Origin of the sequence: Pseudomonas sp. AG1028 (assembly GCF_007993955.1) — a bacterium.
GTDB classification, from domain to species: Bacteria; Pseudomonadota; Gammaproteobacteria; order Pseudomonadales; family Pseudomonadaceae; genus Aquipseudomonas; species Aquipseudomonas straminea.
Window position 1 is genome coordinate 340,178 of record NZ_VIVP01000003.1, and the last position, 90,126, is coordinate 430,303.

Here is a 90,126-nt window from a genome sequence, read left to right on the forward strand (position 1 = left end):
GCGCGCTCTGCCTGCTCTGAAATGGTGAGCTTCGGCGTCGGTCGCCTCATATTGGTTCGTGACGGTCGCCGGCATTTCCTCTCATCAAAGGGCTGAAAGCCCCGTCCCTACTGTCCCTTCGGACATTCGAGAAGTCCTGGCATGCAACCTGCTATCGACCTTGTGCACCCATCAACAATGGGGCCTGTGAGCAGGCCATGACCTGACGCTCACCCCACATCACCGAATCCAAGGCAAAGACGCCTGAAGCTGACAACAGCTCCAGGCGTCTTTTTTTTGCGTTGCAGAAAACCGTGTTAGCGCAGCAGACAGAGGGCAGGCTATGAATTCCATCGTCACATCGATCAAGCGCGAGACCCTGATCGTCATCGGCAACGGCATGGTCGGCCACCACTGTATCGAGCAGTTGATCGCCAGTGGCGCGCTGCACCGTTATCAGGTGCACGTCTACGGCGAAGAGCTGCAGCGCGCCTATGACCGCGTACACCTGTCCGAATACTTCTCCGGCAAGGACGCCGAAGCCCTTGCCCTCGGCGAGGCCGATCTCTATGCCCGCAACGGCGTGCATCTGCACCTTGGTGAGCCGGTGCTGGAGATCGACCGGCAGAAGCGCGAAGTGGTCACCAGCCAGGGGCGTCGTGGCTACGACCGTCTGGTGCTGGCCACCGGGTCCTATCCGTTCGTGCCGCCGATCCCCGGTGCCGAAGGTAACTCGCGCCTGGTCTACCGCACCCTGGACGATCTCGACGGCATCCGCGCCGCCGCTGCGGGCGCGCGCCGCGGTGTGGTGGTCGGCGGCGGCTTGCTCGGCCTGGAGGCGGCCAATGCGCTGAAATCCCTTGGCCTGGAAGCTCATGTGGTGGAGTTCGCGCCACGCCTGATGCCGGTACAGCTGGATGTTGACGGTGGCGACGCACTGCGGGCGCGTATCGAGGCGTTGGGCGTGGGCGTGCATCTGTCACGCGCCACCCAGGAAATCGTCATCGGTGAGGAATACGCCTACCGTATGAATTTCAATGACGGTGAGTACCTGGAAACCGACCTGATCGTGTTCTCCGCCGGCATTCGCCCCCAGGACGCCCTGGGCCGCGCCGCCGGCCTGGACATCGCCCCGCGGGGCGGCGTGGTGGTCGATAACGACTGCCGCACCAGTGACCCGGCGATCCATGCCATCGGCGAATGCGCGTCCTGGAACGGCACGGTATTCGGCCTGGTGGCGCCCGGCTACAGCATGGCTCGCGCCGTGGCCGCGCAACTGGCCGGTGAGCCCCATGAACTGTTCACCGGCGCCGATATGTCGACCAAGCTCAAGCTGCTGGGCGTCGATGTCGGCTCCATCGGCGATGCCCACGGGGCCACGCCGGGCGCCAGGAGCTACCGCTACATCGACGAAGCCAACGCCAGCTACCGCCGCCTGGTGGTCTCGGCGGATGGCCAGCGGGTCATCGGCGCGGTGCTGGTCGGCGACAACAGCTATTACGACACCCTGCTGCAGTACGCTCAGAACGGCATCAAGCTGCCGGCCGATCCGTCGAGCCTGATCCTGCCGTTGTCCGACGGTGCGCCGACCCTGGGCGCCGATGCGTTGCCGGATACCGCGACCATCTGCTCCTGCCACAACGTCAGCAAGGGTGCGGTGTGCTGCCAGGTCGACGCGGGCATCACCGACCTCGGCGAGCTCAAAGCCATCACCAAGGCTGGCAGCGGTTGCGGCGGCTGCAGCGCGCTGCTCAAGCAGGTCTTCGAGCACGAGCTGAGCGCCCGCGGCGTGGCGGTCGACAAGAGCCTCTGCGAGCACTTCGCCCACACCCGCCAGGAGCTGTACGCCATCGTCCGCGTGGAGGGCGTGCTCAGTTTCGATGAACTGCTGGCCAAGCATGGCCGCGGCCACACCGGCTGCGACATCTGCAAGCCGGCGGTGGGCTCGATCCTCGCCTCGTGCTGGAACCAGCCGATCACCGACCCGGCGCTGATTCCGCTGCAGGACACCAACGACACCTTCATGGCCAACATGCAGAAGAACGGTACCTATTCGGTGGTGCCGCGCATTCCCGGCGGCGAGATCACCCCGGACGGCCTGCTGGCCATCGGCGCCGTGGCGAAGAAATACGACCTCTACACCAAGATCACCGGCGGACAGCGCATCGACCTGTTCGGCGCGCAATTGCATGAGTTGCCGGACATCTGGGGCGAATTGATCGCCGCCGGCTTCGAAACCGGCCACGCCTACGGCAAGTCGCTGCGCACCGTGAAGTCCTGCGTGGGCAGCACCTGGTGCCGCTACGGCGTACAGGACAGCGTCGGCATGGCGCTGCGCCTGGAGGACCGCTACAAGGGCCTGCGCGCGCCGCACAAGATCAAGTTCGCGGTCAGCGGCTGCACCCGCGAGTGCGCCGAAGCGCAGAGCAAGGACATCGGCGTGATCGCCACCGACAAAGGCTGGAACCTCTACGTGTGCGGCAACGGCGGCATGCGCCCGCGGCATGCCGAGCTGTTCGCCACCGACCTGGACGACGAGGCGCTGATCCGCACCATCGACCGCGTGCTGATGTTCTACATCCGCACTGCCGACAAGCTGCAGCGCACCTCGGTATGGCGCGAGTCGCTGGAGGGCGGACTGGATTACCTCAAGGCGGTGATCCTCGACGACAGCCTCAACCTGGCCGCTGAGCTGGAGGCGCAGATGCAACTGGTGGTCGACCGCTACGAATGCGAATGGGCGGGCGCCCTCAAGGACCCGGAGAAGCTCAAGCGCTTCCGCACCTTCGTCAACGACCGGCGCGCCGATCCGGACATCCATTTCGTCAAAGAGCGCGGTCAGCGTCGACCGATTACCGCCAGCGAACTCCACCTGATTCCCGTTACCGAGGAGGTGCTCTGATGAGCCAGCCCAACGCCGTGCGTGCCCAATCGCTTCCCGCCACCCAATGGCAACCGCTGTGCCGCAGCGCCGACCTAGTGGCCAACTCGGGTGTGGTGGCCTGGCTCGACGGGGCGCAGATCGCCCTGTTCCATCTACCCCACAGCGAAGCCGGCGAGCAGCTGTTCGCCGTGGAGAACCGCGACCCGAAATCCGGCGCCAACGTGATCGGCCGCGGCCTGATCGGCCAGATCAAGGGCGATCTAGTGATCGCCTCGCCGCTCTACAAGCAGCACTTCCGCCTGCGTGACGGCACCTGCCTGGAGTACCCGGAGCAGCGCCTGCGCGTGTGGCCGGTGCGTTTGAATGGCGACACCGTGGAAATTGGTCACGCAGGCTAGTGCGGCACGCGGCTCGTTTGCCTAAGTGATGGCGATACGTGAGCCTGCAGAAGGAGCGATGCGAGTCGATGACCGTTCTCTAGTTCGCTGTCATAGAGCCGTTTTCGCCGCGCTCTAGCGACTGGCCTGTTTGTCTCCAGCGCCCGTTATCAGCGGGATTGAGCCTGGTACCGCGTGCGAAATAACTTGTCGCAAATTGTCATATTGGTCGGTCTGACAAAAGCACAGAATGCGCCTTCTGTTCAGCCATAAAGTGCGTGATCGTGGACTATATCCTGCAATTGACGAGCGACCCCGCTGCCTGGGTCGCTTTGGCCACTCTGGTGGTCATGGAAGTGGTACTGGGCATCGACAACCTGATTTTCATCTCCATCCTCACCAACAAGCTGCCCGAGCATCAGCGTGCCAAGGCGCGCCGCCTCGGCATAGGCGCCGCGCTGATCCTGCGCCTTGCCCTGCTGGGCACCGTGGCGTGGATCGTCAAACTGGTCGACCCGGTGATCGAGTTGTTTGACCAAGCGTTCTCTTGGAAGGACATCATCCTGATCGCCGGTGGCCTGTTCCTGCTCTGGAAGGCTACCAAGGAAATCCACCACGCCATGGACCCGGAGCCGGAAGGCGACATGTTCGTCGGTCGCGCCGCCACGGTTGGCTTTGGCGCGGTGATCGTGCAGATCCTGTTGCTCGACCTGGTGTTCTCGGTAGATAGCATCATCACTGCCGTTGGCATGACGCCCCACGTGCCGATCATGGTGGTCGCCGTGATCGCCGCCGTCACCGTGATGCTGCTGGCCGCCGATCCGCTGGCGCGCTTCATCAACAACAACCCGACCGTGGTGATGCTGGCGCTGGGTTTCCTGATCATGATCGGCATGACCCTGATCGCCGAAGGTTTTGGCGCCCATGTGCCGAAAGGCTACCTGTATGCGGCGATGGCCTTCTCGGCGGTCATCGAAGGTCTGAACATGCTGTCGCGCCGTGCCAAGCGCAAGGCCGCCGCGCAAAGTAAAACGCCTTCCTGATGCGAACCTCGTGCGCCTGTTTTACAGGCGCACGAGGCGACATCCGCTATTTCCCTTCCACTCAGTTCACTGCCATGACCGTTCGGTTTTCAGGTGGTGGCGCTGTGCTATCTTTTTCGTCAGGCTTGGCTATTGCATCGGTGTGGCTCTGCGATTGCAGGGGCCGGTGCGGTGGAGTGTGACCGCCGTCACCAATCTCCACTCTGCTAAGCGGCCTGGTCGTCGTTTGGCCTGTCGCGGCAGGTCAGGCGCGGGTCTATGAATTAGAATCCGTCCTATTGTTGGCGTCGAAAAGCTGGCAGCCCAGGCTGCCCGCCGCGCCCCTATTAGCCGATAGCGCCGTTGCGCGTGAGGAGCGAGAGTTGATCAAACGTTGTATGCAGGCCCTGGTACTGAGCCTTGGCCTTGTCAGTCTCGCCAGCTGGGCGGAAATGGCACCACTGGAGGCCATGAACATGGCCGGCCTGCAGCGAAGCCTTGGGCAGATCATGGCCAAGGACTACATGATGATCGGCTCCGACGTGAAGGTCGACGACGCCACCAAGCAGCTCAACACCAGCGTCGCGCTGTTCGAGGATCACCACGCCAAGCTCAAGGCCCATCCGACCAACAGCGAAGTGCAGGCCGGCCTGGCCCAGGTCGAGGTGATCTGGACGGCCTACCGCGCCATGGTCACTGCCAAGCCGGACAAGGCCCAGGCGCCAGCCGTGCTGGCCAAGGCCGAGGAGCTGGTCAAGCAGACCCAGCACGTCACCGATCTGTTCGAGAAGCACAATGGCGACGCTGCTTCCCACTCGATCAACCGCAGTGGCTGGAACCGTGTGCTGACCCAGCGCACCGCGATGTTCTACATGGCCCGCGCCTGGGGCGTGCAGGCACCGAATCTGGATGCCAACTTCGACGCTTCGGTGAAGGAATTCGACGCCATCATGAAGGAGCTGCAGGCCGCTGGCGCGCCCAACGATGAAATCGCCGCCGCCCTGCGCAAGACCGACGCGCGCTGGCAGTTCGCGACCAAGGCCTTTGCATCCAAGGAGTTCGTGCCGACCATCGTGGCCGTCAACGCCGAGTCGATGTTCCGCCAGCTCAACGAAATGACCCGCCTGTATGCCGGACTTAAGGGCGACCAGCTCTGATCGCCTGGCTCGCCCCGCCACTGCGGGGCGAGCCACCTTCCTAGTCTTTAAGTCTCTGTACGCAGGTCTTTGAAAGCAGCCATCTTATTTCTTCTAGTGCTCCGCCCCCGGCGGATGGCCAAAGTGCGCCCGATAGGCATGGCTGAAGTTCGCGGGGCTGTTGTAGCCCAGGCGATAGGCGATCTGCGCTACCTGCCATTTGCGCTGGCGCAGCAGCGTGCGAGCCAGCTCCATGCGCTGCTGGCGCACATACTGCAGCATCGATTGCCCGAACACCTGGCCAAACGCGCGGCGCAGGGTGGTTTCACCCACCCCCAGTTGCTGAGCCAGCGCCTGGCTGCCCGGCGGTTGTTCCAGGCTGGCGTCGAGCAGGCGGCGTGCCTCGAAGGCCAGGTCGCGCTGGCCACGCACCGGTTGCGGCGCGCTGCTCGCACGGCCCTTGAAGTGCGCGGCCAGTTCCACCAGCACCGCCAGGCTCAGGCTCTCCTGATGCAGGCGCTCCAGGGTGCCGTGATACGGCGACTGATACAGGCGCTGCAGCAAACCGCCCAGGGCCTTGCAGTGCTGCAGCTCGCTGAAGCGGATGCCGTCGTCGAGCAGGCCGAGCAGCGGTTGCAGGTCGGGGTCTTCTTCAGCCAGCTCATGCAGATAGTCGCCGGCGATGCGCAAGCCGGCCATGCGCGCGTGGCTGCCGGCCGGCAACTGGTCGATGGCCTCCATGGTTTCGCTGACGCCGAGCATGTGCGGCATACCGGGCGTGTAGCGGTGTAAGTGACCGTCGACACGATGCTCCCATCCGCCGTCGAGCACCTGGACGATGCACAGGCTGCCCGGCAGCACCTTGTCGATGCGCAGCGGCTCGGGAAACTGCAGGTCGCAATCGAAGTACTGCAGATGCGGGCGCACGGTGCGGGCACGGTAATGCCCGATGGCGCTGCCCATCACCCGCGGTGTGCTGGCGTCGAACACGCCCGCCTTGGCCAGGGCGGCGGGCTGCTCGAAGCAGAATTGCGTATCCAGGTAGGGCGTCCAGCGTTGCATCGGGAGGGTGCATCCTAAGGGTGGCGGTTGACACACTTTGACATCTTACTGCGACCGATCTTCGACCGTCAGTCATTGTGATCGAGCGATTTATTGTTGTGCGCCGCGGCAGTGCGGCTAGGCACGCTGCACCACGTTGAGTTGAATGGCCGATTTCAACGGGAGTAGATGCATGAAGATTTTCGCAAGAAGTACCGCATTGCTGGCCATGCTGCTGGCGCTCGCCAGCGGTCTTGTACAGGCCGAGGAGCGCCCGGAAGTGGCACCCAAGGTGGTGGCATTTGCCGGCGAGCAGGGCGTGAAGGTGTGGACGCTGCGCATCGGTGCACGCAGCGAAAATCAGGCGCTGGTCCAGGTCGAAGGCGTGGACCACGATTGGGACATGCGCATCCAGCGTATGGATGTGGAAAAGAATGCCGATGACACGCGCTACAGCACCCAGGTCGATGGCAAGAAGTTCGTGGTGCTGCTGGTGCGCAACGGCTGGGGCGAGTTGTACCTGCCCGGTGAAGCCAAACCGATGATGGTCGGCTACGACAACGGCCTGTCGGAGCAGGGCAATGCCCAGGCTTTCCTCACCGACTATTTGCAGGCCAAGTAAGGCGTAGACGGCAGAGTATTGAGCGGGCGGCTGATTGTTGTGAGTGCCAGCCGCTGCGCTGCCCAGGCTGTCTTACGGACCGGATAATCCGCGCATCATTTCTATGCGAGGATTTTTCCGATGAACCAGCCTCTGTCAACGCGCTTCTCCGACGACGGCGTGATGTACCCGCGTGGTGCCCAGCGTGACGCCGTGATCGCCGAGCTGACCCAGGTCATCGAGCGGGTTCCCGAGCAGATGGAGTTCACCAACACCAGGCGCTACTGGGTGCTCGGCCCGGTGCTGACCCTGGGCGCGCTGGGCATCCTGTGGAGCGGCTTCAGTTTCGGCAAGACCGGCCTGGTGATTTGCGGTGGCTTCATGACGCTGTTTTTCATGTTGCTCACCTGGCAGCACCGCAACGCCGGCCGCGAGGTGTTCATGCGCCTGACCCGCCGCGAGCTGCATCACACTGCGCTCAGTGGCCCCGTCGACCTGACCAAGGTGGTCGACGTATTCGTCAAGGACGAAGGCTTGCTGACCCTGCAGAAACTGACCCTGAGCGACACCGCCTCGCTGCCGACCCACCGCCCGGTGTCGGTGCTGTTCGGCAACCAGGCGATGGCGCTGAAAAAGCCTCAGCCCCATGTGCGCATCCATTCCGCCGGCGTTGTCACTGGCGGCAGCAAGCTCGATATCGATGACCTGCACGCCCTGCTGACCGCCTACGTGCAGGCTGCCCTGGCCCAGCAGCAGCTCGATGCCCTGAAACAGCATGGATGATGCCAGCCGCGCGGCGCTGCTCAGCGAGCTGCAGGCTCAGGCCGACGGCCCGCAGCAGCGTCACGAAATCCACGAGCGTGCCTCCGGGCAGGCACTGTGCAGCGCCCTGGGGGCCGCGCTACTGCTGTTCGTCGGCGGCTGGCTGGTCAGCCTGCCGAGCATCATCCACATGCGTTCGGCGCAATGGCTATGCTGGGTGCCCGGCGCCTTGCTGCTGGCGGCTGGCCTGGCGCTGCTGGCCTGCGCCGAGGCATTCAGCCGCCGTAATGGCCGCCGAGCCATGCTGCTGACTGCCGACGGCGTGCAATTTGCCAACGCCCGTGAGGCAACGCCCTGGGACTGCTTCGATGCCTTCGAGATCGAGCAGCATCACCTGAGCACGGCGCTGGTGTTCTCGGTGATGGCCGGTCAGCGCGTGCAGGGGCTCACGGCGCCAGGCTTCAAATCGCTGGCCGCGCCGGATGCACGCTCGGTCGCCGCGGGCATGCGCCTGCGGCTGTGGCTGTTCAACCCGATGCTCGACGGCCGCCGTCTGGATATCGAGGCGCTGACCGACCTGCTCTATGCGTACCTGCAAGCGGCCCAGGCGCGGCGTACCCTGGGCAAGCTGTTCCCAGAGATTCAGCGCCTCTCGGCGGTGCGCCACAGCACTGGCCAGTAGGTCGAATCCAGGCCGAGGCAGGTGCCCAGCATGCTGGCGTGGAGCGGCACGAAGCCCTGGCCGTCGTAGCGCCAGCGCTGGGTAAAGCCGCAGCCACCCATGCCCATGGCCAGCGTGAAGCTGCTCAGCTCACCGCTGGCCGGGTCGAATTCGACGCTGCCGCTGGGTGGCAATTCCTCGAAGACCGGTATTTCCGGGATGCTCGCCTGGCGCGCCTGCTGGGGTTGATCGAGAGGCGCCTGGTACAGGCTGTAAGCGCAGTTGTAGGCGCCGCATTCGGTCTTGAGGATGACCAGCGCTTCGCGGTCACTTAGTGCGAAGGCCTGGCCTTCGGGCAGGCCAGCCTCGACCATGTCCTTTTCCCAGTCGCTGCGCGTCGCCTCGCGCACCGCGTCCAGCACGCGCTTGCTGTCGGCCTCGCTCAACGGCTTGGGTGCTTGCCAGGTTGGCGCCTGCGGCGCGGCGGGGGCGGGCGGCACGCTGCTCGCCGGGTTGCTGCCCTTGCGCAGCAGGGCCGTGGTGGTGCCCAGGCGGCCCTGCACCGAATCCATCAGCAGCAGAGCGGCGCTCATGCCGCTAAGCGAAGTCACCGCCTCGCCTTCCTCGGTGGGCAACACCAGGCGCTGGCCATTACGCAGCTCGGCGATCAGCGCCTGAGCATCGGCGCCCTCTACGCTGTACACCTCCGGCACCGAACCTTCGGTCAGTTGGCCCGGCTGCAGCTTCACCTTCAGCGGTTTGCCATCGAGCAGCGGCTGGCCGCTGGCCTTGTTGTAACTGAACAGGCCGACATGCAGGGCGCCTTCGGGGCCGGCTTCACGGCTCACGCTCAGGCTCCAGGTGGGCAAAGTCTGCACATCTTGCTCGGTGGCGTTGGACAGTGCTGTGCACTGGCGCGTGTTGTCACAGGCCACCAGCCAGTCCTTGAGATTGCTGTACAGCGGCACCTGCTCGGCGGCGCCGGCGCTACCGGCAGCCAGGGCGACGAGCAGGGCGAGGGCGCGACGAATCATGGGCGAACCTGCGCAAGGAAAAGTGCCATTAGGGCAGGTTTGTTGGGCTACGCCTATGGGGCGGTCGCGGTGCACAACAGATTGCTGGCTTACCACACGAAGCAGAGAGGCGTGGCCGCCCCTTGCGCGCTCTGGCTTGGTAGGTGCTCGACGACTGTTCTGCTTTCAATCATCTGGTGTTTGCTACAACACTGATCCGAAGTCAGGCGTATCCACGTCACGAGTCGAAAGGAGATAGCAAATGAGTACGCGCATCGAGAGGAAGGCTAACCCCGGAGAGGAAGATCGTTCTGCCGTTCTCCGCCCGTTGCGAGCTTACAACATGGCCCAGGCTGGTGATCCGAAGCCTGAGGCCATCGCCTTACTAGTGCGCAGCGAGGACAGTGACGAGGTGATTGGCGGACTTTATGGAGAGATATTCTATCGATGGTTATTCATCGAGTTGCTCGCCATACCGGATCAAGCGCGAGGCCAGGGGATTGGATCACAGCTGATGAACATGGCTGAAGAAGTGGCGCGCGAGAAAGGTTGCACGGGAATCTGGCTCGACACCTTCAGCTTTCAGGCGCCCGACTTTTACAGGAAGCACGGGTACAGCCAATTCGGTGAACTGGATGTTTATCCGGCAGAGCACAAGCGTCTGTTTTTTCAGAAGCGTTTGCAGTGAAGCTCTGCCGGGAAATGTTATTCGCGTCAGCGGAGCATCCCGGTACAGCCTGATGAAGGAGCTGGTCAAAAGCAAAAATGGCGGGACTTTTAGTCCCGCCATTTTCTGTAATCAGCGTTTTTCCTGAATTAGAAATCGACCGTCGCGCTGACCGAAAGCGTGCGTGGCTCACCAAGCGTCAGGTAGTTGGATCCTGGATAGCCGCCGGTGGACGCCCAGTAGTCACGGCCGGTGACGTTATCCAGGCGGGCGCGCAAGGTTACGTCGCGCTCGTCGAGCTTGAAGCCATAACGTGCACCGATATCCAGCCGGGTCCACGATGGAATTTCCAGGCTGTTGGCGTTGTTGGTGTATTGGCTATCGGTGTAGGTCACGCGGCTGTTGAGCGACAGACCGTTGAAGCCCGATACGTCCCACTCACCGCCGATATTGGCCTGGACTTTGGGAACGCCGATGGGTTCGTTGCCGTCGTTTGCTCCATCTTGGGTCTTGGTCAGCTCCGCATCCAGCAGCGTGAAACCGCCCAGCAGGCGGACGCCTTGAACGGGCTCGCCGAAAACCGAGAGCTCGATGCCGCGGTTACGCTGCTCGCCACCGTCCTTGAAGATCTGGTTTTCGACGATGCCGACCGGTTTCTCGGTCTGGAATACCGCGATGCTGCCGCCCACGAAGCCGCCGTCGTATTTCACGCCGAGCTCGGTTTGTTTTGCGACGTAAGGGGCCAGAGCTTCGCCTGCGTTGAGGATCGGTGCAGATGTTCCATCGGGTAAGGTAGTGGTTGAGCCGGCGGTATCGCCTGCGGTCAAACCTTCGATGTAGTTACCGTAAACCGATACCTGCTCGTTGAGCTGGTATACGACTCCCGCAACAGGCGTGGTTTCGTACTCTTTGTACTTCGAGGTGCGATTGCCGCTGTTGTAGTCGTACGCAGTTACGTCCAATCCCTGGCGACGAGCCCCGAGGGTGACCAGCAACTGGTTATCGAAGAAGCCGAGCGTGTCGGCGATCGCCAGGCTTTGCGTGTGCGTTCGGCCAGTGATGTGGGGATCGGACATCGAACCGCTGAATGAATTGTTGTCTGGTTTCACGCCGTCAAATGGGTTGTAGATGTCGCCAGCAATAGGGCTACTGAAGTTGCCTTGCCAGGCGTTCTTGTCCTTGGTGTCGTACATGGCACCTGAAACGACCCATTCGTGGGATACCGGCCCAGTCTGCAGATTGAAACGCATACCCACCTCGCCGGTGGTTACGGTTTCCTCACGGTAATTGTCGAAGCGAGAGGCCGTTGTGACGCCGGCGGCATTCGACGATGGGTTGGCAAGTACGTTCTTTTCCTCACCTTTGCGCATGCCCGCGGCTGCCCAGGTGGTGACGGCGTCAGACAGGTCATATTCCGCGCGGAAGGTGCCGAACGTCTGTTTCTCTTTCGAGTAAGTCCAAGGTTGTCCGTAGTTTTCCTTCGCGTCTGGGGCGTTGGGGATGCTGCCGGTGGGTGTGACGCTCGGCAGTGGTCTATCGATGAAGTGGTATTGATGGCCAATATCGGCAGACAGGCGCAGGCGATCGCCCTGGTAATCGAGCCCCAGAGCAAACATGTCCAGGGTGCGATCCTGGTCTTTCACTGATGTCTCGCCATCGCGCTTGGCCATGTTCACGCGGACGCCGAAGCGGTCTTCCTCTCCGAAGCGGCGAGCGACATCTGCGCTGACGGTGCCGAAGCCGTTTGTCTCCGCACCCACGGTCAGTCGAGTCAGCGGATCGTTTGGCGCGCGCTTGGGCAGAATATTGATTGCGCCACCGATGCCGGTTCCGCCGGGTGCAGCGCCGTTGAGAAAGGCATTGGCACCGCGGAATACCTCGACGCGCTCGATGAACTCGGAGGCCACGTACTGGCGCGGCAGCAGACCGTACAAGCCGTTGTAGGAAATATCATCTGAATAGAGCGGGAAGCCCCGTACGACGTAAAGCTCCTGGAAGTTGCCGAAGCCGCGAGCGATTCGCACGGATGGATCGTTCTGCAGGATATCCGCCACGCTGTGCGCCTGCTGATCTTGAATCAGCTGATTGGTATAGGAGGTGGAGGTGAAAGGGGTCTCCATGTAGTCCTTGTTGCCAAGAATCCCTACTCGACCGCCGCGGGCGACCTGGCCACCCTCGAATTCAGGCACCAGACCTTCACGCGATGCATCGGCGCTGGCAGAAATGGCCGTTTCCTCAAGCTCCAGGACGTTTTCCGGCACGTCATCGGCTTCAGCTGACTGTGCTTCCTGCGGGGAAATTTCTAGCGTGGTTTGCGCGTAGACCGCTGCCGAAGAAAAGCTGGCCGCGAAGCACACAGGCAGCCATAGGGAGGTCAGTACGGTTTTGGTTGGCGCACGATGGATAGGCATGAGCAATCCTGCTGATCGCATGATCGAAGGGAATAGGGTTGGTAAAGATAGAGGTGTGGCGAATAATAATCTATATCATCTTCAGGCTTTATGGATACAGATTCTCTAGAGCGCTTGGTTACCACCGCTGCGGACCCTGCAGCCACGCAGCCTCCTTTCACGACCGCTCACCCCACTCCAAGAAACCAAGCAGGTGCTCGACCACGAAGTCAGGCGCTTCTTCTGGGATGTAGTGCCCGCACGGGGCGATCACGCCTGTCACGTTGTCGGCCACCTCGCGGGCCATGCTCTCCATCATGCTGCCCAGTGCCGCCTCGCCGCCCATGGCCAGCACCGGCATCTTCAGGCGCGTGCGCGCATGCTCGTGGTTTTGCGCCATGCTTTCGAACAGCGCCCGGTAGTAGGCGGCTGCGGCACGCCAGCCACCCGGCGCGCTATAGCAGCGCACGTATTCGGCCAGCGCCTGGGGTTCGAGCCAGCCGCTGCCCGCTCCCTTGGCATGGAAGAGCCAGCTGAGAAAGGTGTGTTCGCGGCCGCTGATCAGCGCTTCAGGCAGGTCTGGTTGGGCGAGGAAATAGAAGTGCCAGTTCTTGCTGATGCGTGTCGACTCGAAAGCGTACATCTGCTCTGGCGCGAAGCCGGGCACGGTGGCGTCCAGCAAAGCGAGCCGGCGAACCTGCTGCGGAAACAGGCTGGCGTAGGCATAGCCGATCCACACGCCCACGTCGTGGCCCACGAAGTCGAAGCGCTCCCAACCCAGGGCCTGGGTCAGTTCATGCAGGCGCCTGGCCACGCTGTCGGTGTCATAGCCGCCATAGGGCTTGTCCGAGTCGCCGAGCCCGGGCGGGTCCACGGCGACGACCGTGTAGTGTTCGGCAAGCGCAACCATGGTCTTGCGCCAGGCATACCAGGTCTGCGGCCAGCCGGGTACCAGCAGCATGGGGGTGCCCTGGCCGCCGATCACGTAGTGCAGACGCTCGCCTGGCGCGCCTTGCATGCGGTGCTCGAAGGTCGCAGCGAAAGTCGTTTCATCGTAGGTCGTGTGGTTCATGGGCAATTTCTCGTGGTGTTGTATGCCTATCCTAGGGCGCAGTGCTCGGCAGAAAATTGGCAGTGGCGTAACATCACTCATAACGGTGGATGATGAGTGGGTGAAAAACCTATGGATCTGGATCTCAAGACGCTGGGCATCTTCGTCGAGGTGGCCGAGCGTAAGAGCTTTGTACGGGCGGCCGAGGCGTTGGGGATTACCCAGGCCGGTGTGAGCAATGCCATCAAGCGCCTGGAGGCCCAGGTGGACACGGCACTGCTGGTACGTACCACGCGCAGCGTCAATCTGACGGTCGATGGCGAGGCGTTCTTCCATCGTTGCCGGCAGGTGCTGGCCGATCTCAACGACGCCAGACTGGTGCTATGCCGGGCGGGGCGACAGCCGACGGGCACCCTGCGGCTCAGCCTGCCGGTATCCTTCGGGCGTAACCGGGTAGTGCCGCTTCTGGGCGAGTTTCAGGCGCGCTATCCGCAGGTCGATCTGGCGGTCTCGATCACCGACCGCTACGTCAATCTGGTGGATGAAGGTATGGACGTGGCCATTCGCTTCGGCCCGCTGGAAGATTCCAGCCTGATCGCCCGGCCGCTGCTTCAGGTGCGCCGTCGCGTGGTGGGCACACCCGGCTACTTCGCCAGGTATGGTGTGCCCGAATCGCCGGACGATCTGGCGCAGCACAATTGCCTGGCGCTGACCTATCACGAAACCGGGCGCTCACGTGCCTGGGCTTTCCAGGCGGCGGGTGAGCCGCGCGCTTTCCAGCCCAGAGGTTCGTTGACCTTCAACGATGGCCTGGCTCTGCATACCGCAGCGTTGGCCGGCTTCGGCCTTGGGCAGATTCACGACTATCACGTGAAAGGCGAAATCGACGCTGGCCGGCTGGTACCGGTTCTAGATACCTGGGAGCCGGCAGCGGATGTGATATCCATCATCTATCCGCAGTCCCGGCACCTGTCGCCGCGGGTTCGCGCCTTCGTTGACTTCATGGTCGAGGCGCTGGCCAGCGAGCGCGGCTGAGATCGTAGCGGCTATGCTCAAGACACTATCCCCTGCCACTCCGGCGCCGCCCGACCCCAGGTCATCCCTTTGAAGCTTTCGCGTCTGACCCTTGCGCTGCTCTGCCTGCTGCTTGGCACCTTCGCCCGGGCCGAGCCCTATCAGATCGTCACCGAGGAATGGGCGCCCTACAACTATCAGCAGGGTGATCAACTCACCGGCATGGCCACGGATATCGTGCAGGCGATCATGATGCTGACCGGCGACAGTTTCGACGTCGTGATGGTGCCGAGCATGCGCAGCTCCCTGGTGCTGACGAATCGCCCCAGAACCATCATGTATTCGATGTTCCGCACGCCCGAGCGTGAGCCGCTGTACAAGTGGGTTGGGCCCATCGCCGAGGAGGCGATCCATCCCTACCAACTGGTCGGAACGCCGCCGGTGGATTCCCTCGAGCAGTTGCGCCAGGCGCCGCAGATCACCACCCGGCATGCCGGGCTTATTCCTGACGTGCTCGAGGCCCAGGGTTTCGGCAACCTGGACAAGAGCGCGACCAGCAGCCAGCAGCTCTATCGCATGCTGCTCGCAGGGCGCACTGGCATCATCGTCGGCGATACCGATGCCGGTGTGGCCTATTACAGCGCCCAGCTTGACATCGCCCCGGGCACGCTGCGGCGGGTGCCGGTCACGCTGTACCGCTCGGCGCTGTACATCGTCTTCAGCAAGGACAGTGACGACGCCACGGTCGCCGCCTGGGCTGAGGCCCTCGATCAGTTGCGCGCCAGTGGCGAGCTGGCGCGTATTCAGCAGCGTTACGCTCAGCCGATGGCGTATGATCGGCTACCTTGAGCCAGGCTCGGCTGATCAACCCTATCGATAGCGTCTGAACTGCCCGCGTCACATCGCACTCTGTATCCGGCGCTGCCTTTCCTGGCATTGGACTGGCCGGCACATCCGCCCCGAGGGCTGTCGTTCAACTGCAATGGATATGAATGCGGGTCCCATGGAACAACGAGCGTTTCTGATTGGCGGCGGCGAGACCGGCGCCCTAATCCGTGATCACGACTGGACAAGCAGCCCATTGGGTACGCCCGACACCTGGCCGCTGGCGCTGCGCAGTGCGCTCGAGCTGATGCTCAACTCCCCGGAAAGCATGTATCTGGTCTGGGGCCCGGAGCTGACCTTCTTCTACAACGACGCCTACCGGCCGATTTTCGGGCCGCGCCTGTCGGGTGCCCTTGGACAGCCGCTGCCGGTATTGTGGGCGGATGCCTGGGAAGCGGTACGTGCGCCGCTGATGCAGGCCATGCAGGGCGAAGCTGTGCGCTACGTCGATGTGCCCATCAAAACGGCGCGGCACGGCGAACCAGAGCAGACCTGGTGGAGCTATTCGTTCTCGCCGCTGCGTGACGATGCCGGACTGATCGCCGGCGTGCTGTGCTATACCCGCGAGACCACCGAACACGTCAAGGCCGCCCAGGCATTGCGTGACAGCGAGCAGCACCTGGACGCCCTGGTGCGCTCGTCCTCCGAGGTGCGCTTCTATATCAGCGCCGACTGGAGCCAGTTGCACGAGCTCAATGGCGGCAACTTCATCCCCGATACGCAAACCACCAACAGCAACTGGCTGGATGAATACATTCCTGCCGAGGCCCGCGATATGGTGCGGGCGGAAATCGAGCGGGCCATCGCTACCGGCATCTACCACATCGAGCATCCGGTCAACCGGGTCGATGGCACCATCGGCTGGGCTCACGTGCGTGCAGTGCCACTATTTGCCGCCGATGGTGCCATCACTAGCTGGCTGGGCGCGGCCTCCGATATCAGCGCCCGCAAGGAGGCCGAGGCCGCGCTCAAGGCCAGCGAGGCGCAACTGCGCGAACTCAACGCCACCCTCGAGCAGCAGGTGGCTGAGCGCACCGCCAAGCTGCGCCTGTTCCACGATGTGATCGAAGCCAACGCCGTGCCGATCTGCATCTTCGATACCGAGTGCCGGCAGGTCGCCTTCAACCAGGCCCACGCCCGTGCCATGCGTGAACTCTACGGCGTGACGCTGGCTGGCGGCGAAGTGCTGCCCGAGCTGATTCCCGAGCAGCAGGGCCGCGGCCTGCGTGGCTACATGCAGCGTGCCCTGAGCGGCGAAACCTTCCGCGTCGCCGCCCAGTACGGCCTGCCCACAGATGAGCTGCGCCATTACGACCTGGCCTACACGCCACTGCGTGATGCTGACGGGCAGGTCATCGGCGCCTTCCATTTCGCCCATGACATCACCGAGCAGTTGCGCGCGCAGCAGGAGCTGGAGCGTACTCAGTCGGCGCTGCGTCAGGCGCAGAAGCTCGAAGCGGTCGGCCAACTCACCGGCGGCGTGGCCCATGACTTCAACAACCTGCTGACCGTCATCCGCTCCTCCAGCAATCTGCTCAAACGACCCGGCCTGCCGGACGAGAGGCGGCTGCGTTATCTAGAGGCGATTTCCGATACGGTCGACCGTGCCGCGCGGCTGACCGGCCAGCTGCTGTCCTTCGCCCGGCGTCAGACCCTGAACCCTGAAGTGTTTTCAGTGGGGAAAAGCCTGCAGGCCCTGACCGACATGCTGGCGACCCTCAACGGCACCTGCATCGAACTGCACCTCGATTTGCCTGAGCAGCCGTGCCACGTGTACGCCGATACCAATCAGTTCGATACGGCCGTGGTCAACCTGGCGCTCAATGCCCGCGACGCGCTCAACGGCGCGGGCCGCATTCGCATTCGCGTTGCGCCCTGCATGCAGATTCCGGCCAGTCGCATGGGCGCTGCGGTCGATGGCGAGTTCGTCGCCGTGTCCATCGCCGACAACGGCACCGGCATCGAACCGGCGCATCTGGAGACGATCTTCGATCCATTTTTCACCACCAAGGAAGTGGGCAAGGGCACCGGTCTTGGCCTATCCCAGGTGTTCGGTTTCGCCAAGCAGTCAGGCGGCGAAATCGTGGTCGACAGCGTGGTGGGTGAGGGCACTACGTTCACCCTGTACCTGCCGCGTGTCGCGCAGGCGCCGTCGCCTCGCGCCACCATGGCCGAACCGCAGCTGCTGGAGGGTGCCCACGGCACCCGCGTGCTGGTCGTCGAAGACAACATCGATGTCGGCAACTTCTGCATCAGCGCGCTGCAGGAGCTCGGCTACCTGCCCACCCTGGCAAGGAATGCCGGGCAGGCGCTGGCTCTTCTGGGAGACGTCGCCCAGACCTTCGATGTGGTGTTTTCCGACGTGATGATGCCCGGCATGAATGGCATCGACTTGGGCAAGACCATCCGGCACCGTCATCCATTGCTGCCGGTGGTGCTGACCTCCGGCTACAGCGAGGTACTGGCCGAAGAGGGCAGCCACGGCTTCGAGTTGCTGCAAAAGCCTTATTCAGTGGAGCAGCTGTCGCGCATCCTTACCAAGGTGCTCCAGAGTGCCATGTCCGGCGGCTGAGCATCCGCACGGCTGCCATCACCCGGCACAAAATTTACCCAGCACTTCGCCGGAGCCTGGCCAGTCATAGCTGCAGGGTTACCCATCAGGAGTGCGCCGCGATGGCCGTGAGATTGAAAAAATTGCAGGGCAGCGAGATACCCGAAGAGCAGCGGCACCTGGGCGAGGAAGAAATCTTTCAGGTGGTCACCGCCGATGATCAGCAGCACTTCTTCGCCAGCGAAGTGGAGGCAGCCGCCAAGGTGGCGCAGCTGATCGACAACGAGCGCGACCAGAACGCGTAGCGCCCATGTTTACTGGCGAGTCAGCACCAGCGGCTTGTCCGGCCCGGGGATATGAATCTCGCTGTCGCTGATCACCTCCAGCGGTTCGCCCTGCTGCGGAAACAGCACCGCGTCGCCTTTCACGTCACTGAACAGCATCACCGCGCCGTCGAGGCGATAACGCGCCGAGGCCGAGAAATCGTAGGTCTTGATATGCGCTTTCTTGGTGATCTGCCCGTCGTCACCGAAGGTAAAGCTGATGGTCATCGGGTAGCCGTCCTGCTCGACGCTGCCGCTGTACACGCCATGGGGTAGTTGAGCTGGGGCCGGCCGAGTCTTGTAGCTATCGATCACCGCCATTTTTGCCGGGCTCACCGCTGGCGGGTTGCTGCGAAATTCGTCCATCGACTTGCGGTGCTCGTAGGGCACGTAAACGGTGACGTAAGCGCCCCAGACGATAAGCCCGATCACCATCAGGCTGAACAGGTGGCCCGATCCTCGCTGCGAATTCTTCATCGTGTTTTTCCTGCGTTACGGCGCCGGCCTTGAAAGGCGCAGATTATCGCACCAGTTTTGCCGGCCTGCAGTGGGCGTCGCTGCCGACCTGATGGCGCAGGCCGGCGGCAACGCTGCAGGTTGTCTTACTCGCTCTGCAGGGCCTCTCGCTGTTTGCGCACTTCATCGGCACTGATCGGCGCGGCGGCGTTGCCCCAGCTGTTGCGGATGTAGGTCAGCACATCGGCGACGTTCTCATCCGACAGGTTCCAGGCGAAGGCCGGCATCGCCGGGCCGGTGGGCGCCGCATCGGTGCTCACTGCACGGTTACCGGCCAGCACCACGCGGATCATGGAGGCGGCATCCTGAGCGTTGACCAGCGGCGCGTTGGCCAACTTGGGAAACAGTGTGGCAATGCCGTCGCCATTGGGCGTGTGGCAGCCCGAGCAGCGGTCGGCGTAGATGGCGCTGCCGGCCTTCATCACCGGATCATCCGCGGCCAGCGCTTTGGGCTTGTCGTGCTCGTGATCGAGGTCCTTGAGGTAGACGGCCACGGCCATCAGGTCCTCGTCACGCCAGTGCTGGGTCGAGTGCTCGACCGCCTCGGCCATCGGCCCGGAGGCGATGTCGAAACGGTTGGCGCCGGTCTTCAGGTACTGAACGATGTCCGCTTCGCTCCAGTCGCCAAGACCGACATGGGCGGCGCCGGTGATATTGGGCGCCATCCAGCCTTGCAGCACGCCACCCTGCAGGAACGCGTCGTTCTTGTCGCCGCCGAGCAGGTTCTTCGGCGTGTGGCAGCTGCCGCAGTGGCCCAGGCCCTGCACCAGATAGGCGCCGCGGTTCCATTCGGCGCTCTTGTCGGCTTTGGCCTTGAACTCGCCTTGTTCGAAGTTCATCCAGTTCCACACCTTCATGTTCATGCGCAGGCTGAAGGGGAATGGCAGCTGGTTGGTCTCCACCTTCTTGTGCACCGGCTCGATGGTGCGCAGGTAGGCCCATAGCGCCTGGTTATCGGCGCGGGTGACCTTGGTGTACGCCGAATAGGGCATGGCTGGATAGAGCTGCTTGCCGTCGCGGCGGTGGCCGCGGGCCATGCTGGCTTCGAACTCCTCGAAGCTCCAGCGGCCGATACCGGTTTCCTGGTCCGGGGTGATGTTGGCGCCCAGCAGTTTGCCGAACGGCGTATCGATGGCCACGCCGCCGGAAAACAGCGGTTTGCCGGGGATGGTGTGGCAGGCCGTGCAGTCGCCGAGTGTGGAGATGTAACGGCCTTTCTCTACCAGCTCGTAGGCGTCCTGGCCACCGAGCGCATGGGCCCCGGTGCTGGCGGTGGCCAGCAGGGCGAAGCTGACGCTGAGAAGAGTCTTCATACGTTGATCATCTCCCCGGGGCGCTTGAGGTACTGGGTGCGGATCGCGTGGGCGGCTTTGAAGGCCAGCGCGCCGACGGTGCCGGTGGGGTTGTAGCCAGGGTTCTGCGGGAAGGCCGAGGCGCCGACCACGAACAGGTTAGGCACGCCCCACACTTGCAGATGCTTGTTCACCGAGCTGGTCGCCGGGTCGGCGCCCATCACGAAGCCGCCCACCACATGGGACGACTGGTAGGAAGTGTTCGACCAGGGCCCCTTGCGCGGGCTGGCAAACATCATCTTGGGATTCAGTGCCTTGGCGATCTCGGCGGTCTTGTCGGTCACGTACTGGGCCATGCGCAGGTCGTTTTCGGTGAAGTCGAAGGTGATGCGCAACAGCGGTCGGCCGTGGGGGTCTTTGTAGGTCGGGTCGAGCGACAGGTAGTTGGTACGCGCGCTGTAGTTGCTCGCCTCGCAGCCGATGGACATGCTCGCGGCGTAGTACTGCGCCGTGGTCTTCTTCCACTCCTTGCCCCACTTGGGCGTGCCCGGCGGTACCGGGCGCGAGTTGATCGGCGCAGCGCCGATGGGCGTCACCCGGGTGCTGCCACCGCCGACGAAGCCCAGGCCGGAATGGTCGAAATTGTCGTTGTTGAATTCGTCGATGCCCATGCCGATGGCGCCGCCACCGATGAAGGGGTTGAAGTTCTTGTCATCGAAGAACAGCTGCACGTTGTTGGCCGTCTGGTAGGCGTAGTTGCGGCCAGTGGTGCCGGTGTTGCTGATCGGGTCGTACGGCTCGCCGATGCCGGAGAGCAGCATCAGGCGTACGTTCTCGAAGGTGAAGGCGGCGACTACCACGATGTCCGCTGGCTGCTCCCACTTCTCGCCGTTGGCGTCGACGTAGACGATGCCGGTGGCGCGCTTGCCGGTGCTGTCCTTGGTCACTTCCAGCACCTCGCAGTGGGTGTTGGCGGTGAAGTTGGGCATGCGCACCAGCGCCGGCAGCACGTTGACGATGGCGCTGGCCTTGGAATAGTTGGCGCAGCCGTAGTTGGTGCAGAAGCCGCAGAAGGTGCAGGGCCCCATGGTCACGCCGTACTGGTTGGTGTAGCCCTGGGAGGCCAGCGCCGACGGCACCGGGAACGGCTTGTAGCCCATGTTGCGCGCCGCTTCGGCGAACAGCGTGGGCGCGTAGGTCTGCTTGGTCGGTGGGTTGGGGTATTCATTGGAGCGCGGACCTTCGAAGGGATTGCCGCCTTCGATGATCTTGCCATCGAGGTTGCCCGCCTTGCCGGAGATGCCCGCGACGCGGTCGAAAGCGTCGTAGTGCGGCTCCATCTCTTCCCAGGTGGTACCCCAATCCTGCAGGGTCAGGCCATCGATGGCTTTGCTGCCGTAACGCTCGGTGAGGTGGCTCTTGAGGCGGAATTCCTCGGGCTGGAAGCGAAAGGTGATGCCGGCCCAGTGGTTGCCGGCTCCGCCGGTGCCATTACCCGGGTGGAACGAGCCCCAGGTGCGCATCGGCATCGCGGTTTCGCTGGGCTTGTTGCGCATCGTGCAGGTGTTCTGGCGGGTGCGCAGCATCAGCTCCTGGCGCTGCACGTAGCGCAGCTCATCAGCTACCGAGGCAATGTTGAAGTCGCTCGCCGTGTCACGCCAGGCGCCCCGCTCGAAGCCCATCACGCGCAGGCCTTCGTCGGCCAGTTCCTTGGCGATGATCGAGCCGGCCCAGCCGAGCCCTACTACCACGACGTCGGTTGCAGGCAGTTTCTTGGCCATGCCGCTCATCCTTTACGATTCCATGCCGAGCTGCCGACGATCGACAGCGGTATCAGGTCCAGCTTCTCGTTGTGCCGGTCGATGTAGGGGCGGTAGTCGTAACGCGCGCCAGGGAAGCCGAGCATCTTCCAGCTCACCATGTCGCGGTTGCCGCCGTAGATCGGGTCGGCGAAGAAGCCTTCCATGGTGTTCTGCAGCACCTGGGTGAAGAACACCTTGGACTCGATGGCCTCGAAGGTGACCTCGCCCGACTCCAGGCCCTTGAGCACCTCGTCGCGTTGCTCACTGTTCAGCTCGCTGAAGCGTTTGCCGAAAGCCTGTTGGCAATGCTTGCCGAGCTGCTCCAGGCCCAGGCGATAGCGTTCGCGGGGCAACTGTTCAGAGCCCGGCTCGATGTCCGGCACGAAGGGGCCCTGCTGGTAAAGGCGCTCGTAGGTACCGTACTGGCCAGCCAACTGGCGGTCGATGAACACCGCACAGCCTGCCTCCTTGCCGCTCGGGGACAAGTCATCGGCCGGAATCAGCTGCTCGGCAATGGCTTCCAGTTCGCGGGCTTCATCGGTGGTCAGAAACTGCCAGCCCTTGGCGTCGTAATGCAGCGGGCCGTTGTGGTCGAACGGCAGCCACTGCGGCACACCGCTGATAGTGGCGGCCTGGGCAGTGGCGGCAACGCCGGCTGCCACGCTGGCCGAGGCCTTGAGCAGCGAGCGCCGGCTCAACCCCCGTGGGGCTTCTTTGGACATGTGATCTCCTCGAACGCCGGGCATCCACTGCCCGGCTCAGGCTGTCTGATACGGAGCCACCCGAGGGTGGCAGGCGGATGCACGGGCATCCATGACGCGCGTCGACTGCTTGGGCCGGTACGAATAGTGGTTTTTCGGCACCACGACGCTGCATCGGGAGTTGTTCCGGATCGCGCGATCAGTCGCTGCAACGCATTGCAACAAACTATTGGACGCTCCCACGGAACTTCTTCCAAAGGTCCGACAGCGAAGCGGCGCGCGGTGTTCAGGCTTTTTGTTCGATTGGTCAGGAAGTTGGCTGAGGGCATCGCATCTACATCCTGGGCCTTCAGCTTGTATGGGGATGTTTCGCTCGCCAGATTGTCAGGCGCAGAGCGCCTCTTCAGGCTATTGTCAGCGCCACGCTGGGCTCTTCAAGTTTCCCTTAGACAAGCCGATGCAGCGTTACCCATCCTGGAGTTCACATCGTGTTCAACTCTCACCTCAAACAGATCAACAAGCAGCTGGAAGCTCGCTTAGCCGTGCAGGAGGAGGTAAGGGAGAACCTCGACAAAGAAATGATCATCATCCAGCTCGACGCTGGCGGGCGTATCGAGCGGGTCAACGAGCTGTTTCAAAGCGAGTTGGGCTATCGCCCCGGCGATGTCGAAGGCCAGGCCTTGGCTCAGCTGTCGCCGCCGGAGCTGGCCCGTGACCCGCACCAGTCGCGGGCGCTGTCGGCCATCAGGGAGCGTCGACATTTCAGCGGCGCGCTGCGTCTGCTGGGCAAGGATGGTCGCCACGTGTGGCTGCGTTCGGTGGTAGTGCCCATGAACGATGTACAGACTGGCAAGCAGCAGTTGGTGATCCACTCCAGCAACCTGACGCGAACCATCGAGGCCTCGCTGGAAAACGAAAGCCTGGTCAAGGCACTGATGCGCTCCACGGCGGTGATCGAGTTCAACCTCGACGGCACGGTGATCACCGCGAATGATCTGTTCTTGCGCGGCATGGGTTACAACCTGGCCCAGGTGGTCGGCAAGCATCACCATATGTTCTGCACGCCCGAGGAGAGCGCCTCGGAGGCTTATCGACAGTTCTGGGAGCGTCTGCGCCGCGGCGAATTCGTGGTCGACCGCTTCCGGCGCATCGACAGCGCTGGTCGCGACGTGTGGCTGGAGGCCTCCTACAACCCCATCATCGATCTGCACGGCAAGCTCTACAAGGTGGTCAAGCTCGCCACCGTGATCACCGAGCAGGTGAACATGGAGCAGGCCGTCGCCAAGGCCGCCAACCTGGCCTACAGCACTTCGCTGCAAACCGACGCCAGCGCCAGCAAGGGGCGTGAGGTGATCCGCGAGACCGTCGAGGTGCTGCACCGCCTGGTCAGCGCCATGGAAAACGCCACCCAGAGCATTCAGGCACTGGACGAGCAGGGCAAGGCGGTGGAAACCATCGTCGCGGCGATCAGCGGCATCGCCGACCAGACCAACCTCTTGGCGCTCAACGCCGCCATTGAGGCCGCCCGCGCCGGCGAGCAGGGCCGCGGTTTCGCCGTGGTAGCCGACGAGGTTCGCCAGCTCGCCTCGCGCACCTCCAAGGCGACTCAGGAGATCGTCGCCGTGGTGCAGCATAACCAGACGCTGGCCTCCGGCGCGGTTGACGTGATCACCCGCAGTCGCGAACTGGCGACTCAGGCGCTGACCATGGCCAATGACTCCGACGCGGTGATCCAGAACATCCAGAATGACGCCGAGTGCGTGGTCGCCGCGGTCAGCCAGTTCTCCAGCCAGGTGGCTACCTGACCGGCTGCCTGACGAGCCTTGCTAGGCTCGTCAGGCAGCCTCAATCCTCCGCTGGTACCGTCCAGAACAGCTGCACACCATCGTCGCGCCAGGCGATGGTGACGTTGTCATTCTCGGCGATCTCGTCGAGCAAACGCGTCCAGTCTTCGGGGCTGTCGCCTTCGGCGCGCAGCAGCACCGCCGAGCGCGAGCGCTGGGCGGCCGGCGCGTTGATGGCCCGGGAAACCCGGGCACCGAGCTGTTCATAGGAGGTGGCGGAGGCAGCTTGTTGAGTCATGGATGGGCTCTCGGGTTGCTGTATGTGCATACAGTAATCCGGCCAGTGGCCAGCTGTCACTCCCCGTTCGAGGTTCTGTCACTGCCGATGATGGCCAATGAATGCTCGGTGCCGTAGCAAGGGAAATACAGGCTCACGCTGGTGCCTTCGCCCAGCCGACTGGTCACGGTCAGTTGGCCGTTCATATCGGTCACGAAGCTCTTGACCATGGTCAGGCCCATGCCGCTGCTCTTGTCGGCCGCGCGGGTGGTATAGAAGGGCGCGAAGATATGCTCCAGCGCCTCGGGCGCGATGCCGCTTCCGGTATCCGTGATGCGGATCGCCACGTAACGCCCGGCCTTGAAGTTGGCGTTGTGCTCGGGGAAGTTGCTGCGGTCCAGATGGGTGTTAAAGGTGCTCAGCGTCAGCTGGCCGCCACTGGGCATGGCATCGCGTGCATTGGTCACCAGGTTGATGATGGCACTTTCCAGGTGCTGACGATTGGCGCGCAGAAAGCTGCTGTCGGTGGCCAGGTCGAGCTGGCAGCTGATCGCCTGGCCCACCTCATTGCCGATCAGTGTGTTCATGCCCAGCAGCAACTGATTGGGGTCGATGCGCTCCAGGGTTCTGGGCCGCGTACGGGCGAACAGCAGCAAACCCTCGGCCAACTCCGTGACCTTGTCGGTCGCCTCCCGACACAGCGCGTAACGCGCCTGCAACTGTTCGGAGCCGGCCTCACGGATTTCCTTCTCCATCAGCGCCAGGCTCATCGACAGGCTGGTCAGCTGGTTGGTGAACTCGTGGACCACACCACCGCCGACCTTGCCGATCTGCTCCATCTTCTGCGCCTGCAGCAGGGCGTTGTGCAGGTTGTTGTGTATCTGCGCCTGCGCCGCCTGCTGGCGCAGATCCTGGATGCTGTTCATGAAGCCGACCATGTTCCCATCCTTGTCGAGCAGGGGAACGATGTTGGCGAGAATCGGCACCTGGCTGCCGTCACGCCGCTCGACGATCATGCGCAGGTTGGTGATCGGCTTCTTGCTCAGCAGCACCGCCGCCAGCGGCGACTGCTCGAACGGCATATGCGCGCCGTCCTCGCTACGCAGGCGATAGGCGCCGGTGTACTTGACCTGCCCCTGGCTGATATCCGGCGCCTCACCCCAGATATCCGCCGCCTTGGCGTTGTAGGTCGTCAACTGCCCCGCCGCATCGCACAGGTAAACCCCAACCGGCAGAAACTCGATCAGCTCATGGCCCAGCTTGCGCACGAGCGGCACATCATCAGGCAACCGCAAACCGGCGCCGAGCGGGTTATCTGCCATGGTGGCTCCGTTTGGTGGTGGGGGTAGCGTAGTCGTTTCGAGGGGCGGGGGCGATAGGGTGATTGGGCAGATGAAGATGAGCTGAAATGCAGAACTCAGAAACGACAAGCCCCGCATTTCTGCGAGACATTGTGTTGTATAGCGTCGGCGCCAAGAGCCAAGCTATATCTTATCTATCTGATTTTAATGAGGTTTTAATAGGTTTTTATATCGTCTTATCCCTTCAAATATCCTTTATCCTGGCACCGATCGAATGCGTTCTGCGCATTTGAATTTTAGCTATGCCTGAACGTATTGGATTTCTTTACCAGGGGTGGTGTAGACATGCTGAGTGCTGACTCACTTCGTTAGATACGCTCAAAACACAATTTGGAGATTATTAATGGAAGAAGAAATCATCTTGGTACATGACGGCGTCGTTTATGCCGCGTCCTACACCGACTTGGGCGACGAAATACTGGTGCTGCTTCCAGACGGAACTCAGCGCACCACGATTCTACGAGGCCTCACTCCTGAGTCAGCTGCTATGACCCACCTGCGTGGCTACGTTAGCTCTCTGAACGTGGGACTTAAGTGATTAATGACTAGTATGCTGGGGCCCTATGGATTGTGTGAGAAATCTCGCCAGGCGTTGTTGGAGGACTTGGCAAGGGAAAAAGCGAACGGCCAGTCCCTTCCTAGGGGATCGCTGCCTAGCCTGGCGAGGTTTCTCGCAACAACGCGGCTCGGGTTGAAACGGAAACAGACCTAAAGCAGGTTGGTCACCGCAATCGCCTTGTTTCGAATGCAGGCTGTTCCTGAGTGGAGAGGAAGGTTTACAGGCAATAGTTCTCCACCATACCGCTCTTGTAGAAAAGACCCGTCGACCACTTCTATCCATGCAGTGGCCAACTGATCGAGCGAAGACCGTCATGACTGCTTACCGAGTCGCTCGATGGGTGTCGTAAGAATGATGGCAAATTGACTATTTTCGAGTCATGATCAGACCCGTGTTTGTGCAAGCGCGCCAAACAGTACCAGCCTATGCATTAGGCCAAACCAAGGATCGGATCAGTGTCGTCACCTGCAGATAGTCCGCCGTCGCTCAGTAGCGTTATCCAGAAACTCTTGGATAAATCACCATTAGATCGTTTTGTTAAGTGTGTCGTAGATTTAACGAGCGTACCTCCCTATAAGGCTCCACGGGTCGCACTTCTGCATGTACGATTTAAGGAAGATGCTCCCAGTATAAGAGCTTTTTCCGATTTCCTTGGAAACCAAGCGGCGAATTATGCACTGAGTCGTCGACGCCGAGATGCATACCAAGCCCAGATGGCATCTGCGGAAAACGGCGATGTGTCAGCTGCGCAAGAACTTAGCCGGGCTGTTAGAAAGGCATTCATTGAGTTTCGAAAGGCTAACCCATCTCGAGCCAGCGAGGTGGGTGAAGTGCTCGCATACTGCGTCGCCGTTCACCATCTTCAGGCTTCTCAACTGATTGCCAAGATGGCCTTGAAAACCTCCAATAACATGCCTGTTTATGGCCTCGATGGTATTCATGCATCCGTAGTCAACGGCGAATTGAATGTTTTCTTTCTTGAGTCCAAGCTCGCCGGTACCGCCGCCAGTGGCACTGCTGACTATGCAGAGTCCGTTTCTGGCTTTCTCAAAGATGACGGGCAATATGAGCATGAGTACGGGCTGGTAACCAGCTTAGGAAATCTTGATGTACTGGAACAGGCTGATAAAGACCTGATGCTAAATTATCTGGACGTATTTGGTAATCCGAATGCTCCCAAACGTGAGCGGTCTGTCGGTGTAGTCTGTTATTCAGAGGTCAAGCATTTTGCGAACAAGCTTGAAGTTGATGACGGCCCGTTATCCAAACATGAGGATTATTTCGGGGAGTTGTATAAAGGAGACTTAAACAGACATTTTACTAATCTCAACAACCAGCTGGGTGTTAAGGGAGTTGATCCAAATAAATGCATGGTTTATTTGGTGGCTGTACCTGATATCGATGAGCTAAGAGAGATGTTTTACGAGTCGATAGGCATTGGGAGTTTGGATTCTGATGTCCCTCTCACTCCGCCATCCGCGACTGAGAGCGCTGAAGTATGAGTACTTTTGCAGCAGAGCTTTCGTCAAGATTTTTAAAAAATGAAAAATTTAAGGCTGCACTAAATCATCTTCAAGGGTGTGGTGCCGTAAGTGCTCTGCCTGAATCAGTCATACAGCCACACGGGCTGCCTGATAATGACAGACTAGGGAAGATGCTATATTGCGCATCAGTGTTGGCGCAATCTGGTATCGAATTGCATATCAGCTTGGCTCAAGCGATAGCTTTTAACGCCATGTTAGTATCGCAGGACCCGAGTGTGCTTGAACGATGTACGGCGATACTGACGGAAATTGGAAACTTTCCTAGTTTGATTTATGCAGAGAAGCGGTTCTCTACGAAGCCTTCAACCTTGTTAGGAATGATTCAGAGGAATGTTGTCGAACAGCTGAATACAGTTGAAGTAGCCGGTACGGCTGTTGCACTAACCGATTATCAGCGAAAAGTGTGGGGCTCTCTCCAGAGTCGGCGCTCTTTAGCTATTTCTGCGCCTACTTCCGCTGGAAAGTCATTTTTGGTAATTGAACATCTGTGTAGAGATGCGGTGACAATTCCAACTTATGTGTTCGTCTACATCGCGCCTACGCGTGCTCTATTGTCTGAAGTTTACATGAAAATCAAAGAGCGACTTTCGAGTGAGTTAGGAATTCGGGTCACAGATATCCCTACTTTTGAGAACGTATCTCGGCAAATTTTTGTGCTGACCCAAGAACGGTTCAAAGCTCTCCTTTCGATAACCTCATCTCCAATAAATCTTGTGATCGTAGACGAGGCTCAAAATTTATCAGATGGCGCACGAGGGATGATCTTGCAGGATTGTATTGAGCAGTGCTATTCCCGTGACCAGAAAAACCACGTAGTTATGCTCGCACCGGGCGCTCAAGGCTTTAAAGCTGCACTAGAGATATTGGGGATGCCTGAAGTTTCAGAAGTCAGCACCTCTGTATCACCTGTCCTGCAAAATCGTATCGTGGTATCAAAGACGCCATCTTTAAATCAGCTAGATTTTAAGCTGCTTAACTCGCATGGTTGCACTCATATAGGAACTATGCCGTGCAAAGTCGGACTTGATTTGGTTGAAAGTCGGCTCGCTGCTGTGGCACTAGAGTTGGGCAGCGGCGGTGGATCCTTGGTATATGCAAAAACGCCTACTGAGGCAGCGGCTATTGCCGGTTCAATTGCCCTAAGTTTAGATGATATTGATAATGACGAGCTTGCCACATTTATCAAGGAACATATTCACCCCGAGTATCACTTGATCGGAATGGTTAAAAAGGGGGTGGCATTCCATTATGGTCAGATGCCAACTCTGCTTCGTGAAGCCATTGAGGCCGCGTTTCGTGCGGGCACTATCAAGTTTCTAGTGTGCACTACAACCCTTTTTCAGGGCATAAATCTCCCAGCTCGAAATGTATTCATAAGTACGCCTGCCAGAGGGCGTGGTCATAGTGTGATTTTGGATCCTGCTCTACTTTGGAATTTTGCTGGTAGAGCTGGGCGTATGGCCAAAGATATCGTCGGCAACGTATTCCTTATCGATTATGATCATTGGACTGCTAAGCCAATGGATATATTTTATAAATTTACAATCAAATCTGCGCTTTCTGAGTTCGTAACTGAGAGTGCCAAGGATGTGGTTACAGTGTTGAACAAAGGGAAGCTCGAATCCAAACCGAGGGATGAGCACTCCCGCAATGCAATTGCTTCGGCTGGTATGCTGGTCAGCAAGTCTCGACAAGGAGTAGTCGAGGAGTATCTTGATCGAATTGCGCCAGAGTTAAATTATTTTGAGTTGCAGGATCTTCAACGGGCAGCTGATAAAGCGTCTGAAATCATCCAACTGCCTCAGCATGTTATAGATGGAAACTGGACATTAGATTTGTTTGCTCTAGATAAGTTGATGGCTCACCTCGTCGAGCGGCTCAAGAATGGCACTATTGACGAAGTAGTACCTAAAAGTCCGGCGGATTTAGGTAAGAAAGCCTTTAGGCACTATAAGGAAATATTCAATATACTTTTCAAATATATAAAAGGATTTGATAAAAACTTTGGTGGCTACGTGGCCCGTATCGCAGTTAAGTGGATGGAGGGAAAACCTTATCCAGTAATTCTGAAATATGAGGTCAGAAGTGAAAGGCGTCGGATTGTAAATAAGCGTAATCTGGAATTGCTCAATCTTAATACCATTCCGAATTATAAGTCTAAGGTTTTTGCAGATGTGAATCCGAGTAAGGTTATCAAGAGTGCGTTTGAAACCATTGAAGACGTCATCCGATTTCAGCTTGTGCAGATGGGTAAGGCCTATAATGATATATTGATTCATGTATTTAATAAAAGCGGACTCACTCACAAGGTTTCCGAGGTTTTTGACTTCGCACTAGCCTTGGAGCTTGGAGTCAGCACTAATACAGGGCGGGCATTTCTGGAGTTAGGACTCTCCCGGATTGCTGCTTCTGAGCTTCAAAGAATTATCCCTGATAGTAATCTTGATGCGTCAGCAGCGAGAGAAGTCTTATTAAGTTTTGACTCATCACCTTTCAAACTCAGTCCTGTAATCTTGGCGGAAATTGATAAGGTTAAATCTACCTTTCTAGCTGTTGACGTCTTAGTTCCTAATTGATTTTAAGCGCGCGGAAAAGCGAACAGATTTATTTTTCGCTTCTGGGGGGAGCTTTGCTCCAGTTACTTGCGCGCTTGGCTTTGAAGCCGGGGGGGCAGGTCGGCGCTGCGAGTGCGGAGGCTGAAAACGTCCGGCGTGCGGCTGTGCTCCAGATCATCGAAGGCGTAGGTGCCTTCGTCGACAACGCCGCTCCAACCGAGCCACAGGCGCACTGTGGCGCCCTTCGGGTGATGATAAGCAGGTCGTCGTGGTCGGTGAGCTAGATGTCTAGCGTGCCGGCCTCATGCCGCGGTTATCGGCACGTCGCTCATTACGTGGAGCTAGAAACAACAAAGCCCCGCATTTCTGCGAGGCTTTGTGTTGTATGGTGCCGGCACCAGGAGTCGAACCCGGGACCTACTGATTACAAGTCAGTTGCTCTACCAGCTGAGCTATACCGGCTTTTGAGGGCCGCCATTATATCGATTCGTTTGCATGAGTAAAGCGGCGCGAGGCAGCTTTTTTGCGGGTATTTCAGCCGCTCTGGCTGGGGCTTATGCACAAATGGGCGGCGGCTAGAGGCTTTTTAGAGAATTTCTACGCAGCCTTTCACGGTTTTTGCAAGCGGCTGTTTTATATAGAGTTTTATTGGTGGTTGAAAAGTGATCAGCTTTAGCCGCGCTTCATGGCTGGTGGGCTGGCGTAGTTTGCTCAGCTTCTATGAACAGAGTTATCCACAGATTGTGTGCGCAACTTAGCCGCGCTCGGCGAGCAGCAGCAGGTTGCGTGGGGTCAGGTGGGTTGCGCAGAACTTGCCGAGGCGTACGGCATAGCCCTGCTCCTGCAGATACAGGGCGCGGTCGAGTACCAGCCAGAGTTCCAGGGGGCGGCGGAACAGGCCGCGTACCAACTCCAGATTGCGCACCTCGGCCAGGCGTTGCCAGCCGGCTGCTTCCAGGCGCTGCCAGTCGTGCTCGCCAACAGCGGGCAGCTGTTTGAGTGCGGCGAGGTCGCGGCAGTAGTCGGCGAAGGGTTTCTTCAGCCAGGCGGGCGGCAGCGAGGGTGTGGGCAGGTAGGTGTCGACGCCGCGCAGTTCGCGCTGCAGCAGGTCGAAGGCCAGGCGCCAGGCCATGGACCGATCACGTTGCTGGCGCACTCGGTTGCCGGCGGTCACGGTTTCGCTCATGGGCAGGGCCAGATCGTCCAGCGAGAGGCGAAGTGGCGAGCCCTGTGCAGTTGTGGATAACGGCTTGTAGTCGGCAGCTGCCGCGCGGTTGTAGCAACAGGGCGCGATGGCCAACTGGCGACAGCCCGCAGCGCTGGCCAGCTGCATCAGCCGCACGTGCAGGTCGCCGCAGGCGTGCAGGGCCACGGGGCTGTGTTCGGCATACAGCTGGGCGGCAGCGGCTTCGGCAAGTACGTCCTGCTCGATATGCTGGGCTGTTATTCCCAGGCGGCAGCTCAGTTCGGCGCCGCTGGCTACCAGTGCCGGATCGTATTCCAGACAGGTTAGCTTCTGGCCAGCGTGGGCGAGTACCCGGCCGAGGTGGCCCTTGCCGGCGCACCAGTCCAGCCAGTGCTGCGGAGGTTGGGCGAAGGCCAGGCTGCTGCCGAAGGCGCGTATCTGCTGCCATTTGCGACCGGGAACGTCCACCGAGAAGCGCGGCGGCAGATCGGCCGAGGGCTGCTGAGGCAGGTCGCCGACTTGGCTCAGGTGCTCGGCCTGTAAGGCCAGTGCGGAGAAGGGCGCTGGTGCGCCGCTCAGTGTCGTCGGTTGATTGTGGCTGGCCTCGGCCTGCTCCAGGGTACGGCTGCGCAGCCAGGCGGCCAGTTCGGCATGCTGGTTTTCCCAGGGCAGTGTCTGGTGGGTGAAGGGCCGGGGTTTCCACAGCGCCTGGTGGGCGACGAGAAACTTGTCCAGCGCCTGGAAGCGCTGGAGCAGCTCGACGCCACTGAGGGGCGGGATAGATTCGGTTGTCATAAGCGACTGCGACGGGGCTTGCGCCCCGTCGTCACCCTAGCGGCCCTGGCAGGCGTCGACGCGCAGCCAGCGTTCCAAGAGCTTGAAACCGTTGATCAGGACGAAGGTGATTAGCAGGTAGAACACAGCCGCAACCACGAAGAACTCCATGTTCACATAGGTGCGTGCGTTAAGTGTGCGCGCCATGCCGGTGAGGTCCAGCAGGGTCACGGTGCTGGCCAGGGCGCTGGCCTTGAGCATCAGGATCACTTCGTTACTGTAGGCCGGCAGGCCGATGCGCGCCGCCCGTGGCAGCACGATGTGCAGCATGGCTTTGGCCCGCGACATACCCAGTGCCCGCGCCGCTTCGATCTCCCCCGGTGGTACGGCCTGAATGGCGCCACGCAGAATCTCGGCGATATAGGCGGTGGTATGCAGGGTCATGGTGATCACCGCGCACCAGTACGGGTCGCGCAGGTACGGCCACAGCGGGCCCTGGCGCACGGCCTCGATCTGCGCCAGACCGTAGTAGACCAGGAACAGCTGCACCAGCATCGGGGTGCCACGAAAGAAGAAGATATAGCCGTAGGGCAGAGAGCGTACGTACCAGCGGTGCGAGGAGCGGGCAATGCCCATGGGGATCGCCAGAATCAGCCCGGCAATCACCGCTACGGTGAGCAACTCGATGGTCAGCAGCGCACCTTCAGCCATTTTGGGCAGGTACTTGAGCATCAACTCCCAGTTCATTGAGTGCTCCTTACGAAGCCGCGGGTGGCTCTTTTCTCAAGGAAGTGCAAGCCAATCATGGAAACGATGGTCAGCCCCAGATAGATGATGGCGGCTACCAGGTAGAAGGTCATGGGCTGCTTGGTGGATGTCACGGCAATTTGTGACTGACGCATGATCTCGGTCAGGCCGATGACCGACACCAGCGCGGTGTCCTTCATCAGGATCATGAACAGGTTGCCCAGGCCCGGCATCGCGATACGCCACATCTGCGGCAGGATCAGTTGCCAGAGAATGCGGCCTTTGGAAAGTCCCAGCGCCAGACCCGCTTCGCGGTGACCCTTGGGGATAGCCAGGATGGCGCCGCGGAATACTTCGGTGGCATAGGCGCCGAAGCACAGACCAAGGGCAATGACGCCCGCCGTGAATGGGCCGAGTTCCAGACTGCCGACACCGAGGCGTTCGCCCAGCTCGCGCAGAACGTTCACGGTGCCGAAATAGATGAGTAGTACCCATAGCAGTTCGGGCACGCCGCGAACCAGGGTCGAGTAGGTGCCGCCAAGCCACTGCAGCGGCTTGTAGGGCGAAGTCTTGGCGAAGGCGCCGAGCAGGCCAAGCACCAGACCGAGGCACAGGGCGCTGAGCGCCAGTTGCACGGTCATCAGGGTGCCGGCGGCCAGGGCCGGGCCGAATCCGGAAAGATCGAAATTCATGGAAACTCAAAGGCCCGCGCCGCCAGTGGCGACGCGGGCAGGCTGCTTAGTAGATGCTGAAGGGGAAGTACTTGTCGTTGATCTTCTTGTAGGTGCCGTCGGCAACGATTTCCTCGAGGGCCTTGTTCAGGCGCTCGCGCAGCGGGTCACCCTTGCGCACGGCGATGCCGATCTTGTCGTTGTCGAATACCGGGTCGCCCTTGAATTCGAAGTCCTTGCCGGCATCGCTCTTGAGCCATTCCCAGTTCACGAAAGTGTCGGCCAGCACGCCATCGACGCGGCCGGAGGCCAGGTCCAGGTAAGCGTTTTCCTGAGTGTCGTAGAGTTTCACGTCCACCACGCCGCCCATGTTGTCTTCCAGCCAGGTGCCGGCGATGGTCGCGCGCTGGGCACCGATGACCTTGCCTTTAAGGCTGGCCTTGTCGGTCTTGAAGTCAGCGCTTTTCGGGGCGATGAACTGCAGCTTGTTGGTGTAGTACGGATTGGTGAAGTCCACGGCCTGCTTGCGCTCGTCGGTGATCGACATGGAGGCGATCAGGAAGTCGAATTTCTTGGCGTTCAGGGCCGGGATGATGCCGTCCCAGTCGGAGGTGACCACTTCGCACTCGGCTTTCATCTTGGCGCACAGGGCCTGGCCGACTTCCACGTCGAAGCCGCCGACCTGGCCGCTGGCGTCGATGAGGTTGAAGGGTGGGTAGGCGCCTTCGGTGCCGATCTTCAGTTTGTCAGCAGCGACGGCACTGGTGCCGAAAGCCAGAGTGGCGGCAGCTGCCAGCAGAATCTTCTTATAGCTATGCATGCGTGATTGCTCCGTGTTTAACGATTGCTGGACATGAATTGTTTGCAGCGCGCCGACGTCGGGTTGTCGAACACCTGATCGGGCGTGCCCTGTTCCTCGACCACGCCCTGGTGCAGGAATACCACCTGGCTGGAAACCTGGCGAGCAAAGCTCATCTCGTGGGTCACCAGCAGCATGGTGCGGCCTTCTTCGGCGAGCGCGCGGATCACAGTAAGCACTTCTTGTACCATTTCCGGGTCGAGGGCCGAAGTCGGCTCGTCGAACAGGATCACCTTGGGCTGCATCGCCAGGGTGCGGGCAATGGCGGCACGCTGCTGCTGGCCGCCGGAAAGCTGATTGGGGTAGACGTGGCGCTTGTCGGCGATGCCGACCTTGGCCAGCAGCGCCTCGGCGATTTCGCGGGCCTCGGCCTTGCTCTTGCCGAGCACGCGTCGCGGTGCTTCGGTGATGTTGTCCAGCACGGTCATGTGTGGCCAGAGATTGAAATTCTGGAACACGAAGCCGATTTCGCTGCGCAGGCGGTTGATCTGGCGGTTGTCGGCGGCGACCAGTTCGCCGTTCTTCTGTGCCTTGAGCTTGAGCTCTTCGCCGGCCACGAGGATCTGGCCCTGATGGGGATTTTCCAGCAGGTTGATGCAGCGCAGGAAGGTCGATTTGCCTGAGCCGGACGAGCCGAGAATGGAGATCACGTCACCGTCGCGTGCCGTGAGGGAAATGCCTTTGAGCACTTCGAGGTCGCCATAGCGTTTGTGCAGATTGCGGATTTCCAGCGCGGGCGTGGCCTCAGCCATCAAGCAGTCCTCTTAATTCTTGTGCGGATGGAATCCGTGTTCGGCGGGGCTGTGGGCAGCAAACCTAGCATAGGCCCCAGGGGGCGCCAAGGTCGTTACTGGCCCGTTGCCGTCACGGTCGCAGGGTTGTCGCATCATCGCAGGCTGTTGTCGCCACGCCGCAAAAAAGACGGGCAAGCAGGCTGCAGGATGAAAAAGACGCGCACCCTACTGATATCCGCCTCGCAATTCCAGTGCCAGCCAGCGAATTGGCCGATCTGGAGCCAAGCCTGTCAGTTGCCGAGCATGCTCTGCACCTTGTCGCGCAGTGCATCGAGCGAGAAGGGTTTGCCGATGATCGAGGTGCGGTTGGCCGGCTCGCTCTTGTCGATCTCCACGCTTTCTGCGTAACCGCTGGCGTACAGCACCTTGAGATCGGGACGCAGCTGGCGCGCAGCAACCGCCAGTTCCTGGCCGCTCATGCCGGGCAGACCGATGTCGGTCATCAGCAGGTCGATGTGTTCGTCGCTGCGCAGGATCTGCAGCGCCTGCTGGGCTTCGCCCGCTTCGGTCACGCGGTAATCGAGCTCTTCGAGCACTTCCACTGTAAGCATGCGCACCACTTCGGAATCTTCCACGAGCAGGATGCTCTGGCCGGCGGTTGATGCGCCTGGAGCTAGGTCTGACAACGGCGTTACCTCTGATAAAGGATGGTGAAACCGCAGAACGTCCTGGCGGGCGGTTGGCCTGCCGACGCTGCATGTTTCGAAACCGCGTTGGCGGCAGGCCGCCTAGCATGGCACGAATCTGGTGCGTGGGCTGCATTGCGAGCATGCCGCCCGGCTGAAAATCGCGCATTCGATGGTTGCCGCGGGTGACCAAAGGCGGTTTTGCAACATGTTGAAGAAATAACTCGAACCCTTGGCACCTTGCCATGATCCAACCGCGCGGACGACCAAGCGCCGGCATTGGATTAACCGATGATGGCGCATTACCATCCGCCGTTTGTTCCATACCTCTTCTTATAACAGCCCAACACGGCCAGCCAGGGACCTGCGATGCCCAACAGTACGATTGATGAGAACAGCTTCAAGCGAATTCTGCGGCGCAACGTCGCCCTGCCGCTTGGCGTGGGCGTTATCAGCGCAGTGTTCTTCGTAACCCTGATTGGTTACCTGCTCAGCGTACTGGGCTGGGTGCAGCACACCGATCGAGTGCTCAACAACGCCAGCGAATCCCTGAAGTTGTCTATCGACCAGGAGACTGGCTTTCGCGGCTATCTGCTGTCTGGCGACGTGCGCTTCCTGCAGCCTTACGAGGTCGCCAAGCCGCGTATCCGCGCCGAGATGCAGACCCTCAACGAGCTGGTGGCCGACAACCCGCTGCAGGTCGAGCGCTTGCGCAGTATCGCCGCCCTGCAGGACGAATGGACCGCCTTCGCCCAAGGAGCGATCGCCGCCAAGCGCGACGGTGGCAACTTTCTTGACCCGGTGCGCGACGGCCGCGGCAAGCAACTGACCGATGCCATCCGTGATGAATACGCCGCCTTCATCGCCATGGAGCAGCGTTTGCGCGAGGAGCGCAACAACGCCGCCAGCAACACCGCGATCACCACCATCGCCCTGTTCCTGCTGTTCACTCTTATTTTCAGCGGCGGCCTGGCGATTTTTGGCCGCCGTGAGCTGCTGCGTCTGACGGGTACCTACGGCGCCATCCTCAAGAAACAGGAAGAGCACAACGAGCGTATGCAGGCCCAGGCCTGGCTGCGCAACGGCCAGAACCAGATGGCCGAGCGGCTGATCGGCCAGCAGGCGCTACCGGTGCTGGGCCGCAACACCCTGGAGTTCCTAGCCAGCCATCTGGATGCCGCAGTGGGCGCGCTGTACGTGCGCGAGGAGCATGGCAACCTGCGCCGCGTGGCGACTTATGGCTTTTCCCGCGAGCATGAGAATGCCGAGCAGTCGTTCTACAGCGCTGAAGGCATGGTTGGCCGCGTGGCCCATGACCGCCGCCTGCTGGTTCTCGACAACTTGCCGGGCGACTACCTGAAAGTCAGCTCCGGCCTGGGCGAGGGCAAGCCTTTGGTAGTCGCACTGCTGCCGGTCAGCAACGATGGCGATATCAACGGCGTGGTCGAGCTGGGCTTCCTGCACCCCTTGAGCGAGCGTGACAGCGAATTTCTGGAACAGATCGCACCGAGCATCGGCGCATCGGTGGAGGCGGCCCGTTACCGCCATCGTCTGCAGGAAATACTCGCCGAGACCCAGCAGCTCAACGAAGAGCTGCAGGTGCAGCAGGAGGAGCTGAAAACCGCCAACGAGGAGCTTGAGGAGCAATCCCGGGCGCTCAAGGAGTCCCAGGCGCATCTTGAAACCCAGCAGGCGGAACTGGAGCAGAGCAACGAGCAGCTATCGATGCAGCGCGACGCTCTGGATGACCGCAACACGGCCCTGCGCGAAGCCCAGCAGCAGCTTGAGGAACGTGCCGAGGAGCTGCAGCGTGCCAGCCGCTACAAGTCCGAATTCCTGGCCAACATGTCCCATGAGCTGCGCACGCCGCTCAACAGCTCGCTGATTCTTGCCAAGCTTCTGGCCGACAACCCCAAGGGCAACCTGGATGCGGAGCAGGTGAAGTTTGCCGACTCGATCTATTCGGCCGGCAACGACCTGCTCAACCTGATCAACGACATCCTCGACATCTCCAAGGTCGAGGCCGGCAAGCTCGATCTGCGCCCGGAAAACACCAATGTCGTGCGCCTGGCCCAGAGCCTGGAAACCACCTTCCAGCCGGTGGCCGGCGAGAAACAATTGGCCTTCAACGTCGACATTGCCGACGACCTGCCGCGCTCGCTGTACACCGACCGCCTGCGTGTCGAGCAGATCCTCAAGAACCTCTTGTCCAACGCCTTCAAGTTCACTGAACAGGGTCAGGTCAGCCTGAGCGTCAGCCGGGTCGAGGAGGGCGTTTCGTTCGCCGTACGCGACAGCGGTATCGGCATCGCCAAGGAACAGCAGGAGTACATCTTCGAGGCCTTCCGCCAGGCCGATGGCACCACCAACCGGCGCTTCGGCGGCACCGGGTTGGGCCTGTCGATTTCCCGCGACCTGGCCACGCTGCTCGGCGGCTCGATCAGCGTCTCTAGTACGCCGGGCGAAGGTAGCGTGTTCACTCTGGTGCTGCCGCTGACTTTCTCGCCGGGCGAAGAGGACCTCTTGCTGCCCGCCGGCGAGTCGGCTCCGGTGGTGCCCAGCGTTACGCCTGCCGTAGCTGTGCCGGCCCAGAGCGAGGTGGCGCGCAACGTACCTACTTTCCCGGATGACCGCGGCATGTCGGTACTGGGCGGGCGCTGCGTGCTGGTCATCGAGGACGAGCCGCAGTTCGCCCATATCCTCTATGACCTGGCCCACGAGCTGGATTACCGCTGCCTGGTCGCCCACAGCGCCGAGGACGGCCTGGAGCTGGCCACCTCGCATCACCCCGACGCCATCCTGCTGGACATGCGCCTGCCGGACGGCTCCGGGCTGTCGGTGCTGCAGCGTCTGAAGGAAAACCCAGGTACCCGGCACATTCCGGTGCACGTGATTTCCGTCGAGGACATGGCCGAGGCCGCCCTGCATATGGGCGCCGTCGGCTATGCACTCAAGCCTGCCACGCGCGACCAGCTCAAGGGCGTGTTCGGCAAGCTCGAAGCGCGCCTGACTCAGAAGATGCGCCGCGTGCTGGTGGTCGAGGACGACAAGCTGCAGCGCGACAGCATCGCCCGCCTGATCGGCGACGACGACATCGAGATCGTCGCCGTCGAGTTCGGCGAGCAGGCGCTGGAGCAGCTGCGTCACCACATCTTCGACTGCATGATCATCGACCTGAAACTGCCGGACATGCAGGGCGACGAGCTGCTGGCGCGCATGGGCAGCGAGGAGATTCGTTCCTTCCCGCCGGTGATCGTCTATACCGGTCGCAATCTGACCCGTGCCGAAGAGGCCGAGCTGCTCAAGTACTCGCGCTCGATCATCATCAAGGGCGCGCGCTCGCCTGAGCGCCTGCTCGACGAAGTGACCCTGTTCCTGCATATGGTCGAGTCGGAGCTGTCCAGCGAGCGCCAGCACATGCTCAAGACCGCGCGCAGCCGCGACCGTGTGTTCGAAGGTCGGCGTCTGCTGCTGGTCGATGACGATGTGCGCAACATCTTCGCCCTCACCAGTGCCCTGGAGCACAAGGGGGCCCAGGTCGAGGTGGCGCGCAATGGCCGCGAAGCCATCGAGAAACTGGAAGCGGTGGGCGACATCGATCTGGTGCTGATGGATGTGATGATGCCGGAGATGGACGGCTACGAAGCCACCCGGCGCATCCGTGAGAACCCGCGCTGGCGCAAGCTGCCGATTATCGCGGTGACCGCCAAAGCCATGAAGGACGATCAGGACCTGTGCATGAAGGCCGGTGCCAACGACTACCTGGCCAAACCCATTGACCTGGATCGGCTGTTCTCGCTGGTCCGCGTATGGCTGCCGAAGCTGGAACGCATCTGACATGTCCGACCGTACCCAGGATATCGAGCTGCGGCTGCTGATCGAGGCGATCTACCTGCAGTACAGCTACGATTTTCGCGACTACTCCGGCTCTTCGCTCAAGCGCCGGATCGTGCACGCCATGCGCCAGTTCGAGTGCGCGAGCATCTCCGAGTTGCAGGCGCGGATCATCCATGACTCGGCGGCGTTCATGCAGCTGCTGCAGTTCCTCACTATCCCGGTCAGCGAGATGTTCCGCGATCCGAGCTACTTCCTGGCGCTGCGCCAGGAGGTGGTGCCGTTTCTGCGCACCTACCCGTCGCTAAAGTTGTGGGTGGCCGGCTGCAGTACGGGTGAGGAGGTCTACTCCCTGGCCATCCTGCTGCACGAGGAGGGGCTGCTGGAGCGCTCGATCATCTACGCTACCGACATCAACCCGCGCTCGCTGGAGAAGGCCAAGCGTGGCATCTTCCCCATCGACAACATGCGGCTGTATAGCGAGAACTATCAGCGCGCTGGCGGTAAGGGTTCATTGGCCGACTACTACACGGCGGCCTACGAAGGTGCGCTGTTCGAGCGCTTTTTGTGCGCCAACGTGACCTTCGCCGACCACAGCCTGGCCACCGACAGTGTGTTCTCGGAAACCCAGTTCATCTCCTGCCGCAACGTGCTGATCTACTTCAACAAGACCCTGCAGGACCGCGCCTTTGGCCTGTTTCATGAGTCACTCGGGCACCGCGCTTTCCTTGGCCTGGGCAGCAAGGAAAGCCTGGACTTCTCAGCCTACGCCGGTCGTTTCGAGGCGCTGAATCGCCAGGAACGGGTGTTCCGTAAACTATGAAAGCGCCCCTTCGCAAACTCTCTGCGGTGGTGGTCGGCGCCTCGGCCGGTGGCGTGGAAGCGCTGCTCAACCTGTTCGTCGGGCTGCCGGGCGACTACGGTTTACCGGTGGTGGTGGTGCTGCACCTGCCGGACGGGCGTGAAAGCCTGCTGCCGGATCTGTTCGCCCGCCGCCTCGCGCTGCGGGTAAAAGAGGCGCAGGACAAGGAAGTGCTGCAGCCGGGCACGCTGTACTTCGCCGCCCCCGGTTATCACCTGTGCATCGAGGCCGATGGCAGCTTTTCCTATAGTCGTGAGGAGCCGGTGCATTTTTCCCGGCCCTCGATCGATTACCTGTTCGATTCGGCTGCCGATGTTTACGGCAGCCAGCTATTGGGCATCTTGCTCACGGGCGCCAACCAGGACGGCGCCGCCGGGTTGTACACAATAAAACAGCGGGGCGGAGTGACCGTGGTGCAGGACCCGCAGGAGGCGCAGGTTGCGACCATGCCCGAAGCGGCCCTGGCGCTGCACCAACCCGACTACATTCTTCCTTTGCGAGGCATTCTCGCATTGCTAACCGAACTGGACTCACGCCCATGTTGAGTAGCACCGGATGCAAACTGTTGATCGTCGATGACCTGCCGGAGAACCTGCTGGCGCTGGAGGCATTGATCCGCCGCGATGATCGTGAGGTGTACAAGGCGCAATGCGCCGACGATGCCCTGGTGCTGCTACTCGAGCACGAGTTCGCCCTTGCCATTCTCGACGTGCAGATGCCGGGCATGAACGGCTTCGAACTGGCCGAACTGATGCGCGGCACGGAGAAGACCAAGCACATCCCCATCGTCTTCGTCAGCGCCGCCGGGCGTGAGATGAACTACGCGTTCAAGGGCTACGAGAGCGGCGCCGTGGACTTTCTCTACAAACCGCTGGATATCCAGGCGGTGCAGAGCAAGGTGGCGGTGTTCGTCGACCTGTATCGCCAGCGCAAGGTCATGGCTCAGCAGGTGGAAGCGCTGGAACGCTCGCGTCAGGAGCAGGACGCGCTACTCGCCGAGCTGCGTTCGACCCAGGGCGAGCTGCAGCATGCGGTGCGCATGCGTGACGACTTCATGTCCATCGTCTCCCACGAGCTGCGTACGCCGCTCAACGGGCTGATCCTCGACACCCAGCTGCGCAAGATGCACCTGGCCAAGGGCAACCTCACCGCGTTCAGCGAAGACAAGCTCGGCGCCATGTTCGACCGCGACGAACGGCAGATCCACAGTCTGATCCGTCTGATCGAGGATATGCTCGACGTGTCGCGCATCCGCACCGGCAAGCTGTCCATTCGCCCAGTGGAATTCGACCTGGCGCAGACCGTGCGCAACGTCGCCGAGAACTTCGCCCAGCAGATGACCGTAGCCGGTTGCGACCTGCAGCTGGACATCGATGAGGTGCTGCACGGCAGCTGGGACCAGTTCCGCATCGAACAGGTGATCAGCAACCTGCTTAGTAACGCCTTGCGCTATGGCGCCGGGCGACCCATCGAAGTGCGCGCCCGCTCCGATGAAGGCGGTGTGCGCGTCGAGGTGCGCGACCATGGCATCGGGATTTCCCTGGAAAACCAGCATCGCATCTTCCAGCAGTTCGAGCGCGCGGTGGGCAGCGAGTCGGTAGCAGGGTTGGGGCTTGGTCTCTTTATCTCCGACCAGATCGTCAAGGCTCATGGTGGGCATATCGAGGTGCAGAGCAGCCTGGGGCAGGGCTCGTTGTTCAGCGTCTGGCTGCCGCGCGGCAAGCGCGTAGAGATAGGTTGAACTCAGCGCACGGCAAGGGTCGAAGCGAAGGCGCAGAAATAGGCAGGAGCAGGGCAATGAACGATGTGACACGAACCGTACTGATCGTCGAGGACGATCCGCTGCTGCTCATGCTGCTGGCCGAGTACCTGCAGGGCGAGGGCTATCACGTACTGCAGGCCGACTGCGCCACCGATGCCTTCGCCATCCTCGCCACCAAGCCGCATCTGGATCTGTTGATCACCGACTTCCGCCTGCCCGGTGGCGTCTCCGGCGTGCGTATCGCCGAACCGGCCCTGCTGCTGCGTCCGGATCTGAAGGTGATCTTCATCAGCGGCCACCCCGCCGAAGTGCGCGAAACCGGCAGCGCGCTGCTCGACTCGGCGCCGCTGCTGAGCAAGCCCTTTACACTTGAGACACTGAGCACGCAGATCGCCCATCTGCTTGATTGAGGGGGGAGGCGGCCGCTTTCTGGTGAGGGAGTGGGCTATGCCCATGAATTTCGCGGGCATGGCCCGCTCCCACAGGCTCTAACTCCGGCCTGAATCAGCTATCTATAGCCGTCATCTGTGGGAGCGCGCCATGCGCGCGAACGATGGTGGGGCGCCATCGCTGGTATGGCCGGTACGTAGGGTGGGTGAAGGCGCTACCTGGTCTGACGTCCGATGCACATCTTCCTGCGCCGAAACCCGCCAGGCGCCCCAACAACACCCTCACCTTTGGCGGCCCTCAGCTATTCCTGCGTTCAACCCAATCGACAAGGCCGTAGGCTGAAGCAGCTGTCGGCACCGCACACCTCCTGTGGGAGCGGGCCATGCCCGCGAATTCGCTAATTCAGCGCTTCTCAGGCCGAGGCTTGCCCGGCTCCTCGATAGGTCGCTGCGGGCTGAACGGGCTATCCGGGTCGTCGACGATGGAGCCAGGATCCTCGTTACCCGGATCGTTGATCGGTGTCTCGTGGGGCTCGGCCGGCGGTTGCTTCGGGTCGTTGGCGGCATTCAGGGCGATGTTGAGGTGCATGACTGGCTCCGGCTGCATAAGGCCCGCTGCTATTTGCGCGGGCAATGCCATGTGGAGCGCGCAGCTAGGGGGCGCGTTCAGCGTATCCGCTGAGCGGGCGCGGCTCGCCTATCTGCGTCGGTAGCTCTTGGTGCCGCTGCGGGTCATGCAGTACTGGCCGCCTCGCGGCCCGGTGCAGAGTGTTCCGCCCCCACAGGGGCAGTCGCTGGCAACATTGCCGGTGGATCGCAGCGCTTTGCCGCCTGCGCCCGGTCGTTCGGCACTGCAGTCGCGCTTGCTGCCGCTGATCGAGCCGTCATTGCAGAGAAACAGCGGGCCATCGCAGCGCGCGATGCCGCCCTTGCTACCCGAGCAGGGCGTATTGGCGGCATTGCCGAGTATTGGCAGTATCAGCAGGAGCACCAACAATCCGATCAGGCGAATGCTCATGCGCGCGGCTCCAGCCTTGAAGCGCCAGGGAAGGAAATAAATTTTAGGCATTAAAAAACCGGCGCTAGGCCGGTTCTTTAATTCTCGGATGGTACATGCACCACCTGAGTAGAAGGTGGTGCCCAGGGACGGAATCGAACCGCCGACACGGGGATTTTCAATCCCCTGCTCTACCGACTGAGCTACCTGGGCAACGGCGCGTATTAAACGGTTTTAGCCTTGGGGTGTCAAACCTTTTTTGGAAAATATTTAAATATTCCGGGCGCTTACGTCTCAGGCCGCTTATTCGCTGGGCGGCACGTAGCCTTCGGCCTGGGCGTAATCCTCGCCGGAGAGGAACTTGTCCATCTCGGCCTGCAGGAATTTGCGGTCTTCGGCGTTCATCATGTTCAGGCGACGCTCGTTGATCAGCAAGGTCTGGTGCTTCTGCCATTCGTCCCAGGCTTGCTTGGAGACGTTCTGGAAGATGTCTTCGCCTTTGGCGCCAGGGTAGGGCGCGCGATCCAGGCCGGGGAGTTCCTGTTTGTGCTTGCGGCACATCACGGTGCGGGTCATGCCATTTCTCCTGTATGCAGTGCGTCGGCCGCGCGTTTGAGCAGCTTTTTGACCGGGGCGGCGAGGCCCAGGCGCGGCGGGGTGGCGAGGTTATACCAGAGCCAGTCGGCCTCGGCCACGTAGCCGGGCACGCCGTCGACCTCGATCAGCCAGGGGGCGATGGCCAGTTGGAAGTGGCTGAAGGTATGGGTGATTTGGTCGAGCTGGCGGCGTTCGCCGAGGCGTAGTTGGTGCTGGTCGGCGAGGCCGTTCAGGGCGTCGAGGTCATCGAGTTCCGGCAGGCTCCACAGGCCGCCCCAGAGGCCGGTAGACGGCCGCCGGTAGAGCAGCACGGCGCCGTCACGGCTGACCAGCATGGGCATCAGGGTGCGTTTCTGCGGCAGTTCCTTGCGCGGCTTGGCCACCGGGTAGCGGATCTCCAGGCCGAGCAGATGCGCTTCGCAGCCGCTTTGTACCGGGCAGAGCAGGCAGGTGGGCTTGCTGCGTGTGCAGAGCGTGGCGCCCAGGTCCATCATCGCCTGGGTGTAATGATTGACGCGTTCCTCGGGCAGGAAGCGCTCGGCCACGGCCCATAGCTGCTTGGCTACCTTGGGCTCGCCCGGATAGCCTTCCTGGGCGACGAAACGGGCCAGCACGCGTTTGACGTTGCCGTCGAGAATCGGCGCGCGCAGGCCCATGCTCAGGCTGGCAATGGCGCCTGCCGTCGAGCGGCCGATGCCGGGCAGTTCGGTGAGGGCTTCGACGCTGCGTGGGAATTCGCCGCCGTGCTCGGCCATGATGATCTGCGCGGTCTTCTGCAGGTTGCGGGCGCGGGTGTAATAACCCAGGCCGGTCCACAGGTGCAGCACTTCGTCTTCCGGCGCTTCGGCCAGATCGCGCACGGTGGGCAGCGCGCTCATGAAGCGGTCGAAGTAGCCGAGCACGGTGCTGACCTGGGTCTGCTGCAGCATGATCTCCGAGACCCACACGCGGTATGGCGTGATGTTCTGCTGCCAGGGCAGGTCCTTGCGGCCGTGCGCGTCGTACCAGCGCAGCACGGCGCTGGAGAATTGCTCGGGAGTCATCGCTTGAACAGGCCCTTGAGTGCGTCTTTCAGTTCCGGGCTGACCTTATCACCGAGCTTCTCTTCGAGCTTTTCGTTGATGCGATCGCCGGCCAGCTTGGCTGCGACCTTGCCCATGCCTTCCTGATCCAGGCGGCAGGCCTTGGCGCCGAGCTCCAGTGGGCCCCGGCAGTGCAGCGGCCAGGCGATGCCGACGTAGCGCTGGTTGACCTCGCAGGCCGGGTCCGGCATTTCGCGCTGATCGCCTTCGATGGTGATGCCAACGCGGTAATCCATGCCCAGTACGCGCAGGTCGACATCACCGTTGCCGGCCACGCTCAGGCCGGGGATACGGGTCTGCAGATCGGGGTTGCTGGCCACGCCGTTGCGGATGCTCAGGCTGCCTTGCAAGCGCTCGAAGGGCGTGTCTTTGCTGCGCGGCTCGCCGCTCAACTGTTTGCGGTTGAGGGTGGAAATGCCGCGGCACAGTTGCTGCTCCAGGTTGGCGTCGACCAGCACGCCGTCTTTGAGCATGAAGCTGGCGGTGCCGTTGAGGGCGTCGATCCAGGCTTTCTGACTGTTGCCGCTGGTGGTCAGGTCGCTGTTCAGGTCGAGCAGGCCCTTGAGCGGCGAGGGGCGCTGTTCGTCCTTGAGGAATGGCTCGACCGGCATGCCGCTCAGTTGGGTATGCAGGCTGAGCACCGGCACGGCGGGGCGCACATCGGCATCGGCCTTGATGGCGAAGCTGCCGTTGCCAAGCTTGCCGCGCAGCTCTTCCAGGCTCAGCGCGCCACCTTGGCCGCGGGCCTTGAGGCTGACGGCGCTGAGTGTCTGCTTCTGTAGGGTCAGCTGGTCGAGGGTCAGGTTGGCCTGCATATCGAGTTTGCGCAGGGCCGGGATCGGGAGCACTTCGCTGGAGCTCCAGGCCTGCTGGGTCGGTGTGTTGGGCACTGGCGTGGTGCCGGCCTGGCCAGCGTTGGCGACGGTTTCACGCACTTCGGCCTTGCGCGCCGAGTCGGCGTCCTTCTTGTCCTTGCTAGCGGGTGGCAGGTAGCGGTCGAGGTCGAGCTTGTCGCCCTTGAGCTGCACGCGCAGCGCCTGCTTGGCGAAGTCGGCCACGGCGAGCTTGCCGGTAAAGGTGCTGTCGTCGAGCTTGAGGGTCAGCTCGTCCAGCGACAGGCTGTTGGCAGTGCCGTTCAGTTGGGTGACCAGCTCGAATTGCGACAGGGTTTTCTCGTCGTTCATCGGCGGCAATTTCTGACCGAGGCTGGCGAGAAACTCGCGCAGGTTGACGGGCGCTACCGACAGGCCGCCGGACAGCTTCGGCTCGCTCTGTAGGTCACGCACCTTCACTTCACCCAGGGCGCGCAACTGGTTGGCGGACAATTTGAGGCCATTCCATTCGGCGACTTGTGCTGCCAGGTCGACCAGCAATTGGCCCTGGGCTGCATAGGTGAGGGTCTGGCCATTGAATGGCTCGCCAGACGCCTCGCCGGACAGACGCGCATCTTCGAGTTGGTAGCGTTTGAGGACGCGGTCGAAGCGCAGCTCGCCCTGCAGTTCGGTGCGCGCACGCATCACCGGCTGGTTACTGCCGAAGAATGCGCTGAGCTTGATCGGCACACCGGCGCCTTCGCGGATCGCGCCGGTGGTCAGCTGGATGCTCTCGGCGCTGAATTGCTGGCCCTTCTGGGCGTCGCGGTAGTCCACCCGGGCACCGTTGACGATCAGGCTGTCGATGTCCAGCTTGATCGGCTGGCCGCTACTTTCCTGCGTCGGCTTGTCTGCTGATTGCGGTGCGTCGTTGCTTGCGGTTTGTTCGGCCGGCGCATCACCTGGCTTGGCCGGCGGGTGGCCGACGTCTTCCCAGTTGCCGTGGCCGTTTTCGTCACGCTGCAGGTCGAGGTTCAGGCCGTCGACGCGGATGTCGCTCATCTGCACTTCCTTGCGCAGCAGCGGCAGCACGCGCACCGACAGACCAAGCAGGCGCAGATTGGCGAACGGCTTGTCCGGCGTGCTGGCGCTGGCCAGGGTGGCGTCGGTCAGCTCAAGGCCCAGCCAGGGGAACAGGCTCCAGCCAATGTCGCCGTTGAGGGTCAGCTCGAGGTTGGCCTTGTCCCGCGCCAGTTGGCGGATTTCATCCTTGTAGTCGTTGGGGTCGAACAGGTGAGTCAGGGCAAAGCCCAACGCCACGATGATCAGCAGTAGTCCGAGGAAGAACAGACCCAGGATTTTGCCGAGCGCTTTCATGGACGAGTCCTATGCAGTGACGAGAAATTGGAATCCGCGAGTATAACGCCCGAGGCGTCCCCGCGGTTAAAGGCAGTCGTGTACGCGCGAGCTCTGCTGGCAGGCACTGGCCAACGCGAGGCGTATTGCCTGAGCTGGTAGACCACTACTAGTCAAGATTTGCGGCATTGAATCTGCAGAATTGCCGCTTGCACTGTAGGCACGGGTATTCATGCGCGGTGCAGGGCAATAATTTCGGTGCGTAATCGAGGGTTGGCTATGCTGTGGCGCAGGTATTGATTTGGTGTGCCTGCTTTTGGCAGTCGAACTGTCATCCGGGCTCGCTACTGTCGCGCCTAGCCCGGACATTGGAGGGCGTGTATTTTGGCGCCGGTTTTCTACCGGCTGTCGATTAGAGCCAGAATCAATGCCTAAAAAGGTGCTGTAGACCCGCAAAACTATCGTTTGGGTGGTTGCAATGCGACCATGGCGATGTGACACAATGCCACGGGGAGCTAGCGACCAGCTAGAACGAATGGACTCTCCCCATACTTACTTGTTGTTTGGCGATGCTTCTATCGATGTTTCGCCAGTAATTACCTGTTTGCCAACCTAATCAGAGAAGAAAACATGACTGACGCCACCGTGCAAAACGGTGCTTCGGCGACGCCTGCTTTCCTGTCCAAGGAACGCATCATCGCTAAGCCCGGTTTCAACCGCTGGCTGGTTCCGCCAGCTGCCCTCGCCATCCACCTGTGTATCGGCATGGCCTACGGGTTCTCCGTATTCTGGCTGCCGTTGTCCAAGGCCATTGGTATCACCGCGCCAGTCGCGTGTGCGCCGGAAATTGGTTTCTTCGAGCAGATCTTCGCCAGCAACTGCGATTGGCAGATCTCCATGCTGGGCTGGATCTATACCCTGTTCTTCGTGTTCCTGGGTTGCGCAGCTGCTGTATGGGGCGGCTGGCTGGAGCATGCCGGTCCGCGTAAAGCAGGTCTGGTTTCGGCCGTGTGCTGGTGTGGCGGTCTGCTGATCTCCGCGCTGGGTATCTATACCCACCAGATCTGGCTGATGTGGGTCGGTTCCGGCGTGATCGGTGGTATCGGTCTGGGTCTGGGCTACATCTCCCCGGTATCGACGCTGATCAAGTGGTTCCCGGACAAGCGCGGTATGGCTACCGGTATGGCCATCATGGGCTTCGGTGGCGGCGCGATGGTCGGTGCACCTCTGGCCGCGGCGCTGATGGGCCACTTCGCCAATGAAACTGGCGTAGGTGTATGGCAGAGCTTCGTGGTCATGGCGGTGATCTACTTCATCTTCATGGTCGGCGGCGCACTGGCCTACCGCGTTCCGCCAACCGGCTGGAAGCCTGCTGGCTGGGTCGCTCCGGCTGCCAAGGCCAACAACGCGATGATCACCAAGGGCCATGTCCACGTGAACACCGCGTGGAAAACTCCGCAGTTCTGGCTGGTCTGGGCCGTACTGTGCCTGAACGTATCGGCTGGTATCGGCATCATCGGCATGGCTTCGCCCATGCTGCAGGAAGTCTTCGGCGGCAAACTGATCGGCCTGAACGTGCCGTTCAGTGAACTGAGCGCTGCACAGCTTGGCCAGATCGCCGCCATCGCTGCGGGCTTCACCGGCCTGCTCAGTCTGTTCAACATCGGTGGTCGTTTCTTCTGGGCTTCGTTCTCCGACCTGATTGGCCGCAAGGCGACCTACTTCGTGTTCTTCGCGCTGGGCTTCACCCTGTACGCGCTGGTTCCGTGGACCGGTCACCTGGGCAGCATCGCGCTGTTCGTGTTCGCCTTCTGCCTGATCCTGTCCATGTACGGTGGTGGCTTCGCGACCGTTCCGGCTTACCTGGCTGACCTGTTCGGTACCCAGATGGTCGGTGCGATCCACGGTCGTCTGCTGACTGCCTGGGCCTTCGCTGGCGTGCTGGGTCCGGTACTGGTGAACTATCTGCGTGAGTATCAGCTGAGCATCGGCGTCGAGCGCGCTGCCGCTTATGACATCACCCTGTACATCCTCGCTGGTCTGCTGGTGCTGGGCTTCATCTGCAACCTGCTGGTCCGCCCTGTGGATCCGAAGTATTTCATGACCGACGCAGAGCTGGCCGCCGAGCGCGCCCATGGCGAGAAATCCAAGCCGTCCGCTGCGGAGCTGGAGTGGGCTGCCGATCCGTCGAGCAAGCCGCTGGTGATCGCTGCCTGGTTGGCCGTGGGTATCCCGCTGGCTTGGGGTGTTTGGATTACCCTGCAGAAGACCGTAGTCCTGTTCCACTAATCACGATCTGCTGCGCGTCGGCCCTGCGGCGTTAAAACCAGGCTCGGAATGCTCATGTACAAAAGTACACTCCGCTTCCTCGCCTGGTTTTGCCTAGCAGGGCTCTAGCTCGCGATATCGTGAAAATCCCGCCGACGCCTTGTGCGTCCGCGGGATTTTTTATGCGCGTCTTTTGATAAGCCCTGAATTCCGACTGCCGCGCCTTGCGGCATTTTTGCCGGACGGCTTTATAGCTTTGCCGCTTATCAGCCTATAATGTTCGCCCTTTCGCCCAACGATTTTGTGGAGCAGGTGATGGCCGAACGTACGGCATCCGTCGAGCGCAATACCCTGGAGACCCAGATCAAGGTCTCGATCAATCTGGATGGCACAGGCAAGGCCACCTTCGATACCGGCGTGCCGTTCTTCGAGCACATGCTCGACCAGATCGCCCGCCATGGCCTGATCGACCTGGATATCTTCTGCAAGGGCGACCTGCATATCGACGATCACCACACCGTCGAAGACGTCGGCATCACCCTCGGCCAGGCCTTCGCCAAGGCCGTCGGCGACAAGAAGGGCATGACCCGTTACGGCCACTCCTACGTGCCGCTGGACGAAGCGTTGTCGCGCGTGGTGATCGACTTCTCCGGTCGTCCCGGCCTGCAGATGCACGTGCCGTTCACCCGCGCGGTGGTCGGCGGCTTCGATGTCGACCTGTTCCAGGAATTCTTCCAGGGCTTCGTCAACCATGCTCAGGTCAGCCTGCACATCGACAACCTGCGTGGCGTGAACACCCACCACCAGATCGAAACCGTGTTCAAGGCCTTCGGTCGCGCCCTGCGCATGGCGGTCGAACTCGACCCGCGCATGGCGGGGCAGATGCCATCGACCAAGGGCGTGCTCTGATGCAGACGGTAGCCGTCATCGATTACGGCATGGGCAACCTGCACTCGGTGTCCAAGGCGCTGGAACATGTGGGCGCCGGCCGTGTGCTGGTGACCAGCGATGCTCAGGTGATCCGCGAGGCCGACCGTGTGGTGTTTCCCGGCGTTGGCGCGATCCGCGACTGCATGGCCGAGATCCGCCGCCTGGGCTTCGACGAACTGGTTCGCGAAGTCAGCCAGGACCGTCCTTTTCTCGGCATCTGCGTCGGCATGCAGGCGCTGCTCGACCGCAGTGAAGAGAACGACGGCGTCGACTGCATCGGCCTGTTTCCCGGCCAGGTACGCTTCTTCGGCAAGGACATGGTCGAGGACGGTGAGCCGCTGAAAGTCCCGCACATGGGCTGGAACGAGGTGAGCCAGGCGGTCAAGCATCCACTGTGGCACAACATCCCCGAGCAGGCGCGCTTCTACTTCGTGCACAGCTTCTATGTCGAAGCGGCCAAGGCGCAGCAGGTGGTTGGCCGTGGTCACTACGGCAAGGATTTCGCCGCGGCCCTGGCCGACGGCTCGCGCTTCGCCGTGCAGTTCCACCCGGAGAAGAGCCACACCCATGGCCTGCAGCTGCTGCAGAACTTCGCCGCCTGGGATGGCCGCTGGTAGATGGCACGGCTCAAGAGCCCGGTTCTGACGCTCACGCCCGAGCAGGAAAGCGATGCGGTGCACAAGCTGCAGCGCTTTCTGAGCGACCGCTTCGAGCTGGAGCTGGGCTCGTTCGAGGTGCTGGAGCTGCTCGAACTGTTCGGCCGCGACATCGCCCCGCATTACTACAACCGAGCGATCACCGATGCGCACAGCTTGCTGCGCGAGCGCTTCGAGAGCCTCGAAGTCGACTTGTGGGCGCTCGAGAAAGATTGATCCCGGCCCAGGCCGGCTGAACTAGACAAGGTGCTGCAGATGCTAATTATCCCCGCTATCGACCTCAAGGACGGCGCCTGCGTACGCCTGCGCCAGGGCCGCATGGAAGATTCCACGGTGTTCTCCGATGACCCGGTGAGCATGGCCGCCAAGTGGGTCGAGGGCGGCTGCCGTCGCCTGCACCTTGTCGACCTCAATGGCGCCTTCGAAGGTCAGCCGGTCAATGGCGAAGTGGTAACCGCCATCGCCAGGCGCTACCCGAACCTGCCGATCCAGATCGGCGGTGGCATTCGCTCGCTGGAAACCATCGAGCACTACGTGAAAGCGGGCGTCAGCTACGTGATCATCGGCACCAAGGCCGTGAAGGATCCGCAGTTCGTCACCGACGCCTGCAAGGCCTTCCCGGGCAAGGTCATCGTCGGCCTGGACGCCAAGGATGGCTTCGTCGCCACCGATGGCTGGGCGGAAGTCAGCAGCGTGCAGGCCACCGACCTGGCCAAGCGTTTCGAGGCAGACGGTGTGTCGGCCATCGTTTATACCGATATCGCCAAAGACGGCATGATGCAGGGCTGCAACGTCGAAGCCACCGCCGCCCTGGCTGCCGCCAGCCGCATCCCGGTGATCGCTTCCGGCGGCATCCACAACCTGGGCGATATCGAGAAGCTGCTGCTGGCTCGTTCGCCTGGCATCGTCGGCGCCATCACCGGCCGCGCGATCTACGAAGGCACTCTGGACGTGGCGCAAGCGCAGGCGTTCTGCGACAACTTCAAGGTTTGAACCGTAGGGCGGGTAACACCCGCCGTAACTGACGCAATCTATATCGGTGGGTTGCACCCACCCTACGGGAGCTCCGTATGGCATTGGCTAAACGCATCATCCCCTGCCTCGACGTGGACAACGGCCGCGTGGTCAAGGGCGTCAAGTTCGAGAACATTCGCGATGCCGGCGATCCGGTGGAGATCGCCCGTCGTTACGACGAGCAGGGTGCCGACGAGATCACCTTTCTGGATATCACCGCCAGCGTCGATGGCCGCGATACCACGCTGTACACCGTCGAGCGCATGGCCAGCCAGGTGTTCATCCCGCTAACCGTGGGCGGTGGGGTGCGCAGCGTGGCGGATATCCGCAACCTGCTCAACGCCGGTGCCGACAAGGTGTCGATCAACACCGCAGCGGTGTTCACCCCCGAGTTCGTCGGCGAAGCCGCCTCGCGCTTCGGCTCGCAGTGCATCGTTGTCGCCATCGATGCCAAGAAGGTGTCCGGCCCGGGCGAAGCGCCGCGCTGGGAAATCTTCACCCACGGCGGCCGCAAGCCGACCGGCCTCGATGCCGTGCAGTGGGCGATGAAAATGGAACGCCTGGGCGCCGGCGAGATCCTGCTCACCAGCATGGATCAGGACGGCGTGAAGAGCGGCTACGACCTGGGCGTGACCCGTGCCATCAGCGAAGCGGTGGGCATCCCGGTAATCGCCTCCGGCGGCGTCGGCAACCTGCAGCACTTGGCCGACGGCATCATCGAAGGCAAGGCCGCCGCCGTGCTGGCGGCGAGTATCTTCCACTTCGGCGAGTACACCGTACCCGAAGCTAAAGCCTACATGGCCAGCCGCGGTATCGTGGTGCGCTGAGCCGCGCCTCGTCAGCGGTGCGCCCAATCTGGTGCAATTGGCCTTTGGGGTGCCCGCTAATGGCGCTAAGCTAGCACCCGTGTGACAAGCATCGGGTCAAGCCAAAGCGTCTAGCTTGCTATTTTTGCCCGAACGTCCGGTCACGCCGGGCGCTACCTTTCCGGCCGCCCGTCAACGCATTGAATGACAGGTAGTCCAGTACATGTGCAAACGTCTGTGGTTGGCAGCGGCAGGAGCCCTGCTTGTGATGGCGTCGGTGGCGCGCGCCGAAATCGACCCGAACTACAACGTGGTGTTGCTGACGGAAAACTTCCCGCCCTACAACATGGCGATCAACGGCAAGAACTTCGCCCAGGAAGACAACATCGACGGGATCGCCGTCGACGTGGTGCGCGAAATGTTCAAGCGCGCCGGCATCAAGTACAGCCTGACCCTGCGTTTTCCCTGGGATCGCATCTACAAGCTCGCACTGGAAAAGCCCGACTACGGTGTGTTCGTGACCGCGCGGCTGCCCGAGCGCGAGGCGCTGTTCAAGTGGGTCGGCCCCATCGGCCCGGACGACTGGGTGCTGCTGGCGCGCGGCGACAGCAAGTTGGTGGTCAACAACCTGCAGCAGGCCAAGCAGTACCGCATTGGCGCCTACAAGGGGGATGCCATCGCCGAGCACCTCGAGAAGCAAGGCTTGCAGCCGGTGACCTCGCTGCGCGACCAGGAAAACGCCAAGAAGCTGATGGCGGGGCAGATCGACCTGTGGGCCACTGGTGATCCAGCGGGCCGCTACCTGGCGCGCCAGGAAGGTGTCAGCGGCTTGAAGACTGTGCTGCGTTTCAACAGCGCGCAGCTCTATCTGGCACTGAACAAGGAGGTGCCTGACGAGGTGGTACAGAAGCTGCAGTCGGAATTGGACAAGATGCGCGCTGAGGGGATCGTCGACAGTATCCTCAACAGCTATCTTTAGCCCTGAACGTTTGATGGGCACGCCAAGGTACTGAGGGGCGCCGGCGTGGCGATGATTCGGCGTTCATACTGGCGTGCCTTGCGCGCGGCAGCCATTGCCAGGACGGTGGTGGTGCGACGTTCGGCAGGAGGCCGCCAAGCATAATCATAACCACGTGGCGGGGAACGACTGATGTTGAGCACTTTGAAGACCATTGCACTGCTCGGGCTGGGTTTCATGGCCTTTACGGCCAGGGCCGAACTGCCCGCCGACTACAAGATGGTGCTGCTGACCGAGAACTTCCCGCCGTTCAACATGGCGGTCGATGACAAGAACTTCGCCCGTGACGACGGCATCGATGGCATCAACGCCGAGATCGTGCGCGAGATGTTCAAACGTGCCGGCATCAAGTACAGCCTGACCCTGCGCTTCCCCTGGGATCGCCTCTACAAGCTGACCCAGGACAAACCCAACTACGGGCTGTTTTCCACCACCTTCACTCCCGAGCGTCAGCCGCTGTTCAAGTGGGTTGGCCCGCTGGCCAAGACCGGCTGGGTGCTGCTTGCCGCGCCAGGCAGCAACCTCACCGTTAAAAGCCTCAAGGATGCCGGGCAGTACACCATCGGCGCGTACAAGAACGACGCGGTGAGCCAGCACCTGGAAAGCCAGGGCCTGGCGCCGGTCAACGCGCTGCGCGATCAGGAAAACGTCAAGAAGCTCACCAGCGGCAAGATCGACCTATGGGCCACTACCGACCCGGTCGGCCGTTACCTGGCCAAGCAGGAAGGCGTCACCGGGCTCAATACCGTGCTGCGTTTCAACGAGGCGGAGCTGTATCTGGCACTCAACAAGGACACTCCGGACGAGGTGGTACAGCGCCTGCAGAAGGCCCTCGATGAGATGCGCAGCGAAGGCTTCCTCGACGAGATGACCAACAACTACCTGTAACAATGCAGGCAACAAAGCCCGGCACCAAGCTGGGTTTATGTTCGCCCGCTCCCCTAAGAGCGGGCATTTCAATCAGCTAATAAAAAGCCCCGGCGCAGTTGCCTGCGCCGGGGCTTTCTGTTTGCCGCCGAGGATCAGTCGGCGCGGGTGACGTTCAGGCCCTTGAGCAGGTTCAGCGCCTGGCTCAACTGGTAGTCGTCGTCCTGCGGGCGGGCCGGCTTGCCGGGGGCGCTCTGAGTCGGGCGATCGGCGCCGCCGTTGCCGTTGCCCAAGTGGCCCTGCAGATCGGCTTCCTTGAGGCTCGGGTCGTCGCTCTCGCGAGTCAGCTTGGCGCGCGCCACTTCCACGTCCGGGACGATGCCCTGGGCCTGGATCGAGCGGCCATTGGGCGTGAAGTACAGCGCGGTGGTGAGCTTCAGGGCACGGTCATTGTTCAGGGGCAGCACGGTCTGCACCGAACCCTTGCCGAAGCTGTCGGTGCCCATGACGATGCCACGCTTGTGATCCTGCAGGGCGCCGGCGACGATCTCCGAGGCCGAGGCGCTGCCACCATTGATCAGCACCACCAGCGGCACGCCTTCGCTGGCGTCCAGCGGGTCGGCGGAGAAGCGCAGCTCCGAGTTGGGCAGGCGGCCCTTGGTGTAGACGATTAGCCCCTTCTTGAGGAAGTGGTCGGCCACTTCCACGGCCGACTGCAGCACGCCGCCCGGGTTGTTGCGCAGGTCGAGTATCAGGCCGCTGAGCTTCTTGCCGTTTTCCTTGCGCAGCTTGTTCAGTGCCTTGCCGACTTCCTCACCGGTATTGACCTGGAACTGGGTAACGCGGATGTAGCCGTAGCCCGGATCGATCATTTGGCTGCGCACGCTGGCGACCTTGATCACCGCGCGGGTCAGCTCGACGTCGAACGGCTTGCCGCCTTCACGCACCAGGGTCAGGACGATCTTGCTGCCGGCCTTGCCGCGCATCCTCTCCACGGCTTCCATCATCGACTGGCCCTTGGTGGGCTTGCCGTCGATCTTGACGATCAGGTCGCCGGGGTGGATGCCGGCCTTGGAAGCCGGGGTGTCATCGATGGGTGACACCACCTTGATGAAGCCGTCTTCGGTGCCGACTTCGATGCCCAGGCCGCCGAACTCGCCGCTGGTGCTTTCCTGCAACTCGGCGAAGGCTTTCGGGTCGAGGTAGGCCGAATGCGGGTCTAGGTTGCTGAGCATGCCCTTGATGGCGTTCTCCAGCAGTTCCTTGTCGGTGACCGGCTCGACGTAGGCGGCCTTGATGCGGTCCATCACCTCGGCGAAGGTGCGCAGCTCGTCCAGCGGCAGCGGGGCTGCTTTTTGGTCGGCGGCCGGCGGCGGGGTGATCGGAGCTTGGTCGGCATGCAGCACAGGTGCGCCACCGAGCAGGGCAATCGCCAGGGCCAGGGAGGTGAGGCGGGACAGATGCGGCATTCGAACTAACTCCTACGACAATGAGATGGCGCTTATCCTTGCGCCCGACACCATTGGGCCGGATCGCTGGCGCGGCCCTGCTGGCGAATCGCGAAATACAGTGCTGGGGTGTCCTGGCCGCCGCTGGTACCGACGGTGGCGATGGGTTCCCCGGCCTTGACGATGTCTCCGGCGTCCTTGAGCAGGCTTTGGTTGTGCCCGTACAGGGTCAGGTAACCATTGCCATGGTCGAGAATGACCAGAAGCCCGGAACCGCGCAACCAGTCTGCAAAAACTACCCGACCACCATGCACGGCGCGTACCTGACTGCCGGCGGCGGCGCCGATCAGCACGCCGTCCCACTTAGTCCGAGCGTCTTCGCCCCGCGGGGTTCCATATCTTGCAACAAGTCGGCCATTGACCGGCCACGGCAGCTTGCCCTTGGCGCTGGCGAACGGGCCGCCGTAAGTGGCGCCGGAGCTGACCAGCGGCCCGCTTTCGGTGCGCTTGCCGGTGGCCGATGGGGTGCTGGGCTTCTCGCGAGCGGCGGCCAGTTCGCGCTGGCGCTGGGCCTCGGCTGCACGGGCCTGGCGGGCGAGGGTTTCCTCGATGGTCTTGAGCACACGGCCAAGTTCGGCCTGCTCCTGCTCGCGGGCCTTGAGGCGCTGATCGCGGGCGCTGAAATCCTTGTTCAGCTTGGCCAGGGCCAGCTGACGTTCCTTGCGTACTTCGGCCAGCTTGGCGCTGCGGCTGTCCAGCTCGCTTTTCTGCGCTTGCAGCTGCTCCTGATGATGGCTGATGTCCTTCTCGACGTTGGCCAACTGGCGCAGCGTTTCGTTGAAGGCGGTCAGTTGGGCCATGCGCGCTTCGGCGAGGTAATCGTAGTAGGTCAGGGTGCGGGAGAATTTCTCCGGGTTCTGCTGGTTCAGGAGCAGCTTGATGTACTCCTGACGCCCGCCCTGATAGGCCGCACGGGCCTGGATACCGATCAGTCGTTGCTGTTCAAGGCGCGCGCCCTGGAGTTTTTTTTTCTCCTGATCGAGGCGCTTGAGCTCTTCTTCGCTCTCCTGCAGCTCTTCGCGCAGGCCCTTGACCTGGTTCTCCAGCTCGCCCATTTCGGTTTCGGTGGTCTTGAGCTGCTTCTGCACGCCGGATTTTTCCTGCTGCAGTTGTTCCAGCAGTTTCTTCAGTTCGGCGACATCGGCACGCGCCGCCTCCAGCTGCTTCTGCGTTTCGGCTTTCTGATCGGCGAAAGCCGGTGCCAGCAGGCTGGTCATGAGGATGAAAGTGAGGACACGGAGCATGGTGCAGGCGGTACCTGGCGGGGAACGCGCCTAGTATGCCCTTGGCGCGGGTTAAAAAGAACGCCTTGGCTCGCGATTGCGACCCAAAGCGTGCCACGGTCGACCGATGGCCGATAACGTCAGTTGAGGGTGACGATACTGGTGCCGGTCATTTCCTTGGGAACCGGCATGCCCATCAGGGTCAGCAGGGTGGGTGCCACGTCGGCCAGCACGCCGCCTTCGCGGATGCTCACGTCACGCTTGCCGACATAGATGAACGGCACCGGCTCACAGGTGTGTGCGGTGTGTGCCTGGCCGGTGCATTCGTCCTGCATCTGCTCGACGTTGCCGTGGTCGGCGGTGATCAGCGCTTCGCCACCGACCTTGTCCAGCGCCTCGACGATGCGACCGACGCAGGTGTCCAGGCATTCAACCGCCGCAACTGCCGCCTCGAATACGCCGGTGTGGCCAACCATGTCGCCGTTGGCGTAGTTGACCACGATCACATCGAAGCGCTGGTTTTCGATGGCGTCGACGATCTTGTCGGTCACCTCGGGGGCGTTCATCTGCGGTTGCAGGTCGTAGGTGGCGACGTTCGGCGAGGGAATCAGGATGCGTTCTTCACCGGGGAACGGCTCTTCACGACCACCGGAGAAGAAGAAGGTCACGTGGGCGTACTTCTCGGTCTCGGCGATGCGCAGCTGGGTCTTGCCGTTGTTGGCTAGGTACTCGCCGAGCACGTTGGTCAGGGCCTCGGGCTTGAAGGCGCTGGGCGTGTCGATGCTCGCCGCGTACTGGGTGAGCATGATGAAGCCTGCGGTCTGCGGTACCCGGGCGCGTTCGAAGGCATCGAAGCCTGGCTCGACGAAGGCGCGGGTCAGCTCGCGGGCGCGGTCGGCGCGGAAGTTCATGAACACTACGGCGTCGCCGTCTTCGACCGGCGCCGGCTCACCGATGCGGGTGGCTTTGACGAACTCGTCGCTCTCGTCACGAGCATAGGCGGCTTGCAGGCCAGCCAGGGCCGTGTCCGCCTGGAACTGGCTCTGGCCATCGACGATCAGGTTGTAGGCCTGGGCCACGCGGTCCCAGCGGTTGTCGCGGTCCATGGCGAAGTAGCGGCCGATCAATGAGGCGATGCGGCCCTTGCCGAGCTTGGCGAAGGTGGCGTCGAGCAGCTCGATGGAACTCTGGGCGCTTTTCGGCGCGGTATCGCGACCGTCGAGAAAGGCGTGCAGGTAGATTTTGTCGGCACCGCGGCGTGCGGCCAGTTCGGCCATTGCCACGAGGTGATCCTGGTGGCTGTGTACGCCGCCGTCGGACAGCAGGCCTAGGATATGCACTGCCTTGCCGGCGCCAACTGCTTTGTCTACAGCACCAGTGATCGCCGGATTCTCGAAGAACTCACCGTCACGGATCGCCTTGGTCACCCGGGTGAAGTCCTGATACACCACGCGGCCCGCGCCGAGGTTCATGTGGCCTACCTCGGAGTTGCCCATCTGCCCGTCCGGCAGACCGACGTCCATACCGCTGCCGGAGATCAGCCCATGGGGCTGGGTGGCACGCAGGTGATCGTAGACCGGCGTGTTGGCGGCGAAAATGGCGTTGTGCTCGGGCGTGTCGCTGTGGCCGAAGCCGTCGAGAATGACCAGAACCAGGGGTTTGGGCGCTGCGCTCATACGGGGCTCGCTCTTCTTGGGACGCTATGAAGGCCGGCAGCGAGCGCGTGCTCGCCTGCGGCGATCCGGGGGCGGTCGCCCCGGGAGGCGACCCACTGAAATCGGTCAGACATTCTACGGCCCCGGAAAGATCCCGTCACCGCCGTGCGGCCTTTGGTGGACTGACCTTGCTGTGTATACTGGCCGGCATTTTACCGCCCCGGAACCGCGTGATGCTTGCCAACCTCATTGAATTCGCTACCAACCACTTCATCCTCGCTGGCCTGTTCGTCATCATTCTTGCGCTGCTGATCTTCACCGAAATGAGCAAGGGCGGCAAAAGCCTGAGCAGCCGCGAAGTGACAGCGCTGATCAACCGCGACGAAGGCGTGGTGGTCGATATCCGCAGCAAGAAGGATTTCGATACCGGCCACATCGTCGGTGCCCTGAACATCCCTTACGACAAGCTGGCCTCGCGCCTAGCTGAGTTGGAAAAGCACAAGGCCAAGACCATCATCGTCGTCGATGCCCTGGGCCAGCAGGCCGGCACCGCCGCCCGTGAACTGCAGAAAGCCGGTTTCACCGCCGCGCGCCTGGGCGGCGGCATCGCCACCTGGCGTGGCGACAACCTGCCTGTGGTGAAGTGACATGGCCCAGGTCGTCATCTACTCCAGCGACTGGTGCCCGTTCTGCATCCGCGCCAAGCAGCTGCTGACCAGTAAAAGCGTGTCGTTCGACGAGATCCGTGTCGACGGCAAACCCGACGTGCGCGCCGAGATGACGCGCAAGGCCGGCCGCACCTCGGTGCCGCAGATATGGATCGGTGAGACCCATGTGGGCGGTTGCGACGATCTGTTTGCCCTGGAGCGGGCCGGCAAGCTCGACGCACTGCTCAACGCCTGATTTCCCTTTAAGTCCTACAGCAGAAGGCTTTGCCCCATGACCGAACAAGCTAACGGCGCCGCCCAAGGCGAACAGACTCCTCAGTTCTCCCTGCAGCGCATCTACGTGCGTGACCTGTCCTTCGAAGCGCCGAAGAGCCCCGAGATCTTCCGCCAGGAGTGGACGCCGAGCGTCTCGATGGACCTCAACACCCGTCAGAAAGCCCTGGAAGGCGACTTCCACGAAGTGGTGCTGACCCTGTCGGTGACCGTGAAGAATGGTGAAGAAACCGCCTTCATCGCCGAAGTGCAGCAGGCCGGCATCTTCCTGATCAAGGGCCTGGACGCCGCTTCCATGAGCCACACCCTGGGCGCGTTCTGCCCGAACATCCTGTTCCCGTATGCCCGCGAGACCCTGGATAGCCTGGTGGTGCGCGGCTCGTTCCCGGCGCTGATGCTGGCCCCGGTGAACTTCGACGCCCTGTACGCCCAGGAGCTGCAGCGTCAGCAGGCTAACTGAGTTATCGGTTGCTGCAAAAAAACGCCCTTCGGGGCGTTTTTTATTGGCTGAGATTCGTAGCCTGCGGTTGAGCGAATCGATACCCAGGGATGGTGTTGTGCCTATCGCTGTGATCGACGCCAGTCTACGAAGCACCGTCAGTCCATGGCGAAGCCGTGCTGGCGCCAGGCTTCGTAGACGGCTACTGCCACGGTGTTGGACAGGTTCAGGCTGCGGCAGCCTTCGCGCATCGGCAGGCGCACGCGTTGCGATTCGGGCAGGGCATCACGAATCTCGGCCGGCAGGCCGCGGCTCTCCGGGCCGAACAGAAAGGCATCGCCCGGCTGGTAGGCCACTTCATGGAAAGGCTGCGAGCCCTTGGTGGTGAAGGCGAACACCCGCGGCTGGCCGAGGCTTTCCAGGCAGGCCTCCAGGCTAGCGTGGCGCTTGAGCGGCGCGTATTCGTGGTAGTCGAGCCCGGCACGGCGCAGGCGCTTGTCGTCCAGTTCGAAACCCAGCGGCTCGACCAGGTGCAGGTGGCAGCCGCTGTTGGCGCAAAGCCTGATAACGTTGCCGGTGTTGGGCGGAATTTCCGGTTGAAAAAGGATTACATGAAACATGCACGGCTCCAGGCCAGAAGACGGGCGCCATTCTACGCCGGATAAGCCGCCAAGGCCGCGTCCCTGGGTGCGGGTGATCGGCTCGCTGGCGATCTTCGGTTTCCTGGTCGGCCTGATGATCGGCCGGCTGTTCCACCCGGATGCCATGCACCTCAAGGACATCGTCGTTCAGGACGACCGCCTGCTGCTATGGTTCAACGTCGAGCCGCACGTGCAGGTCAGCGACGCTCACGGCACCTTTGCACTGCGTTTCGAAGGGCTGGGCCGCGAGCGCCAGGGCCAGCTGCAGATCGCCGGGCGCGCCGCCAACTGGCGCGTGGTGCGTTATGGGCGTGAGCTGGAAGTGCGGGTGGTGGCGGCTCGGCCGCTGCACGCCGAGATGGACACTGAAGAGGTCGAGGGCCGCTGGCGCCTGACGGTTCGTCTGGCGCCGCGTTAGGAAGAAAAGAGGGAGTTCCCGGCCTGCCTGTACCAGGGCTCCCGAAGAAAAAAGGGATTATCTGATCTGCCTGTATCAGAGTCCCCGAAGAAAGAAGGGAGGTCCCGGCCTGCCTGTACCGAGGCTCCCAAAGAAAGAGGGGAATCCCCGGCCTGCCTGTACCAAGGTCCCCGAAACTGGGTTGTCAGTACCAGTGCAGGTGGCGTGCCAGTTTTCGTGAATTCGTTGCAGGGCACGTGGATGCTGGGCTTTAGCGGTAATTGCCAGGTTTTTATCCGCCTGGTGCCGCTTCGCGAATGTTCCGCTCGGGTGCATGAATGCACCTGCCGTGCGCTGATGGCGTGCATTCTTGGGTTGTCGGAGATACGAAGCCTGCCCGCAGATAGATGTGGGAGCGCGCCATGCGCGCGAAAGCGATGGTATCGACAATGCAGGTCTTGATGAGCTAGTCCAGGCTTATATCGGCGGCGTCTGCATCGCGGGCATGGACTAGGCGTCCCCGCCCGCTCCCACAAAGCCTAGCCTCACATCACTCATACTCAGCGCGGTAGCTCGGGCCGAGCGCAGCGACACTTGGGGCTTTCTGGTATCGCGTTGCAGTGGGTAGGAAGGTGCGGGCCGCGTAGGTGAAACCCATCGGTATTGCGGGACATTCGCGATGTTGCCAAACCGATACCCATAAAAAACGCCGTGCCCTGTTCGGGGCGCGGCGTTCTTGTCTTTGCAGGTACGGCTTAGTTGTCGTCGCTGTCGTCGTCTTCGGAGCCGTCGACGTTCATGCCCAGCTCCTTGATCTTGCGGGTCAGGGTGTTGCGACCCCAGCCCAGTAGCAGGGCGGCGTCACGGCGGCGACCGGCGGTGTGCTTGAGGGCGGTCTCGATCATGATCCGTTCGAAGGCCGGCACGGCGCTATCGAGCAGGTTCGACTGGCCGCGGCCCAGGGCCTGGTCGGCCCACTGGCGCAGCGCCTGCTCCCAGTTGCTGACCGGCGCGTTGTCCTGAGGCTGCACCAGCAGCTCCGGCGGCAGGTCGTCGACATGCACTTCGCGCCCCGAGGCCATCACGGTGATCCACCGGCAGGTGTTCTCCAACTGGCGCACGTTGCCGGGCCACTGCAGCTGCTGCAGGTAATCCTCGGTTTCGCTTTTCAGCAATTTGGGCTCGACTGCCAGCTCGGTGGCTGCGCGGGCGAGGAAGTGGCGGGCCAGAGTGGGGATGTCTTCGCGGCGATCCGACAGCCGGGGGATATGGATGCGGATCACGTTGAGGCGGTGGAACAGGTCTTCGCGAAACTTGCCGGCGGTGACCAGGCTTTCCAGGTTCTGGTGGGTGGCGGCGATGATGCGCACATCCACCTTGACCGGCGTATGACCGCCCACGCGGTAGAACTCACCGTCGGCCAGCACGCGCAGCAGCCGGGTCTGGGTGTCGGCCGGCATGTCGCCGATCTCGTCGAGGAACAGGGTGCCGCCGTCGGCCTGCTCGAAGCGCCCGCGACGCTGGTTGGCCGCGCCGGTGAAGGCGCCTTTCTCGTGGCCGAATAGCTCGGATTCCATCAGGTCCTTGGGGATAGCCGCCATGTTCAGCGCGATGAACGGCGAAGCGGCGCGCGGGCTGTGGCGGTGCAGGGCATGGGCGACCAGCTCTTTACCGGTACCCGACTCACCATTGATCAGCACGGTGATGTTGGAGTGGCTCAAGCGGCCGATGGCACGGAACACCTCCTGCATCGCCGGCGCTTCACCGATGATTTCCGGGGTACGCGCCTGGGCGGCCGGCACGTGCAGGCCCTGCTGCTCCTTGGCGTGTTGGTTGGCACGTTTTACCAGCGACACCGCCTCGTCGACGTCGAACGGCTTGGGCAGGTATTCGAAGGCGCCACCCTGGTAGGACGCCACGGCGCTGTCCAGGTCCGAGTGGGCGGTCATGATGATCACCGGCAGGCGCGGATGCATTTCGCGGATGCTCGACAGCAGCTCAAGGCCGCTGGAGCCGGGCATGCGGATATCGGAAATGATCACGTCCGGCTGTTGACGCGAGAGGCGGCCCAGCACGCCATCGGCGCTGTCGAAACTCTGGGTGCTCATGCCTTCCTGTTGCAGGGCCTTTTCCAGGACCCAGCGGATGGAGCGGTCGTCGTCAACGATCCATACGGTTTCACTTCGGCTCATGTCGGCGTTGCTCCTTGTTCCAGCGGCAGAAAGATCGAGAACACGGTTTGCCCGGGGTGGCTCTCGCATTCGATCAGGCCTTGATGCTGACTGATGATGTTCTGGGTAATCGCCAGGCCCAGCCCGGTGCCGTCGGCACGCCCGCTGACCATGGGATAGAAGATGGTTTCCTGCAGCTCTGGCGGAATGCCCGGGCCGTTGTCGATGATCTCGATCTTGGTCACCAGGCGGTGGCGGATGTAGCCGATGGTGAACTGTCGCAGGGTGCGCGTGCGCAGGGTGATGCGGCCGGGACGCAGCTCGGGTTTGGCGGCCAGCGCCTGCATGGCATTACGCACGATGTTGAGCACCGCCTGGATCATCTGCTCGCGGTCGACGATCAGGTCGGGGATGCTTGGGTCGTAATCGCGCACCAGCACCACGCTGCCCTGGCTTTCCGCTTCCACCAGGCTGGCGACGCGCTCGAGCACCTCATGCACGTTGGTGATTGCCAGGGACGGCAGTTTGTTGGAGCCGAGCATGCGGTCGACCAGGTTACGCAGGCGGTCGGACTCCTCGATGATCACGTTGGTGTAATCCTTGAGGCTCTCTTCGGGCAACTCGCGGGCCAGCAGCTGGGCAGCTCCACGAATGCCGCCCAGGGGGTTCTTGATCTCGTGGGCCAGGCCGCGCACCAGTAGCTTGGTGGTTTCCTGCTTGGACAGTTGAGCCTCTTCCTTGGTGATGCGCAGCAGCCGGTCGCGCGGGTGCACTTCGAGCAGCAGCAGGGTTTCACCGCGGCTGAGTACCGGCGTCACGGCGTAGTCGACGGTCAGGCTCTGGCCAGTCTGGGTGGTTAGCACCGCCTCGCGCTTGTTGAACGGGTGGGCTTCGGCCACCGCCTGTCTCAAGGCGCCGAGGGCTTCGCGGGTTTCGGTGAACAGTTCGCTGATGAACTGGCCATGGCTGCGTTGGCCGCTGACCGCCAGAAGCATCTCCGCGGCGGGGTTCATGTATTCCAGGCGCAGGTCGGCGTTGAGCAGCAGCGTCGCTGTGGTCAGATTGTCGAGCAGCAGGCGATGCAGCGAGTCGTTGATGATCATCGCTCTGCGCCCGCCAGCGTGCAGCTTGCTTGGAGCACGGCCATGTCGTTGTCTGGCAACGTGGCGCAGCGTGGCAAGTCTCGTTGCAGGGGTGGGCCAGCCAAAAGTCGTTCCTCGTGCGGTAGGGCAGAAGGGCCGGCGAGTGAGAGCGAATCGCCCTGGCTCGCGGCAGTGCGGGAGAAAATGCAAGAAGCAAACCAAAGCCCTGCAAAGAAGCGCAGGCAGCAGAAAACTCCCGTAATTGGCCTCTTTTCGGCGCAGTGAGGCTGGTAGGCGTGTGCCAATTTGGGACGAGTATAGAAATCGGTGCGCCAGTGCGCACCTTAATGGTGCGAGCTGAGTGTGAGCAAATATCTCGCGGATAGGCCCGGAGTCTGCTCACAATCTTTTAGGCGAGATGGAAGAGGCTGCTACAAGGCAGAAGCGGACGACAGGCGCGGAGCTTTGTGAGAGAGGCTTTAGCCTCGAGTTCTTTATCAAGGCAGGCAAAGAGCTCGGAGCTACAGCGGATCGCCGCCCGCCACTCTGCAGGCACAGCGCTGAAGTCGAGCCGAAAGTTAAAGGAACGGCAGGATGCCGATGATGCCTTTGTCCTCTTCCTTGGGCTTGTCCTCGATCGGGCACTCGGGGCGCACGCCGTAATCGTCCTTTTCGCAGGGGCGAACCTTGCGCTTCTGGGCCAGGGACACGCGCTTCATGTGGAAGGGCTGGCTTGGCGTGCGTTCGACGATGATGCCGCCCTCGGTGATGATCTCCACGGCAATCTGGTGGGTGCCGCGGTCGATATTCTGCAAGGGGAACACCGGGCTGCGCCCAGCTTCGCCGTAGGGCTGGCCATCGAGCAGCAGGCGATAGCGGTGGCCCGGGTACAGGGCTGGCTCGGCATTGGCGGTGACGATCAGGTTGCCGGCGTTGTCGTTGATGGTCGCGTCAGGCTGCGGGATGGTGATGCGCAGCAGCTCGTAGCTGAGGATCGGTCCGGCGGGGGCGGCAGGAGCGGGAGGGGGTGACAGGCGCCGGGTTGGCTGCTCGATGCGGTTGGACGGCGCCATCTGCACCTGTTTGGCGTTGCCATCGCGCGGGCTGTCGGTGAACACCCGGTTACCCTCGGCATCCACGTAGGTGTAGACCTGGGCGAAGCTCGGCAGGGCGACCAGTAACAGGGCGAAAAGCAGCGCGCGCATGGCCTTCAGTTACCCCGGCCCTGGCTGTTGGTGCTGACCCGCTGCACCGTGAAGGTGCGCGTCTCGCTCTGCTGAACGATCCGCTCGCCCTGCATCACGGCCACGGCAATGCTGTGCTCGCCGCGGTCCACTTCAGTCAGTTGCAGGCGCGGCACGTTGCTAGGCTGGCCATAAGGTTTGCCGTCGAGAAGCAGGCGCAGGCTATGGCCGGGACCCAGGCGCGGCTCGATGGTCACACCCACGGAAAAGGTGCCATTGTTGGCGCGCAGCGCTTCCTCGCTGGGCAGGTCGCGCAGTTCGAGAATCTGGTAGGGATTTTGCGGCAGTTCGCTCAGGCGCGGTTCGCTGTTGGTTGTAGTGGGCGCTTCCGCCGAGGTGCTGGTGTTGATCGGCTTGAGCTCGACGCTTTCGGCCTTGGTACCTTCCGGCGGCTGGTTGGTGAACACCGTGTTGCCGTTGGCGTCAGTGTACTTGTAGATCTGTGCGCTGACCGGCAGGGCCAGGATCAGCAGCAGGCAAGTGAGCGTGCGGCGCATCGGGCCGTTCTCCTGTCGGGTGATGGCGATAGCCTTGCACCGCCATCGCGTGCTGGCAAGCGCGCGGCTCCAAGGATTTGCACTGGCGCTGAAAAATAGCCGGGCATAAAAAAGGACTGGGGCCATTTTCACTCTCGCCTGCCACGTTTCGCAGGTGGCGGGCATAAAAAAACCTCCCCGGCAGAACCGGGGAGGTTTTCGTTACGCCGCCAGGCAGCGTGGCTGGCTTAGACGCTGTAGTAAAGGTCGTATTCCAGCGGGTGTACGAAGGTGCGTACCTTGATTTCTTCTTCCGATTTCAGCTCGATGTAAGCATCGATGAAATCGTCGGAGAACACGCCGCCCTTGGTCAGGAACGCGCGGCCCTTGTCCAGCTCTTCCAAGGCTTCTTTCAGGCTGCCGCAAACCTGCGGGATCAGCTTGCCTTCTTCCGGCGGCAGGTCGTACAGGTTCTTGTCCGCTGCGTCGCCAGGGTGGATCTTGTTCTGGATACCGTCGATACCGGCCATCAGCAATGCAGCGAAGGCCAGGTACGGGTTGGCAGCCGGATCCGGGAAGCGCGCTTCGATACGGCGGGCTTTCGGGCTCGACACGTACGGGATACGGATCGAAGCGGAACGGTTGCGAGCCGAGTAGGCCAGCATGACCGGCGCTTCGAAGCCCGGAACCAGGCGCTTGTAGGAGTTGGTCGACGGGTTGGTGAAGCCGTTCAGGGCCTTACCGTGCTTGATGATGCCGCCGATGAAGTACAGAGCGGTCTCGGACAGACCGGCATAGCCTTCGCCTGCGAAAGTGTTCTTGCCGTCTTTGGAGATCGACATGTGGACGTGCATACCCGAACCGTTGTCGCCGTACAGGGGCTTGGGCATGAAGGTCGCGGTTTTACCGTAGGCATCGGCCACGTTGTGTACGCAGTACTTCAGGGTCTGAACTTCGTCAGCCTTGGCGACCAGGGTGTTGAACTTCACACCGATTTCGTTCTGGCCGGCGGTGGCCACTTCGTGGTGGTGCACTTCGACGACCAGGCCCATTTCTTCCATGGCATTACACATGGCAGTACGGATTTCGTGGTCGTGGTCGCACGGCGGAACCGGGAAGTAACCGCCCTTGACGGCTGGACGGTGGCCTTTGTTGCCGCCTTCCACGTCCTGGTCGGTCATCCAGGAGCCTTGCTCGGAGTAGATCTTGAACATCGAGCCGGAGATGTCGGACTTGAACTTCACTTCGTCGAAGATGAAGAACTCGGGCTCCGGGCCCACGAATACGGTGTCGCCCAGGCCGGTGCCTTTGAGGAATTCTTCGGCGCGCTTGGCGATGGAGCGTGGATCGCGGTCATAGCCTTGCATGGTGCTCGGCTCGATGATGTCGCAGACCAGGATCAGGGTCGGCTCTTCGGTGAACGGATCCAGTACGGCGGTATCGTCAACCGGCATCAGGATCATGTCGGAGGCTTCGATGCCTTTCCAGCCGTGGATGGAGGAGCCGTCGAACATCTTGCCGTGTTCGAAGAAGTCTTCGTCCAGGGCGTCACGGGCCGGCATGGTCACGTGGTGCTGCTTACCTTTGGTATCGGTGAAGCGCAGGTCTACCCACTTCACGTCGTGTTCTTTGATCAGTTGAACAGCCTTAGACATGTTGTCCTCCAGGTGGATAGGGTCGTTCGTTGACCCTTCTTTGAGTTCGTGACGCCGGGCCCGATAGTCGGCCAGGACACCCTGCCTCACAAGGGAGCAATATGCATGCCAGTGCCCCGTGATGGACGCATGCCCCGAAACACAGCGCTGTAGCAGCTAGTGGCGCTACAAAACGAACCACTTAAGCACCTCAATGGTGCAATTTATTGGCATTGTGTTCGATCTTGGTGCGGCGTCAGATTGTTTGCGGATTTTTGATCAAAGGTTGAGCAATTTCCTTTATAATCCGCGCCCCTGTTTTTCAGGCCCTGGCCCCCGACATTTGCTCCCATGAAACTGATCGTCAAAGTCTTCCCGGAAATCACCATCAAGAGCCCGCCGGTTCGCAAGAACTTCATTCGGCAGCTGGCCAAGAACATCCGCGTGGTGTTGCGTGATCTCGACCCGCAGCTGCAGGTCACCGGTGTCTGGGACAATCTGGAAGTGAAAACCGAGGTGGCCGAGCCCAAGGTCCAGCAGGAGATCGTCGAGCGCCTGAGCTGCGTGCCAGGCATCGTGCACTTCCTGCAGATCGACGAATATCCGCTGGGCGACTTCGACGATATCGTCGCCAAGTGCAAGCTCCATTACGGCGAGCAACTGGCCGGCAAGATCTTCTCGGTGCGCTGCAAGCGCGGTGGCCGCCATTCGTTCTCCTCTATAGATGTGGAGCGCTACGTCGGCAGCCAGCTGCGCCAGCAGTGCGGCGCTGCCGGTATCGACCTGAAGAAACCCGAGGTCGAAGTACGCATCGAGATCCGCAACGAGCGCCTGTACGTCATTCATCACCAGCACCCGGGCCTGGGTGGCTACCCCCTGGGCTCGCTGGAGCAGACCCTGGTGCTGATGAGCGGCGGCTTCGACTCCACCGTGGCGGCCTACCAGATCATGCGCCGTGGCTTGATGAGCCACTTCTGCTTCTTCAACCTCGGCGGCCGCGCCCACGAGCTGGGCGTGATGGAAGTCGCTCACTACCTGTGGAAGAAGTACGGCAGCAGCCAGCGCGTGCTGTTCATCAGCGTGCCGTTCGAGGAAGTGCTCGGCGAGATTCTCGGCAAGGTCGACAACAGCTACATGGGCGTCACCCTCAAGCGCATGATGCTGCGCGCCGCCAGCCGCCTGGCCGAGCGTCTGCAGATCGATGCTCTGGTGACCGGCGAGGCAATCAGCCAGGTGTCCAGCCAGACCCTGCCGAACCTCTCGGTGATCGACTCGGTCACCGACAAGCTGGTGCTGCGCCCGCTGATCGCCAGCCACAAGCAGGACATCATCGACACCGCCGAAGCCATCGGCACGGCCGAGTTCGCCCGTCACATGCCCGAGTATTGCGGCGTGATTTCGGTGAACCCGACCACCAAGGCCAAGCCCCATCGCGTCGTCCATGAAGAAGAACAGTTCGACATGGCGGTGCTCGAGCGCGCCCTCGAGCGTGCGCGCCTGATCGCCATCGATCGGGTGATCGAAGAGCTGGGCCAGGACGTGCAGGTCGAGGAAGTCGCCGAGGCGCTGCCCGGCCACGTGGTGATCGATATTCGCCACCCCGACCAGGCCGAAGATGAGCCGCTGGAAATCGAGGGCGTGGAAGTCCAGGCGTTGCCGTTCTACGCCATCAACAACCGTTTCAAGGAGCTGGACGAGAACCGCCAGTACCTCCTTTATTGCGACAGGGGCGTCATGAGCCGCCTGCATGCCCATCACCTGCTGAGCGAGGGGCATGCCAATGTGCGCGTTTATCGTCCGGCATAAGACGCCCGGGCTCAATGGCGGCAGCATCCGCCATCGCCCTCCCGACCCGATTGGTGGCGAGTTTGCCGCCACACAGCCTTAACAGACTGCCTTTACCCTTAATCCCGATTTTTCGCGTTGGGCCCTTGAAGCAACTGCCGGGTAGCCCGACCCAACCTACGAGACCACTACTGTGATCGAGAATCTACGCAATATCGCCATCATCGCCCACGTTGACCATGGCAAGACCACCCTGGTCGACGCCCTGCTGCGTCAGTCCGGCACCCTGGAGCGCAGCGAGCTCAACGACGAGCGCGTGATGGACAGCAACGACCAGGAAAAAGAGCGCGGCATCACCATTCTGGCCAAGAACACCGCCATCAAGTGGAACGACTACCGCATCAACATCGTCGACACCCCCGGCCACGCCGACTTCGGCGGTGAAGTAGAACGCGTGATGTCGATGGTCGACTCCGTACTGCTGGTCGTCGACGCCCAGGACGGCCCGATGCCGCAAACCCGTTTCGTGACCAAGAAGGCCTTCGAAGCCGGCCTGCGTCCGATCGTTGTGATCAACAAGATCGACCGTCCGGGCGCGCGTCCTGACTGGGTCATGGACCAGATCTTCGACCTATTCGACAACCTCGGTGCCACCGAAGAGCAGCTGGACTTCCAGGTCGTCTACGCCAGCGCCCTGAACGGCATCGCCGGTCTTGACCACACCGACATGGCCGAAGACCTGACTCCGCTGTACCAGGCCATCGTTGACCACGTTCCTGCGCCGAACGTCGACGTCGACGGTCCGTTCCAGATGCAGATTTCGGCACTGGACTACAACAGCTTCCTGGGCATCATCGGTGTTGGCCGTATCGCCCGTGGTCGCGTCAAGCCGAACACCCCGGTCACTGCCATCGACACCGAAGGCAAGAAACGTAACGGCCGTATCCTCAAGCTGATGGGCCACCACGGTCTGCACCGCGTTGACGTCGAAGAAGCCACTGCCGGCGACATCGTCTGCGTCAGCGGCATGGACGAGCTGTTCATCTCCGACACCCTGTGCGACCAGAACAACGTCGAGGCCATGAAGCCGCTGACCGTCGACGAGCCGACCGTTTCCATGACCTTCCAGGTCAACGATTCGCCGTTCTGCGGCAAGGAAGGCAAGTTCGTCACCAGCCGCAACATCAAGGAGCGTCTGGACAAGGAACTGCTGTACAACGTGGCCCTGCGCGTCGAAGAAGGCGACTCGGCCGACAAGTTCAAGGTCTCCGGCCGCGGTGAGCTGCACCTGTCGGTACTGATCGAGAACATGCGTCGCGAAGGCTTCGAGATGGGCGTTGGCCGTCCGGAAGTGATCATCCGTGAAGTCGACGGCGCCAAGCACGAGCCGTACGAGAACGTCACCATCGACATCCCGGAAGAATCCCAGGGCAAGGTCATGGAAGAAATGGGTCTGCGTAAAGGCGACCTGAGCAACATGGTGCCGGACGGCAAAGGTCGCGTACGCCTGGAATACAACATCCCGGCTCGTGGTCTGATCGGCTTCCGTAACGCCTTCCTGACCCTGACCAACGGTGCAGGCATCCTGACCTCTATCTTCGACCGTTACGACGTGATGAAGTCGGGCCACATGTCCGGCCGCCAGAACGGCGTACTGGTGTCGATCGATACCGGCAAGGCGCTGACCTACTCCCTGGAAACCCTGCAGGCGCGCGGCAAGCTGTTCGTCGAGCACGGCCAGGAAGTCTACAACGGTCAGATCATCGGCCTGAACAGCCGCGACAACGACCTGGGCGTCAACCCAACCAAGGGCAAGAAGCTCGACAACATGCGTGCTTCGGGCAAGGACGAAACCATCGCCCTGGTGCCGCCGGTTCGCTTCACCCTGGAGCAGGCTCTGGAATTCATCCAGGACGACGAGCTGTGCGAAGTGACGCCGAAGTCGATCCGTCTGCGCAAGAAGATCCTCGACGAAGGCGAGCGCACCCGCGCTGCCAAGAAAGCCAAGAACTGATCCCGTTCTAGCTGACTGAACAAGCCCCCGCCGGTGTGAACCGGCGGGGGCTTTTTTGTGGGTGCTGGCAATGCAGGCAGAGTCGCCAAAATCGAGCATTTTTTGCCGGCTGCCAGGAACAATCCGCTTCTGTGTTGTCTGTGCCGATGCGCAGGCGAGCCGCCGGGTTCGGCTTGATGTTCGTCTGCCACATTTGTGATCGACTGCATCATCCAAGCGGTGCGCGCAGCCCCTATAATTCGCGCTCTGCCAGGCCAGTGCCTGGCATGGATGATCTTCTCTTCAAGGATTCGAACGCATGCAGTGGATTTTCATGCTGATCGGGCTGGTACTCGGTGCCCTGGTGTTGGGCGCCGTGAGTGGCGAGGCGATGGCCGGCGCGCTGCTGGGCGCTTTCGTCGGGCTGGCGGTAGGGCAGGCGATCGCGCTGCAGGCGCTGAGGCTTCAGCACGAGGCGCTGCGCAAGTCGCTGGCAGGGTTGATCGAACGCTTCAACCTGGGCACGGGCGATCTGCATGAGCGCCTGCTGCGGCTGGAGACGGGCGCGCCGCCACAAACCGATGTCGCGGTCGAGCCCCATGAAGAGCCACTTGCGCAGCCTGCTGTCGAGCAAGCTGCTGCGGCGCCCGTAGAACCAGCCGCGGAGCCTGATTGGGAGCTTGAGCTGGAACTGCCCGCCGCCTCGCCTGGCGAGCCGGCGGTACAGTCGAGCCCGGAGCCCGTTTCGGAGCCTCCTGACGTGCCGCCTGTCCCGGCAGCTGCGCGCGTTACCGAGCCGCCAGCGCCGGGCCTTATCGAACGTGGCATCACCGCTGCCCGTGACTGGCTGCTGGGCGGCAATACCGTGCTGCGCGTGGGCCTGGTGCTGCTCTTTCTGGGGCTGGCCTTCCTGCTGCGTTATGCCTCCGAGCGGGTGGTGGTCGCCATCGAGTTGCGCTACGCCGGTGTGGCGCTGGCGGCGATTGCGCTGTTGGCCCTGGGCTGGTGGCTGCGCCGGCGGCGCCCGGCCTATGCCCTGCTGATGCAGGGCGGCGGTATCGCCGTGCTGTACCTGACGGTATTCGCGGCCATGCGCCTGCACCCCTTGCTCTCGCCGCAGGTCGCGATGGTGCTGCTGGTAGTGGTAACGCTCTGCTCCGCCGTGCTGGCTATCCTGCAGGACGCGCGTGGCCTGGCCGCAGCGGCCGCGCTTGGCGGCTTCGCGGCGCCGATCCTGGCCTCCAGCGGCGGTGGCAGCCATGTTGCGCTGTTCAGCTATTTCGCTCTGCTCAACGCCGGGATCTTCGCCATCGCCTGGTTCAAGGCCTGGCGTGAGCTCAACCTGATCGGTTTCGTCGGCACCTTCGGTATCGGTCTGGCCTGGGGCCTGCGTTCCTACACGCCGGATCTGTGGCTCAGCACCCAGGCGTTCCTGCTGCTGTTCTTCCTGATGTACGTGGCCATCGGCCTGCTGTTCGCACGTCGCCGTCTGCTCGAGGCGCCGAGCGAGCCGGAGAACGACTCCCGCCAGGCCCTGCTCAAGTGGTCGGCGCGCCAGGCAGGTTATGTCGATGGCAGTGTGCTGTTCGGCACACCGCTGGTGGGCTTCGGATTGCAGTATGCGGTGGTTCAGCACCTGCCCTTCGGCCCGGCGTTCAGCGCGTTGGCCATGGGCCTGCTGTACATGGCGCTGGCCCGGGTGCTGGTTGCCCGTGCACCGGAGCGTCCCGTGCTATTGATGGAAACCTGCCTGGCGCTGGGCGTGATATTCGCTACCCTGGCCATTCCGCTGGGGCTGGATGCCCGCTGGACTTCCGCCGCCTGGGCGGTCGAAGGCGCTGGCCTGTACTGGCTGGCATTGCGTCAGCAGCGTGTGTTCGCGCGCCTGTTCGCCCTGCTGCTGCAAGTGGCCGCCGCGGCGGCCTATCTGTGGGACGTACGCTTCGGTTACGACACCTTGCTTACCGGCTCGGCACTCGGTGCGCTGATGCTCGGAGTAGCGCTGCTGTTCAGCTTCCTGCAGCTGCGCGGCGCGGGAGATACCGTTACGGATCGCGAGCGCAAGCTTCAGCCTGCCCTGGCCTATGGCGGCCTGGCCTTCCTCTATTTGCTCGCTCCGCTGTGTTTCGGGCCCTACGCCACGGCTGCCGCCTGGGCCGTGGCCGGCGCCGCGACGTTGTTTGCCGGATTGTCGCTGGGCGCGCGCAGCCTGCTGACCGGCGCTTTAGTGGTGCAGGCCTTGGGCGGCATCATCTACCTGATCTTCAGTGACGGGCTCTACCAGGCGTTGGTAGACGAAACCCAACGGCCGCTCGCCCACCTGGCGTTCTGGGCGCCCGTGCTGCTGGCGCTGGCGGGCCTGTTCTGCGCTTGGCGCCTGCACCTTGCCGGGCGTTTGAACCGTGCCGACCTGCGGTCTATGGCGTTGCAGGAGCTATCCAATGTGCCGCTGTGCTGGTTCGCCGCCTGGTGGCTGCTGGCAGCGTTCAGCGAGATAGCGCGCTTCGTTCCGGAGCCACTGCAGGCGCACGTATTCCTGCTGGTCGCGGTGATCAGTCTGGCCTCCACCACCCTGTTCGCTCTGCATCAGCGCTGGCAGGCACTGGCGGTGCTCAGTCTGGCGCTGGTGCCGCTGGGTTTCGCCGCCGTACCGTTCGCCTGGCATCTGGACTATCACCCGCTGGCTGAGCTTGGCTGGCTGGCCTGGCCGGCGCTGTTCATCGTGCATTTGCTGATGCTGCGGCGCGTTGTCGGGCTGGCGCCGGAGGTGCTGGTGCGCAGCAGTCATGTGCTTGGTTGCTGGTTGCTGCTCGGCGTCGTGGCGCTGGAGCTGCGCTTCCTGTTCGCGGCCCTGGCGGAAAACTACAACGCCTGGCGCTGGCTGGGCTGGGTGCTGGTGCCGTGCGCCTTCCTGCTGCTGATGAGCGTGCGCCGGGCGCTACCCTGGCCGATGGCGGCCTATCCGCGGGAGTACCGCAGCTATGCGGCGTTGCCAATCGCCGTTGTCTTGCTGGGCTGGTTCTGGCTGGTCAACCTGCTCAGTGACGGTTCTGCCGAGCCACTGCCGTATGTGCCGCTGATCAACCCGCTTGAGCTGGGCATGCTGATCGTGCTTTTCGCCGTGCAGCACTGGGCCCGGCAAGGCCTGGCCATGCTGGCGATCAGAGCAGAACACCTGCGCAGGGCGACCCAGGACGTGATGGGTGCTTCCTTGTTCGCGCTCTTGACCATGATGGTCTGCCGCACCGCCGTCCATTGGGGGCAGGTGCCGTTCCAGGCCGATGCACTGGTGGGGTCGCAGCTGGTGCAGGCTGGGCTGTCCATCGTCTGGACGCTGATCGCCTTGGGCCTGACCATTACCGGGCATATACGTGTACGGCGTGATCTGTGGATGGTCGGCGCGTCGCTGATCGGTGTGGTGGTCGTTAAGCTATTCTTCGTCGACCTGGGCAACAGCGGTAGCCTGGAGCGGATCATTTCCTTTATCGGCGTCGGCGTGCTCCTGCTGGTGGTGGGCTATTTCGCCCCGCTGCCGCCACGCCGAGAAGCCAAGGAGCAGGTGCCAGCATGAAGCTGAATATCGCGTTGGCGCTGCTTACGCTGGGCACGCCTCTGGTGGCCGCGGCCGAGCTTTCCGAGCGTCCCCTGGACTATGCCGTGAGCGTACCGCTGACCCTCAGTGGCGAGGGCCCCTGGTATCGGATGCAGTTGCCGATGGAAGCTCAGCTTGCTGCCCACCACGCCGACTTTCGCGACCTGCGCCTGTTCAATGGCGAAGGCGAGCGCCTGGCCTACAGCCTGATCCCCGGCGCCGAGCGCTTTGCCGAGAGCCAGCAGCGCGCCGATCTGAGGCTGTTCCCGCTGCGTGGTCCGGCAGGACGCCGCGATGCCGTGCCGACCTTGCGTGTGCAGCGTGGCGATGATGGCTCGATCATCGAAGTCGCCGAACCGGCCGCCACTGCCGAGGTGTTGCGCGGCTGGTTGCTGGACGCCAGCGCCACAGACTTTTCCCTGCAGCGCCTCTACCTGGAGTGGCAGGCCGAGAGCGAAGGCTTCCAGCGCTTCAGCATCGAGGCCAGTGACGACCTGGATCATTGGCGGCCCGTGGGCGAGGGGCAGGTCGCCCGCCTGAGCTTCAATGGCGAACGCATCGACAAGAGCGAAGTGGAGCTGCCGACTATCCGGGCGCGCTACCTGCGCCTGCTGTGGCTGGCGCCGGAGCAGGCGGCCAACCTCAGCGCTGCCAGTGTCAGCGGCACACGCAGTAAGGCCGAACCTGCTGCGCTTATCTGGTCGGCTGCGCTGCAGGGGCAGGTGGATGAGCAGGGCGTTACCTGGACCCTGCCGCTGGCCTTGCCACTGGAGCGCGTGCGCGTCGAGATCGAGCAGGCCAACAGCCTGGCTCCGGTGATGCTGGAGGGGCGACGCGACAGCAAAGGGCCGTGGGCGCCGCTGGCGAACTCGGTTCTTTACCGACTGCCTGGTGATGGTCACGAGCTGGTGCAGGATCAGATCGAGCTGCCGCCCCTGCCGGTCAGCCAGTTGCGCTTGCAGGTCGATAGCCGCGGCGGCGGTCTGGGGCTGAGCGAGCCGCGTCTGCAGGTTGCCATGCGCGCGACTGAGCTGCTGTTTCTGGTTCGCGGCAATCCGCCTTATCAGCTGGCCCTTGGCCGGACGAATGCACAGGCGGGGAGCCTGCCCGTCACCACCCTGGTGCCCGGTTTCGATGCACAGCGCCTGGCGGGCATGGGGCAGGCGGTCATCGATGGCCGGATTGCGCAGGTTGATTTGGAGCCTGCGGCCCTGCCGGCGGAGCCTGGCTTCGACTGGAAGCGCGCCGGTTTGTGGGCCGTGCTGTTGATCGGTGTCGGCGTGTTGGTGCTGATGGCGCTCAGTGTGTTGCGTGCGGCCAACGGACGCGCCTGAGCGCAAGCGCCGCTGTGGCTAATACTGCGGGCTTTCAGGCCGTTTCGGCAGGCGCGTCCAGCACCAGCTCCTGAATCGCCTCGCCGACCCGTTCGAACAGCTTGCCGGCTTCGGCGTCCTCATCGAGCGCCTCGGCGCAGGCGAGGATGACCAGGGCGTCTTCGCCCTCTGGGTTGGCGATGCCCATGTGGCAGGCGCGGCCGCGCTGGGTGCCGGTTTTCTGAATAAAGGGCAGCTGTTCGCTCAGGCCGGCTTCCAGGCGATAGGCCTCGTAGCTGTCCAGGCCCATGATGTCGTAAAGCAGTTCGGTGCTGGGCCGGGAGAGTAATTCGCCCTTGGCCAGCTTGCCGAGCAGCTGCCCGTAGGCGACCAGCGTGGCGCTGTTCAGGCCGCTCTCGTAATAGCGCCGGTAGGCCTGGTCGATGTCGCGGGTTTCCAGCTGTTCGGGCTTCATGTCCAGGGCGTTGGCCACCGCCTCGACTCGCTGCGGGCCGAGCGGCGCCGCGGCGATTTCGACGATCTGGCGATTTTCAATTGAGCGGGCGTCGGAGTGCAGCTGCCCGTACAGGTCGCGGCGCACGTCCAGCAGACGGGTCACCTTGCCGAAGTCGCCGCCGGCGGCTGCAGTGATACGCTCGTTGATGCGCTCCAGGCCGGCTGCGCGGATCAGCATGTCGGCGGCGGTGTTATCACTCTCCTGCAACATCTCGCGCAGCAGTTCACCGACGCTGTAACGGGAGCCGGCGTCTTCCCACACCAGGCCACCGGAGCCGTCGACCCGGTCGCCTTCTTCGAGGGTGATCGGCTGGTCGAGCTGCAGCTTGCCGTCGTCGACTTCCTGCAGCACGGCGATGGCGATTGCCGCCTTGGTGGCCGAGGCCAGGTACCAGCTGCGCTCGGCTTGATGGCTCAGCTCGCTGCCGTCAGCAGTGCGCAGCAGATAGACGCCCAACTGACCGGGCGAGGCCTCGTCGAGTTCGCGCAGCCGCTCGGCCAAAGCGTCGAAACGCGCGTCTCGTTGGGGTGCAGCCCACAGCCACAGAGACAGCGCCGCACAACCAAGCAGGGCGAGGCCCGCGAACAGGATCTTCATGGCCAGGCCCTCAGTTGATTGCGTCACGGCTCAGCACTCCAGAGTCTGTGAGGGCTTCGCCCACCTGGCGCAAGGTGCGTTCGGCCTTGCTCAGGGACAGTTCGCCCTGCACGCAGGCGACGATCAGTACCGGCTCGGCGGCGCCACGCTGAGGTGTTTCGATCAGCCCCGAGTCACAGATACGCGCACGCTGGGTGCCGGTCTTGTGGGCGAGGCGGGCGTCCTTTGGCAGGCCGGCGATCAGGCGTTTGCTGCCGGTCTTGACTCGACTCATCACCGACAGCAGGTAGGCGGTCTGCTCATTGCCCAATGCCTGGCCGGTGGCCAGCCGTTCGAGCAGCTCGCCATAGGCCGAGAGCGTGGCGGCGTTGAGGTTGCTGCGGTAGTAGGCGGTGTAAGCGCTGCCCAGGCTGATCGGTGCCAGGGCCGAACGTGGGACGCCGAGTAGCTCGGCCAGGCGGTTCAGGCGCGCGTCGTCCTGGCGTGCCTGGCGCAGACGCAGCAGGTCGCGGCCACCGAGCTTCGCCGCCGCCGGGTGCAATTCGGCATAGATATGCCGGCGCACGTCGCCCAGGGTGGTGATCGGCTCGAAGCCCTCTGGCACCAGTTCGCGCACCAAGCCGTTTACGGCATCCAGGCCGGCCAGGCGAATCAGCCGGTCGGTGGCGGTGTTGTCGCTGTAGATGATCATCTGCTCGAGCAGAAAGCGCACGCTCAGGCGCTCGCCGGGCCCGTACTGGTTGGTGCTGCCGGCACCATCGACAAAATCGTCAGCTTCAAGCGACAGGCGTGTGTCGAGCTGCCAGTCGCCGCGCTCGACACCGCGCAGCACCGCAATGGCCACCGGCACCTTGATCCCGGAGGCCATATACCAACGTTCTTCAGCACGCAGGGTGACCGCCAGGTTGCTGTGTAGATCCTTGACGTAGACGCCCAGCTCGCCGTTCTGTTTGGCGGTGATTGCCTGCAGGCGTTCGAGCAGCGGCTCCTGCCAGTCAGGCCGCGCGCTGTCGCCCGTTGCAGTGCCTGCCAGTGCAGCGGCGAGAGCAGCAAACAGGGCGTGTGCAAGAAAGCGGGAGCGCATGGAAATCCTCCGGGTGGCGGTGCGGGCCGGTGTGGAGGATTCGAGGGATCAGCGAAGCGTGGTGTTCAGGCGTCCGGGTAACCAGACGTTGCAGCCTTACTTAGGCCGCCAGGCGCAGTAGCCCGGGCGCGGGCCGATCTTGGGATGATTACGGCAGGTGTCCGGGCGCCGGTCATAGATGGTGCACAGCCGGGTCTTGCGATCCAGGTAATAGCAGTCGTTGTTGCTCATGCGCGTCAGGGTGAAGATTCCGGACTTCTGGTTGAAGCGCTCCACCAGGCCGTCTTTCTGCAGGCGCTTGGCGATGTTGCGCGGCGGTTCGCCACGCTCGAATTCGTCGACCACGCCGATACGGATCAGGTCATTGATACGCACTTCGACCGGCAGCTGACAGCAGCTGGAAATGCAGCTGTGGCACATGTCGGCGGTGTAGCGTGCCCAGGTGTCGAGGCGGTCGATTTCCGCGGCGGCGATCAGGTTGCTTTTCATCTCGGGGAGGTTCGCATGGTTTGGCGGCGCGCGATCATAGCCATGTTGGGGAAATAGTGAACAATTATCTGCCGGCCGGCGGCTCCACTTCGGCGTTTTTCCCTGCACTGGTCCGATAAAAAACTGCGGAGAATGCAGCGAATTGCAGTATTGTAGCGGCGAAAATTCCCGCCCTCCCTGTCTGCCCTCATTGGCTCGCGGCTCGGCTGGATTTTAGGTCGCCAGGCGCTTTGCGCTGGCCTCTATCCTGAGCCTGTCGGAATGGATACGTCCTCCATGCTTGCCCGTGTCTCGCGTCGCGCTGCGTCGTGCCCGGCCGTTTTCTGCCGCCGGGCGGGCGGGGCAGGCGCATGAATTCCTGCCTGGTCAACGCCTGGCGCCTCGACATCGCGGTGCTGGTCACCGCAGTGGTCTGTATCGGCGGTGTGCTGCTGGCACGCTGGGTGATCAATCAGCGCGATTTCCCGGGGCGTGACACCTTCATCCTGATGCACCTGGCGAGCATGTGGTGGATGTTCATGGCCGGCCTGGAAGTGGCCTCCGTGGCGCCCGAGTGCAAGATGCTCTGGGCCACCATGTCGTGGCCGGGCATCATCAGCGTGCCGACCTTCTGGGCGGTGTTTCTCTGGCAGTACGTGAGCAGCGTGCGCCAGCCCCTGGGGCGCCGCTCGATGCTGGGCATGATCCTCATGCCGCTGCTGATCTGGCTGGTGGTGCTGAGCAACCCCTGGCACGGCCTGTTCTATGGCGCCGCCACGGGGCCGGTTTCCGGCGAGCCGGGCGCGCCGATCCGCTTCGACCACGGCCCGCTGTTCTATGCCGCGGCGGTGTACGTCTACCTGTTCATGAGCTTCAGCCTGGTGGTGGTGCTGCGCGCCGCGCTGATCAGCCATGGCGTGCACCGGCGCCATTACCTGGCGTTCGTGCTGATCACCGCGGTGCCCTGGTCGGCCAACATCGCCTATGTCGGCTTTGGTTTCGTGGTGTTCGGCGTCGACCCGACGCCCTTCAGTTTCGTGTTCACCCTGGCGGCGTTTTCCTGGCTGATCCTCGGCGTACGGCTGTTCGACATGGTGCCGGTGGCTCGTCATCTGCTGCTCGAAGCGCTGCCCGATCCGGTGATGGTGGTCGACACCCAGTGGCGGGTGATCGAGGCCAACCAGGCGGCGCTCAAGCTTGGCGGGTTGAAGAACGACTGGCAGGGGCGTCGCCTGCAGGACTGGCCGGGTTTCGGCGGCGAGCTGGCGGTGCAGTTGGTGGAACAGGGTGAGCTGCGTGAGCCGTTGCTGATCCAGAGCGATGCCAACCATTACTTCGAGGTACGCACGCGCCCCATCGAGCGGCTGACTCGCCACGGCATTCTGGTACTCGGCCAGTTGCTCTATCTGCGCGACGTGACCCAGCGCCAACGCGCCAAACTCAAGCTCGCTGAAGCCCTCGCGCTGAGCGAGGAACGCCTGCGCACCATTACCAGTCTGCACGAGCAACTACGTGAACAGGCACTCTGCGACCCGCTGACCGGCCTTTACAATCGGCGTTATCTGGACGAGCTGTTCGGTCGTGAGCTGGCTCGTGCGCGTCGTGAGAACGCCCCGCTGGCAGTGGCGTTGATCGATTTGGATCACTTCAAGCAGCTCAACGATCAATACGGCCATCTGGATGGCGACGATGTGCTCAGGAGCGTCGCCCAGTATCTGCTGGTGAACTTGCGCAGTTCCGATACGGTCTTTCGTATCGGCGGTGAGGAGTTCCTTGTCATTCTTCCCGGTGCCGATGCCCGCGAAGCGACCAAACGCCTCGAGGCCATCTGCCAGGGACTGGCGCAAAAACCGATCGAAACCCGCAGTGGCTTGCGCCACGTGACCCTCTCGGCTGGCCTGGCGCTGTGGCCTGAGCAGGGCAGAGCGCTCGACGAGTTGCTGCAGGCTGCCGACGCCGCCTTGTACGAAGCCAAACGCCGTGGTCGTAACCGCGTATGCAGCCCGCTGCCGCGGTTGGCCTCCGCCGCTGAGGCGTCTGTTTCTGGAAAGGGTTAAACTCCTTCCGATTACCTTCCTTCCCGGAGTCCTTCATGTCCCGCGTTACCCTGAGCCGTTACCTCATCGAGCAGACCCGTAGTCAAAACACCCCGGCCGATCTGCGCTTCCTGATCGAAGTGGTGGCGCGTGCGTGCAAGGAGATCAGCCATGCCGTTTCCAAGGGCGCCCTGGGCGGCGTGCTCGGCAGCATGGGCACCGAGAACGTACAGGGCGAAGTGCAGAAGAAGCTCGACGTGATCTCCAACGACATCCTGCTCGAAGCCAACGAGTGGGGCGGTCACCTGGCCGGCATGGCTTCCGAGGAAATGGATAACGCCTACCAGATCCCCGGTAAGTACCCCAAGGGTGCCTACCTGCTGGTATTCGACCCGCTGGACGGCTCCTCGAACATCGACGTCAACGTCTCGGTCGGCACCATCTTCTCGGTACTGCGCTGCCCCAGCGAGTACCTTTCGCAGAATGAAAGCCTCAATGAAAAGGCCTTCCAGCAGCCGGGCACCCAGCAGGTTGCCGCCGGTTACGCCATCTACGGCCCGCAGACCATGCTGATCCTGACCTTGGGCAACGGCGTCAAGGGCTTCACCCTGGATCGCGAGCTGGGCAGCTTCGTGCTCACCCACGACAACATCAGCGTGCCGGAAAGTACCGCCGAATTCGCCATCAACATGTCCAACCAGCGCCACTGGGAAGCCCCGGTCAAACGCTATGTGGACGAGCTGCTGGCCGGCAAGGAAGGCCCACTGGGCAAGAACTACAACATGCGCTGGATCGCCTCGATGGTCGCCGACGTGCACCGCATCCTGACCCGCGGCGGCCTGTTCATGTACCCGCGCGACAGCCGTGAGCCGGACAAGGCTGGCAAGCTGCGCCTGATGTACGAAGCCAACCCGATGTCCTTCATCATTGAGCAGGCTGGTGGCGCCGCCACCGATGGCGTGCAGCGCATCCTCGACATCCAGCCCGACTCCCTGCACCAGCGTGTGCCGGTGTTCCTCGGTTCCAAGGAAGAAGTCGAGCGCGTTACCGGCTACCACAAGGGCTGACCGATGACGCCCTGGCAGCCGTTGCTCGACTGGTGGTTCGGCCCGGCGAGTACGGCTGCGCAGAGCGCTGCCGAGAAGCACAAGCTGTGGTTCGGCAAGCGTGACGCGCAGGATGCCGAAGCACGTGAGCGCTTCGGTTTGCTGGTCGAGCAGGCAATCACCGGCGAGCTGCAGGGCTGGTCGGCCGATCCCCACGGCTGGCTCGCCCAGGTGCTGTTACTCGACCAACTGCCGCGCATGATCCACCGCGATACGCCGCTGGCCTTTGCCGGCGATGTTCGCGCCCGAGAACTGGTCGAGCGGGGCATTACCCTGGGTTGGGATCGCGAGCTGTCGCCGCTGCAACGGGTGTTCATCTACCTGGTGCTTGAGCACGCCGAGGATCCACTTCAGCAGACCCGCGCCGTGCAACTGTTCCGTGAGCTGGCCGAGCAGGCCGGTGATGCCGAGCGCGAGCTGTTCGCCGGCTTTCTCGACTACGCCGTGCGCCACCAGCAGGTCATCGAGCGCTTCGGGCGCTTTCCTCATCGCAACGAGATTCTCGGGCGCGTCAGCAGCGCGGACGAGTTGCGCTTTCTCGCGGAACCGGGCTCACGCTTCTGACGTCGAACCGGCATCCGGCACTCACAGGACACTGGAGATATCCCATGCGTCTGCGCGTTATTGCGTTGCTGGCAGGCTGCGTCATGCTGGCCGCCTGCGGCAAGGTCAATCAGGAAAACTACGCCAAGCTCTATTCGGGCATGAACAAGGCCGAGGTCGAGAACCTGCTCGGCAAGCCTACCGAGTGCTCGGGCGCGCTGGGCATGTCCAGCTGCACCTGGGGCGACCAGGTGAGTTTCATCAGCGTCCAGTACGCCGGTGACAAGGTGATCATGTTTTCTTCGAAAGGATTGAAGTGATGAGCAAACGTATTCTAGGCGCCATTGCACTGGGTGCCCTGCTGCTGACCGGCTGTGCCAACTCGGGCACCGGCATGGCGCCGCCGAAGACCGTCGACTCGGTCGATCTCGAGCGCTACCAGGGCACCTGGTACGAGATCGCGCGCCTGCCGATGTTCTTCCAGCGCAACTGCGTGGAGTCCGAGGCGCACTACCAACTGCAGGATGACGGCAGCGTGGCGGTCACCAACCGCTGCCGCGAAGCCGATGGCCAGTGGAACCAGGTCGAGGGCCGCGCCGTGCCACAGGTCGAAGGCAAGACCGACAAGTTGTGGGTGACCTTCGACAACTGGTTCAGCCGCCTGCTGCCCGGCGTGACCAAGGGCGAGTACTGGGTGCTGGATCTGGACGACGACTACCAGACTGCATTGGTCGGCCACCCCAACCACAAATACCTGTGGCTGCTATCGCGTACTCCGACCATTTCCAACGAAGTGCGTGACGAGCTGCTGTCCGTGGCCCGCGCACAGGGCTATGACACCAGCGAGCTGATCTGGCGTGACGGCGCCAAACCGGCGCAGTGACTGGCCGTATTTCGTAGAGGCCGCGAATCCCACCATTGCGTAGCCGATCAGCATTCGGCGTGCGCAGATGTTGGGTTGCGGCGGCGGGGATCGAGAGATTCCCTCAGGCCGGTAATGCCTCCACCCACCCTACGTTTAACCGCATCCTAATGGGTAGAGCAGCGCTAGGCGGCCGTCTGCCGGGCGATGCAGTTGTGAGGTGCTGCGTCATCCATCACCGCGTTTCGGCCAATGCCGCACAGGGCTCTCACTCCCAATCCAGCCGCGCGAGTTTCCACCCGCCGTCGTCCTGCCACCATTCCAGCTTCACGGCGTAATGCCGGGCGCTATCGGGGATCAGTCCTTCAGCTCCGGTCAGGCCCACCTGTGCGTCCGTGTACCCCTTGTCGCGGTAGGTCACGTCCACGCGGCTGTTCTTGCTCAGGGCCAGCACCTTGACGTTGTTGTGGCGCAGGAACAGTAAGGTCATGGTGCGCTTGGCCCAGTCGCGGTCGTTGGCCTGCTGGGCGCGGAACTCGCTGTGCAGTTGATCCATCACCGCCGCGGTCTTCTTCGCTTCGAGGTTTTCCTGCAGTTGCTGCACGGCGGCTTCCAGCCTGGCCTGCGGGTCGTCCTTGGCGCTGCAGCCGCTGAGCAGAACGGCGAGCAGGAGCAGGAGCAGGGGCATGGCAAATTTCCGTCTCGACATGCCGAATTTCCTTTTCATGGTTATGATGCCCGAACGAGCGCACTAGCCCGCCACGCGCGAGCGTGCCCGAGCCTATCTCAATTCTTCCTCAGGAGGGCACCATGCAGACGCTGTATCCGGAGATCAAACCGTACGCCCGCCACGAACTGGCGGTTCAGACGCCGCACGTTCTCTACGTGGACGAAAGCGGCTCGGCGGACGGTCTGCCGGTGCTGTTCGTGCATGGTGGCCCTGGCGCCGGCTGCGATGCGGCCAGCCGCCGCTACTTCGACCCGACCCTGTACCGTATCGTCACCTTCGACCAGCGCGGCTGCGGCCGCTCAACGCCCCACGCCAGCCTGGAGAACAACACCACCTGGGATCTGGTTGCCGACATGGAGCGCATCCGCGAGCACCTGGGTATCGACAAATGGGTGCTGTTCGGTGGGTCCTGGGGCTCGACCCTGTCGCTGGCCTACGCGCAGAAACACCCGGACCGCGTGCATGCGCTGATTCTGCGCGGCATCTTCCTGTGCCGCCCCCAGGAGTTCAAATGGTTCTACCAGGAGGGCGCCAGTCGGCTGTTCCCCGATTACTGGCAGGACTACCTGGCGCCGATTCCCGCCGAAGAGCAGGGCGACCTCATGCAGGCGTTCTACAAGCGCCTGACCGGCTCTGACCAGATCGCCCAGATGCACGCCGCCAAGGCCTGGTCATGCTGGGAAGGGCGTACCGCCACGCTGCGGCCAAACCCCCAGGTGGTCGAGCGCTTCGCCGAGAGCCTGCGCGCGCTGTCGATCGCCCGCATCGAGTGCCACTACTTCGTCAACGATGCTTTTCTGGAGCCCAATCAGCTGCTGCGTGACATGCCGAAGATCGCCCACCTGCCGGGCATCATCGTACATGGCCGCTACGACGCCATCTGCCCGCTGGACAACGCCTGGGCGCTGCATCAGGCCTGGCCCAACAGCGAGCTGCAGATCATCCGCGAGGCCGGTCATTCGGCCGCCGAGCCAGGCATCGCCGATGCGCTGGTGCGCGCCGCCGACGAGATCGCCCATCGCCTGCTCGACCTGGCGCCGGACGAAGCATGAAGGCACTGCTGCAACGCGTTTCCAGCGCCCGTGTGGATATCGCCGGCGAGACCGTGGGCGCCATCGAGCAGGGCCTGCTGGTGTTGGTTGGCGTCGAGCCGCAGGACAACGAGGCCAGCTGCGCCAAGTTGCTGCACAAGCTGCTCAATTACCGGGTGTTCAGCGACGCGGCCGGCAAGATGAACCTGTCACTCAAGGACATCGGCGGCGGCCTGTTGCTGGTTTCCCAGTTCACCCTTGCCGCCGATACCCGCAGTGGCCTGCGCCCCGGTTTCTCCACCGCGGCACCGCCTGCGCTGGGCGAAGCGCTGTTCGACCACCTGCTCGAACAGGCACGTGCGCAACACCCGCAGGTCGCCAGCGGGCGCTTCGGTGCCGACATGCAGGTACAGCTTGTCAACGATGGGCCTGTGACCTTTTTGCTGGAAACCTGATCGAGGCCGCTCACTGGCCTGCTTCTTGCCTACTGAGTCGCGGCTCTGCGCTGCTGTTTGTCGCTGATCTGGCGCGTATCTCTCGCCAACGGCGGCGATCACGGTTAGCATGCCGCGCCGCCTTATCGAAGGGCCAGCCACTTGCACCGTGCCGGTGCACGAGCCTGAGCCGGCCCCATAATCGTTTGCCTTTCAGGAGCAAGAATGAAAAAGCTTGTCGCCTCACTGCTGTTATCCGTCTGCGCCTTCACGGGCATCGCCCAAGCTGGCGTCATCGACGACGCGGTCAAGCGCGGTACCCTGCGCGTGGGCATGGACCCGACTTACATGCCTTTCGAGATGACCAACAAGCGCGGTGAGATCATCGGCTTCGAAGTCGACCTGCTCAAGGCCATGACCAAGGCCATGGGCGTCAAGCTGGAGCTGGTTTCCACGTCCTACGACGGCATCATCCCGGCCCTGCTGACCGACAAGTTCGACATGATCGGCTCGGGTATGACCCTGACCCAGGAGCGCAACCTGCGCATCAACTTCTCCGAGCCCTTCATCGTGGTCGGCCAGACCCTGCTGATCCGCAAGGAGCTGGCTGACAAGGTCAAGAGCTACAAGGATCTGAACAGCGCCGACTACCGCATCACCTCGAAGATCGGCACCACCGGCGAGATGGTCGCCAAGAAGCTGATCGCCCAGGCCAAGTACAGCGGCTTCGACAACGAGCAGGAAGCGGTGATGGACGTGGTCAACGGCAAGGCCGATGCCTTCATCTACGATGCACCGTACAACGTCGTGGCGGTGAACAAGGCCGGTGCCGGCAAGCTGGTTTTCCTCGATGAGCCGTTCACTTTCGAACCCCTGGCCTTCGGCCTGAAGAAGGGTGACTACGACAGCATCAACTGGATCAACAACTGGTTGCACCAGATCCGCGAAGACGGTACCTACGATCGGATCCACGCCAAGTGGTTCAAGAGCACTAACTGGCTGAAAGAGATGGAGTAAGCGCATTCGCGCTTCACTTCGCTACACCCGGCGCGCGGCTAGTCCGCGCGCTGTCATGTTGGCAACTCAACGGGTAGACACTCACCGTGGCTAAACAGAAGAAAGCCCAGTGGCCCTGGCACCTGCTGACCGGGCTGATCCTGGTCCTGGGTATCCTGGCGATCTGGTATTCCACCTCGCTGATTTCCTACGAATGGCGCTGGAATCGCGTTCCCCAGTACTTCGCCTACCACGCCGAAGAAGCGCAGCGTGCGGCTGACTACGGCAGCGTCGAGAGCATCAGCCGTCAGGGCAGCGACGCCCTGGTTACCCTGACCGGTGAAGGTGGCGAACAGCAGCAGCTCACCGTGGCCAGCGACAGCCTGCAGCTCAGCGAAGGCGACGACGTGGCCGAGGGCGATGTCATCGGCGTCACCCGTCACTGGGCCGCTGGGCCGCTGCTCTGGGGGCTGTGGACCACGCTGTGGATCTCCGTGGCGGCGGGCGTGTTCGGTTTGCTGATCGGCCTGGTCACCGGCCTGTGCCGGTTGTCCGGCAACCCAACGCTGCGCCACCTGTCGACGCTTTACGTCGAGCTGGTGCGCGGCACGCCGCTGCTGGTGCAGATCTTCATCTTCTATTTCTTCATCGGCACGGTGCTCAATTTGTCCCGCGAGTTCGCCGGTGTGGCGGCGCTGGCCCTGTTCACCGGCGCCTATGTCGGCGAGATCGTGCGCGCCGGGGTGCAGTCCATCGTTCGCGGTCAGGATGAAGCGGCCCGTTCGCTGGGCCTGAGCGCGGCGCAGTCTATGCGCCACGTGATCTTGCCGCAGGCGTTCAAGCGCGTGCTACCGCCATTGGCCGGGCAGTTCATCAGCCTGGTCAAGGACACCTCGCTGGTCTCGGTGATCGCCATCACCGAGCTGACCAAGAGCGGCCGCGAAGCCATCACCACCTCGTTCTCCACGTTCGAGATCTGGTTCTGCGTCGCGGCCCTTTACCTGGTGATCAACCTGCCGCTGTCGCAGATCGCCAACCGCCTGGAACGGAGGCTCGCGCAAAGTGATTGAAGTCCGTGATCTGATCAAGGTGTTCGACGCCCGCGGCCAGCAGGTGCGCGCCGTCGACGGCGTGACCACCCAGGTGGCACGCGGCGAGGTGCTGGTGGTGATCGGCCCGTCCGGCTCCGGCAAGTCGACCTTCCTGCGCTGCCTCAATGGCCTGGAAGAACTGGACGAAGGCTCGGTGAGCATCGATGGCCTCGATCTCGCCAACCCGAAGACCGACATCAATGCCTACCGTCGTGAAGTCGGCATGGTGTTCCAGCACTTCAACCTGTTCCCGCACATGACTGTGCTGGAGAATCTGTGCCTGGCCCAGAAGGTCGTGCGCAAGCGCGGCAAGGCCGAGCGTGAAGCCAAGGCCCGGGCGCTCCTCGACAAGGTGGGCATCGGCCAGAAGGCCGGTGAGTTTCCGTCGCGCCTCTCCGGCGGCCAGCAGCAGCGCGTGGCCATCGCCCGCGCCCTGTGCATGGATCCCAAGGTAATGCTGTTCGACGAGCCCACCTCGGCCCTCGACCCGGAAATGGTCGGCGAAGTGCTCGACGTGATGAAGCAGCTGGCGCTCGAAGGCATGACCATGGTCTGCGTCACCCACGAGATGGGTTTCGCCCGCGAAGTGGCCGACCGCGTGCTGTTCTTCGATCACGGCAAACTGCTCGAGGACGCGCCGCCCGCCGAGTTCTTCGCTCAGCCGAAGGATCCGCGTGCCCAGGCGTTCTTGCGGCAGGTGTTGTAGCGAGAAGGACTGGGGCGCTTTAAGGCGGAAGCGGTCGTTCACTCGTGGGAGATTCTATGGTTTAGGGCAATGCCTTTATGCCCTTCTGCTGATGTACTCGCCTTGAGTTTTCATCAAGGCGAATGCGACTCTGGCGAGCTTTCTAGCCAGGATGACCAAGACCTGAGTGGTTGCTT

At 62.3% G+C, this 90,126-nt stretch carries 80 protein-coding genes, 2 tRNA genes and 3 pseudogenes; 48 read left to right on the forward strand and 37 right to left on the reverse strand.

What is annotated here, in order from left to right:
- Positions 1–322: 322 nt before the first annotated feature.
- From nirB to FB481_RS06815, 4 genes are all read left to right on the forward strand, one after another.
- Positions 323–2,881 (forward strand): nitrite reductase large subunit NirB, encoded by a 2,559-nt coding sequence (gene nirB / locus FB481_RS06800; RefSeq protein ID WP_147175626.1) that lies wholly within the window; start codon positions 323–325, stop codon positions 2,879–2,881.
- Complete coding sequence (gene nirD, locus FB481_RS06805) at positions 2,881–3,261, forward strand: nitrite reductase small subunit NirD (RefSeq protein ID WP_147175627.1); 381 nt, start codon at positions 2,881–2,883, stop codon at positions 3,259–3,261. The genes nirB and nirD overlap by 1 nt, the downstream gene beginning before the upstream one ends.
- Positions 3,262–3,524: 263 nt before the next feature.
- Positions 3,525–4,283, forward strand: a complete 759-nt coding sequence (locus tag FB481_RS06810; RefSeq protein ID WP_147175628.1) for a TerC family protein — start codon at positions 3,525–3,527, stop codon at positions 4,281–4,283.
- 362 nt (positions 4,284–4,645) lie between these two features.
- The gene (locus FB481_RS06815; protein ID WP_093500144.1) at positions 4,646–5,419 is read left to right on the forward strand and encodes a type IV pili methyl-accepting chemotaxis transducer N-terminal domain-containing protein; all 774 of its coding nucleotides are present in this window, start codon (positions 4,646–4,648) and stop codon (positions 5,417–5,419) included.
- Between the two features lie 93 nt (positions 5,420–5,512).
- Here FB481_RS06815 and FB481_RS06820 read toward each other — a convergent pair whose 3' ends face one another.
- Positions 5,513–6,460: an AraC family transcriptional regulator gene (locus FB481_RS06820; RefSeq protein ID WP_093500142.1), complete on the reverse strand. Its 948-nt coding sequence runs from the start codon at positions 6,458–6,460 to the stop codon at positions 5,513–5,515.
- 172 nt (positions 6,461–6,632) lie between these two features.
- Between FB481_RS06820 and FB481_RS06825 the strand changes: the two genes are divergently transcribed.
- The 3 genes from FB481_RS06825 to FB481_RS06835 all read left to right on the forward strand — a co-directional run bounded on the left by FB481_RS06825 (position 6,633) and on the right by FB481_RS06835 (position 8,484).
- On the forward strand, positions 6,633–7,061 hold the full coding sequence (locus FB481_RS06825; protein ID WP_093500140.1) for a hypothetical protein: 429 nt from the start codon (positions 6,633–6,635) through the stop codon (positions 7,059–7,061).
- A gap of 120 nt (positions 7,062–7,181) precedes the next feature.
- Positions 7,182–7,823: a hypothetical protein gene (locus FB481_RS06830; RefSeq protein ID WP_147175629.1), complete on the forward strand. Its 642-nt coding sequence runs from the start codon at positions 7,182–7,184 to the stop codon at positions 7,821–7,823.
- A complete protein-coding gene (locus tag FB481_RS06835) occupies positions 7,816–8,484 on the forward strand; it encodes a hypothetical protein (protein WP_147175630.1) in 669 nt (222 codons plus the stop codon). Before FB481_RS06830 ends, FB481_RS06835 begins: the two co-directional genes overlap by 8 nt.
- Here the strand turns inward: FB481_RS06835 and FB481_RS06840 are convergent.
- Positions 8,445–9,497, reverse strand: a complete 1,053-nt coding sequence (locus FB481_RS06840; RefSeq protein ID WP_147175631.1) for a DUF1176 domain-containing protein — start codon at positions 9,495–9,497, stop codon at positions 8,445–8,447. The genes FB481_RS06835 and FB481_RS06840 overlap by 40 nt on opposite strands.
- 241 nt (positions 9,498–9,738) lie before the next feature.
- Between FB481_RS06840 and FB481_RS06845 the strand changes: the two genes are divergently transcribed.
- A complete protein-coding gene (locus FB481_RS06845) occupies positions 9,739–10,164 on the forward strand; it encodes an N-acetyltransferase (RefSeq protein ID WP_093500132.1) in 426 nt (141 codons plus the stop codon).
- Positions 10,165–10,292: 128 nt separating this feature from the next.
- On the opposite strand, the gene FB481_RS06850 is transcribed toward FB481_RS06845, so the two are convergent.
- Both FB481_RS06850 and FB481_RS06855 read right to left on the reverse strand, forming a co-directional pair.
- A complete protein-coding gene (locus tag FB481_RS06850; protein ID WP_147175632.1) occupies positions 10,293–12,554 on the reverse strand; it encodes a TonB-dependent siderophore receptor in 2,262 nt (753 codons plus the stop codon).
- Positions 12,555–12,711: 157 nt separating this feature from the next.
- The gene (locus FB481_RS06855) at positions 12,712–13,605 is read right to left on the reverse strand and encodes an alpha/beta fold hydrolase (RefSeq protein ID WP_218571895.1); all 894 of its coding nucleotides are present in this window, start codon (positions 13,603–13,605) and stop codon (positions 12,712–12,714) included.
- A 111-nt stretch (positions 13,606–13,716) separates the two neighbouring features.
- Between FB481_RS06855 and FB481_RS06860 the strand changes: the two genes are divergently transcribed.
- The 4 genes from FB481_RS06860 to FB481_RS06875 all read left to right on the forward strand — a co-directional run bounded on the left by FB481_RS06860 (position 13,717) and on the right by FB481_RS06875 (position 18,339).
- Positions 13,717–14,619 carry a LysR family transcriptional regulator gene (locus FB481_RS06860; protein WP_147175633.1) on the forward strand — a complete coding sequence of 301 codons (903 nt, stop codon included), beginning with the start codon at positions 13,717–13,719 and terminating at the stop codon, positions 14,617–14,619.
- Positions 14,620–14,688: 69 nt separating this feature from the next.
- Entirely contained in the window at positions 14,689–15,447 is a 759-nt protein-coding gene (locus FB481_RS06865; RefSeq protein ID WP_147175634.1) for an ABC transporter substrate-binding protein, read from the forward strand.
- A gap of 154 nt (positions 15,448–15,601) precedes the next feature.
- Entirely contained in the window at positions 15,602–18,055 is a 2,454-nt protein-coding gene (locus FB481_RS06870) for a PAS domain-containing protein (RefSeq protein ID WP_178109845.1), read from the forward strand.
- A gap of 101 nt (positions 18,056–18,156) precedes the next feature.
- Positions 18,157–18,339 carry a hypothetical protein gene (locus FB481_RS06875; RefSeq protein ID WP_147175636.1) on the forward strand — a complete coding sequence of 61 codons (183 nt, stop codon included), beginning with the start codon at positions 18,157–18,159 and terminating at the stop codon, positions 18,337–18,339.
- Between the two features lie 9 nt (positions 18,340–18,348).
- Here the strand turns inward: FB481_RS06875 and FB481_RS06880 are convergent, their stop codons facing one another.
- The 4 genes from FB481_RS06880 to FB481_RS06895 all read right to left on the reverse strand — a co-directional run bounded on the left by FB481_RS06880 (position 18,349) and on the right by FB481_RS06895 (position 22,689).
- Entirely contained in the window at positions 18,349–18,834 is a 486-nt protein-coding gene (locus tag FB481_RS06880; protein WP_147175637.1) for a hypothetical protein, read from the reverse strand.
- A gap of 125 nt (positions 18,835–18,959) precedes the next feature.
- Positions 18,960–20,186, reverse strand: coding sequence for a cytochrome c (locus FB481_RS06885; RefSeq protein WP_147175638.1), 1,227 nt, complete (start codon positions 20,184–20,186; stop codon positions 18,960–18,962).
- On the reverse strand, positions 20,183–21,946 hold the full coding sequence (locus tag FB481_RS06890; protein ID WP_147175639.1) for a GMC family oxidoreductase: 1,764 nt from the start codon (positions 21,944–21,946) through the stop codon (positions 20,183–20,185). Before FB481_RS06890 ends, FB481_RS06885 begins: the two co-directional genes overlap by 4 nt.
- Positions 21,947–21,951: 5 nt before the next feature.
- Positions 21,952–22,689 carry a gluconate 2-dehydrogenase subunit 3 family protein gene (locus FB481_RS06895; protein ID WP_093500115.1) on the reverse strand — a complete coding sequence of 246 codons (738 nt, stop codon included), beginning with the start codon at positions 22,687–22,689 and terminating at the stop codon, positions 21,952–21,954.
- A 557-nt stretch (positions 22,690–23,246) separates the two neighbouring features.
- On the opposite strand from FB481_RS06895, the pseudogene FB481_RS23520 reads away from it, so the two are divergent.
- Positions 23,247–23,933, forward strand: a pseudogene (locus FB481_RS23520) (PAS domain-containing protein); the annotation flags it as partial.
- Positions 23,934–24,119: 186 nt separating this feature from the next.
- Positions 24,120–24,473: pseudogene (locus FB481_RS23525) on the forward strand (methyl-accepting chemotaxis protein); the annotation flags it as partial.
- 40 nt (positions 24,474–24,513) lie between these two features.
- Here the strand turns inward: FB481_RS23525 and FB481_RS06905 are convergent.
- On the reverse strand, positions 24,514–24,750 hold the full coding sequence (locus FB481_RS06905) for a DUF1654 domain-containing protein (RefSeq protein ID WP_147175640.1): 237 nt from the start codon (positions 24,748–24,750) through the stop codon (positions 24,514–24,516).
- Between the two features lie 56 nt (positions 24,751–24,806).
- Complete coding sequence (locus FB481_RS06910; protein WP_178109846.1) at positions 24,807–26,051, reverse strand: nitrogen regulation protein NR(II); 1,245 nt, start codon at positions 26,049–26,051, stop codon at positions 24,807–24,809.
- 382 nt (positions 26,052–26,433) lie between these two features.
- Here FB481_RS06910 and FB481_RS06915 point away from each other — a divergent pair, with 382 nt between their 5' ends.
- From FB481_RS06915 to FB481_RS06925, 3 genes are all read left to right on the forward strand, one after another.
- Positions 26,434–26,628, forward strand: coding sequence for a hypothetical protein (locus FB481_RS06915; RefSeq protein WP_147175642.1), 195 nt, complete (start codon positions 26,434–26,436; stop codon positions 26,626–26,628).
- Positions 26,629–27,104: 476 nt separating this feature from the next.
- Entirely contained in the window at positions 27,105–28,151 is a 1,047-nt protein-coding gene (locus FB481_RS06920; protein WP_256662713.1) for a DUF1837 domain-containing protein, read from the forward strand.
- A complete protein-coding gene (locus FB481_RS06925) occupies positions 28,148–30,769 on the forward strand; it encodes a DEAD/DEAH box helicase (RefSeq protein WP_147175643.1) in 2,622 nt (873 codons plus the stop codon). Before FB481_RS06920 ends, FB481_RS06925 begins: the two co-directional genes overlap by 4 nt.
- A gap of 365 nt (positions 30,770–31,134) precedes the next feature.
- On the opposite strand, the gene FB481_RS06930 is transcribed toward FB481_RS06925, so the two are convergent.
- The 7 genes from FB481_RS06930 to FB481_RS06960 all read right to left on the reverse strand — a co-directional run bounded on the left by FB481_RS06930 (position 31,135) and on the right by FB481_RS06960 (position 36,354).
- Positions 31,135–31,210: transfer RNA gene (locus FB481_RS06930), tRNA-Thr, on the reverse strand.
- Between the two features lie 292 nt (positions 31,211–31,502).
- The gene (locus FB481_RS06935) at positions 31,503–32,729 is read right to left on the reverse strand and encodes a methyltransferase (RefSeq protein ID WP_147175644.1); all 1,227 of its coding nucleotides are present in this window, start codon (positions 32,727–32,729) and stop codon (positions 31,503–31,505) included.
- A 36-nt stretch (positions 32,730–32,765) separates the two neighbouring features.
- On the reverse strand, positions 32,766–33,455 hold the full coding sequence (locus tag FB481_RS06940) for an ABC transporter permease (RefSeq protein WP_093500105.1): 690 nt from the start codon (positions 33,453–33,455) through the stop codon (positions 32,766–32,768).
- A complete protein-coding gene (locus FB481_RS06945) occupies positions 33,452–34,147 on the reverse strand; it encodes an ABC transporter permease (protein ID WP_093500103.1) in 696 nt (231 codons plus the stop codon). Before FB481_RS06945 ends, FB481_RS06940 begins: the two co-directional genes overlap by 4 nt.
- Before the next feature lie 46 nt (positions 34,148–34,193).
- Entirely contained in the window at positions 34,194–34,946 is a 753-nt protein-coding gene (locus FB481_RS06950) for an ABC transporter substrate-binding protein (RefSeq protein WP_147175645.1), read from the reverse strand.
- Between the two features lie 17 nt (positions 34,947–34,963).
- Complete coding sequence (locus FB481_RS06955) at positions 34,964–35,737, reverse strand: ABC transporter ATP-binding protein (RefSeq protein ID WP_093500098.1); 774 nt, start codon at positions 35,735–35,737, stop codon at positions 34,964–34,966.
- Positions 35,738–36,009: 272 nt separating this feature from the next.
- Positions 36,010–36,354, reverse strand: a complete 345-nt coding sequence (locus tag FB481_RS06960; protein WP_279626485.1) for a response regulator — start codon at positions 36,352–36,354, stop codon at positions 36,010–36,012.
- Positions 36,355–36,774: 420 nt separating this feature from the next.
- On the opposite strand from FB481_RS06960, the gene FB481_RS06965 reads away from it, so the two are divergent.
- Genes FB481_RS06965 through FB481_RS06985 form a run of 5 tightly spaced genes read left to right on the forward strand, consistent with a single transcriptional unit; the run spans position 36,775 to position 43,273 of the window.
- On the forward strand, positions 36,775–40,242 hold the full coding sequence (locus FB481_RS06965) for a response regulator (RefSeq protein WP_147175646.1): 3,468 nt from the start codon (positions 36,775–36,777) through the stop codon (positions 40,240–40,242).
- Between the two features lies 1 nt (position 40,243).
- Positions 40,244–41,062 (forward strand): protein-glutamate O-methyltransferase CheR, encoded by an 819-nt coding sequence (locus tag FB481_RS06970; protein ID WP_093500092.1) that lies wholly within the window; start codon positions 40,244–40,246, stop codon positions 41,060–41,062.
- Complete coding sequence (locus FB481_RS06975; protein ID WP_093500090.1) at positions 41,059–41,646, forward strand: chemotaxis protein CheB; 588 nt, start codon at positions 41,059–41,061, stop codon at positions 41,644–41,646. The genes FB481_RS06970 and FB481_RS06975 overlap by 4 nt, the downstream gene beginning before the upstream one ends.
- Entirely contained in the window at positions 41,640–42,842 is a 1,203-nt protein-coding gene (locus FB481_RS06980) for a hybrid sensor histidine kinase/response regulator (RefSeq protein WP_147175647.1), read from the forward strand. Before FB481_RS06975 ends, FB481_RS06980 begins: the two co-directional genes overlap by 7 nt.
- Positions 42,843–42,898: 56 nt before the next feature.
- Complete coding sequence (locus FB481_RS06985; protein WP_073262562.1) at positions 42,899–43,273, forward strand: response regulator; 375 nt, start codon at positions 42,899–42,901, stop codon at positions 43,271–43,273.
- A gap of 382 nt (positions 43,274–43,655) precedes the next feature.
- Here the strand turns inward: FB481_RS06985 and FB481_RS06990 are convergent, their stop codons facing one another.
- From FB481_RS06990 to FB481_RS07015, 6 genes are all read right to left on the reverse strand, one after another.
- Positions 43,656–43,841, reverse strand: a complete 186-nt coding sequence (locus FB481_RS06990; protein WP_146259825.1) for a hypothetical protein — start codon at positions 43,839–43,841, stop codon at positions 43,656–43,658.
- A gap of 108 nt (positions 43,842–43,949) precedes the next feature.
- A complete protein-coding gene (locus FB481_RS06995; RefSeq protein ID WP_147175648.1) occupies positions 43,950–44,270 on the reverse strand; it encodes a hypothetical protein in 321 nt (106 codons plus the stop codon).
- Positions 44,271–44,386: 116 nt separating this feature from the next.
- Positions 44,387–44,462 (reverse strand) — tRNA-Phe (locus tag FB481_RS07000).
- 90 nt (positions 44,463–44,552) lie between these two features.
- Positions 44,553–44,825, reverse strand: a complete 273-nt coding sequence (locus FB481_RS07005) for an oxidative damage protection protein (RefSeq protein ID WP_073262556.1) — start codon at positions 44,823–44,825, stop codon at positions 44,553–44,555.
- Positions 44,822–45,889: an A/G-specific adenine glycosylase gene (mutY, locus tag FB481_RS07010; protein ID WP_147175649.1), complete on the reverse strand. Its 1,068-nt coding sequence runs from the start codon at positions 45,887–45,889 to the stop codon at positions 44,822–44,824. Before mutY ends, FB481_RS07005 begins: the two co-directional genes overlap by 4 nt.
- On the reverse strand, positions 45,886–48,117 hold the full coding sequence (locus FB481_RS07015) for an AsmA family protein (protein ID WP_093500080.1): 2,232 nt from the start codon (positions 48,115–48,117) through the stop codon (positions 45,886–45,888). Before FB481_RS07015 ends, mutY begins: the two co-directional genes overlap by 4 nt.
- Before the next feature lie 609 nt (positions 48,118–48,726).
- Here FB481_RS07015 and FB481_RS07020 point away from each other — a divergent pair.
- From FB481_RS07020 to FB481_RS07055, 8 genes are all read left to right on the forward strand, one after another.
- Positions 48,727–50,385 (forward strand): OFA family MFS transporter, encoded by a 1,659-nt coding sequence (locus FB481_RS07020; protein WP_093500078.1) that lies wholly within the window; start codon positions 48,727–48,729, stop codon positions 50,383–50,385.
- Positions 50,386–50,679: 294 nt separating this feature from the next.
- On the forward strand, positions 50,680–51,273 hold the full coding sequence (gene hisB, locus FB481_RS07025; protein WP_013793001.1) for an imidazoleglycerol-phosphate dehydratase HisB: 594 nt from the start codon (positions 50,680–50,682) through the stop codon (positions 51,271–51,273).
- The gene (gene hisH, locus FB481_RS07030; RefSeq protein WP_147175650.1) at positions 51,273–51,911 is read left to right on the forward strand and encodes an imidazole glycerol phosphate synthase subunit HisH; all 639 of its coding nucleotides are present in this window, start codon (positions 51,273–51,275) and stop codon (positions 51,909–51,911) included. The genes hisB and hisH overlap by 1 nt, the downstream gene beginning before the upstream one ends.
- On the forward strand, positions 51,912–52,166 hold the full coding sequence (locus FB481_RS07035) for a DUF2164 domain-containing protein (protein WP_147175651.1): 255 nt from the start codon (positions 51,912–51,914) through the stop codon (positions 52,164–52,166). It begins immediately after the preceding gene.
- A 39-nt stretch (positions 52,167–52,205) separates the two neighbouring features.
- Positions 52,206–52,943 (forward strand): 1-(5-phosphoribosyl)-5-[(5-phosphoribosylamino)methylideneamino]imidazole-4-carboxamide isomerase, encoded by a 738-nt coding sequence (gene hisA, locus FB481_RS07040; RefSeq protein WP_147175652.1) that lies wholly within the window; start codon positions 52,206–52,208, stop codon positions 52,941–52,943.
- A 77-nt stretch (positions 52,944–53,020) separates the two neighbouring features.
- On the forward strand, positions 53,021–53,791 hold the full coding sequence (gene hisF / locus FB481_RS07045; protein ID WP_147175653.1) for an imidazole glycerol phosphate synthase subunit HisF: 771 nt from the start codon (positions 53,021–53,023) through the stop codon (positions 53,789–53,791).
- Between the two features lie 202 nt (positions 53,792–53,993).
- Positions 53,994–54,749, forward strand: a complete 756-nt coding sequence (locus tag FB481_RS07050; protein ID WP_147175654.1) for an ABC transporter substrate-binding protein — start codon at positions 53,994–53,996, stop codon at positions 54,747–54,749.
- A gap of 171 nt (positions 54,750–54,920) precedes the next feature.
- A complete protein-coding gene (locus FB481_RS07055; RefSeq protein ID WP_027903746.1) occupies positions 54,921–55,676 on the forward strand; it encodes an ABC transporter substrate-binding protein in 756 nt (251 codons plus the stop codon).
- A 134-nt stretch (positions 55,677–55,810) separates the two neighbouring features.
- Here the strand turns inward: FB481_RS07055 and FB481_RS07060 are convergent, their stop codons facing one another.
- The 3 genes from FB481_RS07060 to gpmI form a co-directional block, all read right to left on the reverse strand.
- On the reverse strand, positions 55,811–57,124 hold the full coding sequence (locus tag FB481_RS07060) for a S41 family peptidase (RefSeq protein ID WP_027908699.1): 1,314 nt from the start codon (positions 57,122–57,124) through the stop codon (positions 55,811–55,813).
- 32 nt (positions 57,125–57,156) lie between these two features.
- Positions 57,157–58,407, reverse strand: coding sequence for a murein hydrolase activator EnvC (locus FB481_RS07065; RefSeq protein ID WP_093500066.1), 1,251 nt, complete (start codon positions 58,405–58,407; stop codon positions 57,157–57,159).
- Positions 58,408–58,526: 119 nt separating this feature from the next.
- Positions 58,527–60,062, reverse strand: a complete 1,536-nt coding sequence (gene gpmI, locus FB481_RS07070; RefSeq protein ID WP_147175655.1) for a 2,3-bisphosphoglycerate-independent phosphoglycerate mutase — start codon at positions 60,060–60,062, stop codon at positions 58,527–58,529.
- Positions 60,063–60,274: 212 nt separating this feature from the next.
- Here gpmI and FB481_RS07075 point away from each other — a divergent pair, with 212 nt between their 5' ends.
- Genes FB481_RS07075 through secB form a run of 3 tightly spaced genes read left to right on the forward strand, consistent with a single transcriptional unit; the run spans position 60,275 to position 61,442 of the window.
- On the forward strand, positions 60,275–60,688 hold the full coding sequence (locus FB481_RS07075; RefSeq protein ID WP_013792984.1) for a rhodanese-like domain-containing protein: 414 nt from the start codon (positions 60,275–60,277) through the stop codon (positions 60,686–60,688).
- A 1-nt stretch (position 60,689) separates the two neighbouring features.
- Positions 60,690–60,944 (forward strand): glutaredoxin 3, encoded by a 255-nt coding sequence (gene grxC, locus FB481_RS07080; protein WP_093500062.1) that lies wholly within the window; start codon positions 60,690–60,692, stop codon positions 60,942–60,944.
- Positions 60,945–60,980: 36 nt separating this feature from the next.
- Entirely contained in the window at positions 60,981–61,442 is a 462-nt protein-coding gene (gene secB / locus FB481_RS07085) for a protein-export chaperone SecB (RefSeq protein WP_013792982.1), read from the forward strand.
- A gap of 137 nt (positions 61,443–61,579) precedes the next feature.
- Here secB and trmL read toward each other — a convergent pair whose 3' ends face one another.
- On the reverse strand, positions 61,580–62,041 hold the full coding sequence (trmL, locus tag FB481_RS07090) for a tRNA (uridine(34)/cytosine(34)/5-carboxymethylaminomethyluridine(34)-2'-O)-methyltransferase TrmL (RefSeq protein ID WP_147175656.1): 462 nt from the start codon (positions 62,039–62,041) through the stop codon (positions 61,580–61,582).
- On the opposite strand from trmL, the gene FB481_RS07095 reads away from it, so the two are divergent.
- Positions 62,040–62,480 carry a hypothetical protein gene (locus FB481_RS07095; protein WP_147175657.1) on the forward strand — a complete coding sequence of 147 codons (441 nt, stop codon included), beginning with the start codon at positions 62,040–62,042 and terminating at the stop codon, positions 62,478–62,480. The genes trmL and FB481_RS07095 overlap by 2 nt on opposite strands.
- Before the next feature lie 734 nt (positions 62,481–63,214).
- Here the strand turns inward: FB481_RS07095 and ntrC are convergent.
- The 5 genes from ntrC to glnA all read right to left on the reverse strand — a co-directional run bounded on the left by ntrC (position 63,215) and on the right by glnA (position 69,087).
- Positions 63,215–64,651, reverse strand: a complete 1,437-nt coding sequence (gene ntrC, locus FB481_RS07100) for a nitrogen regulation protein NR(I) (protein WP_093500057.1) — start codon at positions 64,649–64,651, stop codon at positions 63,215–63,217.
- Positions 64,648–65,733, reverse strand: coding sequence for a nitrogen regulation protein NR(II) (gene glnL, locus FB481_RS07105; protein WP_013792978.1), 1,086 nt, complete (start codon positions 65,731–65,733; stop codon positions 64,648–64,650). Before glnL ends, ntrC begins: the two co-directional genes overlap by 4 nt.
- A 557-nt stretch (positions 65,734–66,290) precedes the next feature.
- The gene (locus FB481_RS07110) at positions 66,291–66,917 is read right to left on the reverse strand and encodes a DUF4124 domain-containing protein (RefSeq protein ID WP_147175658.1); all 627 of its coding nucleotides are present in this window, start codon (positions 66,915–66,917) and stop codon (positions 66,291–66,293) included.
- Between the two features lie 5 nt (positions 66,918–66,922).
- Positions 66,923–67,453, reverse strand: a complete 531-nt coding sequence (locus FB481_RS07115) for a DUF4124 domain-containing protein (protein ID WP_147175659.1) — start codon at positions 67,451–67,453, stop codon at positions 66,923–66,925.
- 227 nt (positions 67,454–67,680) lie between these two features.
- On the reverse strand, positions 67,681–69,087 hold the full coding sequence (gene glnA, locus FB481_RS07120; protein ID WP_093500051.1) for a glutamate--ammonia ligase: 1,407 nt from the start codon (positions 69,085–69,087) through the stop codon (positions 67,681–67,683).
- A 330-nt stretch (positions 69,088–69,417) separates the two neighbouring features.
- Between glnA and thiI the strand changes: the two genes are divergently transcribed.
- The 4 genes from thiI to FB481_RS07140 all read left to right on the forward strand — a co-directional run bounded on the left by thiI (position 69,418) and on the right by FB481_RS07140 (position 77,770).
- Positions 69,418–70,872 carry a tRNA uracil 4-sulfurtransferase ThiI gene (gene thiI, locus FB481_RS07125; RefSeq protein ID WP_147175660.1) on the forward strand — a complete coding sequence of 485 codons (1,455 nt, stop codon included), beginning with the start codon at positions 69,418–69,420 and terminating at the stop codon, positions 70,870–70,872.
- A 172-nt stretch (positions 70,873–71,044) separates the two neighbouring features.
- The gene (typA, locus tag FB481_RS07130) at positions 71,045–72,865 is read left to right on the forward strand and encodes a translational GTPase TypA (RefSeq protein ID WP_075928791.1); all 1,821 of its coding nucleotides are present in this window, start codon (positions 71,045–71,047) and stop codon (positions 72,863–72,865) included.
- Positions 72,866–73,163: 298 nt separating this feature from the next.
- Positions 73,164–76,415 carry a DUF2339 domain-containing protein gene (locus FB481_RS07135; RefSeq protein WP_147175661.1) on the forward strand — a complete coding sequence of 1,084 codons (3,252 nt, stop codon included), beginning with the start codon at positions 73,164–73,166 and terminating at the stop codon, positions 76,413–76,415.
- Entirely contained in the window at positions 76,412–77,770 is a 1,359-nt protein-coding gene (locus FB481_RS07140; RefSeq protein WP_147175662.1) for a DUF3999 domain-containing protein, read from the forward strand. The genes FB481_RS07135 and FB481_RS07140 overlap by 4 nt, the downstream gene beginning before the upstream one ends.
- Positions 77,771–77,804: 34 nt before the next feature.
- Here FB481_RS07140 and FB481_RS07145 read toward each other — a convergent pair whose 3' ends face one another.
- The 3 genes from FB481_RS07145 to FB481_RS07155 form a co-directional block, all read right to left on the reverse strand.
- Positions 77,805–78,890 (reverse strand): serine hydrolase, encoded by a 1,086-nt coding sequence (locus tag FB481_RS07145; protein WP_256662714.1) that lies wholly within the window; start codon positions 78,888–78,890, stop codon positions 77,805–77,807.
- A complete protein-coding gene (locus tag FB481_RS07150) occupies positions 78,874–79,947 on the reverse strand; it encodes a serine hydrolase (RefSeq protein ID WP_147175663.1) in 1,074 nt (357 codons plus the stop codon). The genes FB481_RS07145 and FB481_RS07150 overlap by 17 nt, the downstream gene beginning before the upstream one ends.
- 96 nt (positions 79,948–80,043) lie before the next feature.
- Entirely contained in the window at positions 80,044–80,436 is a 393-nt protein-coding gene (locus FB481_RS07155; protein WP_093500035.1) for a YkgJ family cysteine cluster protein, read from the reverse strand.
- Between the two features lie 350 nt (positions 80,437–80,786).
- On the opposite strand from FB481_RS07155, the gene FB481_RS07160 reads away from it, so the two are divergent.
- Genes FB481_RS07160 through FB481_RS07180 form a run of 5 tightly spaced genes read left to right on the forward strand, consistent with a single transcriptional unit; the run spans position 80,787 to position 84,983 of the window.
- Positions 80,787–82,472 carry a histidine kinase N-terminal 7TM domain-containing protein gene (locus FB481_RS07160; RefSeq protein ID WP_093500033.1) on the forward strand — a complete coding sequence of 562 codons (1,686 nt, stop codon included), beginning with the start codon at positions 80,787–80,789 and terminating at the stop codon, positions 82,470–82,472.
- Between the two features lie 35 nt (positions 82,473–82,507).
- Positions 82,508–83,518, forward strand: a complete 1,011-nt coding sequence (locus tag FB481_RS07165) for a class 1 fructose-bisphosphatase (protein ID WP_013792956.1) — start codon at positions 82,508–82,510, stop codon at positions 83,516–83,518.
- A gap of 3 nt (positions 83,519–83,521) precedes the next feature.
- Complete coding sequence (locus tag FB481_RS07170) at positions 83,522–84,121, forward strand: DUF924 family protein (RefSeq protein ID WP_147175664.1); 600 nt, start codon at positions 83,522–83,524, stop codon at positions 84,119–84,121.
- A 44-nt stretch (positions 84,122–84,165) separates the two neighbouring features.
- On the forward strand, positions 84,166–84,420 hold the full coding sequence (gene bamE / locus FB481_RS07175; protein WP_013792954.1) for an outer membrane protein assembly factor BamE: 255 nt from the start codon (positions 84,166–84,168) through the stop codon (positions 84,418–84,420).
- Complete coding sequence (locus FB481_RS07180) at positions 84,420–84,983, forward strand: lipocalin family protein (RefSeq protein ID WP_147175665.1); 564 nt, start codon at positions 84,420–84,422, stop codon at positions 84,981–84,983. Before bamE ends, FB481_RS07180 begins: the two co-directional genes overlap by 1 nt.
- Positions 84,984–85,230: 247 nt before the next feature.
- Here the strand turns inward: FB481_RS07180 and FB481_RS07185 are convergent, their stop codons facing one another.
- Positions 85,231–85,671 (reverse strand): hypothetical protein, encoded by a 441-nt coding sequence (locus FB481_RS07185; protein ID WP_147175666.1) that lies wholly within the window; start codon positions 85,669–85,671, stop codon positions 85,231–85,233.
- A 101-nt stretch (positions 85,672–85,772) separates the two neighbouring features.
- On the opposite strand from FB481_RS07185, the gene pip reads away from it, so the two are divergent.
- The 5 genes from pip to FB481_RS07210 all read left to right on the forward strand — a co-directional run bounded on the left by pip (position 85,773) and on the right by FB481_RS07210 (position 89,950).
- Positions 85,773–86,744 (forward strand): prolyl aminopeptidase, encoded by a 972-nt coding sequence (pip, locus tag FB481_RS07190; RefSeq protein ID WP_147175667.1) that lies wholly within the window; start codon positions 85,773–85,775, stop codon positions 86,742–86,744.
- Positions 86,741–87,178, forward strand: coding sequence for a D-aminoacyl-tRNA deacylase (gene dtd / locus FB481_RS07195; RefSeq protein ID WP_147175668.1), 438 nt, complete (start codon positions 86,741–86,743; stop codon positions 87,176–87,178). The genes pip and dtd overlap by 4 nt, the downstream gene beginning before the upstream one ends.
- A 204-nt stretch (positions 87,179–87,382) precedes the next feature.
- Positions 87,383–88,174, forward strand: coding sequence for a transporter substrate-binding domain-containing protein (locus FB481_RS07200; RefSeq protein WP_075928801.1), 792 nt, complete (start codon positions 87,383–87,385; stop codon positions 88,172–88,174).
- Positions 88,175–88,260: 86 nt separating this feature from the next.
- Positions 88,261–89,223 (forward strand): amino acid ABC transporter permease, encoded by a 963-nt coding sequence (locus FB481_RS07205; RefSeq protein WP_093500020.1) that lies wholly within the window; start codon positions 88,261–88,263, stop codon positions 89,221–89,223.
- On the forward strand, positions 89,216–89,950 hold the full coding sequence (locus FB481_RS07210; RefSeq protein WP_013792947.1) for an amino acid ABC transporter ATP-binding protein: 735 nt from the start codon (positions 89,216–89,218) through the stop codon (positions 89,948–89,950). The genes FB481_RS07205 and FB481_RS07210 overlap by 8 nt, the downstream gene beginning before the upstream one ends.
- Positions 89,951–90,025: 75 nt before the next feature.
- Here the strand turns inward: FB481_RS07210 and FB481_RS23345 are convergent.
- Positions 90,026–90,126, reverse strand: a pseudogene (locus FB481_RS23345) (IS110 family transposase); the annotation flags it as partial.

What these genes read in the sequence shown, in the direction of transcription:
- hisH (WP_147175650.1), top strand. Translation starts at nt 51,273, where the DNA reads ATGCAGACGGTAGCCGTCATCGATTACGGCATGGGCAACCTGCACTCG.
- FB481_RS06860 (WP_147175633.1), top strand. Translation starts at nt 13,717, where the DNA reads ATGGATCTGGATCTCAAGACGCTGGGCATCTTCGTCGAGGTGGCCGAG.
- FB481_RS07095 (WP_147175657.1), top strand. Translation starts at nt 62,040, where the DNA reads ATGCACGGCTCCAGGCCAGAAGACGGGCGCCATTCTACGCCGGATAAG.
- FB481_RS07005 (WP_073262556.1), bottom strand. Translation starts at nt 44,825, where the DNA reads ATGACCCGCACCGTGATGTGCCGCAAGCACAAACAGGAACTCCCCGGC.
- FB481_RS07155 (WP_093500035.1), bottom strand. Translation starts at nt 80,436, where the DNA reads ATGAAAAGCAACCTGATCGCCGCCGCGGAAATCGACCGCCTCGACACC.
- FB481_RS07180 (WP_147175665.1), top strand. Translation starts at nt 84,420, where the DNA reads ATGAGCAAACGTATTCTAGGCGCCATTGCACTGGGTGCCCTGCTGCTG.
- FB481_RS07060 (WP_027908699.1), bottom strand. Translation starts at nt 57,124, where the DNA reads ATGCCGCATCTGTCCCGCCTCACCTCCCTGGCCCTGGCGATTGCCCTG.
- FB481_RS06845 (WP_093500132.1), top strand. Translation starts at nt 9,739, where the DNA reads ATGAGTACGCGCATCGAGAGGAAGGCTAACCCCGGAGAGGAAGATCGT.
- FB481_RS07035 (WP_147175651.1), top strand. Translation starts at nt 51,912, where the DNA reads ATGGCACGGCTCAAGAGCCCGGTTCTGACGCTCACGCCCGAGCAGGAA.
- FB481_RS06925 (WP_147175643.1), top strand. Translation starts at nt 28,148, where the DNA reads ATGAGTACTTTTGCAGCAGAGCTTTCGTCAAGATTTTTAAAAAATGAA.
- FB481_RS06840 (WP_147175631.1), bottom strand. Translation starts at nt 9,497, where the DNA reads ATGATTCGTCGCGCCCTCGCCCTGCTCGTCGCCCTGGCTGCCGGTAGC.
- FB481_RS07055 (WP_027903746.1), top strand. Translation starts at nt 54,921, where the DNA reads ATGTTGAGCACTTTGAAGACCATTGCACTGCTCGGGCTGGGTTTCATG.
- FB481_RS06990 (WP_146259825.1), bottom strand. Translation starts at nt 43,841, where the DNA reads ATGCACCTCAACATCGCCCTGAATGCCGCCAACGACCCGAAGCAACCG.
- FB481_RS07160 (WP_093500033.1), top strand. Translation starts at nt 80,787, where the DNA reads ATGAATTCCTGCCTGGTCAACGCCTGGCGCCTCGACATCGCGGTGCTG.
- FB481_RS06940 (WP_093500105.1), bottom strand. Translation starts at nt 33,455, where the DNA reads ATGAACTGGGAGTTGATGCTCAAGTACCTGCCCAAAATGGCTGAAGGT.
- FB481_RS06910 (WP_178109846.1), bottom strand. Translation starts at nt 26,051, where the DNA reads ATGGCAGATAACCCGCTCGGCGCCGGTTTGCGGTTGCCTGATGATGTG.
- mutY (WP_147175649.1), bottom strand. Translation starts at nt 45,889, where the DNA reads ATGACTCCCGAGCAATTCTCCAGCGCCGTGCTGCGCTGGTACGACGCG.
- FB481_RS06935 (WP_147175644.1), bottom strand. Translation starts at nt 32,729, where the DNA reads ATGACAACCGAATCTATCCCGCCCCTCAGTGGCGTCGAGCTGCTCCAG.
- FB481_RS07050 (WP_147175654.1), top strand. Translation starts at nt 53,994, where the DNA reads ATGTGCAAACGTCTGTGGTTGGCAGCGGCAGGAGCCCTGCTTGTGATG.
- FB481_RS06895 (WP_093500115.1), bottom strand. Translation starts at nt 22,689, where the DNA reads ATGTCCAAAGAAGCCCCACGGGGGTTGAGCCGGCGCTCGCTGCTCAAG.
- FB481_RS07135 (WP_147175661.1), top strand. Translation starts at nt 73,164, where the DNA reads ATGCAGTGGATTTTCATGCTGATCGGGCTGGTACTCGGTGCCCTGGTG.
- FB481_RS06980 (WP_147175647.1), top strand. Translation starts at nt 41,640, where the DNA reads ATGTTGAGTAGCACCGGATGCAAACTGTTGATCGTCGATGACCTGCCG.
- FB481_RS06880 (WP_147175637.1), bottom strand. Translation starts at nt 18,834, where the DNA reads ATGAAGAATTCGCAGCGAGGATCGGGCCACCTGTTCAGCCTGATGGTG.
- FB481_RS06915 (WP_147175642.1), top strand. Translation starts at nt 26,434, where the DNA reads ATGGAAGAAGAAATCATCTTGGTACATGACGGCGTCGTTTATGCCGCG.
- FB481_RS06835 (WP_147175630.1), top strand. Translation starts at nt 7,816, where the DNA reads ATGGATGATGCCAGCCGCGCGGCGCTGCTCAGCGAGCTGCAGGCTCAG.
- FB481_RS07140 (WP_147175662.1), top strand. Translation starts at nt 76,412, where the DNA reads ATGAAGCTGAATATCGCGTTGGCGCTGCTTACGCTGGGCACGCCTCTG.
- FB481_RS06820 (WP_093500142.1), bottom strand. Translation starts at nt 6,460, where the DNA reads ATGCAACGCTGGACGCCCTACCTGGATACGCAATTCTGCTTCGAGCAG.
- FB481_RS06890 (WP_147175639.1), bottom strand. Translation starts at nt 21,946, where the DNA reads ATGGCCAAGAAACTGCCTGCAACCGACGTCGTGGTAGTAGGGCTCGGC.
- FB481_RS06955 (WP_093500098.1), bottom strand. Translation starts at nt 35,737, where the DNA reads ATGGCTGAGGCCACGCCCGCGCTGGAAATCCGCAATCTGCACAAACGC.
- FB481_RS06885 (WP_147175638.1), bottom strand. Translation starts at nt 20,186, where the DNA reads ATGAAGACTCTTCTCAGCGTCAGCTTCGCCCTGCTGGCCACCGCCAGC.
- FB481_RS06995 (WP_147175648.1), bottom strand. Translation starts at nt 44,270, where the DNA reads ATGAGCATTCGCCTGATCGGATTGTTGGTGCTCCTGCTGATACTGCCA.
- FB481_RS06855 (WP_218571895.1), bottom strand. Translation starts at nt 13,605, where the DNA reads ATGAACCACACGACCTACGATGAAACGACTTTCGCTGCGACCTTCGAG.
- FB481_RS07115 (WP_147175659.1), bottom strand. Translation starts at nt 67,453, where the DNA reads ATGCGCCGCACGCTCACTTGCCTGCTGCTGATCCTGGCCCTGCCGGTC.
- FB481_RS06970 (WP_093500092.1), top strand. Translation starts at nt 40,244, where the DNA reads ATGTCCGACCGTACCCAGGATATCGAGCTGCGGCTGCTGATCGAGGCG.
- FB481_RS06825 (WP_093500140.1), top strand. Translation starts at nt 6,633, where the DNA reads ATGAAGATTTTCGCAAGAAGTACCGCATTGCTGGCCATGCTGCTGGCG.
- FB481_RS07150 (WP_147175663.1), bottom strand. Translation starts at nt 79,947, where the DNA reads ATGCGCTCCCGCTTTCTTGCACACGCCCTGTTTGCTGCTCTCGCCGCT.
- FB481_RS06870 (WP_178109845.1), top strand. Translation starts at nt 15,602, where the DNA reads ATGGAACAACGAGCGTTTCTGATTGGCGGCGGCGAGACCGGCGCCCTA.
- FB481_RS06905 (WP_147175640.1), bottom strand. Translation starts at nt 24,750, where the DNA reads ATGACTCAACAAGCTGCCTCCGCCACCTCCTATGAACAGCTCGGTGCC.
- FB481_RS06965 (WP_147175646.1), top strand. Translation starts at nt 36,775, where the DNA reads ATGCCCAACAGTACGATTGATGAGAACAGCTTCAAGCGAATTCTGCGG.
- FB481_RS07170 (WP_147175664.1), top strand. Translation starts at nt 83,522, where the DNA reads ATGACGCCCTGGCAGCCGTTGCTCGACTGGTGGTTCGGCCCGGCGAGT.
- hisF (WP_147175653.1), top strand. Translation starts at nt 53,021, where the DNA reads ATGGCATTGGCTAAACGCATCATCCCCTGCCTCGACGTGGACAACGGC.
- FB481_RS06950 (WP_147175645.1), bottom strand. Translation starts at nt 34,946, where the DNA reads ATGCATAGCTATAAGAAGATTCTGCTGGCAGCTGCCGCCACTCTGGCT.
- FB481_RS06945 (WP_093500103.1), bottom strand. Translation starts at nt 34,147, where the DNA reads ATGAATTTCGATCTTTCCGGATTCGGCCCGGCCCTGGCCGCCGGCACC.
- FB481_RS07185 (WP_147175666.1), bottom strand. Translation starts at nt 85,671, where the DNA reads ATGTCGAGACGGAAATTTGCCATGCCCCTGCTCCTGCTCCTGCTCGCC.
- FB481_RS07065 (WP_093500066.1), bottom strand. Translation starts at nt 58,407, where the DNA reads ATGCTCCGTGTCCTCACTTTCATCCTCATGACCAGCCTGCTGGCACCG.
- hisA (WP_147175652.1), top strand. Translation starts at nt 52,206, where the DNA reads ATGCTAATTATCCCCGCTATCGACCTCAAGGACGGCGCCTGCGTACGC.
- nirD (WP_147175627.1), top strand. Translation starts at nt 2,881, where the DNA reads ATGAGCCAGCCCAACGCCGTGCGTGCCCAATCGCTTCCCGCCACCCAA.
- FB481_RS07110 (WP_147175658.1), bottom strand. Translation starts at nt 66,917, where the DNA reads ATGCGCGCGCTGCTTTTCGCCCTGTTACTGGTCGCCCTGCCGAGCTTC.
- glnA (WP_093500051.1), bottom strand. Translation starts at nt 69,087, where the DNA reads ATGTCTAAGGCTGTTCAACTGATCAAAGAACACGACGTGAAGTGGGTA.
- FB481_RS06850 (WP_147175632.1), bottom strand. Translation starts at nt 12,554, where the DNA reads ATGCCTATCCATCGTGCGCCAACCAAAACCGTACTGACCTCCCTATGG.
- FB481_RS07165 (WP_013792956.1), top strand. Translation starts at nt 82,508, where the DNA reads ATGTCCCGCGTTACCCTGAGCCGTTACCTCATCGAGCAGACCCGTAGT.
- pip (WP_147175667.1), top strand. Translation starts at nt 85,773, where the DNA reads ATGCAGACGCTGTATCCGGAGATCAAACCGTACGCCCGCCACGAACTG.
- FB481_RS06975 (WP_093500090.1), top strand. Translation starts at nt 41,059, where the DNA reads ATGAAAGCGCCCCTTCGCAAACTCTCTGCGGTGGTGGTCGGCGCCTCG.
- FB481_RS06830 (WP_147175629.1), top strand. Translation starts at nt 7,182, where the DNA reads ATGAACCAGCCTCTGTCAACGCGCTTCTCCGACGACGGCGTGATGTAC.
- glnL (WP_013792978.1), bottom strand. Translation starts at nt 65,733, where the DNA reads ATGATCATCAACGACTCGCTGCATCGCCTGCTGCTCGACAATCTGACC.
- nirB (WP_147175626.1), top strand. Translation starts at nt 323, where the DNA reads ATGAATTCCATCGTCACATCGATCAAGCGCGAGACCCTGATCGTCATC.
- FB481_RS07015 (WP_093500080.1), bottom strand. Translation starts at nt 48,117, where the DNA reads ATGAAAGCGCTCGGCAAAATCCTGGGTCTGTTCTTCCTCGGACTACTG.
- FB481_RS07020 (WP_093500078.1), top strand. Translation starts at nt 48,727, where the DNA reads ATGACTGACGCCACCGTGCAAAACGGTGCTTCGGCGACGCCTGCTTTC.
- FB481_RS07200 (WP_075928801.1), top strand. Translation starts at nt 87,383, where the DNA reads ATGAAAAAGCTTGTCGCCTCACTGCTGTTATCCGTCTGCGCCTTCACG.
- ntrC (WP_093500057.1), bottom strand. Translation starts at nt 64,651, where the DNA reads ATGAGCCGAAGTGAAACCGTATGGATCGTTGACGACGACCGCTCCATC.
- thiI (WP_147175660.1), top strand. Translation starts at nt 69,418, where the DNA reads ATGAAACTGATCGTCAAAGTCTTCCCGGAAATCACCATCAAGAGCCCG.
- dtd (WP_147175668.1), top strand. Translation starts at nt 86,741, where the DNA reads ATGAAGGCACTGCTGCAACGCGTTTCCAGCGCCCGTGTGGATATCGCC.
- hisB (WP_013793001.1), top strand. Translation starts at nt 50,680, where the DNA reads ATGGCCGAACGTACGGCATCCGTCGAGCGCAATACCCTGGAGACCCAG.
- FB481_RS06875 (WP_147175636.1), top strand. Translation starts at nt 18,157, where the DNA reads ATGGCCGTGAGATTGAAAAAATTGCAGGGCAGCGAGATACCCGAAGAG.
- gpmI (WP_147175655.1), bottom strand. Translation starts at nt 60,062, where the DNA reads ATGAGCGCAGCGCCCAAACCCCTGGTTCTGGTCATTCTCGACGGCTTC.
- trmL (WP_147175656.1), bottom strand. Translation starts at nt 62,041, where the DNA reads ATGTTTCATGTAATCCTTTTTCAACCGGAAATTCCGCCCAACACCGGC.
- FB481_RS07075 (WP_013792984.1), top strand. Translation starts at nt 60,275, where the DNA reads ATGCTTGCCAACCTCATTGAATTCGCTACCAACCACTTCATCCTCGCT.
- grxC (WP_093500062.1), top strand. Translation starts at nt 60,690, where the DNA reads ATGGCCCAGGTCGTCATCTACTCCAGCGACTGGTGCCCGTTCTGCATC.
- secB (WP_013792982.1), top strand. Translation starts at nt 60,981, where the DNA reads ATGACCGAACAAGCTAACGGCGCCGCCCAAGGCGAACAGACTCCTCAG.
- bamE (WP_013792954.1), top strand. Translation starts at nt 84,166, where the DNA reads ATGCGTCTGCGCGTTATTGCGTTGCTGGCAGGCTGCGTCATGCTGGCC.
- FB481_RS06985 (WP_073262562.1), top strand. Translation starts at nt 42,899, where the DNA reads ATGAACGATGTGACACGAACCGTACTGATCGTCGAGGACGATCCGCTG.